Source organism: Streptomyces sp. NPDC001407, from assembly GCF_042895325.1.
Classification (GTDB): Bacteria; Actinomycetota; Actinomycetes; order Streptomycetales; family Streptomycetaceae; genus Streptomyces.
In genome coordinates, this window is record NZ_JBIAWF010000009.1 from 1 (window position 1) to 114,006 (window position 114,006).

Sequence of the window (114,006 nt, forward strand, 5' to 3'; positions counted from 1 at the left end):
CCACCCTCCGACCCCACCCCCTCCCACCGGAGAGCAAGTGCGGGCTGCGGGGTGCGCCCTTCTTTTCGCCCGTCCGGGGCGCTCATTCAGCCCGGGTGCGCCGCGCCACCACGCGAAGCGTGTTGCGGGGCCCCGGCTTCGGGGCACGCAATTCAGCCCGTTGGGGGCACCTCCCAGCGGTAGCTGGGGGAGTTTGAGGACGCGGCCGCAGGCCGCTCCCGCCGCAGGCGGCAACGAGCCCGCACACCGGGGTCGGGGGCAGCACTCCCGTTCCCGGGTGCACCATTCAGCCCGTCCGGCGCTTGAGGACACCGCGCGTCAGCGCGGTCAGGGGGTCTGGGGCGAAGCCCCAGTTTCGGGAAGGGGCGGGATAGGGGAACAACGCGCCGCAGGCGCCCACCCACCCGCACCCGGGGAGGCCGGGGCGGAGCCCCGCGCGGGGGAGCCGCAGATCAGACGCGGCCGGGAAAGGGGCGGGCAAGGGAAAAGCAGGCGCGACCCGCCCCCGGCAACCGCGAGTCCTATAGCGAAAGCCCCCGCAACCTCTCCGTATCCGCCAAGATGTCGATCGTCCGCACCCTGCCGTCCACGATCGTGAAGCCCATGACTGCCATCGGGGTACCGTCCACATCGGTCACGATGCCCATGGAGCCGTTCACCAGCGCCGGACGGGCGAAGTGGGAGAGGCGCTGGAACATGAGGGCCCGGCCGGCGACGGCCGCCGCGCCGACTACTTCCTGCGGGGCGCCCGCGCCCGTGTCCGCGCGGAGGACGACGTCCGGGTGGAGCACCGCGACGAGCGCGTCGAAGTCGCCGCCGCGGGACGCGGCGAGGAAGGCGTCCACGACCTGCCGCTGCCGGGTGAGGTCGCTGTCGGGCGCGGGTGCGGAGCCGCGTACCCGGCGGCGCGCCCGGCTGGCCAGCTGGCGGGCCGCCGCCGGGGTGCGTCCGACCATCGGGGCGATCTCGTCGAACGGCACGGCGAACATGTCGTGCAGCACGAACGCGAGCCGTTCCGCGGGTGCCAGCGTCTCCAGGACGACGAGCAGGGCCAGCCCGACCGAGTCGGCGAGGAGGGCCTGGTGCTCGGGGTCGATGCCGTCCGGGCTGTCGACGATCGGGTCGGGCACCCGGCCCTCCAGCGGCTCCTCGCCGCGCGACGTGCGGGAGCGCAGCATGTCCAGGCACACGCGGCCGACGACGGTGGTCAGCCAGCCGCCCAGGTTCTGGACGCTGTCGGCGTCCGAGCGGCTGAGCCGCAGCCATGCCTCCTGCACGGCGTCGTCGGCCTCGCTCAGCGAGCCGAGCATCCGGTAGGCCACCGCGCGAAGGTGGGTGCGGTGGGCCTCGAAACGCTCGGCCAGCAGCTCTTTCTCCGTCATGTGTCACATTCTCCCGTCGCGATCCGTCAGCGCTTTGACGGATGGAAGGCCGTCGGTGTGACACGAGAAGCGAGAAAACAGGAGACGCGTCATGGAAGCACGGATGCAGAACCCCGCCACGGTCATCCCCGAGGCCCTGCCGGCCGTCCTCAGCGTGATGAAGGCGGCCAAGAAGGGCGGCGTGCCCGAGGTGACGCTCGACCTCGTCCACCTCCGGGTCAGTCAGATCAACGGCTGTGGCTACTGCGTCGACGGGGGAGTGAAGAACGCCAGGAAGGCGGGCGAGAGCGAGGAGCGGCTCGCCGCCGTGGCGGTCTGGCGGGACACCCCCTATTTCACCGACGCCGAGCGCGCCGCGCTGGCCCTCGCCGAGTGCGCCACCCGGCTCAGCGACCGGCCCGACCCGGTGCCGGACCAGGTCTGGGCCGAGGCCGCCCGGCACTACGACGAGAAGCAGCTCGCGGGCCTGACCCTGTGGATCGGCCTGACCAATCTCTTCAACCGCGTCAACGTCACCACGAAGCAGCCGGCCGGCGCGGGCTGGTGACCGCGCCGCCGGGGCGGGGCGAGCGGTCTACGAAGCGGAGGTGAAGACGAGCGACGCGTTGTGGCCGCCGAAGCCGAACGAGTTCGTCAGAGCCGCCCGCACCGCGCCCTGCCTCGGCAGGCCGGTGACCACGTCGAGCTTCACGGCCGGGTCGAGCCTGTCGAGGTTCCGCGTCGCGGGGATCACCCCCTCGCGCACCGCGAGGACCGAGGCGAGCGCGCCCATCGCCCCGGCGGCACCGAAGAGGTGGCCGGTCATCGACTTGGTCGCGGTCACGGTCGGGTGCACGCCGATGGCCTCGGTGACCGACTCGGCCTCGACCAGGTCGCCCTTGGGCGTGGATGTGGCGTGCGCGTGCACGTGGTCGATCTCCAGCGGCGACAGCCCGGCCGTGGTCAGGGCCATCCGCATGGCGCGCACCTGGCCCTCGGGGTGGGCGGCGGTGATGTGGTGGGCGTCCGAGGTCACACCGGCCCCGGCGAGGCGGGCGTGCCGCCGGGCCGCGCGGGCGGCAGCGAAGTCGGCGCGCTCCAGGACGACCACGACCGCGCCCTCGCCGATGACGAAGCCGTCCCGGTCGACGTCGAAGGGCCGTGACGCCCGCTGTGGGTCGTCGTTGCGCGTCGAGTGGGCCTTGGCCTGCGCGAACCCCGCCAGCGGCAGCGGGTGGACACACGCCTCCGTGCCGCCCGCGACGACCACGTCGGCCCGGCCGAGGCGGATCAGGTCGAGACCCATCGCTATCGCCTCGGCCCCGGACGCGCAGGCGCTGACCGGGGTGTGCGCGCCGCCGCGCGCCCCCAGCTCGATGCTGACCCAGGCCGCGGGGCCGTTCGCCATCAGCATCGGGACGGTGTGCGGGGAGACCTTCCGCACCCCGGACGCCTCCAGGACGTCGTCCTGGCCGAGCAGGGTGAGGGCGCCTCCCGTGCCCGTACCGATCACCACGGCCAGGCGCTCCGGATCCACCTCCGGCGTCCCCGCGTCCGCCCACGCCTCGCGCGCCGCGACCAGCGCGATCTGCTCGCAGCGGTCCATGCGGCGGGCCTGTACGCGGTCCAGGACCTCGGTCGGCTCGACCGCGAGCCTGCCCGCGATCCGCACCGGCAGGCCGGCCGCCCACTCCTCCTCGATGGCGCTGATCCCCGACCGCCCGGCCAGCAGCGCCGACCACGTCGAGGCGACGTCCCCGCCCAGCGGTGTCGTGGCCCCGAGACCGGTGACCACCACGTCCTTGCTCTCGGCACTCATGGACTGAACCCCCATTTGTCGTAGAGATACAACTCCTCACGCGCAGAGGCCGCGGAAGGAGATCGGCTCATCAGCCACTCTGTCAGGGGGAACGCGACCGTCCGGATGCGGTGATCCACGGAGTCCGGCGTGCGGGTTTTGTAGGGTCCGGCTATTCACGGGAGCGGAAGACGCGCGAGCTGCGAACCCCTACCCGTCATACCGGGGAGCTACGCCGAAGTGGGCTCCGTGGTGGGACGCCGACCACACGGCCTGATCCATAACTTCCCTACCGGATGCACGACCGGCATCCGGTACGGAAGGGACCTCCCGCCATGACGCCTCGCAGCCGACTGCGTCGCACTCTCCTCGCCGCGCTCGTCGCCGCCTCGGTGGCGGTGCCCGTGTCGGGCATGGCCCGCCCCGCGGCCGTACCGGCACCGGCCCCCGCCGCCCTCGCCCCGTTGCGGACCGCCGCGCCGGACGCGCTCGCCGAGCGGTACGCCGCCGGCCGGAGCGGCGTCGAGGCGGCCGAACGGGCGGCCGAGGCGCACGGCGACCGCAAGCGGGCCGCCGCGCTGCGCGCCATGGCGGACCCGGCGCGTCACTTCCTCTCCTTCGACGGCCGCGACGGCGGCCGCACCGTCGAGATCTTCGGCGACCTGTCCCGGGCCGATCGCATCGCCGTCCTCGTGCCGGGCTCGGACACCAACCTCGACACCTACGAACGCTTCCGGGCCGGTGCCACGGCACTCCGCCACGAGCTGGGCGACCGGGCCGCCGTCGTGGCCTGGCTCGGGTACAGGACGCCGGAAACGATCAGCACGGACGTCCTGACCCCGGGGCGGGCCGAGGACGGCGCGACCGCGCTGCGCGCCTTCGTGAAGCAGCTCCGCGCGCTCAAGCCCGCCGCCCGGACCTCCCTCGTGTGCCACTCCTACGGCTCGGTGGTCTGCGGGCGGGCCGCGCCCGGCCTGGACGTCGGGAACATCGTCCTCTACGGCAGCCCCGGCACCGGTGCCACCGACGTCGCCGCGCTGCGCACCCGGGCGGCGGTCTGGGCGGGCCGGGGCGCCGACGACTGGATCGCCGACGTGCCGCACGGCCGGCTCGACCTGCCCTTCGCCACGGTCGGCTTCGGGACGGACCCGGTCTCCCCGGAGTTCGGCGCCCGGGTCTTCGACGCGGGCGACGGCGGCCACAGCGACTACCTCAAGCCCGGTTCCACCGCCCTGAAGAACATCGCCCGGATCGCCTCCGGGGAACTCCCTTACCGGGAAGGCCGTCATGCGTGACCTCGTCCGGCGGATCGACGCCGCCACCCCGCCCGGCCGCGACCGCGCCGTCGACGCCCTGCGCGCCTTCGCCATCCTCGGCGTCGTGCTCGGCCACTGGCTGGTGACCGCCCTCGTCGCCGACAGCGGCACGGTGCGCACCGCCAGCCCGCTCCCCTTCATGCCCGGGCTGGCGCCGGTGTCCTGGGTGGTCCAGACCCTCGCGGTGTTCTTCCTGGTGGGCGGCCGGGTCGGGGCACGGGGCCATGCCTCGGCCGCGGCCCGGGGAGAGACGTACGGCCAGTGGCTCCGCGCCCGGCTGGCCCGGCTCTTCCGGCCGGTCGCCGCCCTGCTGGTGGTGTGGGCCGCGGCGGCGGGCGGGATGCTCGCCTCCGGGGTCGGCCTGGACACCGTGCAGACGCTGGTCAAGCTGGTGCTGTCCCCGCTGTGGTTCCTGCTGGTCCTCGCCGCGCTGACGGCGGCGACCCCGCTCGTCGCGAGGCTGCACCCGCTGTGGCCGTTCGCCGTCGTGCTGCTCGTCGACGCCGTCCGGTTCGGCCTGGGCGGGCCCGCCTGGCTCGGCTGGATCAATGTGGCGGCCGGCTGGCTGGTCCCGTACTGCCTGGGCGCGGCCTGGGCCCGCGGCCGCGCCGGGGGCCGGGCGACCGGCTGGGCGCTGCTGCTCGGCGGGGCCGCCGCCACGGCCCTGCTCGTGCTGTTCGCGGGCTACCCCGCGGCCATGGTCGGGGTCCCCGGCGCCGCGATATCCAACCTCAGCCCGCCCACCCTCGCGGCCGTCACCTTCGGACTCGCCCAGAGCGGCGCGGCCCTGCTGCTCCTCGGCCCGCTGCGCCGGGCGCTCGCCCGGCCCGCCGCCTGGGCGGCGGTGGCGCTGGTCAACCTCTCCGCGATGACGATCTTCCTCTGGCACCAGACGGCGATGATGGCGGTCTCCGCGACGGGCCTGCTCACGGGCGACGCCCTGCCCGGCCTGCACACCCTCCCGGACGGTCCGGGCTGGATACTCGCCCGCCTGCTGTGGCTGCCGGTGTTCGGGGTGGCGCTGCTGATCTGCTGGGCGGCGTTCCGCACGTACGAACAAGGCCGCCGGACCCCCGCTGCCCGGACCGCGCCGACGGCGGGCTCACCTCCCGCCGCACGCCCGCCTAAAGTTGATCTTGAATTGAGGGGGACACGATGAAGCGCCTGACCGCGGCCCTGAAGGCCGCGCCGCGCACACTCCGCGAGGACCTGTGGCCGATACCCGGTGCCCTGCCACGCACAGCACAGCCGCGCTGGCTCGACTGGCGCCCCGCCATCGCCGTGCCTCTCGTGCTCGTCGCGCTGTGCCTGGGCATCCCGACGGTCAATCAGTTCCTCACCGGCTACCGCACGGGCAGCCGCCCCGTGCTGGTCCTGCTCGCCCTGATCCTGGTGGCGGGGCCCGTCGTCGCGCTCTTCCGGCCGGTCCTGGCCTGGTGGACGTCGACGGCCGTCATGGTCGCCGTCGTCGTGACCACGGACCCCTTCCCCCTGGGCGCGTCGGTGCGCTCCCCCTGGGCCGGTCCCGGACTCGCTCTCTACACCCAGGTGTTGTTCCTCGCGGCGCTGCGGCTCCGCCCCCGGGTCGCCGTCGAGATGCTGGTCATCAGCGTGCTGACGAGCCTGGCCTGTGCCGTACCCCGGGGCGGGGTCGTCGACGACCCGCTCCTGACCACCGCCTCCCTCGTGGCCGCCGTGCTGGTCGGCGCCTCGATGCGCGGCCGCCAAGTGGCCCGTACGGAACTGGTCGTGCAGGAGGAGCTCACCGCCGAGGAGCGGGCCCGGCGCACCCTCCTGGAGGAGCGCAACCGGATCGCCCGCGAGCTGCACGACGTCGTGGCGCACCACATGTCGGTCATCTCCATCCAGGCGCAGGTCGCCCCGCACCTGGTCGAGAACCCCTCCGAGGAGTTCAAGGAGAACCTCGTCGGCATCCGCCAGAACGCGGTCGAGGCGCTCACCGAACTCCGCCGCGTGCTGGGCGTGCTGCGCTCCGAGGACACCCCGGCGGACGGCGTACGGCACACCCCGCAGCCCACCCTCGACCGGCTGGACGAGCTGGTCGGCAACGTCCGCGCCGCCGGCCTGACGGTCGTCACCGAGACCACCGGCGCACCGCGCGCGCTGTCGCCGGGCGTCGAGCTGTCGGCGTTCCGCATCGTGCAGGAGGCGCTCAGCAACGTGATGCGGTACGCGCCCGGCGCCGAGGTCCGGGTGGAGATCGGCTACCGGCGGACCGGTCTGACGGTACGGGTCGCCAACAGCCCGCCGGACCGCACCGCCCCGCCCTCGCCGGGCACAGGCCAGGGCCTGCTCGGCATGCGCGAGCGCGCTGCGATGCTAGGGGGCGAACTGGCCACCGGCACCACCCCCGACGGCGGCTGGGAAGTGACCGCGCTCCTGCCCACGCAGCCCCCCGCCGAGCCCGTTGAGGACACCTCATGACGACGATCCGCGTCCTGATAGCCGACGACCAGATGATGGTCCGTCAGGGATTCACGGTGCTGCTGAACGCCGAACCCGGCATCGAGGTCGTCGGCCAGGCCGTGGACGGCCTCGACGCCGTCGCCAAGGTCGCCGAACTCGCCCCCGACGTCGTCCTGATGGACATCCGGATGCCCGGCCTCGGCGGCATCGAGGCGACCCGCCGCGTCACCGGCCCGGACGCCGCCGTCAAGGTCCTGGTCCTGACCACCTTCGACCTCGACGAGTACGTCTACGAGGCGCTGCGCGCGGGCGCGTCCGGCTTCCTGCTCAAGGACGCCTCCGCGGCCGAACTCGCCCAGGCCGTACGCGTGGTGGCGGCGGGCGACGCACTGCTCGCCCCGAACATCACCAAGCGCCTGATCGCCGAGTTCTCCCGGATGACCGGCACACCCCGGGCCCCGCTCAAGGACCGCGTCGGCGGCCTGACGGAACGCGAGACCGAGGTCCTGTCCCTCGTGGCCCAGGGCCTGTCGAACGGGGAGATAGCCGAGCGCCTGGTGGTGGCGGAACAGACGGTGAAGACCCACGTGAGCCGCATCCTGGTCAAACTGGGCCTGCGCGACCGCACCCAGGCGACGGTCTTCGCGTACGAGACGGGGCTGGTGCGTCCGGCGGGGTACTGAGCGGTCTTGTCGAAGTCCCGTGCGGTACCGCGCCCCGTAAGGGGCGCGGGGAACTGCGCGACCAGCCCCCACCGGCCCGCAGCGACCGGACCGCTCAGCTCTCGCCCGTTCCGGGCAACAACAGCCCGTTGGGGGCACCTCCCAGCGGTAGCTGGGGGAGTTTGAGGACAACGCGCGAAGCGTGTTGCGGGGTCTGGGGCGGCAGCCCCAGTTTCGGGAAGGGGCGGGGCTGGGGAACAAAGCGCCGCAGGCGCAGCCCCCCACGCGGCGGAGCCGCACATCAGACGCAGCCGGGAAGGGGCGGGGCAGGGGAACAAGCCCGCCGCAGGCGGCAGATGGCGCGCGCCAAAAGAAATCCGCCCCGGCCGGCGCGAAGGCCGACCAGGGCGGATTCAAAAGCCCCCTCGGACTAGCCGAGAATCGCGAGTGCCGCGTTGAACGTGGCACTCGGCCGCATGACGGCCGCCGCCTTCTCCGGCGAAGGCTGGTAGTAGCCGCCGATGTCGGCCGGCTGGCCCTGCACCGCGATGAGCTCGTCGACGATCGTCCGCTCCTGCTCGGTCAGCGACTTGGCCAGGGCCGCGAACGCCTCCGCGAGCTGCGTGTCGTCGGTCTGCTTGGCCAGCTCCTGGGCCCAGTACAGCGCCAGGTAGAAGTGGCTGCCGCGGTTGTCGATGCCACCCAGGCGACGGCTCGGCGACTTGTCCTCGTCGAGGAAGGTCGCGGTCGCGCGGTCCAGGGTGTCGGCGAGCACCTGGGCGCGCGCGTTGCCCGTGGTCTGGGCGAGGTGCTCGAAGCTGGCCGCGAGGGCGAAGAACTCGCCCAGGCTGTCCCAGCGCAGGTAGTTCTCCTTGACGAGCTGCTGGACGTGCTTGGGCGCGGAGCCACCGGCACCGGTCTCGAACAGGCCGCCGCCGTTCATCAGCGGGACGACAGAGAGCATCTTCGCGCTCGTGCCCAGCTCGAGGATCGGGAAGAGGTCCGTGAGGTAGTCACGGAGCACGTTGCCGGTGACCGAGATGGTGTCCTCGCCCCGGCGGATGCGCTCCAGGGAGAACTTGGTCGCCTCGACCGGCGACATGATCTCGATCCGCAGGCCCTCGGTGTCGTGGTCGGCGAGGTAGGTGCGGACCTTCTCGATGAGCTTCGCGTCGTGCGCGCGGGTCTCGTCGAGCCAGAACACGGCCGGGGCGCCGGTCGCGCGGGCGCGGGTGACGGCGAGCTTGACCCAGTCCTGGATCGGCGCGTCCTTGGCCTGGCACATGCGGAAGATGTCGCCCTCGGCGACCGGCTGCTCCAGCACGACGTTGCCCGCGGCGTCGACGACCCGCACGGTGCCCGGGGCGGCGATCTCGAAGGTCTTGTCGTGGCTGCCGTACTCCTCGGCCTTCTGCGCCATCAGACCGACGTTGGGCACCGAGCCCATGGTCGACGGGTCGAAGGCGCCGTTGGCGCGGCAGTCGTCGATGACGGCCTGGTAGACACCGGAGTAGCTGCTGTCCGGGAGGACGGCGAGGGTGTCGGCCTCCTGGCCGTCCGGGCCCCACATGTGGCCGGAGGTGCGGATCATCGCCGGCATGGAGGCGTCGACGATGACGTCGCTCGGGACGTGCAGGTTGGTGATGCCCTTGTCGGAGTCGACCATGGCCAGGGCCGGGCCCTCGGCGAGCTCGGCGTCGAAGGACGCCTTGATCGCGTCGCCCTCGGGCAGCGCGTCCAGGCCCTTGAGGATGCCACCGAGGCCGTCGTTCGGGCTCAGGCCGGCCGCGGCCAGCGTCTCGCCGTACGCCGCGAACGTCTTCGGGAAGAAGGCGCGCACCACGTGGCCGAAGACGATCGGGTCGGAGACCTTCATCATCGTGGCCTTCAGGTGCACGGAGAAGAGCACACCCTCGGCCTTGGCGCGGGCGATCTGCGCGGTGAGGAACGAGCGCAGCGCGGCCGCGCGCATCACCGACGCGTCCACGACCTCGCCCGCGAGGACGGGGACGGACTCGCGCAGCACGGTGGTGCTGCCGTCCGCGCCCGCCAGCTCGATGCGCAGCGAGCCGTCCGCCGGGACGACCGCGGACTTCTCGGTGGAGCGGAAGTCGTCGGCGCCCATGGTGGCGACGTTGGTCTTGGAGTCGGCCGTCCACGCGCCCATGCGGTGCGGGTGGGTCTTGGCGTAGTTCTTGACCGAGGCGGGGGCGCGGCGGTCGGAGTTGCCCTCACGCAGCACGGGGTTGACGGCGCTGCCCTTGACCTTGTCGTAGCGGGCGCGGATGTCGCGCTCCTCGTCGGTCTTCGGGTCGTCCGGGTAGTCCGGCAGCGCGTAGCCCTGCTGCTGGAGCTCGGCGACGGCCGCCTTCAGCTGCGGGATCGAGGCCGAGATGTTCGGCAGCTTGATGATGTTCGCACCGGGCGTCTTGGCCAGCTCGCCGAGCTCGGCGAGGGCGTCCTCGATCCGCTGGCCCTCTTCGAGGTACTCGGGGAAACCGGCGATGATCCGCCCGGCCAGGGAGATGTCACGGGTCTCCACAGTGACACCGGCCGTCGAGGCGTAGGCCTGGACCACGGGCAGGAACGAATACGTCGCCAGGGCCGGGGCCTCGTCGGTGTGCGTATAGATGATGGTCGAGTCAGTCACCGGGTGCTCCGCTCCACGTCCGTCTGTAACATTGCTCGACATCAAGATATCTCGTGACCGGCCCCCTCTCGACAGGGGTCCGCCCTCCGGCGGGCCGGACCGTCAGAGGCTGCGGGGCCGGGTGGTGACGAGCTGGACGGACTGGAGCAGTCCGACGGCGAGGCAGACGGCGAACATCGAGGAGCCTCCGTACGAGACCAGCGGCAGGGGGATGCCCGCGACGGGCATGATCCCCAGGGTCATGCCGATGTTCTCGAAGGACTGGAAGGCCAGCCAGCAGACGATGCCCACGCACAGCAGCGTGGCGTACATGTCCTCGGTGCGGCGGGCGATGGCCATGGCGCGCCAGAGCACGACGCCGAGCAGGGCGATCACGGCGCCCGCGCCGAGGAAGCCGAGCTCCTCGCCCGCGACGGTGAAGATGAAGTCGGTCTGCTGCTCGGGGACGAAGCCGCCGTTGGTCTGGTCGCCGTGGAAGAGGCCCTGGCCGAGCAGGCCGCCGGCGCCGATGGCGATCCGGGCCTGCTGGGTGTTGTAGCCGACCCCGGAGGGGTCGAGGTGCGGGTCGGCGAAGGCCGCGAAGCGGTTGAGCTGGTAGGCGCTGAGCAGGTGCAGGGTGATGACGGCGGTGGCCGCCGCCGCGGCCAGGGCACCGAGGACGGCGAGGATGCGGCCCGGCACGCCGGACGCGTAGAGCAGGCCCACGGTGATGGCGACCAGCACCAGGCTGGTGCCCAGCTCGTGGCTGGCCATGATGACCGCCGCCGGGACGGCGACCAGGCCGAGCGAGGCCGCGACCTGCCGGGTGCGGGGGACCTCGCCGCACCGGGCCTCGCGCGCCTCGGTCAGCAGCGCCGCGAGCATCACCACGACGGCCGGTTTGACGAACTCCGACGGCTGGAGCGAGAAGCCACCGCCCAGCACGATCCAGGAGTGCGCGCCGTTGACCGTGCTGGCCAGCGGGGTCAGCACGGTGAAGAGGAACAGCACGGCCGCGCCGTAGAGGACGGGGGCGTAGCCGCGGGACCTGCGGTAGTCGACCGCGGTGACCGCGGCGCACAGCAGCAGGCCGAGAGCCAGGTTGAGCAGGTGCCGTTCGAGGTAGAGGGCGGGGTCGGCGCCGAGGGCCTCCTGGCGGTAGCGGGTGGCCGACCAGGCCAGCAGCGCTCCGGTCGAGCCCAGGGCCACGACGGCGCCGAGCATGATCCAGTCCAGGCGCCACAGCGGTGACAGGTGGCCCCACAGGCGCATGCGGCGGCTGCGGCTCACGGGGCGGGCGGCGAGCGACATGTTCACTGTCACGGCCCTCGGCTCGGAGAAGGGACACGGTGGGAACGGCCCGTGACCGGGCCGTGGAACGGCAGCACCCTACAGTTTCGTGCTTGCGCAAATAGCGAAACGTCCGGGGCTTCACGCGGCCGGGGTGGAGGCCGACAACATCATGACGGTCGCGCGGCCCGTCCGGGTGGATATCCGTGGCGGCGGGAACCGGCGTCGCCGCCCTGCCCGTGCGGCAGGTGCGGGTGGCGGTCGGGGGCGCGCTCGATGGCCAGGAGGGCGGTGTCGTCGGCGAGCTGCCCGCCGGTGTGGGAGAGCAGGTCGTGGTGGATGTGGCGCAGCAGCGACTCCGGTCCGGCGGCGGGGAAGGAGTCGAGCCGCTCGACGAGGGGGTAGAAGTCCCCGGCCGGTGAGCGGGCCTCGATGACCCCGTCGGTGTAGAGCAGGAGCGTGTCGCCGGGGGCGAAGGGGAAGGGGTCGCTGCGGTGACCCGGTCCGGGCAGTCCGCACATGCCCAGCGGGGGTGTGGGGGTGTGGGGGTGCAGCGCCGTCACCTCGGGGCCGTGGACCAGCAGCGGCGGCGGATGGCCGCAGCTGATCATCTCGGCCTGGGTCCCGTCGTCCGGGATGTCCAGCACGAGGGCGGTGACGAAGTGCTCGCCCGGGTCGTGCGCGGTGTCGGCGACCTCCTCCAGGTCCCGGCAGACGCTCTCCTCCAGGGCGGTGACGAGCTCAGGCAGGGTGGCGTAGCGGTGGGCGCCCTCGCGGAACGCGCCCAGCACCACGGACGCCTCGCCGATGGAGGCCAGGCCCTTGCCCCGGACGTCGCCGATGATCACCCGGGTGGCGGGGCGGGCGGCGCGGGCGACCGCGAAGAGGTCGCCCCCGATCCTGGTCTCGTCCTCGGCGGCCAGGTACAGCCAGGCCACCCGCAACGGCCCGATCCGGCGCGGCGGCGGCCGCAGCAGGGCCAGCTGCGCCGTCTCGGCCACCGACCGCACCCGGCTCAGCTCCCGGCCGCGCCGCTCCCGCAGGGCGCAGACGAACACCCCCACCGCGGAGAGCACGGTCAGGGCGATGATCTGCGCCACGTGGTTGGTCGTGGCCAGCCCGCCGTGGAAGACGGCGATGAAGACCTGCGCGGCGACGGCCAGCGCCCCGATCAGGGCGGTCAGCCGCGGCCCGGCGAAGGAGGCGGTGAGGGCGGGCGCGATGACCAGCAGCGGACCGAGGTGGACGTCCGTCCCGGAGCGGAGGTCCACCACTGTGATCACCACGATCAGCACGAGGGGGATCGCCACCAGCCCGCGGCCCGACGGCTGCGCCAGGAGACGGTCCACCGACACACGCCGGACGCCCACGTGCCTATTTTGCGCCTGTTCGGTGCCCGGCGCTCACCTCCGCGCGCTCTCACCGGCCCCCCCGGACCATTGCATAAAACTTCAATACTTCGTATAGTCATGCCATCGACCAGGAGGGGCCCGATGGCAATCCGTGCGGCAGTGGCAGGAGCGAGTGGGTACGCGGGCGGCGAGGTGCTGCGCCTGCTGCTCGCGCACCCCGAGGTGCGCGTCGGCGCCCTCACCGCGCACTCCAGCGCCGGGCAGCGGCTCGGCGCGGTGCAGCCGCACCTGCTGCCCCTCGCCGGGCGCGTGCTGGAGGAGACCTCGGCCGAGGCGCTCGCCGGGCATGACGTCGTCTTCCTCGCGCTGCCCCACGGCCAGTCCGCCGCCGTCGCCGCGGAGCTCGGCGACCAGGTGCTGGTCGTCGACTGCGGCGCGGACTTCCGGCTGAAGGACGCGGGGGAGTGGGAGCGCTTCTACGGCTCGCCGCACGCCGGCACCTGGCCGTACGGCCTGCCCGAGCTGCCCGGCGCGCGGGAGGCACTGCGCGGCAGCAGGCGAATAGCCGTGCCCGGCTGCTATCCGTCGGCCGTCTCCCTCGCCCTCTTCCCCGCCTACGCCGCCGGGCTCGCCGAGCCCGAGGCCGTGATCGTCGCCGCCTCCGGCACCTCCGGCGCGGGCAAGGCCGCGAAGGCGCACCTGCTGGGCAGCGAGGTCATGGGCGCCATGAGCCCGTACGGCGTCGGCGGCGGCCACCGACACACCCCGGAGATGATCCAGAACCTCTCGGCGGCCGCGGGCGAGCCCGTCACCGTCTCCTTCACCCCCACCCTGGCGCCCATGCCCCGCGGCATCCTCGCCACGTGCAGCGCCAAGGCCCGGCCCGGCGTCACGGCGGAGAGCCTGCGGGCCGCGTACGACAAGGCGTTCCGGGACGAGCCGTTCGCGCACCTCCTCCCCGAGGGGCAGTGGCCCTCCACCGCCGCGGTCCTCGGCTCCAACGCCGCGCTCCTCCAGGTCGCGTACGACCCGGCGGCCGGCCGGATCGTGGTTGTCAGTGCCATCGACAACCTCACCAAGGGCACCGCGGGCGGCGCGGTGCAGAGCATGAACATCGCCCTCGGGCTCCCCGAGGAGCTGGGGCTCCCCGCCACGGGAGTGGCGCCATGAGGCCGCGTCAGGGCCGCGCACATCCGCCGCGCCCTGGCCGTCCTGCTCACCAGGGCGGCGCCCTGCGAACGGGCGGCCGGCACCGCCGAGAACGTCACCAGCAGCCGCCCCCACGGCGGCACGGAGAAGGAGAAGACAGCGTGAGCGTGACCGCAGCACAGGGGTTCACGGCGGCGGGCATCGCCGCCGGGATCAAGGAGAGCGGCGGCGCCGACCTCGCCCTCGTCGTCAACACCGGGCCCCGCCTGGCCGCTGCCGGAGTCTTCACCTCCAACCGCGTGAAGGCCGCGCCGGTCCTGTGGTCCGAGCAGGTCCTCAAGGGCGGGCAGGTCCGCGCGGTCGTCCTCAACTCCGGTGGCGCCAACGCCTGCACCGGCCCCGCGGGTTTCCAGGACACCCACGCCACCGCCGAGAAGGCCGCCGAGGTGCTCGGCGTGGACGCCGCCGAGGTCGCGGTGGCCTCCACCGGCCTCATCGGCGTCCGGCTGCCGATGGACAAGCTGCTCCCCGGCATCGGCAAGGCCGCCGCCGAACTCTCCCCGCACGGCGGCGAGAAGGCCGCCATCGCCATCAAGACCACCGACACCGTCCACAAGACCGCCGTGGCCCAGGGCGACGGCTGGACCGTCGGCGGCATGGCCAAGGGAGCGGGCATGCTCGCCCCCGGGCTGGCCACCATGCTGGTCGTCCTCACCACCGACGCCGACGTGGACGCCCCCGCCCTCGACCGGACGCTGCGCGCCGCCACCCGCACCACCTTCGACCGGGTCGACTCCGACGGCTGCATGTCCACCAACGACACCGTGCTGCTGCTCGCCTCGGGTGCCTCCGGCGTCGTCCCCGCCCCCGACGCCTTCGCCGAGGCCGTGCGGACCGTCTGCGACGACCTCGCCCGCCAGCTCATCGGCGACGCCGAGGGCGCCTCGAAGGACATCCGCATCGAGGTAGTCGGCGCCGCCACCGAGGCCGACGCCGTCGAGGTCGGCCGGACCATCGCCCGCAACAACCTCCTCAAGTGCGCCCTCCACGGCGAGGACCCCAACTGGGGCCGGGTGCTCTCCGCGATCGGCACCACGGCGGCCGCCTTCGACCCGGACCGGCTCAACGTCGCGATCAACGACGTCTGGGTCTGCAAGAACGGCTCCGTGGGCGAGGACCGCGACCTCGTCGACATGCGCTACCGCGAGATCCGGATCACCGCCGACCTGTCCGCCGGCCAGGAGAGCGCGGTCATCTGGACCAACGACCTCACCGCCGACTACGTCCACGAGAACAGCGCGTACTCCTCATGACCCTTCCCGATGCCAAAGGTCCCGACGCCGTAGGTCCGGACGCCGCAGGTCCTGTTGCCGCGAGCCCCGCCGCCACGGGCACCCGCAAGCACACCGCCCTGCCCAAGGCCCGCACCCTCATCGAGGCGCTGCCCTGGCTGACGCGGCATCACGGTAAGACCGTGGTCATCAAGTTCGGCGGCAACGCCATGGTCGACGAGGAGCTGAAGTCGGCCTTCGCCCAGGACGTCGCCTTCCTGCGCCACGCCGGCCTGCGCCCCGTCGTCGTGCACGGCGGCGGGCCGCAGATCAGCGCCCAGCTGGACCGGATGGGCCTCACCTCGGAGTTCAAGGCGGGCCTGCGGGTCACCACCCCGGAGGCGATGGACGTCGTACGGATGGTGCTCGCCGGACAGGTGCAGCGCGAACTTGTCGGCCTGCTCAACCGGCACGGCCCGCTCGCCGTCGGCATGACCGGCGAGGACGCCCACACCATGACCGCCACCAAGCACTACGCCCACATCGACGGCGAGCGTGTGGACCTCGGCCGGGTCGGCGAGATCACCGGCGTCGACACCGGGGCCGTCCAGGCGCTGCTGGACGACGGCCGGATCCCGGTCATCTCCTCCATCGCCCGCAGCGCCGACGCCGCGGACGCGGAGGGGCACGTCTTCAACGTCAACGCCGACACCGCCGCCGCGGCCCTCGCCGCCGCGCTCGGCGCCGAGACGCTGATGGTCCTCACCGACGTCGAGGGCCTCTACGAGGACTGGCCGCACAGCGACGAGGTCATCAGCCGGCTCACCGCGAGCGAGCTGGAGCGGCTGCTGCCCGAGCTGACCAGCGGCATGGTCCCCAAGATGGAGGGCTGCCTGCACGCCGTGCGCAACGGCGTCACCACCGCCCGCGTCATAGACGGCCGGGTCCAGCACTCGATCCTGCTGGAGATCTTCACAGACGAAGGCATCGGCACCATGGTCGTACCCGACGAGCCCCAGGAGAGGGAAGCATGAGCAACGCCGAGCTCACCCGGCGCTGGCAGGGCGCTCTGATGGACAACTACGGCACGCCCCGCGTCCCCCTCGTGCGCGGCGCGGGCAGCACCGTCTGGGACGCCGACGGCCGGGCCTACCTCGACCTCGTCGGCGGGATCGCCGTCAACGCCCTCGGCCACGCCCACCCGGCCGTCGTGCGCGCCGTCTCCGAGCAGATCGCCACCCTCGGCCACGTCTCCAACCTCTTCACCGCCGAGCCCACCGTCACCCTCGCCGAGCGCCTCCTGCGCCTCGCGGGCCGCCCCGGCCGCGTCTACTTCGCCAACTCCGGCGCGGAGGCCGTCGAGGCCGCGTTCAAGATCGGACGGCGTACGGGCCGCACGCACACGGTCGCGGCGGTCGGCGGCTTCCACGGCCGCACCACGGGCGCCCTCGCCCTCACCGGCCAGCCCGCCAAGCAGGAGCCGTTCCTGCCGCTGCCGGGCGATGTCACGCATGTGCCCTACGGGGACACCGAGGCACTCCGGGCCGCGGTCACCACCGACACGGCGCTCGTGGTGCTGGAACCGGTCCAGGGCGAGAACGGCGTCGTCGTACCGCCCCGGGACTATCTGACCGCCGCCCGCGAGATCACCCGGGCCACCGGGACGCTGCTCGTCCTGGACGAGATCCAGACAGGTATCGGCCGCACCGGCCACTGGTTCGAGCACCAGGCGCAGGGCGTCGAGCCCGATGTGGTCACCCTCGCCAAGGGGCTCGGCGGCGGGCTGCCGATCGGCGCGACCCTCGCCTTCGGCCCGGCCGCCGACCTGCTGACGCCCGGTCAGCACGGCTCGACCTTCGGCGGCAACCCGGTCGCTTGCGCCGCCGCCCTGGCCGTGCTGGACACCCTGGAGACCGAGGGGATCCTGGACCGGGTGAAGCGGACGGGGGAGCGGCTGCGTGACGGGATCGCCGCCCTCGCCCACCCCCTCGTCGACCACGTCCGTGGCTCGGGCCTGCTGCTGGGTATTGTCCTTTCCGAGCCCCTCGCACCGAAGGTGCAGCAAGCAGCACAGGACACCGGGCTCCTGGTGAACGCGGTCGCACCCGACGTGGTGCGGCTGGCCCCACCGCTGATCATCACCGAAGATGAGGTGGAAACGTTCCTCCGGGCCCTGCCCGGGGTCCTGGACACCGCCGCCGGCGGAGGTGCTTGAGCGGCGGGGCGACACGTGCGACCGGCCGACGGGGGCCAAGGGAACGACGATGCGGAGACTGACGAGACGATGACCGAGGCGCAGGAAGCCGAGCCGTTCCACGGCGGACAGGCCGTACCGCAGACCCGCACCGCCCGCCACCGCCGGATCGTGGACATCCTCGGGCGGCAGCCGGTGCGCTCGCAGAGCCAGCTCGCGAAGCTGCTCGCCGACGACGGACTGTCCGTCACCCAGGCGACCCTCTCCCGGGACCTCGACGAGCTGGGCGCGGTGAAGATCCGCAACACCGGCGGTGAGCTGATCTACGCGGTCCCCTCCGAGGGCGGCGACCGCACCCCCCGCGCCCCGCTGGGGGAGTCCGCCACGGAGGCCCGCATGGGCCGCCTGGCGGGCGAGCTGCTGATCTCGGCGGAGGCGTCCGCCAACCTCGTGGTGCTGCGCACCCCGCCGGGCGCCGCGCAGTTCTTCGCCTCGGCCATCGACCAGGCCGGTGTGCACGAGATCATCGGCACCATCGCGGGCGACGACACGGTCATGCTCATCAGCCGTGACCCCAAGGGCGGCCAGGCCCTGGCGGACCACCTGCTGAGACTGGCGCAGAAGGAACGCTGACGCGAAAGGAGCGCGGGCCGGTTCACCGGCCCGCGCTCCTTCGTGCCCGGCCGGGGAAATCTTGATGACGTCCGGCGTAACGGCGGGCTGCCGCAGGGAAGCTGATGGTGGGTCACCCACCACCCTGACAGGAGGAGCCATGCTCGCCTTACGCGCACGCACGCTGTTCGACGGGGCCGGGCCGGAGCTCGTGGAGCGGCCGCTGGTGCTGGTGGAGGGCGGCCGCGTCGTCGACGTCCGCGCGGGCGGCCGGGCGCCCGCCGGGGCCGAGCTGACCGACCTCGGCCCGGTCACGCTGCTGCCCGGCTTCGTGGACACCCACGTCCACCTGGCCTTGGACGCGAGCGACGACGTGGTGGGCCGGCTGCGGCGCGCCGACGACGAGGAACTGCTGGCACGCATGCGGGCGGCGGGCCGGGCCGCGCTGGCGGCGGGCGTGACGACCGTACGGGACCTCGGCGACCGCGGCTATCTCGCGCTGCGGCTGCGCGACGAGACGGCGAAGGACCCCACCGCCGGGCCGCGGGTGCTGGCCTCGGGCCCGCCGGTCACCACGCCCGGCGGGCACTGCTGGTTCCTCGGCGGCGAGGCAGCCGGGGTGGAGGGGATGCGCGCGGCGGTGCGCGAGCGCGCCGAGCGCGGCGTGGACGTGGTGAAGGTGATGGTGACCGGCGGCGACCTGACCCCCGGCTCCGACCCGTACCGCGCGCAGTACGGGCACGCCGAGCTGCGCGCCGCCGTACGCGAGGCGTACCGGCACGAACTGCCGATCACCGCGCACGCCCACGCGGCCTCCGGCATCGCCGACGCGGTCGCCGTCGGCTTCGACTCGGTCGAGCACTGCTTCTTCGTCACCGAGGACGGCGTGGACCACGACCGCCGGGTGATCGACGAGATGGCCCGCGTGGGCGTCGCCGCCTCCCTCACCCTGGGCTCGCTGCCCGGCGGCCCCCCGCCGCCGGAGCCGGTCGCCCGCCGGCTGCCCGGCCTGGCCGCGGGACTGGAGGAGATGCGGCAGGCAGGCGTGATCATGGCGTGCGGCAGCGACTCCGGGATCTTCCCCGCCAAGGCGCACGGCGGCTACCCCCACAGCGTCACCGCGATGGTGGACCTCGGCTTCACCCCGCTGGAGGCGCTGCGGGCGGCGACCTCGACGGCGGCGCGCGTGTGCGGCGTGGCCTGCCACAAGGGCTGCGTGGCCCCGGGCTACGACGCGGACCTCGTGGCCGTGGCCGGTGACCCCCTCGCCGACATCGCGGCGGTGCACGCGGTGACGGCGGTCTTCCGCGGGGGCGTGCGGGTGGTGTGAGGTGCCCGGAGAACGACGAAGGGCTCCGGAGAACAGGATCACTCCTGGCTCCGAAGCCCTTCGTCACGTGTCGGGACGGCGGGATTTGAACCCACGACCCCTTGACCCCCAGTCAAGTGCGCTACCAAGCTGCGCCACGTCCCGGTGCCGTTTCCCCCCGGGCGTTCCCGGCGGGGCGTGCAAGAAGAAAATAGCCTGTTCGGCGCTGTGATCCAAATCGGGGGTGCGGGACCCCGGCTTCGGGCGGGGCAGGGTGCTATTTCCTGCGGTCGAAAGTGTCCGTCGGGATCTCGACCGCGGTGCTATCGGCCAGGGTGAAGGTGATGGTGTCGCCGTACTTGTACGTGCGGCGTGAGGCGTAGGCGTCGTCCCTGGGCTCGGTGAGCAGGTCGCACTCGCCGCGGAAGGGATCGATGATCAGGTAGACGGGCACGCCGAAGTGGGCGTACTGCCACGTCTTGACTGCGTAGTCGTTCTTGTCGTTCTTCGACGAGACGATCTCGATGGCGGCCAGCAGGGCCTCGTGCGTGAGGGGCTCTACGGCTTCGCCCTCGATGATCGACACGTCCGGGCAGCGGTCGGGTTCGCCGGGGAAGGTGATTTCGACATCGGACAGGACGCGCTTCCTGGCGATGCCGGATGCCAGCAGGGCGTCGCGAACCTCGAAGATGGTCAGGCTCTGGACGCTGCTCTGTGGCGTCATGATGACCCGGTCCCCCACTACTTCGATCTTGAATCCCTCTATCACTGATGCCGCGAGCTTGACGGCAGCCTTCAGGGATGCGTTTCGGGCTTCTTGTGCGCTTCGCACGCTTTGCGCGCCCGGCGAGTCCTGTCGGGGCTTCTCTCGCACGGCCATGTTGGGTCAAACCTCCCTGCTCGGGCGCCTCGATAGTCGCATCGTAGGCCGCTCTGCAATCTCCGTTGCTGGAAAGTCTCACCCACACGAGTTATTGACGAAACATACGGAGCAGTGCATAGTTATACCCATCAGCGCATGGAAAGCGCATCGCACCGTAAGGAGAAACCCGTGACCGAGCGCGTCGTACTCGCCTACTCCGGCGGCCTGGACACCTCCGTCGCCATCGGCTGGATCGCCGAGGAGACGGGCGCCGAGGTCATCGCCGTTGCCGTGGACGTCGGCCAGGGCGGCGAGGACCTGGACGTCATCCGCAAGCGCGCGCTCGCCTGCGGTGCGGTGGAGGCGGAGGTCGCCGACGCCAAGGACGAGTTCGCCGAGGAGTACTGCCTCCCGGCGATCAAGGCCAATGCCCTCTACATGGACCGCTATCCGCTGGTCTCCGCCCTCTCCCGGCCCACGATCGTCAAGCACCTCGTCGCCGCCGCCAAGAAGCACGGCGCGAGCACCGTCGCCCACGGCTGCACCGGCAAGGGCAACGACCAGGTGCGGTTCGAGGCGGGCATCTCCTCCCTCGCGCCGGAGCTCACCTGCATCGCCCCCGTCCGGGACTACGCCATGACCCGGGACAAGGCCATCGCCTTCTGCGAGGCGAAGCAGCTCCCGATCGCGACCACCAAGAAGTCGCCGTACTCCATCGACCAGAACGTCTTCGGGCGGGCCGTGGAGACCGGCTTCCTGGAGGACATCTGGAACGCCCCGATCGAGGACGTCTACGACTACACGGCGAACCCGGCCACCCCCCGGGAGGCCGACGAGGTGATCATCACCTTCGAGCAGGGCGTCCCGGTCGCCATCGACGGTAAGCCCGTCACCGTGCTCCAGGCCATCCAGCAGCTCAACGAGCGCGCCGGGGCCCAGGGCGTCGGCCGGCTCGACATGGTCGAGGACCGGCTGGTCGGCATCAAGTCCCGGGAGATCTACGAGGCGCCCGGCGCGATCGCGCTGATCACCGCCCACCAGGAGCTGGAGGCCGTCACCGTCGAGCGCGAGCTGGCCCGCTACAAGCGGCAGGTCGAGCAGCGGTGGAGCGAGCTGGTCTACGACGGCCTGTGGTTCTCTCCGCTCAAGCGGGCGCTGGACGGCTTCATCGCCGAGGCCAACGAGCACGTCTCCGGCGACATCCGGATGACGCTGCACGGCGGCCGGGCCGTCGTCACCGGCCGGAAGTCCGAGAAGTCGCTCTACGACTTCAACCTCGCCACCTACGACACCGGCGACACCTTCGACCAGTCGCTCTCCAAGGGCTTCATCGAGATCTTCGGCCTCTCGTCGAAGATCGCGGCCAAGCGTGACCTGGTCTGAGTCCAGCGGTTAGAAACCCTGCACGGAGCCGCCTCCCCGCCACGTGGCGGGGAGGCGGCCGCACACCACCAGCCTTGAGGAGCAGCAAGTGAGCAACGGCAACAGCGGCGGCGACGTACGGCTGTGGGGCGGCCGGTTCGCGGACGGACCCGCCGAGGCACTGGCCAAGCTCTCCGCCTCCGTCCACTTCGACTGGCGCCTCGCCCCGTACGACATCGCGGGCTCCCGCGCCCACGCGCGCGTGCTGCACAAGGCCGGTCTGCTGACGGCCGACGAGCTCCAGCGGATGATCGACGGCCTCGGGCTGCTGGAGGCCGATGTCGCGGCGGGCACCTTCACCGGCACCATCGCCGACGAGGACGTGCACACCGCCCTGGAGCGCGGCCTGCTGGAGCGGCTCGGCCCCGACCTCGGCGGCAAGCTGCGCGCCGGCCGGTCCCGCAACGACCAGGTCGCCACGCTCTTCCGGATGTATCTGCGCGACCACGCCCGGATCATCGGCGGACTGCTCGCCGATCTCCAGGAGGCGCTGGTCGGCCTGGCCGAGGCGCACGCGGACGTGGCCATGCCGGGTCGCACGCACCTCCAGCACGCCCAGCCCGTCCTCTTCGCCCACCACGTGCTCGCCCACGTCCAGGCGCTCGGCCGGGACGCGGAGCGGCTGCGGCAGTGGGACACCCGCACGGCCGTCTCGCCGTACGGCTCGGGGGCGCTCGCCGGGTCCTCGCTCGGCCTGGACCCGGAGGCGGTCGCCGCCGACCTCGGCTTCGAGGGCGGCTCGGCCGGCAATTCCATCGACGGGACGGCCGCCCGGGACTTCGTCGCGGAGTTCGCATTCATCACGGCGATGATCGGCGTGGACCTGTCGCGGATCGCCGAGGAGGTCATCATCTGGAACACGAAGGAGTTCTCCTTCGTGACCCTCCACGACGCCTTCTCCACCGGCTCCTCGATCATGCCGCAGAAGAAGAACCCCGACATCGCCGAGCTGGCGCGGGGCAAGTCCGGCCGGCTCATCGGCAATCTGACCGGCCTGCTGGCGACGCTCAAGGCGCTGCCGCTCGCCTACAACCGCGACCTCCAGGAGGACAAGGAGCCGGTCTTCGACTCCTGCGACCAGCTGGAGATCCTGCTCCCGGCCTTCACGGGGATGATGGCGACCCTCACCGTCAACCGCGCCCGGATGGAGGAGCTGGCCCCGGCGGGCTTCTCGCTGGCCACGGACATCGCGGAGTGGCTGGTCAAGCAGGGCGTGCCGTTCCGGGTCGCGCACGAGGTGGCGGGGGAGTGCGTCAAGGAGTGCGAGGCCCACGGCATCGAGCTCGACCAGCTCACGGACGAGCAGTTCGCCGCGATCTCGCCGCACCTCACCCCCGAGGTCCGTACGGTCCTCGACGTGCCCGGCGCGCTCGCCTCGCGCAGCGGGCGCGGCGGCACGGCGCCCTCGGCGGTCGCGGCGCAGCTGGGCGAGGTCAAGGCGGATCTGGCGGTGCAGCGTGAGTGGGCCGAGGCCAAGCGCTGAGCGCTCCGCTGGAATTGCGGTCGGGTCGCTGCGGGCCGGTGGGGCTGGTCGCGCCCACGCGGCGGAGCCGCATATCGAAAGAGCCCCGCGCCCCTTACGGGGCGCGTACCGCACTGGGGCTTCGACAAGACCGCTTGGACACACGTGTCGAACCTGAGACGTCGGACACCCGGATGAGACATCGCTGTCTCATCCGGGTTATGGTCGTCTCATGAGTGTCGAACCGGACCATGTGCTCGAAGCAGCCGCAGGGCTGCTCACCCGCAAGGCGACCGCGTCCATGGACGAGATCGCCCGGGCCGCGGGGATCAGCCGCGCCACCCTCCACCGCCACTTCGCCGGGCGCGACGCGCTCGTGCGCGCGCTGGAGGACCTCAGCATCCGGCAGTTCGAGCACGCCCTGGACGAGGCCCGCACCGAGGAGGGCGACGCGGCCGACGCGCTCCGCCGCCTGGTCGCGAAGACCGAGCCGGCGGCCGGGCTCATGGCCTTCCTCTTCACCGAGAACCAGCTCTACGAAGCCGGGGTCAACGAGGGCTGGAACCGGCTGGACGCCCGCGTCACCGCGCTCTTCCTGCGCGGCCAGGAAGAGGGCACCTTCCGGCTCGAACTCTCACCCGCCTGGCTCACCGAGGCGCTCTACGGCCTGATCGGCGCCGGCGCCTGGGCCGTGCAGGAGGGCAGGGTCGCGGCCAAGGACCGCACCCGCATGGTCGCCGAGCTGCTGCTCGGCGGCGCGGAGCGGAGGATGAAACCGTGACCGGTCACACTGTCACCCCACGGCCGGCCGCCGCGCCGGAAGCGCCGCGTCCGGGCCGCTGGCTCGCGCTCGCCGTCCTCGTCCTGGCCGTCCTGCTGGTCGCCGTCGACGCCACCGTGCTGGGCCTCGCCACCCCCTTCCTCAGCGAGGACCTGCGTCCCTCGGGCACCCAGCTGCTGTGGATCGGTGACATCTACTCCTTCGTCATCGCCGGCCTGCTGGTCTCCATGGGCAGCCTCGGCGACCGCATCGGCCGCAAGAAACTGCTGCTCACGGGCGCGATCGCGTTCGGCGGCGTCTCCGTGCTCAACGCCTACGCGACCAGCCCGGAGATGATGATCGCCGCCCGCGCCCTGCTGGGCGTGGCGGGCGCGACGCTGATGCCCTCGACGCTGGCCCTGATCCGCAATCTCTTCCACGACCCCCGGGAGCGCAGCCTCGCCATCGGCATCTGGGGCGCGATGGCCTCCGCCGGAGCCGCCGTGGGCCCGGTGGTGGGCGGCTTCCTGCTGGAGAACTTCTGGTGGGGCTCGGTCTTCCTGATCAACCTGCCGGTCATGGCCGTGCTCGTCCTCGTCGGCATCAAGCTGCTCCCCGAGTCCAAGGACCCCTCGCCCGGCCCCTGGGACCTGCTCAGCGTGGCCCTGTCGATGGTCGGCATCGTGGCGGTCGTCTACGCCGTCAAGGAGGCGGCGGCGTACGGCTTCCGCTGGTACTACGTCCTGGCCGGCGTCGTGGGGCTGCTGGTGATGGTGTGGTTCGTACGGCGCCAGCTCAAGCTCCCCAAGCCGCTGCTGGACATGCGGCTCTTCCACCACCGCGGCTTCTCCGGGGCGGTCCTCGCCGACCTGCTGACCATCCTGGGCCTGTCCGGGCTGGTGTTCTTCCTGTCGCAGTTCCTCCAACTGGTCCAGGGCCGCAGCCCGCTGGAGGCCGGGCTCGCCGAACTGCCCGCCGCCGTGGGCGCGGTGACCGCGGGCCTGCTCGCGGGGCGGGCCGCCCGGCGCTGGTCCGTGCGGTCGGTGGTGGCGGGCGGCCTCGCGGCCATCGGCGTCGCGCTCGCCGTGCTCACCTGGCTGAACGCGGAGACCGCCTACCCCGTCCTGGGCGCGGTGCTGCTGGTGGTCGGCGTCGGCGCGGGCTTCTCGTTCACCGTCACCGCCGACGTGATCCTCTCCAGCGTCCCCAAGGAGCAGGCGGGCGCGGCCTCGGCGGTCTCCGAGACGGCGTACGAGCTCGGCGCGGCGCTCGGCATCGCCCTGCTCGGGTCGATCGTCACCGGCGTCTACCGCGGCTTCCACACGCCGGCCGGGGTGCCGGACCGGGCCGCGGCCGAGGCCCACGACTCGCTGGGCGGCGCGGCCGAGGCCGCGGCCGGGCTGCCGCACGGGACGGGCGACGCCCTGCTCTCCTCGGCGCAGCACGCTTTCGTCGAGGGCCTGCGGATCGCCTCCGGGATCGGCGCGGCGGTGCTGCTGGCGACGGCGGCCGTCGCGTGGTTCCTGCTGCGCGGCCAGCGCCTGGAGGAGGGCTCGGGAGGTCACTGAGCGAACTTGCCGAAGTCCAGTGCGGAACCGCCCCGTAAGGGGCGGAGGCTGTGACGTTGTGCGGCTCCGCCGCGCGGGCGCGACCAGCCACAGCCGACCCGCAGTGGCAGGACGGGGCACGATCCCGGCAGCGCTGAGCGCAACTTGGCTCAAGTGAGCAGCAAATCGCACACGGGCCGGGGCGGCAAGCCTCGGCCCGTGTGACATATCCCGGAAACAATTGCCCTTGACGTGATCCTTATGCGCACGCAACCATCTCGACCACTGGTCGACATTGTCGAACATGGTTCGGACGAGAGTCCCGTGCTTAAGGACCCCCCATGCGTCTGCGCAGAACTGTCAGGCTCCTCCTCGCCGCCGCGGCCACCGCGACCCTCGGCCTCGCGGGGCTCGCCACCCCCGCCTCGGCCTCCGTCCTCGACATCCCGCCCCGCGGTGCCAACGACTGGTCGTGCAAGCCGGATTCGGCCCACCCCCAGCCGGTGGTGCTGGTCAACGGCACGTTCAAGCTGATGGCCGAGAACTGGGCGGCGCTCTCCCCGAAGCTGAAGGAGGCGGGCTACTGCGTCTTCGCCTTCAACTACGGGCACATGGAGACCGACCCCATCCCCCAGGCGGCCGCCGAGCTGCGGGACTTCGTCGAGGCCGTGCGGGGCGCGACGGGTGCTGCCAAGGTCGACATCGTCGGTCACAGCCAGGGCGGCATGATGCCGCGCTACTACGTGAAGTTCCTGGGCGGCGCGGACAAGGTCGACGACCTCATCGGCATCGTGCCCTCCAACCACGGCACCAAGAACCCGCTCGCCATCCCCGCGGGCTGGACCTTCTGCCCGTCCTGTGTGGACCAGCAGGTCGGCTCCGACCTGATGAAGAAGCTCAACGCGGGCGAGGAGACCCCGGCGGGCCCGGACTACACGGTCATCACCACCCGGCACGACGAGGTCGTCATCCCCTACACCAGCGCCCTGCTGACCGGGCCCGCGGAGCACCTCACCAACGTCGTGCTCCAGGACAAGTGCCCGCTCGACCCCTTCATGCACGACCAGGCGACCAAGGACCCGGTCGTGGCCCAGTGGGTGCTCAATGCCCTGGCACGCAAGGGCCCGGCCGACCCGGGCTTCCAGCCCGCGTGCTTCGGCCGGGCCTAGAGCGGACCGGGTCGGGAGTGACGGTGTGTCAGGCGGCCTTGGTCTCCCGGGCCTTGGTGGCGTACATGTCCACGTACTCCTGGCCCGACAGCTCCATCACCTCGGTCATCACCTCGTCGGTGACGGCCCGCAGGACGTAGCGGTCGCGGTCCATGCCCTCGTAGCGGGAGAAGTCCAGCGGCTTGCCGAAGCGGATCGTCACCGGGGCGATGCGGAGCTTGCCCTTGCCGCCCGGCTGGACCTTGTCCATCCCGAGCATCGCGAACGGCACCACCGGCGCGCCCGTCATCAGCGTCAGCCGGGCGATGCCGGTGCGGCCGCGGTAGAGACGGCCGTCGGGGGAGCGGGTGCCCTCGGGGTAGATCCCGAAGACCTTGCCCTCGTCCAGGATCCGGCGGCCGGTCATCAGCGCGGCGACGCCGCCGTGACCACCGTCGCGGTCCACCGGGATCATCCCGGAGCTGCCGAAGAACCAGGCCATCAGCCGGCCCTTGACGCCCTTGCCCGTGACGTACTCGTCCTTGCCGATGAAGAACACCTGGCGCTTGACCACCAGCGCGAGGAACAGCGAGTCGACGAAGGTCACGTGGCTGCCGGCCAGGATCACCGGGCCGCTCTCGGCGATGTGCTCCGCGCCCTCGACCTTGGGGCGGTACAGGACGCGCATGAGCAATCCGAGAAACGCCTTGAGCAAGATGCGGGACAACGGGCCCTCCGGTCGTGGTGGTCGAGGTGGCGCACTCCTGCGCAGGGGCTGACCATACTCGCCGGTACCCCGGACGCGCACGCCGGGTTCATCGACGCGATACACAGTGTTGACGTGACTTTGCACCCTGTTTGACCTTCGTCTTCCCATCGGAAAGTCGTACGTGCCTACGATCGGCGCGTCTCACAGGTGCCGGACAGGCACCGAAAGCAACACATCGCTAGGAGCTTTCATGGAGCAGGAGCAGCGGCCGGGCAGGCGCACCCTTCTGGGGGCCGCGGCGGCCCTCGGGGCGGGGGCGGTCGCCCTCGGCGGCACGGCGGCCGCCGCGCAGCGCGGGCCGGGCACGCCGTCCGGCGGGACCCCCGCGGCGTACGGGCGCGGGCACGGTGACTCCGGCTCGTACAAGGACCTGCCGGTCCCGGTCGTCGTCGGCCACCGCGGCGCCTGCGGCTACCGCCCCGAGCACACCTTCGGCTCCTACGAGTACGCCCTCGCAGGCGGCGCGGACGTCATCGAGCAGGACGTCGTGCCCACCAAGGACGGGCACCTGGTCTGCCGGCACGAGAACGACATCACCGCCACCACCGACGTCGCCACGCGCAAGGAGTTCGCCTCCCGCAAGACGACCAGGACGGTCGACGGCACGGCGCACACCGGCTGGTTCACCGAGGACTTCACGCTGGCCGAGCTCAAGACGCTGCGGGCGATCGAGCGCATCCCGGGCACCCGGCAGCACAACACCCTCTACGACGGCCGCTGGGACGTGCCCACCTTCGAAGAGGTCCTCAAGTGGGCCGACGAGCAGGGCCGCAAGCGCGGGCGCAAGATCTGGCTGCACGTCGAGACCAAGCACCCCACGTACTTCCGCAAGGCCGGGCTCGGCCTGGAGGAGCGCCTGGCCAAGCTGCTGCGCCGCTACGGACGGGCCGGCCGCAACGGGCACACCTTCCTCCAGTCCTTCGAGCCGAGCAGCCTCCAGCGGCTGGGCAAGCTGGGCGTGGACTGCCCCAAGGTGCTGCTGCTCGACGACCTGCCCACCCGCCCCTGGGACTTCGTCGAGGCCAAGGACCCGCGCACGGTCAAGGACCTCATCACGCCCACGGGCCTGAAGTGGATCGCGGGCTTCGCGCAGGGCATCGGCCCGTGGGTGAACCAGATCATCCCCCGCGACAAGAACGACCGGCTCACCGAGCCGACCACGCTGGTCCGCGACGCACACGCGCAGGGCCTGTTCCTGCACCCCTACACCATGCGCAACGAGAACAGCTTCCTGCCCGCCGACTTCCGGCGCGGCACGGACCCCAACGCCTACGGCGACGCGTTCGGCGCCTTCAAGGCGTACTTCGCCACCGGCATCGACGGGATCTTCTCCGACAACTGCGATACGGCGGCGCTCGCGGCGGCGGACTTCCGCAAGTAGTGGCGCACAGCCGTCAACTGTAAGCACGGCGCGCGTTCTCACCCGCGAGGGTGAGGGCGCGCCCTGGTGGCAACCGGCGGGCGGGCCGGTCACGTCCCGCCCGTCATGACACCGAACGATCTTCTGACCGCACTGCGGCCGCTGCTGGCGGCCGAGTGCGCGGCGGAGGCACCGGCCGCAGGCATCGAGGCCGCCGACCTCGAACAGTCCGTCTGGGTACGGCTGCTGAGCGACCGGCGCGCCGCCCGCGGCCGGTGGTCCGTCTCCGCGCTGCGGCTGCGCGCCGCCGTACGGGCCGAGGCCCGCGTCGCGCGCCGCCGGGCCCGCCGTGAGGTGCCCTACGACCCGACCGCGGAGGAACCGGCGGGCGAGTCCTGCGTGGAGCAGGCGGTGCTCGCCGCCGAGGAGAGCCGCGCGCTGCGTGCCGTCGTGCGCCGGCTGCCCGGCAGATGCCCGGGGCTGCTGGGTGCCCTGCTCTCCCGAAGTGACCCGACCTACCGAGAAATCGCAGGTGAGTTGGGTATCTCACAAGGATCTTTGGGGCCCGTCCGTTCCCGTTGCCTTGGTTGTCTGCGCAGAATGCTCACGGCGGAGGTTGCGGCTCCTGAACGTGGGGGAAAGGAGCGTTAGACAGCCGGCGCCACGGAGGCGGCGTGACCACGCGACGGCTCCTGTCAGGGCGGACCGAACCGACATAGGGGAGGCGTGCGCACATGGGCATGAGCGTGACCATCTCTGCGGCGACCGAAGACGATGCCGAGCAGATCCTCAAGCTCCAGTACCTCTGTTATCAGGGCGAGGCCGAGCTCTACGGCGACTATTCCATCGAACCTCTCACCCAGACCCTCGACGGGCTCCGCACGGAACTGGCCGGTGGCTGTGTGCTGGTGGCCCGGCTCGGCGACGAGGTCGTCGGCTCGGTGCGCGGCACGGTCGACGGGGACGGCACGGCCTCCATCGCGGGCCTGATCGTGCACCCCCGGATGCAGCGGCACGGGCTGGGCGGACGGCTGCTGGGCGCGGTCGAGGACCGGCTCGCGGACGAGTGGTCGGCGCGCCGCTTCCGGCTGGCGACGGGCCACCGCAACGAGGGCAACCTGCGGCTGTACCGCAAGTGGGGCTACGCACAGGTGGGCACGGAACAGGTGACCCGCAAGCTGGTGCTGGTGACCCTGGAGAAACCGGTGCCTGCGGCGGCTTTCGCCTGAGGGATTGGACGCGGCTCGTCGTAAGGCGCGGGTCTGTTGCCTCCCCCAGCTACCTCCCCCAGACTCCGTCCGGGGGTGCCCCCAGCGGCGGGGGCGCCCTTGGGGGTCCCCCCGGACGAAGTCTGGGGGAGCGTCCTCAAACGCCGGACGGGCTGGGTGTGCCGCATGTGATCGTCAACCTGCGGCACACACAAGCCCGTCCGGCGATTGAGGACACCGCCGCGCAGCGGTGGTGCGGACGGGACGGTCCGCAGGTTTGGCGCGAACGGTCAGCCGGACACTGCTAGCCTCGGCCCGGCAGGGCCGCCCGCCTGAGCCAGATCATCGCCGTCACCGGGAGGATGACGGGGATGAAGAGGTAGCCCATGCCGTAGTCCGACCACACCGTCGCGTCGGGGAAGGCCGAGGGCGCGGCCAGGGTCCAGGTGCCGACGACGAGCACGCCGGCCAGCTCCGCGCCGCAGCACACGAGCGCCGCCTTGCGGGCCGTGGGTCCGCCGCGCACCAGCGAGTACGTGATGAAGGCGTAGACCACCGCGGCCACCGCGGACAGGACGTAGGCCAGAGGCGCCTTGCCGAAGTCCAGGATCATCTGGACGATCGAGCGCGAGGCGGCCGCCACGGTGAAGACGCCGTAGAGCCAGACCAGCAGCCGGCCGGGCCCCTGGCCGAGGTCGAAGGCCGCCTTGGCGGGCGGCTCGGTGGAATCGGCCATGGTCAGCCTCCCCAGATGTCGTAGAGCCGGACTTCGAGCACGGCCAGGATCACGCCGCCGGCCGCCACGGTCGCAGACCCCCAGCGCGTGCGCTCCACGAGCGACATGAACCCGGCGGCGGGGACGGCCGCGGCCGACCCGATCAGATAGGCGACGAAGATGGCCATGCCCTGCGCGGGCTTGTCGCCGCCCGCCAGCCGCACCACGCCGATGACGAGCTGGGCCAGGGCCAGCACGGACACCACGGCCATGCCGATGAAGTGCCAGTCCTTGGTGGACTGGTCACGCGAGAAGGCGAAGCCGCACCAGGCGGCGAGCGCGAGGGCGGTCAGGCCGACCGCGAGCGTCAGCGCGTCGATCACCGCGGCCGCCGGGCGGCGCGGGCGGGCGGAGGGGGCTGGACAAGCATGGGACGACTTTAATGGCCCGCCGCGGGCGCACCGGGACCGGCCCCCGGCCCCGCCCCCGGCCCCGTACCGCCGACGGGAAGCCGTGGTCTTGGCCACATACGGCGGGCCGCCCGCCCCTCCGCCGGGCCCGGAGGAGGCGCCCCGCGCCCACATCCGCGCAGGCCACGGGGTGGCCGGGAGATCATCCGGAATCGGCCGGTGACGTCCACGCTTCGGCCAGTCGCGTCCGCTATTCGGACAGGCTTGGCCGACTCGCACACGCTTCTGTTTTACTTTCCCGCATGACCACGACGAGCAGCCGCACCCTTGCGACCGAGGCGATGACGACGCCCGGTGCTCGTTGCATGTGTCGAATGTGTGACCGCTGAGGGCCCCCGTTCTGTGCCTCGCGCCCCGAAGCGAGACCCGTAGAGCCCGATCCGGATCCAGCAGGACCCGGACCGGCCGCTCCGCCCCGCGTCACCAGGACCCCGAAGCCGCGCGCCACGCGCCCGCCGGGGATCACCGATGCCGCGTTCCGCAATGAACTCCCGTGCCGGCACCACCCACGCCGCGCACTCGACAGTGACGGAATCCCCTGTGATCACCACTACGGGCCTGACAAAGGTCTACCGCTCACGCGGCCGCGAGGTCACCGCCCTCGACGGCGTCGACCTGCACGTGCGCGAGGGCGAGGTGTACGGCGTCGTCGGCCAGAGCGGCGCCGGCAAGTCGACCCTCATCCGCTGCGTCAACCTCCTGGAGCGCCCCAGCTCCGGCACGGTCACCGTGGCAGGCCAGGACCTGACCGCGCTCGCCGGGCGCGGCCCCCGCGCCAATGCCGAGCTGCGCAAGGCCCGCAGCCGCATCGGCATGGTCTTCCAGCACTTCAACCTGCTCTCCTCGCGCACCGTCCAGAGCAACATCGAGCTCCCGCTCGAGATCCTGGGCGTCTCCGGCAAGGAACGCAGCCGCAAGGCACTCGAACTCCTCGACCTCGTCGGCCTCGCCGACAAGGCCAAGGCCTACCCCGGCCAGCTCTCCGGCGGCCAGAAGCAGCGCGTCGGCATCGCCCGCGCCCTGGCCGGCGACCCCAAGGTGCTGCTCTCCGACGAGTCGACCTCCGCGCTCGACCCGGAGACCACCCGCTCCATCCTCACGCTGCTGCGCGACCTCAACCGGCAGCTCGGCCTGACCGTCCTCCTCATCACCCACGAGATGGAGGTCGTCAAGACCATCTGCGACTCCGCGGCCCTCATGAAGGGCGGCCGCGTCGTGGAGTCCGGCACCGTCTCCGAACTGCTCGCCACCCCCGGCTCCGAACTGGCCGCCGAGCTCTTCCCCGTCGGCGGCGAGCCCTCCGGCGAGGACCGCACGGTCGTCGACATCACCTTCCACGGCGAGGCCGCGACCCAGCCGGTCATCTCCCAGCTGTCGCGCACCTACAACGTCGACATCTCGATCCTGGGCGCCGCGATGGACACCGTCTGCGGCAAGCAGATCGGCCGGATGCGCATCGAGCTCCCCGGCCGCTTCGAGGAGAACGTCGTCCCGATCGGCTTCCTGCGCGAGCAGGGCCTCCAGGTCGAGGTCGCCCCCGTCAAGTCCCCGGCGCCTGCCGACGAGCTCCTCAAGGAAGGTGCCAAGTGACCTGGTCCGAGATGCAGCCCCTGCTGCGCGACGCGTGTCTCGACACCCTCTTCATGGTGTGGTGGTCCACGGTCTACGCCATCGTCGGCGGCCTGCCGCTAGGCATCCTGCTCGTCCTCACCGACCGCGGGGCACTGCTCCAGAACGTCGTGGTGAACAAGGTCATCGGCGCGGTCGTCAACCTCGGCCGCTCCCTGCCCTTCATCATCCTCCTCGTCTGGCTGATCCCCTTCAGCCGCTTCGTCGTCGGCACCTCCATCGGCCCCAGCGCCGCGGTCGTCGCCCTCGCCGTCGGTGCCGTCCCCTTCTTCGCCCGCCTGGTGGAGACCGCCGTGCGCGAGGTCGACCACGGACTGGTCGAGGCCGTCCAGTCGATGGGCGGCGGCACCTGGACCGTCGTCCTCAAGGTGCTGCTCCCGCAGGCGCTGGCCTCGATCGTCGCGGGCCTGACCACCACCGTGATCGCCCTCATCGGCTACTCCGCCATGGCCGGCGCCGTCGGCGGCGGCGGGCTCGGCAACCTCGCCATCTCCTACGGCTTCCAGCGCCACGAGACCGGCCTGATGAACATCACCATCGTGCTGCTCATCGTCATCGTCACCGCCGTCCAGCTCGCCGGCGACCTCGTCGTACGCCGCATCGCCGGACGCGGCGCCCGCCAGGCGGCCACCGTCGGACTGCGCGGACTGCTGCCCGCCGCCCGCAAGCCGGCCCCCGCCGGGACGCCGGACGAGGCCGCGGCCCCCGCGCTCACCGAGACCCGCTGAGGCCCGCACGCCCCACGGACAACAACCCCACGAGCCCGGACCCTTTGCCGGGCGGCAACACCTCGTGACATCAGGAAAGAGGCACTCTTCGTGCGTACCACCGTCAAGCTCACCACCGCGGCCGCCGCGGCAGCCCTCACCCTCGGTCTGGCCGCCTGCAGCGCCCCGTCCGACACCTCCTCCGGCTCGGCGAAGAAGGGCAAGGACGCCGACCCCGAGGCCACCCTCACCGTCGCCGCCAGCCCCACCCCGCACGCCGACATCCTCAACTTCGTGCGCGACAACCTCGCGAAGAAGGCCGGCCTCAACCTCAAGGTGCGGGAGTTCAGTGACTACGTCCTGCCCAACACCGCCACCCAGAACGGTGAGGTCGACGCCAACTTCTTCCAGCACAAGCCCTACCTCGACGACTTCAACAAGAAGAACAAGACGGACATCGTGCCCGTCGTCGACGTCGAGCTGGAGCCGCTGGGCCTCTACTCCAAGAAGGGCAAGAAGGTCTCCGACCTCGGCGAGGGCGACACCGTCGCCGTGCCCAACGACGCCACCAACGAGGGCCGCGCCCTGAAGCTGCTGGCCGACAACGGCGTCATCAAGCTCAAGGACGGCGTGGGCGCCGGGGCCAAGCTCTCCGACGTCGAGGACAACAAGGGCGTCAAGTTCACCGAGCTCGCCGCCGACCAGATCCCCTCCCGCCTCGACGACGTCGCCGCCGCCGTCATCAACGGCAACTTCGCCATCGGCGCCAAGCTCAACCCGGCCAAGGACTCCATCGCCCTGGAGAAGGCCCAGGGCAACCCCTACGCCAACTTCCTCGCGGTCAAGAAGGGCAACGAGGAGGACCCGCGCATCGTGAAGCTCGCGAAGCTCCTCAACTCCGACGAGGTCAAGAAGTTCATCGAGCAGAAGTTCAGCAACGGCGCGGTCCTGCCCGCCTTCGGGCCCGTGAAGGGCTGAACCACACCCCTCACCGGGGCACCCGTCCCCGCCCGTACGGCCGCAGGCCCGCGCACTCCTCACCCGCGCGGGCCTGCGGCCGTACCGGGTCGCGCTTGGCGCACCCGCGCACCCATGCTGCATGCTGGTGCACTCAAGCCCGGACCGGGACCGTCCCGAGCCCATCCTCCCCGGCGTTGGAGCAGCACATGACATCCACCTTCCCGGACATCTCCATCAGTACGGACCGGCTGGTGCTGCGCCCGTTCGACGCCCAGGACGTGCCCGCGCTCGCCGAGATGATGAGCGACGAACTCGTCACCGCCTGGACCTCCGCGCCCCACCCCTACACCACCGCCGAGGCCCGCGACTGGGCCCTGCGGCGCGCACCCGCCGAGCGCACCCAGGGGCGCGGAATCGTCTTCGCGGTCACCGAGTTCCTCACCCACCGCCTCGTCGGCTGCGTGCACCTGCACCACACCGACTGGCGCACCCTCTCCGCCGAGGCCGGCTACGTCATCGCCCCCTGGGCCCGCGGCGAGGGCTACGCCTGCGAATCCGTGCTCGCGGTCGCCGAATGGCTCTTCCGCGACCAGCGGTTCGAGCGCCTCGAACTGCGCACCGCCGCCGACAACACCGCCTCCCAGCAGGTCGCCCAGAAGATCGGCTGCATCAGCGAGGGAGTCCTGCGCAACGCCTGGATAGGCCGCGGCCGCACGGCCGACGGCGGCTGGACGGAGATCCGCAGCGACCTCATCGTCTGGAGCCTGCTCCCCGAGGACCTCGACGAGGTCCGCGAACAGCACGCCGGCGGCCCCGGCTACGCGGGCGTCTTCCACGACTGGCGCTGAACCGGCGCGCGGCCCGGCCGGGCACACCGGCCCGTACGACCGCACGCGTCCGCCCCGAACCGTCCGCGCGCTCTGCGGCCCGGGCCGAGCGGGGTAATCTCACCCTGCCCACGCCTGTGTGGGCCCCGACCCGCGACAGACGAGCCCCAGGAGACTGACACGATGGCCGACCGGGTCACGGTGATCGGGTGGGACGGCTCACCGCTGACGGACACGGCCCGATCGGCCCTGGCCGCCGCCACCTTGGTGGCGGGCGCGGGACACCACCTGGCGCTGCCCGAGATCCCGCCGACGGCCGAGCGCGTCAGGCTCGGCAGCGTCGACCTCGCCGCCCGCCGCATCGCCGGACACCGCGGCTCCGCCGTGGTCCTCGCCGACGGCGATCCCGGCTTCTTCGGCGTCGTACGCGCCCTGCGCGCCCCCCAGCACGGCCTGGAGGTCGAGGTCGTCCCCGCCGTCTCCGCCGTCGCCACCGCCTTCGCCCGCGTCGGCATGCCCTGGGACGACGCCCAGGTCGTCGTCGCCCACAGCCGCGACCTGCGGCGCGCCGTCAACGTCTGCCGCGCCCACACCAAGGTCGCCGTCCTCACCTCGCCCGGCGCGGGCCCCGCCGAACTCGCCCTCCTCCTCGGGCCCGTCCACCGCACCTTCGTCATCTGCGAGGAACTGGGCACCGCCCGCGAGCAGGTCACCGTCCTCACCTCCGACAAGGTCCCCGACCACACCTGGCGCGACCCCAACGTCGTCATCGTCATCGGCGGCGCGGGCCCCGGCACCGCCCAGCCGGCGGCCCAGGGCTGGGGAGTCACCCGGCAGCGCACCGCGGGCGGCTGGATCGCCGGCCGCGACCCCGGCTACCCCCCGGCCGTACGCGGCTGGGCCCTGCCCTCCGACGCCTACGGCACGGACCTCGGTGAAGGCGAGTCCGCCGAGCTGCGCGCCGCCCAACTGGCCCGGCTCGGGCCCCGCGTGGGCGACCTCGTCTGGGACATCGGCTCCGCGAGCGGCGCCGCCTCGGTCGAGGCCGCCCGGTTCGGCGCCGCCGTCATCGCCGTCGACCGAGACGCGGACGCCTGCGCCCGCACCACCGCCGCCGCCCGCCGCTACGGCGTACAGCTCCAGGTCGTCCACGGCACCGCCCCGCACGTCCTGGAGGACCTCCCCGAGCCCGACGTCGTCCGCGTCGGCGGCGGGGGAGCGCCCGTGGTCGCCGCGTGCGCCGCCCGCAGACCCGAGCGGATCGTCGCCCACGCCGCGACCCGCGACGAGGCCGAGGCCATCGGCCGGGCGCTCGCCGAAGGCGGCTACGCCGTGGAGTGCGCCCTGCTCCAGGCCGTGGAGCTCGACACCGGCGCCTGGACCGAGCGCGAGCGCACCGTGGCCTTCCTTCTGAGTGGTCGCCACACCCACCTGTGAGCCCGGCGCGCCGGGCGGAGGGTAGGGTTGCGGATCGTTGTACCGCCCCTCGGTGTCCGACACCACAGTCGTCAATGTCCCGAACGTTCCCTCCTTTTGGCGGGAGCACGGCAAGGTAGGGGCGGGCGACATGCAACGTGCCGCGAGGCACGGACGCTCGTTCTTGACTATGGGCGTGAGCGGTTGGAAGGAGCACTACCGATGGGCGAGGGGTACGCATGACCGACACCGGCCAGTTCCCGGGCGAGGGACAGCCGGAGAACGCAGGCGAGCTTCCCGGCCCCTCGTTCCCCGCGGATCCCGTCGCCCCCGCCGATCCCGGCGCCCCGGCCGCCTACACCTTCCTCGACCACGGGGGCGAGGCGGACGGCGCCGAGGAGGACGACCTCCTGCTGATGCCGGGCGCCCAGGGCGCCTGGATGGAACAGCCCGCGGTCCAGGGCGGTACGCACGAGACCGGCGGCCGCGACACCGGCTCCGTCGACTACGGCGACGTCCGGCAGCCGCACGCGCCCGCGGCCCCGGCGGCCCCCGCCGCCCCGCGGCGGCCCCTGCACCTCGGCCCGCCCGTGCCGGACCCCACCGGCGGCGTCGTGCGTTCCCTCGCCGACCGCGGCCCGGCGGCCCCGCACCAGGCGTCCGCGCCCGGCCGGGCCGTGCCGCCCGTGACGCCCGGTCAGGGCCCCGAGTACCTCGACGTCCCGCAGGACGGCGCGGACCTCCCGCAGGTCCCGCGCCTCGGCGAGGTGCCCCAGCAGCAGCCGGGCACCTGGGACGCGCAGCCGCAGCAGCCGCAGCAGCCGCAGCACATGACCGCGCAGCCCCCGGCCGCGCCCGCCGCCGAGGCCGCGGCCCAGGCGGCTCCCGCGCCCGTCGCGGAGACCCCCGCGGCGCCCGCCGTCGCCTTCGTGCCGGCGCAGAGCACCGCCACGCACCCGGCCGACACCGGTCACGGGATAGTCGCCGACGGCTCCGGACACACCGCGCCGGGCACGGAGGCCGCCGCCGAGCAGGCCCCCGCCGAACACCCGGCCGTCGCGCAGCAGCAGGCCGCCGCACCGGCGGTGGCGCAGGACGAGCCCGCGGCCGCGGCCGCCGGGACGGCACCCGTGGCACCTGCCGAGGCGTCCGCCGAGATGCCGGCCGCCGCACCTGTCGAGGCGCCCGGTGACGTGACGTCAGCCGCCGTGGCCCCGCAGCTCGCCGCCGAGCCGGAGGCGCCCGCGCCCCAGGCCGCCGCGCCTCAGCCCGTCGTCACCACGGTCGCGGAGGCCACACCCGCGGAGGCGGCACCCGCCCCTGCCGAGATGCCTCAGGCCGCGCCCGCCGAGGCGCACTTCGCGCCCGAGCCGCAGCCCGAGGCACCCGTGGAGCCGGTCCAGGAGGCCGCGCAGCCCGCGCCCGTGCCGCAGGAGCAGGCACCCGCAGAGGCTCACCAGGCGTTCGTGGACAACGGTTCCGGCGAGCAGCCTCCCGCCGCCGTGCCACCGGTCGCCGACAGCGCGCAGCCCGCGCCGGTCGCCGCCGAGGGCCCTGCCGTCACCGAGGCTCCCGCTGTCGCCGGGAACGGTGCGGTCGGACACGACACCACCGAAGCCGCCGACGGGACCGCTGTCGTCGTCGAGGCGGACGCGGAGCAGGTCCCCGCACCGGCGGCTCCCGCCGAGGCGGCACAGCCCGCGCCGGCCGTCGTGGACGCGCCCGCATCTGTAGACGCCGGTTCCGGAGCGCCGGTTCCGCTCGCAGCCCCGCTTTCCGACGAGGCCCCGGCCGCCGCTCCCGAGCAGCAGGTCCAGGCACCCGCCGCCGAGGCCGTGGAGCCCGCACCGGCCGCTCCCGCGGCGGCTGTTGCCACCGAGCCGCAGGCCGTACCGGACGAGCCCGCCGCACCGGCCGCCGAGGCCGTCGCCCAGCAGCCGCAGCCGCGGCCCGCCGTGGCCGAGGCGCCCGCGCCCGTGGACGCCGTCGCGCAGGACAGCGCGCCGCAGGAGCAGGTCTCCGAGGACGTGCACCTCGTCGCCCGCCCGCAGGACACCCTGGTCGCGCAGGCCCCGGCCGTCGCGGAGGACACGGTGGTCACGCACGCCGCCGTCCCCGCGCCCGCCGAGCCGGTTCAGGCCGTGCCCGTTCAGGCCTTGTCCGTTCAGGCCGAGGCACCCGAGCCCGAGGCCGTGGAGTCCGCGGTGGCACAGGAGGAGCAGGCGGCGTCCGCCGCCGTGCACATCCCCGCCCCGCAGCAGGAACCGGCCCCCGCCGCCGAGCCCGTGGCCGTCCCCGCGCCGCGTACCGCCGACGCCGAGGCGGCCCACGCCGAGCCCGCGCAGCCCGCTCCCGAGGAGGCGCCGGAAGAGGCGTACGAGGAGCCCGCCGGCCCCGCCGCCGTCGGCTACGGCGACGCCGAGCGCGCCGCCGTGCACCGCGTGATGCGCGAACGGCGCGACATCCGCAAGGGCTTCCGCACCGACCCCATCCCGCACGAGGTGCTGCTGCGCGTCCTGGAGGCCGCGCACACCGCGCCCAGCGTCGGGCACTCGCAGCCCTGGGACTTCGTCGTCATCCGCTCCGCCGAGACCCGGCAGGCGATGCACGAGCTGGCGGCGCGGCAGCGCGACGCCTACGCGAAGTCCCTCCCCAAGGCGCGGGCCAAGCAGTTCAAGGAACTGAAGATCGAGGCCATCCTCGACACCCCCGTCAACATCGTCGTCACCGCCGACCCCACCCGCGGCGGCCGCCACACCCTCGGCCGGCACACCCAGCCGCAGATGGCGCCGTACTCCTCCGCGCTCGCCGTCGAGAACCTCTGGCTCGCCGCGCGCGCCGAAGGACTCGGCGTCGGCTGGGTCAGCTTCTTCGACGAGCGGGAGATGGTGCGCGAACTCGGGCTGCCCGAGCACCTGGAGGTCGTCGCCTATCTGTGCGTCGGCTACGTCGACGAATTCCCCGACGAGCCCGAGCTGATGCAGGCCGGCTGGTCCAAGCGGCGCCCCCTGTCGTGGGTCGTGCACGAGGAGACGTACGGGCGGCGCGCGCTGCCCGGCGAGGACCCGCACGACCTGCTCTCGGAGACCCTGCGCGGCATCCGGCCGCTGGACGCCAAGGCGCTCGGCGAGGCGTGGGAGCGGCAGAAGCGGATGACCAAGCCGTCCGGCGCGCTCGGCATGCTGGAGATCATCTCCGCGCAGCTGTGCGGGCTGTCCCGGAAGTGCCCGCCGCCCATCCCGGAGCCCGCCGCCGTGGCGATCTTCGCGGGCGACCACGGGGTGCACGCCCAGGGCGTCACCGCGTGGCCGCAGGAGGTCACCTCGCAGATGGTCGCCAACTTCCTGGGCGGCGGCGCCGTGTGCAACGCCTTCGCCAACCAGGTCGGCGCGGAGGTCTGCGTCGTGGACGTCGGCGTCGCCGGCGACCTCCCCAGCACCCCCGGCCTGCTCCCGCGCAAGATCCGGCCCGGCACCGGCGACTTCACCACCGGCGCCGCGATGACCCGCGAAGAGGCGCTACGCGCCGTCGAGGTGGGCATCGAGACCGCCCGCGACCTCGTCGCGGCGGGCAACAAGGCGCTCCTGACCGGCGAGATGGGCATCGCCAACACCACCGTGTCGGCCGCCCTCATCGCCGTCTACACCGAGGCGGACCCCGCCGAGATCACCGGCCGCGGCACCGGCATCAACGACGAGATGCACGCCCGCAAGGTCGACGTCGTCCGGCGCGCCCTCGAACTCCACCAGCCGGACCCGAAGGACCCCATCGGCGTCCTCGCCGCGGTCGGCGGCCTGGAGCACGCCGCGCTCGTCGGCCTGATCCTGGGCGGCGCGTCGCTGCGCACGCCCGTGATCCTGGACGGCGTGAGCGCCGGGGCGGCCGCGCTGGTGGCGCGGGCCATCGCCCCGGAGGCGCTCGCCGCGTGCATCGCGGGACACCGCAGCGCCGAGCCGGGCCATGTCGCCGCCCTGACCAAGCTGGGCCTGCGCCCGCTGGTCGACCTCGACCTCCGCCTCGGGGAGGGTACGGGGGCGCTGCTGGCTCTGCCGGTCGTGCAGAGTGCTGCGCGGGCGATGCATGAGGTGGCTACCTTCGATGCGGCTGGGGTCACCGAGAAGGGCTGAGGTCTTCCTCTGGCCTCGGTCTTGCGGGTGCGGGTCCGTTGCGCCTGCGGCGGGCGGCCTCAAGCGCCGGCCGGGCTGGGTGTGTGGTGGGTGCCGGGGGCGGGGCCTCCGGGCTGGGAACCTGGAACGCGGTGCGGGCACCGTAAGGCGTATTGAGTGCCGTGCCGACGCACCGCGTTCCAGAACCCCACCCTCCGACCCCACCCCCTCCCGCCGGTGGGTGAGTGCGGGTTGTGGGGTGCGCCGTGCTTTTCTTTTCGCCCGTCCGGGGCGTTCATTCCAGCCCGGGCACGCCCTTCTTGCCTTTCTTTTAGCCCGTCCGGCGTTTGAGGACGCGCCCGAAGGGCGCTCTCCGCCGCAGGCGGCAACGGACCCGCGCATCGGGGTCTGGGGCAGCGCCCCAGTTAACCGTGTGGAAACCGGACAGGGACCGAGCCCCATTGAGGGAGCCCATAGAGTGTCACCAGCACTCTGACCAGCCGCTCCGGAGGAGATCATGGCACCGCACGCGCCCAGCGAAACCGCATACCCCGTCGGACTTCGCCTCTCCGGCCGGCGCGTCGTCGTCCTCGGTGCCGGGCAGGTCGCCCAGCGCCGGCTGCCCGCCCTCCTCGCGGCCGGCGCGGACGTGCTGCTGATCTCCCCGTCCGCCACCCCCTCCGTCGAGGCGCTGGCCGGGACCGGCGCGTTCCGCTGGGAGCGCCGTCGCTATCAGGGCGGTGACCTGGACGGGGCCTGGTACGCCCTGATCTCCACCGACGACCCGGCCGCCAACGAAGCGGCCTCCGCCGAAGCCGAGGCCCGCCGCGTCTGGGCCGTCCGCAGCGACGACGCCGAGGCGGCCACCGCCTGGACCCCGGCCACCGGCCGCAGCGAGGGCGTCACCGTCGCCGTGCTGACCGGCCAGGACCCGCGCCGCTCCGCCGCCGTGCGCGACGCCGTCGTGGAGGGCCTGCGCGACGGCTCCCTCGCCGCCCCGCGCTACCGCGCGAGCGGCGGCACCGGCAGCGTCGCCCTCGTCGGCGGCGGCCCCGGCGACCCCGACCTGATCACCGTGCGCGGCCGCAGGCTGCTCGCCGAGGCCGACGTGGTCATCGCCGACCGCCTCGGCCCCCGCGACCTCCTCGACGAACTCCCGCCGCACGTCGAGGTGATCGACGCGGCGAAGATCCCGTACGGCCGGTTCATGGCCCAGGAGGTCATCAACAACGCCCTCGTCGAGCACGCCCGCGCGGGGAAGAACGTGGTCCGGCTCAAGGGCGGCGACCCCTACGTCTTCGGCCGCGGCATGGAAGAGGTCCAGGCGCTGGCCGACGAGGGCATCCCCTGCACCGTCGTACCCGGCATCTCCTCCACCATCAGCGTGCCCGCCGCGGCCGGGATCCCCGTCACCCACCGGGGCGTGGCCCACGAGTTCACCGTCGTCAGCGGCCACGTCGCCCCCGACGACGAGCGCTCCCTCGTCGACTGGGCCGCCGTCGCCAAGCTGCGCGGCACCCTCGTGCTCCTGATGTCGGTGGAGAACATCGGCGCCATCGCCGCCACCCTCATCCGGCACGGCCGCCCCGCCGGGACACCCGTCGCGGTGATCCAGGAAGGCACCACCGCCGCCCAGCGCCGCGTCGACGCGACCCTCGCCACAGCGGGGGAGCGGGTCGCGGCCGAGGGCATACGTCCCCCGGCCGTCATCGTGGTCGGCGACGTCGTGACGGTCGGCCCGGAACCCCGCGGCTGACCCGCAGCACCAACGAGGACCAGGACACAGCATGGCCGAGCTCATCACCATCGACGACCCCGCCGACCCCCGGCTCCACGACTACACCGGCCTCACCGACGTCGAGCTGCGGCGCAGGCGCGAGCCCGCCGAGGGGCTCTTCATCGCCGAGGGCGAGAAGGTCATCAGGCGCGCCGGGCAGGCCGGGTACGCGATGCGGTCCATGCTGCTCACGGCCAAGTGGGTGGACGTCATGCGCGACGTCATCGAGGCCGCCGACGCCCCCGTCTACACCGTCACCCCCGAACTCGCCGAGCGGGTCACCGGCTATCACGTCCACCGCGGCGCCCTCGCCTCCATGGCGCGCAAGCCGCTCCCGGACGCCGGCGAACTGCTGCGGGACGCCCGGCGCGTCGCGGTTCTCGAGAGCCTCGTGGACCATACGAACATCGGCGCGATCTTCCGCAGCGCGGCAGCACTCGGCATGGACGCCGTCCTGCTCTCGCCGGACTGCGCCGACCCGCTCTACCGGCGCTCCGTGAAGGTCTCCATGGGCGCCGTCTTCTCCGTGCCCTACGCCCGCCTGGAGACCTGGCCGCACGACCTGGAGACCGTCCGTACGGCCGGGTTCAAGGTCCTGGCCCTCACCCCGGACGAGAAGGCCGTCTCCATGGACGCCGCCGCCCCGCACCGGCTCGACCGGGTGGCGCTCATGCTCGGCGCGGAAGGTGACGGCCTGTCCGCCCGCGCCCTGCGGGCCGCCGACGAATGGGTGCGCATCCCCATGGCCCACGGCATCGACTCCCTCAACGTCGGCGCGGCCGCGGCCGTGGCCTTCTACGCCGTGACGACCGGCCGCCCGGAGAGCTGACCCCGACGGGACGTCAGGAAGGGCCCGGAGCCGACGGCACGTCACCAGGCGCCGCCGCCGGGCCCTGTGACGTCACGGGCACCCGGGGGAGCTCACCCATGCTGTGCGCGGGGCCCTGACAGCCCTGCGCCACCGCGATGCCCAGCGCGACCAGCAGCGTCACCACGACGAAGACCGTCAGGCGCTGCCGCAGCAACCGCCGGTCCGGCCCCGGACGCCGGGCGCCGGACCCCGTCCGCGCACCGGGCCGGACTCCGCCCCGCCCCGCACCACGCGGCCCGCCGGGCCGGCCCGCCGGGCGCGGCACCGCAGGCCGCGCCGGGCCGGACTGGCGCGGTGGCTGCGGGCGCGGCGTCTGCGCCTGGACCGTACGCCGCTCGGTGCGCTGCTCCGCGTACTCCGCGGCCCGGCGGCCCGACGGGCGTTCGGGCTCCCGGCGCACCGACGGATGCCTGCCGTCCGTCACCCCGTGCGCCTCGCGCGCCGCGATCTCCTTCAGCCGCAGCGACAGCTGGAGCGTGCTCGGCCGCTCCTCGGGATCCTTGGCCAGGCACGCGTGCACCAGTGGCGCCAACGCGTCCGGCACGGCCATGAGCTGCGGTTCCTCGTGCACGACGCGGTAGAGCATGACCTCCGAACTGCCCTGGCCGAAGGGCGAGTCCGCCATCGAGGCGTACGCCAGGGTCGCCCCCAGCGCGAAGACGTCCGTCGCCGGCGTCACGGCAGCGCCGCGCACCTGCTCGGGCGCGAGGAAGCCGGGCGAGCCGACCGCCGTACCGACGTGCGTCAGCGTGCTCGCCCCGGTCGCCCAGGCGATGCCGAAGTCGATGATGCGCGGACCCTTGGGCGACAGCAGGATGTTCGACGGCTTCAGGTCGCGGTGCACCACCCCCGCGTCGTGCACGGCCAGCAGACCTTCGGCCAACGCCGCCCCGATGGAGGCGGTCTGAGCCGCCGACAGCGGCCCCTCCTCGTTCACCTTGTCGTGCAGCGAGGGGCCCGGTACGTACTGCGTGGCGAACCACGGGCGGTCCGCGTCCAGATCGGCGGCCACCAGCCGGGCCGTGCACCCGCCGCGGATCCGCCGGGCCGCCTGCACCTCGCGCGCGAACCGCGACCGGAACTCCTGGTCCTCGGCCAGGTCCGGCCGGATCACCTTGAGTGCCACCCGCTGTCCGCGCCGGTCGGAGCCGAGGTACACCACGCCCATGCCGCCCGCGCCCAGCCGGCGGTGAAGCCGGAACGAGCCGACGACACGCGGGTCCTCGCGCCGGAGCCGCATCATCGCCATCTTCATCCCCGCTGCCCGGTCCGTCTGACGTGCCCAGCTTACGGATTGCCGGGCGCACGCGCTGATAGGCCGCGCATGCGTCGGCGACCGGTTTGCCGGAGCCCCGGGGAATCCCCGACGCCCGGCCCGGGGGAGCGGGTTGCGTACGGCCAAGGCGGGCGCGATCGCCCAAGCGGCGGCCGGAGAAGGGGGATTGGGCGGCCTGCCGACCCGTCGGACACGCTCCCCGCGAGCCCGGCGGACGCGGCCGGGGCGTGTGGAACGGCCACCGGCGGGGGAGCGGAAAAGATGAAGATCACTCAGCGGCGGCGTGCGCCGGAAGTGAGCGAAGTCACGCCCTGGCGGGCGTACGCGCCCCGCGCGCCCCTTCCGGGAAGACCCCGGGATCCGGCCCGCCGGTCTCCAACCAGAGGAGTAGCCGCACCGGGCCGCTCATCCTCCGGGAGGCCCGGCAATCGGTACGAGGGCATGACGACCCCGCGGCCCCCCGCGCCTAGTGTTTGAGGAAGAGCGGCGGGTGAACGCACTCGTCCCCCGAGGTCAGACGCCCGCCGCTCGTCGATCACGGCAGGCGTGACCGGCGGCAGAGGGACGCACGGCGGGAGAGGACCATGGCGGGAACCGCGGGACGTTCGGTCATCCGGGCGCAGGCCCAGCGGGCTGTCGACGCCTTCGGCCCCCGTCCGTCCGGCACCCGCCACCCCCTCGTCGCGGCGGCCATGGTGCTGCCCCTCGCGGGATTCCTCGCCGTGATCTTCGGCGGCTGGGACGCCGTCGTCGTACAAGCGTCGTCCGTGGCCGGAATGCTGGGGCGCTGAGGCGCCCCGGGCCCGGGAGAGCGGCCCGGGCCGGGGACAGGACCGGCTGATCAACCCCGTGGGGACGGGGGAAACGACGGACGGCACGACGGGCCGGGCACCTGGGGAGGTGCCCGGCCCCTCGCGCGTCCCGGCACGAAAACGGCCGGAGGCCGGAGCATGATGCCCCGGCCTCCGGCCGATCGGTGTGCGCGATACTGGGATTGAACCAGTGACCTCTTCCGTGTCAGGGAAGCGCTCTCCCGCTGAGCTAATCGCGCGGGGAGATCCGTGCGGATCTCGGTGGACGATACTGGGATTGAACCAGTGACCTCTTCCGTGTCAGGGAAGCGCTCTCCCGCTGAGCTAATCGTCCGGGATGCTGCTGCGTGCGCGATACTGGGATTGAACCAGTGACCTCTTCCGTGTCAGGGAAGCGCTCTCCCGCTGAGCTAATCGCGCGGGAAGGTCCGTGCGGACCTTGGTGGACGATACTGGGATTGAACCAGTGACCTCTTCCGTGTCAGGGAAGCGCTCTCCCGCTGAGCTAATCGTCCTTGGAGGTGGAGACGGGATTTGAACCCGTGTAGACGGCTTTGCAGGCCGTTGCCTCGCCTCTCGGCCACTCCACCAGGAGTGCGGGGGTTCGGGAAGATCCCCCAGACTGCGAGCGGACGACGAGACTCGAACTCGCGACATCCACCTTGGCAAGGTGGTGCTCTACCAACTGAGCTACGTCCGCAGTGTCTGTCCGTTTCGCTTCCGCGTCCCGGCGACGTGTTGAACTCTAGCGGATTCCAGCGCCAGCTCAAATTCCGTTTCCGCAGCGTGCTGCGCTGATTGTCCGTCCCGGCCACCCGGCGTGGCCCCGCCATAGACTCGTTGACGTGCACAGCTCCCCTCCGATGTCCCTCCCGATGGCCCGCTTCGGCGGCCTCCTCGCCACCGATCTCCGCGACGTCACCCGCGACCCGGCAGCCCTGGACTCCACGGGCTGGTGGGCGGTGGTCGCGGACTTCGAGGGAGGGCTGCTGTGCGCCCGCTTCGGGGACGTACGGCCCGCGCCCGCCCCCACGGCCGTCCCCGGCCGCTGGCGCGGCCCCGCGCGCGAGGACTGGACGTCCTCCCTGGACCGGGCCGCCTACGTCGCGGGCGTGCGCCGCATACGCGAGCACATCGCGGCCGGCGAGGTCTACCAGGCCAACCTCTGCCGCGTCCTCAGCGCGCCCCTGCCGGACACCGCCGACGGCACCCCCGCCGACATCGACGCCCTGACCGCGCTCCTCGCCCAGGGCAACCCCGCCCCCTACGCGGGCACCGTCCGCCTCCCCGCCCACGGCGTGGAGGTCGCGACCGCCTCCCCGGAGCTCTATCTGCGCCGCAGCGGCCGCGCGGTGGAATCCGGGCCGATCAAGGGCACCGGCCGCACCGCGGCGGACCTCCTGGAGAAGGACCACGCCGAGAACGTCATGATCGTGGACCTCGTCCGCAACGACCTCGGGCGAGTCTGCGCCACCGGGTCCGTGACCGTGCCCGCACTCTGCGCGGTCGAACCGCACCCCGGCCTGGTCCACCTCGTCTCCACCGTGCGCGGCACCCTCGCCGACGGCGCCGGATGGGCCGGCCTCTTCGCCGCCACCTTCCCGCCCGGCTCGGTCACCGGCGCCCCCAAGTCCAGCGCCATGGACATCATCCGGTCGCTGGAGACCGCGCCCCGCGGCCCGTACTGCGGCGGTGTCGGCTGGGTCGACGCCGACCGCGGCACCGGGGAACTCGCCGTGGGCATCCGCACCTTCTGGATCGACCGCACCTCCCGCCCCACCCTGCGCTTCGGCACCGGCGCCGGGATCACCTGGGGCTCGGACCCCGAGCGGGAGTGGGCCGAGACGGAACTGAAAGCCTCCCGACTGCTCGCGATAGCGTCGGGCACACACCAGCCGCTCGGAGGGACGAAACGGTGACGATCTGGCTCAACGGCTCCCTGCACGACGAGGACAGCGCCCGGGTCTCGGTCTTCGATCACGGGCTGACGGTCGGCGACGGCGTCTTCGAGACGCTCAAGGCCGTCCACGGCCGCCCCTTCGCCCTGACCCGCCACCTCACCAGGCTGGCCGACTCCGCCCGCGGCCTCGGCCTGCCCGCTCCCGACCTCGACGAGGTCCGCCGGGCCTGCGCGGCGGTGCTCGACGCCAACCCCATGCCGCTCGGCAGGCTCCGGATCACCTACACCGGCGGCCTCGCCCCGCTCGGCTCCGACCGCGAGGCCACCGCCCCCACGCTCGTCGTCGCCCTCGGCCCGACCATCCGGCGGCCCGACACCACCACCGTCGTCACCGTGCCCTGGACCCGCAACGAACGCGGCGCGCTCGCCGGGCTCAAGTCCACCTCGTACGCCGAGAACGTCGTCGCCCTCGCCCGCGCCCGCGAACACGGCGCCACCGAGGCCCTCTTCGCCAACACCGTGGGAGACCTCTGCGAGGGCACCGGCTCCAACGTCTTCGTCGTCCTCGACGGCGAACTCCACACCCCGCCCCTCGCCTCCGGCTGCCTCGGCGGGATCACCCGCGCCCTCGTCCTGGAGTGGACCGGCGCACAGGAGACGACCCTGCCCGCCGACGTCCTGGAGCACGCCGAGGAGGTCTTCCTGACCTCCACCCTGCGCGACGTCCAGGCCGTCACCGCCGTCGACGGCCGCGCCCTGCCCGCCGCGCCCGGCCCGGTGACCGCCAAGGCCGCGCGGATCTTCGAGGAACGCTCGGCGGCGGACATCGATCCGTAAAGCCCGTGACGTACGGGCGCGGGGCAGGTACAAAAACTCCGTGACCACCACTCTGCGCCCCACCGCACCCGAACAGCGCACCGCCGCCGGAGTCCGGTCCCGGTCGTACGAGGTCTGCGTCAACAGCAGACCGGTCGGCCGCGTCGACCTGGCCACCGACGAACGCTTCGGCCCCCGGGCCGGCCGGATACTCCGGCTGGGGATCGACGAACGGGACCGGCACCGCGGGCGCGGCACCGTGGCCGCCCTCGCCGCCGAGGAGGTCCTGCGCGGCTGGGGGTGCGAACGCGTCGAGGTGTCCGTCCCCGCGGACGCCGAGGTGGCCCTCGGGCTCGCGGGCGCCCTGGGCTACGTCGAACGCAACCGCAACATGACCAAGCCGCTCGCCGCCTCCGCGCCCCCGCTGCCCGAGGGCACGGAGGGGCGGCGGATGACCGAGGCCGAATTCACGGCCTGGGCGGCGCGCGGGCTGGAGAAGTACGCGCGGACCTGGATCAACCTCGGCGTGCCCGCCGACCAGGCGCACGCCAAGGCCCTGGCCGACCACCGCCGGTTCCTCCCCGACGGTCTGGACACCACGGACGCGGCGCTGCGGGTCCTCACCCACCACGGCACGCCGGTCGGCACGCTCTGGACCGGCCGCCTGGGCGAGCCGGACGCGTATGTCTTCGACGTCGAGGTCGCCGAGGAACACCGGGGGAGGGGCCACGGCCGCTCCCTGATGCTGCTGGCCGAGACGGAGGCGGGTGCCGCCGGGGCGGCGGCGCTGGGTCTGAACGTCTTCGCGGGCAACGCGGTCGCTTTGCGGCTGTACGAGTCGCTCGGCTACCGGAGCGTGGAACTCCACTTCTCTAAGCGGCTGCTTTAGCGGTTGGGGGTTGCCCGTCTGGGTGCGGGTTGGTTTGCGCCTGCGGCGGGACGCCCTTCGGGCGTGGCCTCAATCGCCGGCCGGGCTTGGGTGTGTGGTGGGTGCCGGGGGTGGGCCCTCCGGGCTGGGGACCTGGAACGCGGTGCGGTTGCTGTGAGGCGTGTTGGGTGCTGTGAAGTCGCACCGCGTTCCAGAACCCCACCCTCCGACCCCACCCCCTCCCGCCGGAGGGCAAGTGCGGGTTGTGGGGTGCGCCTTTCCTTTCGCCGGTCTGCGGCGCTCATTCCAGCCCGGGCGCGCCACCTTTTCTTTCAGCCCGTTGGGGGCACCTCTGGGGGCACCCCCGGACGGAGTCTGGGGGAGGTAGCTGGGGGAGTTTGAGGACGCGCCCGCAGTGCGCTCCCGCCGCTGGGGGCACCTCCCAGCGGTAGCTGGGGGAGGCAACGGACCCGCAGCTCGGGGTCTGGGGCAGAGCCCCCCACGCGGCGGAGCCGCAAATGAGACGCAGCCGGGAAGGGGCGGGGTAGGGGAAGAAAGCGCCGCAGGCGCCCACCGGCCCGCACCCGGGGGTCTGGGGCAGCGCCCCCCCGCGGCGGAGCCGCACATCGGACGCAGCCGGGAAGGGGCGAGGTAGGGGGAAAGGCCCACCGCAGGCGCCAACCGCCGCTAGCCCGAGAGCAAGCCGTCCGCGATCTCCTCCACGCGAGCCCGCAAGCCCTCCTGCGACTTGCTGCCGTCCAGGAGCTCGCCGCCGATGACATACGTCGGCGTGCCCTTCACACCGATCGCCTTGCCCTCCGCCTGGTCCGCGTCGACGATCAGCAGGTGGCGGCCGTCGATCAGCGCCGTGTCCACCTCGTCGGCGTCCAGGCCCAGCTCGCCCGCCACCTCGACGAGCAGCTCGTCGCCCCGGGCGGCCAGCTCCTCCACGCGGGCCAGCACCGCCTCCGCGTACGGCCACGCCTTGCCCTGCTCGGCGGCCTCCTCGGCGGCCTGCGCGGCGGCGTAGGAGTGCTTGTGCTTCTCCAGCGGGAAGTGCCGCAGCCGGATGTCCAGCCGGTCGCCGTAGCGCTCGCGCAGGGCACGCAGGTCGGTGAGGGCCGTACGGCAGTCCGGGCACTGCAACTCGCACCAGACGTCGAGGGTGGCACGCGCGGTGGTGCCGGTGTTGGTGTCGCTCATGGGGCCAGTCTCCCAGCCAGGGCGGCCGGGGGGCGCGTCAGCCCTGGGGAGGAGCGCGCCCCCGAGATGACCCCCAGATCTCCCGGAGTCCCCGGCCGGTCGTGGCCGATGCGGCGCGGCCCGGTGCAGGATGGAAGGAGGCGCCCCGCCCGGGGAGCCCCCGCGCAGCGCGAGAAGCAGGAGGAGCAGGATGCTGGCCTCGACTTTCTGTGCCACGGCGGTGTCCGTGGCCGGCCTGGGCATCGCGGCGCTCACGGCGTACCGCAAGCGCTTCCTCGCCGCGACCCGAATAGCAGCGTTCGCCCTCGTCCCGGTCGGCCTGGCCATGACGGGGATCCTGCGGTGGCTCACCGGCCTGGTCTTCGACCCCGGGGTCTGGCTGGGCTTCGGCGTGCTGGCGCTCTCGGCCGTGCTCTTCATGATCACCAGAGCGGTGGAGCGGCGCGGAGCCGACGGCGGGAAGGCGGGCCGCAAGGAGCGCAAGGCCGCCGAGGCGGCCGCGAGTCGCGAGGCGCTGGCCCCCGGTGCCTCCGCTCCGTCACTGGATCCGTCGCGCACCGTGACCCGACCTCAGGCCAAGGGTAAGCAGACGGGCGGAGCTGACGACTTCTCGGATATCGAGGCGATTCTGAAAAAGCACGGCATTTAGCCAACCCGCCCCGGCGGCCGCCCGCTTGTCGGTTCGTCAGATATGGATGCTCCGGGCGACGGATTCCGGGGCCCTCTGAAGCGGCTTTCCGTGCGCGTTCCCGCATTTCCCCGCCCGCTTTTCCGTGCGTTGTTCCGGCGCTCTTCGCACATCTCTCCGGAACGGACGCCTCCGTCAGCTCGTGGCTTCCTTGCGGCGGGCCCGGTAGGCCGCCACGTGGAGCCGGTTCCCGCAGGTGCGCCCGTCACAGTAGCGGCGCGAACGGTTGCGGGAGAGGTCCACGAAGGCGCGCCCGCAGTCCGGCGCCTCGCAGCGCCGCAGCCGCTCCCGCTCGCCCGCCACCACGAGGAAGGCCAGCGCCATCCCGCCGTCCGCGGCGAGGTGCTCGGCCAGCGAGGCGCCCGGCGCGAAGTAGTGCACATGCCAGTCGTAGCCGTCGTGGTCGGTCAGCCGGGGCGTCGTGCCGGCCTCGGCCACCATGGCGTTCAGCAACTCCGCCAGCGTCGTCGAGTCCTCGGCGGCGAACGCCAGTGCGAACCGCTCCCGCACCGCCCGCACGGCCACCAGATCCCGCTGACCGAGGGTGCCCACACCGCTGATGTCGTGCCGCTCGACGAACTGCCGCAACTCGGCGAGGCCGGCGAGCGCGTCCGGCGGACCGCCCTCGGGCCCCGCGGTCGCGGTGTTCACGAGGTCCACCACGGCGTCGAGCGCGCACCGGGTGTCGTGGTTGATCAGCACGGTTCGTTCGCTCCCTGGCCGACGGGGGTTGGGGCGGCATGTGTTCGATCGGAGGACCGACTCTAGCGGCTCCACAACGCGACGGCGCCGTCGCCCGCGGTGGATCCGCGGTGACGGCGCCGTACGGCCCGCACTGTGCGAGATGTGCGCACCCGACCCCCCGAGTGGGCGGGCGCGCCGGTGTCAGCCCCGGCCCGGGCTCAGCTCTCGGCCAGGATGTGCGAGAGCTCCGTATCCAGGTCGAAGTGACGGTGCTCGGTGCCCGGCGGCACCGCGGCGTCGGTCCGCTTCAGGAACGACTCCAGGGCCCGCGCCGGGGCCTCCAGCAGGGCCTCGCCCTCGGGCGAGCTGAGGGCGATGCAGACGACGCCCTGACCGTGGCTGCGGGACGGCCAGACACGGACGTCGCCGGTGCCGGTGGGCCGGTGCAGACCCTCGGCGAGCAGGTCTCTGGCGAAGACCCACTCGACCGTCTCTTCGGCTCCGGTGTGGAAGGTGGCGTGCACGGCATACGGATCGGCCGTGTCGTACCGCAGGCCTGCGGGAACAGGCAGTGAGGATTCGCTCGACACGACGAGGCGCAGGTGCAGCTCGCAGCTGACCGTGGTGTTCATAAGCGCCAGGGCCTTTCGCTCAGTGTGCGCTCGGGGATTCGCACGTCGGCGAAATCGACATGCCACCTACGGTGCCGTTGTAAACCCCTCTGACCGATTTGAGGCTGTTCGGATACCTCGTACGGCGGAGCCGTTCTCCGGCGAATACCGCCATTCCGGTGAGATGCGGTGAGATCCGGTTCGTCGAGGAGTATGAATGCGGACAGTGACGAGCGGCGGCCCCGCGCGACGGCGGCCGGCGGTCGGGCCGAGGCACCCGCGTTCGGGGAGCGGACCACGGCGCCGCCGCCGGCCCTCGGCTCGCGGTCCGTCCGGCGCTCCCGTGCCGTGCGCCTCGGCGGACGGGTGGGGTCTTCGTGGCCGGCGTCGTCGTGCTGCCTCTGCCCGGCGTCGGCCGGCATGACCATGCCGTGGAACGCCCGCCGCCGAGCCCTGCCCCGGCCGGTACCGAACACCGTCTGACATGCGGTAATGTTTGCGGTGCGCCCGGGCGATTAGCTCAGCGGGAGAGCGCTTCGTTCACACCGAAGAGGTCACTGGTTCGATCCCAGTATCGCCCACACAGGACCGAGGGTCCGCAAGGTTCACCCCTTGCGGACCCTCGGTTTTTAGGTGTGTCCTGAGCCCATGCCCCTGCCGTCGGTGCTGCTCACCCCGAACCGGTACCGCTTCCGTGCCACGTGGACCTTCACCGTCACCCCCGAGGCCCTCTACGACTGCCTGGAGCTCGCGGAGAGCTATCCCTCCTGGTGGCCCCAGGTGCGGGAGGCCAGGCGCACCGGCACCGACACCGGCACCCTCCGGGTCCGCTCCTTCCTCCCGTACGAGCTGGCCTTCGCCGTCCACGGCGCCCGCCGCGACCCCGTCGCCCGCACCCTGGAGATCGCCATGAGCGGCGACCTGGAGGGCTGGGCGCGCTGGACCGTCCTGCCGCACGGGCGCACCGGCAGCCAGGCCCGTTTCGAGCAGGACGTCGAGGTGCGCAGGCCCCTGATGCGGCGCCTCGCGATACCCGCGCGACCGCTCTTCGTCGCCAATCACGCCTGGATGATGCGCGCCGGGCGGCGAGGGCTGCGCACCCGGCTGGAGGCCGGAGCCGACCGAATTTGATGAAGCGCCGCCACGGCCTGTATTGTTCAGTCCGTTCCCGGGGGAGACCCCGAGAAACACTCGGGCGATTAGCTCAGTGGGAGAGCGCTTCGTTCACACCGAAGAGGTCACTGGTTCGAACCCAGTATCGCCCACCCCGAGAAGGCCGGTGCGTCAACTGACGCACCGGCCTTGTGCGTTGGCGGCGGCCTGCCGTCAGCTCCCAACGGCCCCCGCCACCCCTCACGCCGCGGCGGGCAGCTCCGGCCGCAGCGGCCACGCCGGGTCGCACGACTCCTCCGAGCCGTTCCGGGCGAACCACGCCTGGAGCCCCCGCGCCTGTGCCGCGTGCCACACCGCCTGCCGCGCGTGCAGCTCCACCGGCGTCAGCCGCTCCAGCCGCGCCGCGAAACGACGGCCCACCGCCCGCACGACCTCCAGCGAAGCCAGCGCGTCCGCCGCCGCCTCGTGCGCACCCGTCAGCTCCACGCCGTACTGCGCACACAGATCCGTCAGCGTGCGACGGCCCTTGCGATAGCGGTCCAGGTGCTTGTCCAGCACCCACGGATCCAGCACGCACAGCGCGTTCGGACCGAGATACCTCGCCAGCGTCGAGGCCCGGTGCCGCCGCAACTCCCGGTCCAGCAGCGTCAGATCGAACGGCGCGTTCATCACCACCAGGGGTATGCCGCGCGCCGACTGCTCGGCCAGCGCCCGCGCCACCTCCTCCATCACCGGCGCCGGCCAGCGCCCGTTCCGCTGGAGGTGCTCGTCCGTCAGGCCGTGTATCGCCGTCGCCCCCGGCGGCACGGGAACCCCCGGATCCACCAGCCAGCGCGTGACCAGCGGCGTCGCCCCCTCCGACGACTGCACCACCAGCGCAGCCGAGACGATCCGGTCGTGCTCGACATCGACTCCCGTGGTCTCGGTGTCGAAAGCGGCGAGTGGTCCCTCGAACCAGCACATGTGCACAACTCCTCGCGCTTGTCTGCCGAATGGCGTGATTTGGCCCTCCCCGCGAGGTGATACCCGGGTAATCCGCCACGCGAACCGCCCTTGTTTGCAGTGGAGTTGCAAAGGAGACAACACAGATGTACGGATCGAAGGGTCCGACGACGCCCGGAGGGATTCGGACATGGCCTTCCCGCAGCCCGAACGGGGCGGGCTGTCCCCCGCGAACGGGAGGCGGGACCGGCCGGAACCGCCCGCCTCCGCACGCGGCGCACTCGCCACCACCGCCTGCATGGAGACACTCCAGGTCGGCTATCTGCACGCCGTCGCCGCGGCCGCCGGCTGCTCCCTGGCCCAGCCCTTCCCCGACTACGGCATCGACTGGCACGTCAGCCACAGCGCCCCCGGCCACACCGTCGACGACGAAGTCACCATCAAGGTCCAGCTCAAGGCCACCTACCAGCTGGCCCCCCGGCTCCCCGCCCGCCCCGGCCCTCGCCCGGCCAGACCACCGGGCACCCGCACCGACCTGCTCGACGCCCGCCCGGCCGCGGCCTCCGCCCCCACCTTCGCCTTCACCCTCGACAACGACCAGCTGGCCAAGCTCGCCCGCACCCCTGTCTCGGTGCACAAGATCCTCGTGGTGATGATCGTGCCCCGCGTCCGCGACGACTGGCTCCGCGCCGGACACGACGGCCTCGAACTGCGGCACTGCTGCTACTGGACCAACCTCGCGGGACACCCGGTGACCGGCAGGACCAGGACCACCGTGCGCATCCCGACCACACGCATCTTCGACGACCGCGCGCTCTGCGAGATCATGACGCGGGTCGGGGCGGGAGGGAGACCCTGATGCACCGGCCGAGCCACCGCTCCGCACGACCCCCCGCCCCGCCCGACCCCGCCGTCCTCGGCGCCCTGCTCGCCCGCCACGGCTGGCGGCGGCGCGGCGGCACCCCCGGCGCGTACAGCCGCTGGACCCCACCCGACGGCACCGGCACCAGCCTGCTGCTCCCGGAGAGCCGCGGCTACCCCGACAGCGCCGACCTGCTCACCGAGGCACTCACCGCCCTCGAACGCAGCCCCGACCCCTCCGCGCGCGACATCCTCCTCTCCCTGCGCGTGCCGGGCGACGAGATCCGCTGGCGGCGCGAGGTGCCCGATCCCGGCATACCGGCCGCCGTCTGGGCGGCCCAGGAGCGGTTACGGGCAGGGGCGCGCGCGATGCTGCTCGCCGCCGCCCTCGCCGCCCACGAGCCGGCCGGCTACCACGGGGCCCGCCACCGCCGCCGCGCCGAGGCCGCCCTGGACCGGCTGCTCGTCGGCCCCGCGCCGGGCGGCCGCGAGCTGACGGTCTTCGTCCCGATCGGCCCCGACGAACACGACCGCACCGGCCGGCCCGTCACCACCGCCCTGCTCCGCGCCCTCTACGCGACCCGCGACGCCACCGACTACCAGCGCGCCACCGGCGGCCGGGAGGCGTTCGAGTCCGCCGTCGAGGCGGGGGTGTGCCAGGAACTGACCGAGGCGATCATCACGCTCGTACGCGGCTCCGAGGGCATCCGGATGGACCTGCACTGGTCCCCGACGGCCGGCCCGCCCGAGGGCTTCGCCGCGCACCCCGAGCCGGTGGAGTTCTCGCCCGGCGACCTGCCCGTCCTTCGCGAGGCGGGCGCCCGCTACATCCGCAACGAGCCCTCGGTGCCCGTGCACCTCACCGGGACCGTGGTGCGGATGCGCCGCGACCGCCCCGGCGGGACGGGCGTGGTGCGGCTCCGGGTGCTCACGGGAGCGGAGGTGACCCAGGTGCGGATCGCGCTCGGCGAGGACGACTACCGCATCGCCGGCCACGCGCACCTGCTGGGGCTGCCGGTCCGGGTGAGCGGACGGCTGGAGAGCCGGGGCGGATTCCGGCGGCTGGCCGACGCGGCGGGCGTCATGCCGCTGACCGTGGACGACGCCGAGCGGGACCGCCTGCTCAAGACGTTGCAGGAGAATCCCGACTTCTTCGACGAGGGCTGCGGGGGCGGCTGACCGGACCGAGTCCGGTGCCTCCCGCACGGGGCGGTAAACCGTTTCGCGAGCAGGGGGCCGGGCTCGGTACGATTCAGGCGCGCAGTGTCCACTGTCGCGCCCCTTGAGTCAGGAGAGACCGGTGTCAGACGTCCGTGTGATCATCCATCGCGATTCCGAGCGGGAAGAGCGCGTGGTGACGACGGGCACTACGGCCGCCGACCTGTTCGCCGGTGAGCGCACCGTCGTCGCCGCGCGCGTCGCGGGCGAGCTGAAGGACCTCGCGTACGTCGTCGCCGACGGCGAGGAGGTCGAGCCCGTCGAGATCTCCTCCAAGGACGGCCTGGACATCCTGCGCCACTCCACCGCGCACGTCATGGCGCAGGCCGTGCAGGAGCTCTTCCCCGAGGCCAAGCTGGGCATCGGCCCGCCGGTCAAGGACGGCTTCTACTACGACTTCGACGTCGAGAAGCCCTTCCACCCCGATGACCTCAAGGCCATCGAGAAGAAGATGCAGGAGATCCAGAAGCGGGGCCAGAAGTTCTCCCGCCGCGTGGTCACCGACGAGGCCGCCCGCGAGGAGCTCGCGGACGAGCCGTACAAGCTGGAGCTGATCGGCCTCAAGGGCTCCGCCTCGCACGACGACGGCGCGGACGTCGAGGTGGGCGCGGGCGAGCTCACCATCTACGACAACCTCGACGCGAAGACCGGCGAGCTGTGCTGGCGCGACCTCTGCCGTGGCCCGCACCTGCCGACCACGCGGTTCATCCCGGCGTTCAAGCTCATGAGGAACGCGTCGGCCTACTGGCGCGGCAGCGAGAAGAACAAGCAGCTCCAGCGCATCTACGGCACCGCGTGGCCGTCGAAGGACGAGCTGAAGGCGCACCTGGAGTTCCTGGCCGAGGCCGAGCGCCGCGACCACCGTAAGCTCGGTGCCGAGCTGGACCTGTTCTCCTTCCCCGACGAGCTGGGCCCGGGCCTCGCGGTCTTCCACCCCAGGGGTGGCGTGATCCGCAAGGAGATGGAGACCTACTCGCGCAAGCAGCACGAGGACGCGGGCTACGAGTTCGTGAACACCCCGCACATCACGAAGGAACACCTCTTCGAGACGTCCGGGCACCTGCCGCACTACGCGGAGGGCATGTTCCCGCCCATCGAGTTCGACGGGCAGAACTACCGCCTCAAGGCCATGAACTGCCCGATGCACAACTTGATCTTCAAGTCGCGCGGCCGGTCGTACCGTGAGCTGCCCCTGCGGTTGTTCGAGTTCGGCACCGTGTACCGCTACGAGAAGTCGGGCGTCGTCCACGGCCTGACCCGGTCCCGCGGCTTCACCCAGGACGACTCGCACATCTACTGCACCAAGGAGCAGATGCCGGAGGAGCTCGACACGCTCCTCACCTTCGTGCTCGACCTGCTCCGTGACTACGGTCTGACCGACTTCGAGCTGGAGCTCTCGACCCGCGACCCCGAGTCGGACAAGTTCATCGGCTCGGACGAGGCGTGGGAGGAGGCCACCGAGGCGCTCCGCCAGGCCGCCGAGAAGCAGGGCCTCCCGCTGGTCCCGGACCCGGGCGGTGCCGCGTTCTACGGCCCGAAGATCTCGGTGCAGGCGCGCGACGCGATCGGCCGGTCCTGGCAGATGTCGACCCTCCAGGTCGACTTCAACCAGCCCGCGCGCTTCGGCCTGGAGTACACGGCGGCGGACGGCTCGCGCCAGCAGCCGGTCATGATCCACCGTGCGCTGTTCGGCAGCATCGAGCGGTTCTTCGGCGTGCTGCTGGAGCACTACGCGGGCGCGTTCCCGGCGTGGCTGGCCCCGGTCCAGGCGGTCGGCATCCCGATCGGCGACGCGCACGTGGAGTATCTCCAGGAGTTCGCGGCCGAGGCGAAGCGGAAGGGCCTGCGGGTCGAGGTGGACGCATCTTCGGACCGCATGCAGAAGAAGATCCGCAACCAGCAGCGCATGAAGGTCCCGTTCATGATCATCGTCGGTGACGACGACATGCAGGCCGGGACGGTGTCCTTCCGCTACCGCGACGGTTCGCAGAAGAATGGCATTCCGCGCGACATGGCATTGGCCGAGCTCGTCGACGTCGTGGAGCGTCGCGTCCAGGTGTGACGAAGCTGTGCGCCCCGCCACCGCGGGGCTGAGCGAGGGGCGGCCCGCCAGGGCCGCCCCTCTCCGCACACTCGCCGAGGAATATGCTGGCCCGCATGACGACTGAGCCAGAACAGCAGATCGGAGTAGGGTCCCCGGACGCGTTCCAGCGTCTGTGGACGCCCCACCGGATGGCGTACATCCAAGGGGAGAACAAGCCGAGCGGCCCGGGTGCCGGTGACGGCTGTCCGTTCTGTTCGATTCCGGCCAAGTCCGACGAAGACGGCTTGATCGTCGCGCGGGGCGAGCGCGTCTACGCGGTGCTGAATCTCTACCCGTACAACGGCGGGCACCTCATGGTCGTCCCGTTCCGCCATGTCGCCGACTACACCGAGCTCGACGAGGCCGAGACGCTGGAGCTCGCCGACTTCACCAAGCGGGCGATGGCCGCGCTGCGCGCCGCCTCCGGGGCGCACGGTTTCAACATCGGCATGAACCAGGGCGACGCGGCGGGCGCGGGCATCGCCGCTCACCTGCACCAGCACGTGGTTCCGCGCTGGGGCGGCGACACCAATTTCATGCCGGTCGTCGGCCACACCAAGGTGCTGCCCCAACTGCTCGCGGACACCCGCAAGATGCTCGCGGACGCCTGGCCCGCCGCGGCCTGAGATTGGCCGGGTTCACCCGTATACCCGGGCGGACGGTGACACGCGTCCGTGAAAAGCGGGCAAATCTCCCAAAGTCTTAATAACAAGAAGTTCTAATGGAGCGGTGACTTTCCTTCACCGCCGTACCGTGTTGCGCGCGGCCGCCGGGGGCGCCCTCGCCGGGGCCGCCGTGGGCTGCGGCCGGGACGACGGGTCTCCCGGCCCCCGGGCCGCCGACCCGTCCGTACGGTCGACGGCGCCGCCCCGGCCGTCCGGGTCGCCGCCGGCCCCGGCGGCGCTTCCGCCGGGGCTGCCCGTACAGATCGAGCACGGGCCCCGTACGGGCACCGCCGTCGCGCTCACCTTCCACGGCCAGGGCGATCCGCGGTCCGCGACCGCGCTGCTTGGCGAGGCCGAGCGGGCCGGGGCCCGGGTGACCGTGCTCGCGGTCGGCGAGTGGCTCGACGCCCAGCCCAAGATGGCGCACCGGATCCTCGACGGCGGTCACGAGCTGGGCAACCACACCATGCGCCACCTCGACATCTCGGCGATGGGCGAGGCCGATGCCTATGCGGAGATCACCCGGTGCGCGGACCGGCTGCGCCGGCTGACGGGCGGGATCGGGCGCTGGTTCCGGCCGTCGCGCGCGCAGTTCGCCACGGATCGGGTGACCGGGCTGGCGCGCAAGGCGGGCTACGAGCACGTCCTCTCCTACGACGTGGACTCCCTCGACTACACCGACCCCGGCGCGGAGGCGGTCCGGCGTACGGTGCTGGGCGCGGTGCGGCCGGGGTCGGTCGTGAGCCTGCACTTCGGGCACGACGGCACGGTGGCCGCGCTGCCCGCGATCCTCGACGGCCTGCACCGCCGCGGTCTGCGTGCGGTGACGACTACGGAGCTGCTGACCCGATGATCCAGTCCTCGTACGACCGACACTGCCGTCGCTCTCCTCGCTCCCTTCGCCGTTCTCGTCTCCGGCTGACGTTGCTGTGTGCGGCCGCCGGTGCTCTTCTGGTCTCCGGCTGCGGCGGGGATTCCGGTGACGAGGCGGCCGGCACGCATCCGCGTGAAGGCACGCACCGCAAGGCGCAGGCGGTCCCGCAGGGGCTGCCGGGGATGCCGCCGCTGCTGGATCCGCACGACCTGTACGCGGCGGACCGGCCGAATCTGCTGTCGCCGGTGGTGAAGGACTTCCCGTCGCGGGTGTACGTGCCCAACACGGAGTCGGATTCGGTGAGTGTCATCGACCCCAAGACGTACAAGGTGATCGAGACGATCCCGGTGGGTGCCCAGCCGCAGCACGTGGTGCCGTCGTGGGATCTGAAGACGCTGTGGGTCAACAACGACCGGGGGCACACCCTGACGCCCATCGACCCGGCGACCGGCAAGGCGGGGAAGCCGGTCGACGTGCACGATCCGTACAACCTCTACTTCACGCCCGACGGGAAATACGCCGTGGTGATGGCGTCGATGGACCGGGAGCTGGTCTTCCGTGACGCGCACACCATGCGGCGGAAGAAGACGGAGCCGGTGAAGTGCAAGGGGGTCAACCACGCGGACTTCTCGCCGGACGGGAAGTATTTCATCGTCTCCTGCGAGTTCTCGGGGGAACTGCTCAAGGTCGACACGGCGAAGATGAAGGTCATCGGCCAGCAGAAGCTGCCGTTCGACGGGGCCATGCCGCAGGACGTGAAGATCTCCTCGGACGGCAGGACGTGGTACATCGCGGACATGATGGCGGACGGCATCTGGGTGCTGGACGGTGACAAGTTCACGGAGCCGTGGCTGATGCCCACGGGCAAGGGCGCGCACGGGCTGTACGTCAGCCGGGACTCGAAGTCGATGTACATCTCGAACCGGGGTGAGGGTTCGATCTCGGTGCTGGATCTGCCGAGTCGCAAGCTGGTGGAGAAGTGGGAGCTGCCGGGCGGTGGCAGTCCGGACATGGGCGGGGTGTCGGCGGACGGCAAGGTGCTGTGGCTGTCGGGGCGTTATGACTCGGAGGTGTACGCGATCGACACGAGTGACGGGCATCTGATCGCCAAGATCCCGGTGGGCGCGGGGCCGCACGGGCTGGCGGTCTATCCGCAGCCGGGGCGGTATTCGCTGGGGCACACCGGGATCTTCCGGTGATGTGCGGCGATTGACGGTGAGTCAACGGCGGGGCGGCCCCTCGGGGCCGCCTTACCGATTTCAAGCGGGCTTGATGACGCACCGGTTTCCAGCGGAGCGCTCAGGCGTTGTAGACGTCGGCGGCGCGCGGCTGGGGGTCCTGGATCGCGCCGCTGAGGTTCATGGCGCGGCCTGCGAAGCGCTCGGTGTTCACGCCGTTCTCCGCGAGGACGCGGAGGGCGGCCTCGTGGACGACGCGGAGGACCGGGGTGGTGGCGCGCAGGGCGTCGTCGGCCATGAAGCGGTGGCGCCAGGGCTTGTCGGCCCAGGCGTGGCGCAGGCCGAAGGGCTCGGGCAGGACGAGCTTGCCGCCCCAGAACTCCAGGAGGGGCGGATACCACGTGAGGGGGGCGCGGGCGGTGAGCCGGACGACCTCCTTGGCGGGCACGATCGACAGGTTCCTGGTGCGGGTCTCCCAGAACTTGACGGTCTTGGTGACGGTCTTCGTGCGGGGTGAGGGCTTGCCCATGAAGAGGCCGTGGACGGGGCCGAGGGCGTGGCCGGTGACCTCGATGCGCAGGGTCTTGTGCAGGACGGTGACGGTGATCAGGAGGGTGATGACGAGCTGGCCGTCCCAGAGGACGAACTGCACGCCCAGATAGTGCCTGCTGCCGGCGCCGAACTGCTGCTCGTTGCAGATCTTCTGGAGCTCCGCGCCCCGTATCTGGAAGCCGTCGGTGCCTTCGGGGCGGGAGACGGCGCCGGCGCCCTCGCCGACGGGGGAGACCACCCAGTGCTCGACGGCGGGGGTGGGGAAGCCGCCGGTGTGCAGGGGGCTGCGCTCGAGGAGGCGGAGCTGGTCGTGGATGGCGCGGATGACGTCCCAGCTGCGGAAGGGGTTGATCTCCTTCTCGGGGTCGGCGGGGACGAGCTCCTCGGCGAGCTGCCAGCTGCCCCAGCGGGTGCCCATGCCGAGTATGCCCTTGGGGCCGGCGTAGAAGACGACGTTGCTGTGCTGTTCGGCGGCGAGCCGCTCCAGGGACTGGCGCAGGCGCTCGGCGGCGGTCTCGCCGGGGTTCTTGGGGACGGCTTCGGGGATCTTGGCGCCGATGCCGCCGCCGGAGAGGAGTCCGCTCCAGCGGTCGCGGAGGTCCTTGGCGGTGTTCTCGCAGACGCGGTGGGCGAGGAAGCCGCCGATGAGGGGGGCGATGAGCATGGCGCGGAGATAGATGCCCAGGAAGCCGTGGAAGGGCAGCTTGATCAGGAAGATGACGGCGCCGATGGCGAGGGCGGCGAGGAGGGCCATGCCGAGGGCGCCGGCCTTCTTGTTCTGCGCGCCCGCGAGGGAGCGGCGCAGTTGGAAGGCGCCCAGCCAGAGGAGGACGCCGGGGAGGAAGAGCAGTCCGGCGACGAGCATGATGACGGTGAGGCGGATGTCGCGCTGTTTGCGGATGCGGCTGGCGGCGAGGCAGTGTTCGACGACGGGCTGGGGGTCGAGGCCGAAGGACTGGATGAGGGGTTTGCGGCCGCCGCCGAGGACGCGGAGCTGCACGGCGCGGGAGAAGGCCTCGCCGAGGTTGGGCTCGAAGAGGGAGATGCGGGGCGGTTTGACCTCGGAGGTGGCCCAGTCGGAGTTGGCCTTGAGGAGTTCGTCGACGGGGCCGTCGCGGTAGGCGGCCGAGGCGAGTGCCTGGGTCGCGGCGGTCTGCCCCGAGGAGCCCGAGAGCGGGATCTGTGCGCCCGGGCTGAAGTCGAACGGATCCCCTGCTGCCACTGCTGCCCCCAATGCCGCGCATGCCCGATTACGCTGCCGCTTCCGACGGCCGCCCGTGTCATACGTGTTGGTCCGCGTATCCAGCGTATCCGGGCGGGGTGCCGGCTGTCGCCGGAGATCGCAAAGCCGCCCGCCCCTGTGGAGTTGGGGCGGGCGGCTTGCGAACTATGCTCCGTTCTCGGTGAGTTCGCCGATGCGTTCCGCGAGCTGAGGGGGCATCGGTTCGTGGCGGGCGTAGGTGCGGGTGAAGCGGCCGGTGCCGTGGGAGAGGGAGCGCAGGTCGACGGCGTAGCGGCCGATCTCGATCTCGGGGACCTCGGCCCGTACGAGGGTGCGGCCGCTGCCGGACTGCTCGGTGCCGACGACGCGGCCGCGGCGGCCGGAGAGGTCGCTCATGACGGGGCCGACGTAGTCGTCGGAGACGAGGATCTCCAGCTCGGCGACGGGTTCGAGGAGGTGGATGCGGGTGTCGGCGGCGGCTTCGCGCAGGGCGAGGGCGCCGGCGGTCTGGAAGGCGGCGTCGGAGGAGTCGACGGAGTGGGCCTTGCCGTCGAGAAGGGTGACGCGGACGTCGACGAGGGGATATCCGGCGGCGACGCCGCGGGCGGCCTGGGCCCGTACGCCCTTCTCGACGGAGGGGATGAACTGGCGGGGGACGGCGCCGCCCACCACTTTGTCGACGAATTCGATGCCGGAGCCGCCGGGGAGCGGTTCGACCTCGATCTCGCAGATGGCGTACTGGCCGTGGCCGCCGGACTGTTTGACGTGGCGGCCGCGGCCGGTGGCCTTGGAGCCGAAGGTCTCGCGGAGGGAGACCTTGTGCGGGACGGTGTCGACGCGTACGCCGAAGCGGGTGCGCAGGCGCTCCAGGGCGACGTCGCGGTGGGCCTCGCCCAGGCACCACAGGACGACCTGGTGGGTGTGCTGGTTCTGTTCGAGGCGCATGGTGGGGTCTTCGGCGACGAGGCGGGCCAGGCCCTGGGAGAGCTTGTCCTCGTCGGCCTTGCTGTGGGCCTGGATGGCCACGGGCAGCAGGGGGTCGGGCATCTGCCAGGGCTCCATCAGGAGCGGGGTGTTCCTGGCGGAGAGGGTGTCGCCGGTCTCGGCGTGGCCGAGCTTGGCGACGCAGGCGATGTCGCCGGCGATGGCCTGGTTCAGCTGGCGCTGGTGCTTGCCGAAGGGGGAGGAGAGGGCACCGACGCGTTCGTCGACGTCGTGGTCCTCGTGGCCGCGGTCCGCGAGGCCGTGGCCGGAGACGTGCACGGTCTCGTCGGGGCGCAGGGTGCCGGAGAAGACGCGGACGAGGGAGATCCGGCCGACGTAGGGGTCGGAGGAGGTCTTGACGACCTCAGCGGCGAGCGGGCCGGCGGGGTCGCAGGTGAGGGGGGCGTGGGGGCGGCCGTCGGGGGTGGTGACGGCGGGGGCCGCGCGCTCCAGGGGGGTGGGGAAGCCGCCGGTGATCAGTTCCAGCAGTTCGACGGTGCCCAGGCCCTGGCGGGCGCCCTCGGGGGCGGGGGCGGCGGCGAGGACGGGGTGGAAGGTGCCGCGCGCGACGGCGCGTTCGAGGTCCTCGACGAGGGTCTTGACGTCGATCTCCTCGCCGCTGAGATAGCGGTCCATGAGGGTCTCGTCCTCGCTCTCGGCGATGATGCCCTCGATGAGCCGGTTGCGGGCCGCCGCGATGAGGGGGAGCTGGTCGGGGCCGGGGGCGGCCTCGGCGCGTTCGCCCGAGGAGTAGTCGAGGACGCTCTGGGAGAGGAGGCCGATCAGGCCCGCGACGGTGCGGTGGCCGTCGGGGCCCTCGGGGCCGTGCAGGGGGAGGTAGAGCGGGAGCACCCGGTCCGGGGAGTCGTCGCCGAAGGCGGTGCGGCAGGTCTCGGTCATCGCCTCGAAGTCGGCGCGCGCGGCCTCCAGGTGGGTGATCACGATGGCGCGGGGCATGCCGACGGCGGCGCATTCCTCCCAGACCATGCGGGTGGCGCCGGTGATGCCCTCGGTGCCCTCGGCGGCGGAGACGACGAAGAGGGCCGCGTCCGCGGCGCGCAGACCGGCCCTCAGCTCGCCGACGAAGTCGGCGTAACCGGGTGCGTCCAGGAGATTGATCTTGATCCCGGCCCATTCGACGGGGACCAGGGACAGCTGTACGGAGCGCTGCTGGCGGTGCTCGATCTCGTCGTAGTCGGAGAGGGCGCCGCCGTCCTCGACCCGGCCCGCCCGGTTGACGGCTCCGGTGGCCAGGGCCAGTGCTTCCACGAGTGTGGTCTTTCCGGAGCCGCTGTGGCCGACCAGCACCACGTTGCGCACCTGGCTCGGCCGGTCGGCCGATACCGCCCTGCCCGCGGCCCCTGGGTACGTGCCCGTCTTCTCGCCCATGTGTGTCCCGCCTCCCGGTCGACACCTGCGGTACTTCGAGCTTTCCACTGCGGTAACGCTGCGTCCATACATCGCACACGCAGGCGTATACCGGAAGCGGTTCCTCGGCTGTGGGCGGGAGTGGCCGGAAACGGCCCCGGAACGGGCGGGGAACGGCCCGTGGCGGTGTCGTGGCGCGGCGGTGGCGAGGGGGTGCGGGGCCGGGTGGAGTGACGCGTGCGCGGCGGCCCCCGGCCGCCTGGCTACGATGGGCCAGCCGGTGGCCTCCTGACCACGCGGCCCGCCACGACCCTCCGGGAAGGCCATGCTGAACAAGTACGCGCGTGCGTTCTTCACGCGTGTTCTCACGCCGTTCGCCGCCCTGCTCATCCGCCTGGGCGTCAGCCCCGACGCGGTCACCCTCATCGGGACCGGCGGTGTGATGGCGGGCGCGCTGGTCTTCTACCCCCAGGGCGAGTTCTTCTGGGGCACGGTCGTCATCACGCTGTTCGTCTTCTCCGACCTGGTCGACGGGAACATGGCCCGCCAGCTCGGCCGGTCCAGCCGCTGGGGTGCCTTCCTGGACTCCACGCTCGACCGGGTCGCGGACGCGGCGATCTTCGGCGGCCTGGCCCTGTGGTACGCCGGGCGGGGCGACAGCCTCACCCTGTGCGCGGTCACGATCTTCTGCCTGGCCAGTGGGCAGGTGGTCTCGTACACCAAGGCGCGCGGGGAGAGCATCGGCCTGCCGGTGAACGTCAACGGCCTGGTCGAGCGGGCCGAGCGGCTCGTGATCTCGCTGGTGGCCTGCGGCTTCGCCGGCCTGCACAAGTTCGGTGTGCCGGGGATCCAGTACCTGCTGCCCGTCGCGCTGTGGATCGTCGCGGTCGGCAGCCTGGTCACGCTGATCCAGCGCGTGGTGACCGTGCGCCGGGAGGCCGCCGAGGCGGACGCCCTCGCGGCCGCCACGGAGAACCGGGGGGACGGGGCCGCGTGAGGGAGAAGCTGACCGACGCGCTGTACGGGCTCGGCTGGGCCACGGTCAGGAAACTGCCCGAGCCCGTGGCCGTCGCCCTGGGGCGGCGGATAGCGGACACGGTCTGGAAGCGGCGCGGCAAGGGCGTGCTGCGCCTGGAGGCCAACCTCGCCCGCGTGCTGCCCGACGCCGGCCCGAGGCGCCTGGCGCAGCTCTCGCGCGCGGGCATGCGCTCGTACACGCGCTACTGGATGGAGTCCTTCCGGCTGCCTGCCTGGAGCGCGGAGCGCATCCGCGAGGGCTTCTCGCCGGAGGACCTGCACCGGCTGGAGGAGGGGCTGGCGAGCGGCCGCGGTGTGGTGCTCGCCCTGCCCCACATGGGCAACTACGACCTCGCCGGCGCCTGGGTCACCACCCGGCTCGGGGTCCCCTTCACCACCGTCGCCGAGCGGCTCAAGCCCGAGTCGCTCTACGACCGCTTCGTGGCCTACCGCGCGGGGCTCGGCATGGAGGTGCTCCCGCACGCGGGCGGCAGCGCTTTCGGGACGCTCGCGCGGCGGCTGCGCTCCGGGGGGCTGGTCTGCCTGGTGGCCGACCGCGATCTGTCCTCCTCCGGCATAGAGGTCAAGTTCTTCGGCGAGGCCGCGAAGATGCCCGCGGGGCCCGCGATGCTGGCGGTGCAGACGGGCGCGCTGCTGCTCCCGGTGACCCTCTGGTACGACAGCTCGCCCGTGATGCGCGGGAAGATCCACGCCCCGGTGGAGGTGCCCGAGACGGGCACCCGCGCGGAGAAGGCCGCCGTGATGACCCAGCAGCTCGCGGACGCCTTCGCCTCCGGCATCGCCGAGCACCCCCAGGACTGGCATATGCTCCAGCGACTGTGGCTCGCCGACCTCGGGCGGCGCGATGATGAGCCCACCGACAAGAGCTCCGGAACGGAGAAGCCTTGAGGATCGGGATCGTCTGTCCGTATTCGTGGGATGTCCCCGGCGGCGTCCAGTTCCACATCAGGGACCTGGCCGAGCACCTCATCCGGCTGGGCCACGAGGTCTCCGTGCTGGCCCCGGCGGACGACGAGACGCCGCTGCCGCCCTTCGTCGTCTCGGCGGGCCGCGCCGTGCCCGTGCCCTACAACGGCTCGGTGGCCCGGCTGAACTTCGGTTTCCTGTCGGCCGCGCGGGTGCGGCGCTGGCTGCACGACGGCGACTTCGACGTCATCCACATCCACGAACCCACCTCCCCCTCCCTGGGACTGCTGACCTGCTGGGCCGCGCAGGGCCCGATCGTGGCGACCTTCCACACCTCCAACCCGCGCTCGCGCGCCATGATCGCGGCCTATCCGATCCTCCAGCCGGCGCTGGAGAAGATCAGCGCGCGCATCGCGGTGAGCGAATACGCCCGCCGCACGCTCGTCGAGCACCTGGGCGGCGACGCCGTCGTCATCCCCAACGGCGTCGACGTGGACTTCTTCGCCCGCGCCACGCCCAAGGAGGAGTGGCAGGGCACTCCCGAGGCCCCGACCATCGGCTTCGTGGGCCGCATCGACGAGCCCCGCAAGGGCCTGCCCGTCCTGATGCGGGCCCTGCCGAAGATCCTCGCGGAGTGCCCCGGCACCCGGCTGCTGGTCGCCGGGCGGGGCGACGAGGAGGAAGCGGTCGCGAGCCTGCCGCGGGAGATGCGGGACCGCGTCGAATTCCTCGGCATGGTCAGCGATGAGGACAAGGCACGGCTGCTGCGCAGCGTCGATGTCTACGTGGCGCCGAACACCGGCGGCGAGTCCTTCGGCATCATCCTCGTGGAGGCGATGTCCGCGGGCGCGGTCGTCCTCGCCAGCGACCTGGACGCCTTCGCGCAGGTCCTCGACCAGGGGTCGGCGGGTGAGCTGTTCGCCAACGAGGACGCGGACGCGCTGGCCGCCGCCACCGTACGGCTGCTGGGCGACCCGGCGCACCGGGCCGGGCTCAGCGAGCGGGGCAGCAAGCACGTACGCCGCTTCGACTGGTCGAGGGTCGGCGCGGACATCCTGGCCGTCTACGAGACGGTGACGGCCGGCGCGGCCTCGGTCGCCGCCGACGAACGCACCGGCCTCTTCGCCCGCTTCGGGCTGGCGAGGGACTGAGCGGACGACCTGAGCGACGGCGGGCCCTGCGCACCAGGGCCCGCCCGCGCTCAGACCTTGCTCGGAGCCTCTTCCAGGTGCTCCCGGGCGCCGGTCCCGGCCGTGCCGAACAGGGACTGCCCGTGCACGGCCCGGAAGCGCTTGCTGTGCCGCACCGTGGCCACGATCACCAGGCCCAGCAGGGTGAAGGACTCTATTCGCCCGGTGAGCGGCACCACGTCGACCGGCAGCGTCAACGCCAGCACCGTGCTCAGGGCCGCGTCGAGAAGCTGGACACAGCCCCACAGGGTGGTCAGCCCGCGCAGTGCCGTGCGGTACTCCGGCATCTCGTGCCAGGCGCGCTCGGCGGCCTCCACCGCCGCTCCGGCGCGCAGCCGTTCACCGAGCCGGAAGGCGAAGGGCCGTGCCATGAAGAGCGTGGCCAGGATCCATATACCCAGCAGCGCCGGCAGGGCCGCGTCCTTCAGCAACAGCACCCGTGGATTCCCGCTGATCAGTGAGGTCGCGGCCGAGAGGGCGAGCAGCCCGACGACGAAGACGTCGAAGAACTCCAGGCGTCGGCGGACGACGGCCGTGCCGAGCGCGTGTGCCGCCGGGACCACGCCGCTGATCAGAAGGGCCTGCCACTGGGCCGCTCCCTGTGCCCGCATCGCGTAATACAGCGCGAGCGGGAGCGCGATGTCGACGGCCAGGGGGACGAGCAGGGCTCGCTTGGAGCGCGGTTCCATGGGTGCCTCCGTGGGTGCGGCGTCCTGATCCCGAAGGTAGGTGCGGCCCGGGTGGAGGCGGATCGGAGCCAGGGTAGAGATCCGGGTGGACGTCCGCGCGTGGCCGTGTCCACCCGTGGGTGGAGGCCGGGCGCGGAGCCGGCCCCGCGGTGAGCGGTAACGTGGGCCGGCGTGACCACTGTGATCTGGATCGTCGCCGCGCTCGTCGTCATCGGCGTCTATCTGAGCTGGACCGCCGGCCGGCTGGACCGCCTGCACAGCCGTATCGACGCCGCGCGGGCCGCGCTGGACGCCCAGTTGCTGCGGCGCGCCTCGGTCGCCCAGGAACTGGCCACGGCCGGGGTCCTCGATCCGGCCGCCTCGATCGTGCTCTACCAGGCCGCGCACGCGGCCCGGCAGGCCGAGGAGGAGCACCGCGAGGTCGCCGAGAGCGAGTTGAGCCAGGCGCTGCGCGCGGTGTTCGCCGAGGTGCCGCAGGTCGAGGCGGTGCGGGCGGCGCCGGGTGGCGAGGAGTCGCTAGGCGAGCTGACGGCGGCCGTCCGCAGAGTGCCTATGGCCCGGCGCTTCCACAACGACGCGGTCCGCGCGGCCCGGGCGGTCCGTACGCACCGGGTGGTGCGGTGGTTCCGGCTGGCGGGCCACGCGCCCTTCCCCCTCGCCTTCGAGATGGACGACGAGCCGCCCGTCGCCCTGGGCGACGGAGCCCGCGACTGATCGGGGTGGTCCCGATCAGTCGGTTGGCCAGGACGGCACCGGCGGCTGTCCGCGACCGACCGGGAGATCCGGGAGATTCCGTGGCCGTTCTGGCCGTTCATAGCTGTTCGTGACCGATCGGCCCGCTTGGCCTCCGCTCGCGGCCGCCTCGGGCTGCGGCTGTTCGCGGCTGACCGCCCGTCCGGCGTCCGGCTGGCCGGGTTCGCCTGTGGGGTGTCGTCCCGCCAGCTTCGGTCCTTCCGGCGTCCGGCTGGCCGGGTTCGCCTGTGGGGTGTCGTCCCGCCAGCTTCCGTCCTTCCGGTGCCCGGCTGGCCGGGTTCGCCTGTGGGGTGTCGTCCCGCCAGCTTCCGTCCTTCCGGTGCCCGGCTGCCCGGGTCCGCCTGTGGGCCGTCGTCCCGCCAGCCTCCGCCCTTCGGCGCCCGGCCGCCGGGGCCCGCCTGTGGGGTGTCGCCCCGCCAGCTTCCGTCCTTCCGGTGCCCGGTCGCCTGGGTCCGCCCGTGGGCCGTCGCCCCGCCAGCCTCCGCCCGTCCCGCGCCCGGCTGCCCGGGCCCGCCCGTCGTCGGCTCGCGAGCCCCCGCGCCACCGACTCGGGCCACGCTCGGCCCCTGGCCACTGTTCAGGGGCGGCCCGCCCGCCCCGACCCACGCCCCACCCCCCGACCTGGGCGAAACCACCGGTCACCGGCGGCCGACAAGCCACCGTCCTCGAATTGGCCCTTTTTCCCGGGCCGGGGTGGCCGCTTGTATGAGGGAGCAGCATCACCGCCCTTGATAGCGAGGTCACAACGTGTCCAGCACGTCCCCCAGCCCCACCACCCCCGAGACCGGCACCGCGCGCGTCAAGCGCGGCATGGCCGAGCAGCTCAAGGGCGGTGTGATCATGGACGTCGTCACGCCCGAGGAAGCCAAGATCGCCGAGGACGCGGGCGCTGTCGCGGTCATGGCCCTGGAGCGGGTCCCCGCGGACATCCGCAAGGACGGCGGCGTGGCCCGGATGTCCGACCCGGACATGATCGACGGCATCATCAACGCCGTCTCGATCCCGGTGATGGCCAAGTCCCGCATCGGGCACTTCGTCGAGGCCCAGGTGCTCCAGTCCCTCGGTGTCGACTACATCGACGAGTCCGAGGTCCTCACCCCGGCCGACGAGGTCAACCACAGCGACAAGTGGGCCTTCACCACCCCCTTCGTCTGCGGTGCCACCAACCTGGGCGAGGCGCTGCGCCGCATCGCCGAGGGCGCGGCCATGATCCGCTCGAAGGGCGAGGCCGGCACCGGCAACGTCGTCGAGGCCGTGCGTCACCTGCGTCAGATCAAGGGCGAGATCGCCCGCCTGCGCGGTTACGACAACAACGAGCTGTACGCCGCCGCCAAGGAGCTGCGCGCCCCGTACGAGCTCGTCAAGGAGGTCGCCGAGCTCGGCAAGCTGCCGGTCGTGCTGTTCTCCGCCGGTGGTGTCGCCACCCCCGCCGACGCCGCGCTGATGCGCCAGCTCGGTGCGGAGGGCGTGTTCGTCGGCTCCGGCATCTTCAAGTCCGGTGACCCGGCCAAGCGCGCCGCGGCCATCGTGAAGGCCACCACGTTCTACGACGACCCGAGCGTCATCGCGGACGTCTCGCGCAACCTGGGTGAGGCCATGGTCGGCATCAACTGCGACACCCTCCCCGAGGCCGAGCGCTACGCCAACCGCGGCTGGTAATCCCGTCGTCCCGAACCGGTGGGCGGCCCGCGGCTGCGGGCCGCCCACCGGCCGTCCCGTGCTGAGAGGTATCCACCGTGTCCACCGCCGACCTCCCCGTCATCGGCGTACTCGCCCTCCAGGGTGACGTCCGCGAGCACCTGATCGCCCTCGCCGCGGCCGACGCCGTCGCGCGCCCGGTCCGCCGCCCCGAGGAACTCGACGGCCTCGACGGCCTGGTGATCCCCGGCGGGGAGTCCACCACCATGTCCAAGCTGGCCGTCGCCTTCGGCATGCTGGAGCCGCTGCGCGAGCGCGTACGGGCCGGGCTGCCCGTCTACGGCACCTGCGCCGGCATGATCATGGTCGCGGACAAGCTCCTGGACGGCCGCGAGGACCAGGAGACCCTGGGCGGCATCGACATGATCGTGCGCCGCAACGCCTTCGGCCGCCAGAACGAGTCCTTCGAGGCGTCCGTCGAGGTGGCCGGCATCGAGGGCGGCCCCGTCGAGGGCGTCTTCATCCGCGCCCCCTGGGTCGAGTCCGTCGGCGCGTCCGTCGAGGTGCTCGCCACCTACGGCGGCCACACCGTCGCCGTGCGGCAGGGCAATGTGCTGGCGACGTCCTTCCACCCGGAGCTCACCGGCGACCACCGCGTGCACGCGCTGTTCGTGGAGATCGCCCGGAACCACGCCCGCGCGGAGCTCGTCCCGGGCGACAAGGGCGTGTGCGCCACCGCCGCGTGAGGGTGGGCGTTGGGAGACCGGTCGGCCGATCCCGGTAGGATCACAGTCGTTCGTTCAGAATTTGGTTACGCGAAGGAGACAGGCGGATGTCCGGCCACTCTAAATGGGCTACGACTAAGCACAAGAAGGCCGTGATCGACGCCAAGCGCGGCAAGCTCTTCGCGAAGATGATCAAGAACATCGAGGTCGCCGCCCGCACCGGCGGCGCCGACCCGGCCGGCAACCCGACGCTGTTCGACGCCATCCAGAAGGCGAAGAAGAGCTCGGTCCCGAACAAGAACATCGACAGCGCCGTCAAGCGCGGCGCCGGTCTCGAGGCGGGCGGCGCCGACTACGAGACGATCATGTACGAGGGCTACGGCCCGAACGGTGTCGCCGTGCTCATCGAGTGCCTCACCGACAACCGCAACCGCGCCGCCTCCGACGTGCGCGTCGCCATGACCCGCAACGGCGGCTCCATGGCCGACCCCGGCTCGGTGTCCTACCTCTTCAACCGCAAGGGCGTCGTCATCGTCCCCAAGGGCGAGCTCACCGAGGACGACGTCCTCGGCGCGGTCCTGGACGCGGGCGCCGAGGAGGTCAACGACCTCGGCGAGACCTTCGAGGTCCTCAGCGAGGCCACGGACCTGGTCGCGGTCCGCAGCGCGCTCCAGGAGCAGGGCATCGACTACGACTCCGCCGAGGCCAACTTCGTCCCCACCATGCAGGTGGAGCTCGACGAGGAAGGCGCGCGCAAGATCTTCAAGCTGATCGACGCGCTCGAGGACAGCGACGACGTGCAGAACGTCTTCGCCAACTTCGACGTCTCCGACGAGGTCATGGCCAAGGTCGACGCCTGACGCACAGGCGCGCGACGGGCTCACCGACGGGCCGACGGGACACCACCCGTCGGCCCGTCGGCGTGATCCGCCGTTGTCAGTGGCAGCCGATAGCCTGCGACGGCAGCGGGAACACACGGCCGTACGGCGAAGGGGAGGGCACGCGATGCGGGTGCTGGGGGTCGACCCGGGGCTGACCCGGTGCGGCATCGGCGTGGTCGACGGCGTCGCCGGACGGCCACTGCGCATGCTCGGCGTGGGCGTCGTCCGGACGCCCGCCGAAGCGCCCATCGCCGAGCGCCTCGTCCTCGTCGAGCGCGGCATCGAGCAGTGGCTGGACGAGCACCGCCCCGAATGCGTGGCCGTGGAGCGGGTCTTCAGCCAGCACAACGTGAGCACGGTGATGGGCACCGCGCAGGCCAGCGCCGTGGCCATGCTCTGCGCGGCCCGCCGCGGCCTGCCCGTCGCCCTGCACACCCCCAGCGAGGTCAAGGCCGCCGTCACCGGCTCGGGCCGGGCCGACAAGGCGCAGGTCGGTGCCATGGTCACCCGCCTGCTCCGGCTCGACGCGCCGCCCAAGCCGGCCGACGCCGCGGATGCCCTCGCCCTCGCCATCTGTCACATCTGGCGGGCTCCCGCGACCAACCGCCTCCAGGAGGCCGTCGCCGCCCACCGCCGCACCACGCGCCCGCGGGACGCGGACGTACGAAACCTGAAGGGCACCGCATGATCGCCTTCGTCACCGGGCCGGTCGCGGCCCTGGCCCCCGACACCGCCGTCGTCCAGGTCGGCGGCATCGGCATGGCCGTCCTGTGCACCCCGAACACCCTCTCCGGCCTGCGCATCGGCCAGGAGGCCAAGCTTGCGACCTCCCTCGTGGTGCGCGAGGACTCCCTGACCCTCTACGGCTTCGCCGACGACGACGAGCGGCAGGTCTTCGAGCTGCTCCAGACCGCCAGCGGCGTCGGCCCGCGCCTGGCCCAGGCCATGCTCGCCGTGCACTCCCCGGACGCCCTGCGCCGCGCGGTCTCCACCGGCGACGAGAAGGCGCTCACCGCCGTGCCCGGCATCGGCAAGAAGGGCGCGCAGAAGCTGCTGCTGGAGCTCAAGGACCGCCTCGGCGAGCCGGTCGGCTCCGCCGCGGTCGCGGGATCGGCGGCGGCCGCCCCGGGGGCCGCGGGCTGGCGCGAGCAGCTGCACGCGGCGCTCGTCGGCCTGGGCTATGCCGCGCGCGAGGCGGACGAGGCCGTGTCGGCCGTGGCACCCCAGGCCGAGGCGACGGTGGCCGCGGGCGGCGTGCCCCAGGTCGGGCAGCTGCTGCGCGCGGCCCTCCAGACCCTGAACCGGGCCCGGTGACCGGCCGCCGGGGCACGCTCGCCGCCCCGGCCCGGAAGCACCCCGGACCCCGACCGCCACGAATCGTGAGGCACCACCCGTGAACTGGGAAGACGACCCCGCACCCGCCGCAGCCGACCGGCTGGTCGGCACCACCGCCGACGGCGAGGACCAGGCCGTCGAGGCCGCCCTGCGCCCGAAGGACCTCGGTGAGTTCGTCGGCCAGGAGCGCGTGCGGGAGCAGCTCGACCTCGTCCTGAAGGCCGCGCGCGCCCGGCAGGCCACGGCCGACCACGTCCTGCTGTCCGGCGCCCCCGGGCTCGGCAAGACCACCCTCTCGATGATCATCGCGGCCGAGATGGGCGCCCCCATCCGCATCACCTCCGGCCCCGCCATCCAGCACGCCGGCGACCTCGCCGCCATCCTGTCCTCCCTCACCGAGGGCGAGGTGCTCTTCCTCGACGAGATCCACCGCATGTCCCGGCCCGCCGAGGAGATGCTCTACATGGCGATGGAGGACTTCCGGGTCGACGTCATCGTCGGCAAGGGCCCCGGCGCCACCGCCATCCCCCTGGAGCTGCCGCCCTTCACCCTCGTCGGCGCGACCACCCGGGCCGGGCTGCTGCCGCCCCCGCTGCGCGACCGCTTCGGCTTCACCGGCCACATGGAGTTCTACGCCCCCGCCGAGCTGGAGCGCGTCATCCACCGCTCGGCGCGCCTGCTCGACGTCGAGACCGACGCCGAGGGCGCCGCCGAGATCGCCGGTCGCTCCCGGGGCACCCCCCGCATCGCCAACCGCCTCCTGCGCCGCGTCCGTGACTACGCCCAGGTCAAGGCCGACGGTGTCATCACCCGGGAGGTCGCCGCACAGGCACTCGATGTCTACGAGGTCGACGCCCGCGGCCTCGACCGGCTGGACCGCGCCGTGCTGACCGCGCTGCTCAAGCTCTTCGGCGGCGGCCCGGTCGGCCTCTCCACCCTGGCCGTCGCCGTGGGCGAGGAGCGTGAGACCGTCGAGGAGGTCGCCGAGCCCTTCCTCGTCCGGGAAGGGCTGCTGGCCCGCACGCCCAGGGGCCGTATCGCCACGCCCGCGGCCTGGGCACACCTCGGGCTGGAGGCGCCGCGGCGGCCGGCGGGCGGTGCCGCGGGACCGGGGCTGTTCGACGCGTGACGGCGCGTGGGCTGGTCCGGTCAGGAACCCCGGTGCCATGCTGAGCGTTGTTCCCTAGGCGCGGACTCGCTTAGACTCCGCCGATGCCGTCCGTATCGGTGCGGCATACCACCCCCGTAGACCAGGCCGCGCCTCCGTGGTCGTGTGAAGGAAACCCCGTCCCGTGAATATCATGACTCTCCTGCCGTTCATCGTGCTTATCGGGGCCATGTTCCTGATGACCCGGTCGGCCAAGAACAAGCAGCGCCAGGCGGCCCAGATGCGCGACCAGATGCAGCCGGGCACCGGCGTGCGGACGATCGGCGGGATGTACGCCACCGTCAAGGAGGTCAACGACGACTCGGTCCTCCTCGAGATCGCCCCTGGTGTGCACGCCATCTACGCGAAGAACTCCATCGGCGCCGTCCTCCAGGACGAGGAGTACAACCGCATCGTCCACGGCATCGAGCCCGACGAGTCCGAGACCCCTGTCGTCCCGGACGACGCCTCGTCGCTGACCGACACCCCGGCCGAGAAGAAGATCGACCTCGGCAAGGAGACCCCCGCCGAGGGCAAGGCCGACAAGGGCGAGAAGGCCGACGAGGCGGGCACGGCCGAGGCCGGGGACGCCGAGCGGGACGGCAAGCCGGGCGACACCGACGCCAAGTAGCACCACCCGGGAACCGCGGAGCACTCACCGATCAGTGCGCCGCGGTTCCCTTTCGGTCTAGGCTCCGGCGGGGGCAGGTCCCCACAACACTTCGTGGCCGTCCGGGAAACCTCCGACGCCGGGCGGTTGGACAGGGAGAAACGACAAGGTGGCAGCACCGAAGAAGGGCCGCAGGTCCCCGGGCGGCCAGGGCAGGCCGGGCCGCGTCCTGGCCCTGATCCTGATCGCCATGGTGGCGCTCACCGGGGGAATGTTCGCCTCCGGGCGCACCACCCCGCGGCTGGGCATCGACCTCGCTGGTGGCACCAGCTTCACGCTGAAGGCCAAGAACGAACCCGGCAAGCCCAATGCGATCAATGACACCAACATGAACACGGCCGTCGGCATCATCGAGCGGCGTGTCAACGGCCTCGGTGTCACCGAGGCCGAGGTTCAGACGCAGGGCCGCGACCACATCGTCGTGAACATCCCCAAGGGGACGAACGCCGAGCAGGCCCGGCAGCAGGTCGGCACGACCGCCAAGCTGGGCTTCCGGCCCGTGCTGAGCGTGGCCCCCGGTGCCAAGACGCCCGAGCCCGCCGCCAGCCCCTCCGCCGGGGGCAAGGACAAGGGCGGTGACAAGAGCAAGGACGACAAGAACAAGCCGTCCGGCTCCCCCTCCCCGTCCGCGAGCACGCAGGGCCGCGCCGTCACCGACGCCCTGAAGGCCGACGCCGCCACCACCCCGAGCGCCTCCGCCTCGGCGGGCACGGACGACAAGGGTGCCAAGAAGGACGACAAGTCCAAGAAGGACAGCACCCCCTCGCCGGCCCCCGCCGACGTCGCCGCGCTCCAGAAGAAGCTCGACGCGCTCGACTGCTCCACCAAGGAGGGCCGCTCCAACGCGAGCGAGGCCGCCGCGCGCTCCGCGGCGACCGACATGATCGCCGCGTGCAAGAAGGACGGCTCCGCCAAGGAGATCCTCGGCCCGGTGTCCGTGGAGGGCACCGGCGTCAGCAGCGCCTCGGCCGTCTTCGACAGCCAGCAGGGCCGCGGCTGGCTCGTCCAGCTGAAGTTCACCTCCGGCGGCTCCAAGAAGTTCGCCGACGTGACCGGCCAGCTGGCCAGCAAGCAGTCCCCGCAGAACCAGTTCGCGATCGTCCTGGACGGCGAGGTCGTCTCCGACCCCTCCGTCTCCAGCTCGATCAACGGCGGCCAGGCGGAGATCTCCGGCGGCTTCACCCAGCAGAGCGCCCAGGACCTGGCCAACGTGCTGTCCTACGGTGCCCTGCCGCTGTCCTTCAGCGTCGAGACCGAGACGACCGTCACCGCGGCGCTCGGCGGCGAGCAGCTGCGCGCCGGTCTCATCGCCGGTGCCATCGGCCTCGCCCTGGTCATCATCTACCTGGTGGCGTACTACCGCGGGCTCGCGCTCGTCGCCCTCGCCAGCCTCCTGTGCTCCGCCGTCCTCACCTACGTGATCATGGTGTTGCTGGGACAGGCCATCGGCTTCGCGCTGAACCTGCCGGCGGTCTGCGGTGCGATCGTCGCGATCGGTATCACCGCCGACTCCTTCATCGTCTACTTCGAACGCATCCGTGACGAGATCCGGGAGGGCCGCTCGCTGCGCCCGGCCGTCGAGCGGGGCTGGCCGCGTGCCCGCCGCACCATCCTGGTCTCCGACTTCGTGTCCTTCCTCGCCGCCGCGGTGCTCTTCATCGTCACCGTCGGCAAGGTCCAGGGCTTCGCGTTCACCCTCGGTCTGACCACGCTCCTCGACGTCGTCGTGGTCTTCCTCTTCACCAAGCCGCTCATGACGCTCCTCGCGCGCCGCAAGTTCTTCGCCAGCGGCCATCCTTGGTCCGGGCTCGACCCCAAGCGGCTCGGCGCCAAGCCGCCGCTGCGGGCCTCCCGCCGCCGCCCCTCCGCCCCCGTCGACCCCAAGGAGGCGTGAGATGTCGAAACTCGGCAACCTCGGCGCCCGGCTCTACCGCGGTGAGGTCGGCTACGACTTCGTCGGCAAGCGGAAGATCTGGTACGGCATCTCGATCCTCATCACGATCACGGCGATCGTCGGCCTGGCCGTGCGCGGCCTGAACATGGGCATCGAGTTCTCCGGCGGCGCGGTCTTCACCACGCCCACCACCTCCGTCTCGGCCGAGCAGGCCCAGCGGACGGCACAGGACGCCTCCGGCCACCCCGCCATCGTCCAGAAGCTCGGCAACAAGACGCTGCGCGTCCAGGTCAGCGAGCTGTCCACCGAGCAGTCGCGGACGACCCAGGCGGCGCTGGCCAAGAAGCTCGACGTCCCGCTGAACAAGATCAACGCCGATATCGTCGGCCCCAGCTGGGGTGACCAGATCGCCAACAAGGCCTGGACGGGCCTGGCGGTCTTCATGATCCTCGTGGTGATCTACCTCGCGATCGCCTTCGAGTGGCGGATGGCCGTCGCCGCCCTCATCGCCCTGATCCACGACCTCACCATCACCGTCGGCGTGTACGCCCTGGTGGGCTTCGAGGTCACCCCGGGCACCGTGATCGGTCTGCTGACCATCCTCGGTTACTCCCTCTACGACACCGTCGTCGTCTTCGACGGTCTGAAGGAGAGCTCGAAGGACATCACCAAGCAGACCCGCTGGACCTACAGCGAGATCGCCAACCGCAGCCTCAACGGCACCCTGGTGCGTTCCATCAACACCACCGTCGTGGCGCTGCTGCCGGTCGCCGGCCTGCTCTTCATCGGCGGCGGCTTCCTGGGCGCGGGCATGCTCAACGACATCTCCCTCGCCCTCTTCGTCGGCCTCGCGGCCGGCGCGTACTCCTCGATCTTCATCGCCACCCCGCTGGTCGCCGACCTCAAGGAGCGCGACCCGCAGATGCGGGCCCTGGCCAAGCGGGTGGCCGCCAAGCGCGCCGCAGCGACCGCCAAGGCGGAGTCCGGCGAGGGCGAGCCGCAGGACGCCGGGACCGTCGGTGAGGAGCCCGAGGACGCCGCCCCGGCCGGAATCGTCCGCCAGGCCACGCCCCGCAACCGCGGCGGCCGCGGCCGTCCCTCGGGGAAGCGCCGATGAGCACCGTGGAGGTCGGCATGACCGACGAGAAGCTGCGTGAGGCGCTGTTGGCGCGCATCCACGATGTGCCGGACTACCCGAAGCCGGGCGTGATGTTCAAGGACATCACCCCGCTGCTCGCGGACGCCGAGGCGTTCGGCCTGCTCACCGACACCTTCGCCGGGCTCTGCGAGCGCCTCGGCGCGACCAAGGTCGTCGGCCTGGAGGCCCGCGGGTTCATCCTGGGCGCCCCGGCCGCCGTCCGCGCCGGGGTCGGCTTCATCCCCGTACGCAAGGCCGGCAAGCTCCCCGGCGCCTGCCTCGCGCAGACGTACGAGCTGGAGTACGGCACCGCCGAGATCGAGATGCACGCCGACGCGGTGGGCCCGGACGACCGGGTGCTCGTCATCGACGACGTGCTGGCCACCGGTGGCACGGCGGAGGCGGCGCTCCAGCTGATCCGCCGGGCCGGTGCCGAGGTCGCGGGCGTCGCCGTGCTGATGGAGCTCGGCTTCCTCGACGGCCGGCAGCGGCTGGCCGAGGGCCTCGGCGGCGCACCGCTGGAGGCATTGATCACGCTCTGACCCGCAGGGGAGAGGGCGTCGCGCACGACGACGCGGGGCGGGCACCGGGAAGATCCGGTGCCCGCCCCGCGTTTTCCCCTGTCACCACCCGGGCGCGCGGCAGTCACGCCGCCCGGCTCGATACCATGGCAGTCCGGACCTGAACGGGGGGCCGGACCCGCATGAGGAGTGCTCTTGCCAGACGAGGCCCAGCCGCTCACCGCCGCACAGCAGGACAAGCCGTCTCCCGAGGCCGCGGCGGGCACGGGCACGCCCCAGGGCCGCCCCGACAGCGCGCCTGAGCCCGCGGACCGCACGGCCCCCACCGGACCCAAGGCCCCCAAGCCTTCCGAGGTCATGCCCGGCGCGCAGCCCGCCGACGGCACCGGCAAGGCGGCCGTCGCGCCCGCCGGCGCGTCACCCGTCCGGCCCACCGCCCCGCAGGGACCCGCCCCGCGCTCCGGCTCCTCCAGCCGCGTACGTGCCCGCCTCGCCCGCCTGGGCGTCCAGCGCTCCAGCCCGTACAACCCGGTGCTGGAACCGCTGCTGCGCGTCGTGCGCGGCAACGACCCCAAGGCCGACACCGCGACCCTGCGGCAGATCGAGCGGGCCTATCAGGTCGCCGAGCGCTGGCACCGGGGGCAGAAGCGCAAGAGCGGGGACCCGTACATCACGCACCCCCTCGCGGTGACCACGATCCTCGCCGAGCTGGGCATGGACCCCGCCACGCTGATGGCGGGCCTGCTGCACGACACCGTCGAGGACACCGAGTACGGCCTGGACACCCTGCGCCGTGACTTCGGCGACCAGGTCGCCCTGCTGGTGGACGGCGTCACCAAGCTCGACCGGGTCAAGTTCGGCGAGGCCGCGCAGGCCGAGACCGTGCGCAAGATGGTCGTCGCCATGGCCAAGGACCCGCGCGTCCTGGTCATCAAGCTCGCCGACCGCCTGCACAACATGCGCACCATGCGCTACCTCAAGCGGGAGAAGCAGGAGAAGAAGGCCCGCGAGACGCTGGAGATCTACGCCCCGCTGGCGCACCGGCTGGGCATGAACACCATCAAGTGGGAGCTGGAGGACCTCGCCTTCGCGATCCTCTACCCCAAGATGTACGACGAGATCGTCCGCCTCGTCGCCGAGCGCGCCCCCAAGCGTGACGAATACCTGGCGATCGTCACCGACGAGGTCCAGGCCGACCTGCGCGCCGCCCGGATCAAGGCCACCGTCACCGGCCGCCCGAAGCACTACTACAGCGTCTACCAGAAGATGATCGTGCGGGGCCGCGACTTCGCCGAGATCTACGACCTGGTGGGCATCCGCGTCCTCGTCGACACCGTCCGCGACTGCTACGCGGCGCTCGGCACCGTCCACGCCCGGTGGAACCCGGTCCCGGGGCGGTTCAAGGACTACATCGCGATGCCGAAGTTCAACATGTACCAGTCGCTGCACACGACGGTCATAGGTCCCAGCGGCAAGCCCGTCGAGCTGCAGATCCGCACCTTCGACATGCACCGGCGCGCGGAGTACGGCATCGCCGCGCACTGGAAGTACAAGCAGGAAGCCGTCGCCGGGGCCTCCAAGGTCCGCACCGACGTGCCGAAGAACGCCGGGAAGAACCAGGACACCGTCAATGACATGGCCTGGCTGCGGCAGTTGCTGGACTGGCAGAAGGAGACCGAGGACCCGGGGGAGTTCCTGGAGTCCCTGCGCTTCGACCTCTCGCGCAACGAGGTCTTCGTCTTCACGCCCAAGGGCGATGTCATAGCGCTCCCGGCCGGGGCCACCCCGGTCGACTTCGCCTACGCCGTCCACACCGAGGTCGGCCACCGCACCATAGGCGCCCGGGTCAACGGCCGGCTCGTGCCCCTCGAATCGACCCTGGACAACGGCGATCTGGTCGAGGTCTTCACCTCCAAGGCCGCCGGCGCCGCCCCGTCCCGCGACTGGCTCGGCTTCGTCAAGTCACCGCGTGCCCGCAACAAGATCCGTGCCTGGTTCTCCAAGGAGCGCCGCGACGAGGCCATCGAGCAGGGCAAGGACGCCATCGCGCGTGCCATGCGCAAGCAGAACCTGCCGATCCAGCGGATCCTCACCGGCGACTCGCTCGTCACCCTCGCGCACGAGATGCGCTACCCCGACATCTCCTCCCTCTACGCCGCCATCGGCGAGGGCCACGTCGCCGCGCAGGGCGTCGTGCAGAAGCTCGTCCAGGCCCTCGGCGGGGAGGACGCGGCCACCGAGGACATCGAGGAGTCCGCGCCCATCCGCAGCCGCTCGAAGCGGCGTTCCAGCGCGGACCCGGGTGTCGTCGTCAAGGGCGTCGACGACGTGTGGGTGAAGCTGGCCCGCTGTTGTACGCCGGTGCCGGGCGACCCGATCATCGGCTTCGTCACCCGGGGCAACGGCATCTCGGTGCACCGCGCCGACTGCGTCAACGTCGACTCGCTCTCGCAGCAGCCCGAGCGGATCCTCGAGGTCGAGTGGGCGCCCACCCAGTCGTCGGTCTTCCTCGTCGCCATCCAGGTCGAGGCGCTGGACCGGTCCCGGCTGCTGTCGGACGTCACCCGCGTCCTGTCCGACCAGCACGTCAACATCCTCTCGGCCGCCGTGCAGACCTCCCGCGACCGGGTGGCCACCTCGCGCTTCACCTTCGAGATGGGCGACCCCAAGCACCTCGGGCACGTCCTCAAGGCGGTGCGGGGCGTGGAGGGCGTCTACGACGTCTACCGCGTGACCTCGGCGCGCAGGCCGTAGCCGCACAGAGTCACCACGCCACGAGTAAGGGGCTCCGGCCATAGCCGGAGCCCCTTACTTCACGCGTCAGGCGGTCAGCCGCCGAACTCCTCCAGGCCCTTCAGCGCCTGGTCCAGCAGGGCCTTGCGGCCCTCCAGCTCCTTGGTGAGCTTGTCGGCCTTGGCGTCGTTGCCCGCGGCACGCGCCTTGTCCGCCTGCTCCTGGAGCTTGTCGACCGCGGCCTGCAACTGCCCGGTCAGACCGGCCGCACGCGCCCGGGCCTCCGGGTTGGTGCGCCGCCACTCGCTCTCCTCGGCCTCCTGGAGCGCGCGCTCGACGGTGTGCATCCGGCCCTCGATCTTCGGCCGGGCGTCCCGCGGCACATGACCCACGGCCTCCCAGCGCTCGTTGATCGAACGGAACGCCGCCCGCGCCGCCTTGAGGTCCGTCACCGGGAGCAGCTTCTCGGCCTCGGCGACCAGCTCCTCCTTGCGGGTGAGGTTGACCTGCTGCTCGGCGTCGCGCTCGGCGAACACCTCGCTGCGCGCCTGGAAGAAGACGTCCTGCGCGCCGCGGAAGCGGGCCCACAGCTCGTCCTCCGCCTCGCGCTGCGCACGGCCCGCGGCCTTCCAGTCGGCCATCAGGTCGCGGTAACGCGCGGCCGTCGGGCCCCAGTCGGTGGAGCCGGAGAGCGACTCGGCCTCGGCGACCAGCTTCTCCTTGGCCTTGCGGGCCTCCTCGCGCTGGGCGTCCAGCGACGCGAAGTGCGCCTTGCGCCGCTTGGAGAACGCCGAGCGGGCGTGCGAGAAGCGGTGCCACAGCTCGTCGTCCGCCTTGCGGTCCAGCCGCGGCAGGCCCTTCCAGGTGTCGACCAGGGCGCGCAGCCGCTCGCCGGCCGACCGCCACTGCTCGCTCGCGGCCAGCTCCTCGGCCTCGGCGACCAGCGCCTCCTTCGCCGTACGGGCCTCGTCGGACTGCTTCGCCTTCGCGGCCTTGCGCTCCTCGCGGCGCGTCTCGACCGTGGCCACGAGCTTGTCGAGCCGGACGCGCAGCGCGTCCAGATCGCCGACCGCGTGGTGCTCGTCGACCTGCGTGCGCAGGTGGTCGATCGCGGTCATCGCGTCCTTGGCCGACAGGTCGGTGGTCCTGACCCGGCGCTCGAGGAGGCCGATCTCGACGACCAGGCCCTCGTACTTGCGCTCGAAGTAGGCGAGTGCCTCCTCGGGGGAACCCGCCTGCCACGAGCCGACGACCTGCTCGCCGTCGGCGGTACGCACGTACACAGTCCCCGTCTCATCGACGCGGCCCCATGGGTCGCTGCTCACAGCGCCTCCTCCACATGATGCCGGGGCCGGTGCGCGGCCCCTCGGGCATCGTCCACAGTTGTTCCGGCAGGGCCGCGCCCTGACCGGTCCGACGGCTTGATCGTTCGGGTGCGGGCAGCCGTCGGATCAGGCACCCTACACAACGCCAACATAGGCGACCGGTGGCCCGGCTGTCCGTATCCCGCGCGACCGAAATTTCGCCGTACGGAGCGGGGATCGGGCCCCGTGGCACGGCGGGAGGCGCGGCGGACGGCGGAAGACCCGGGCGGGCCTCAGGACTTGGTCACCGTCGCCTTGTCGATGACGACGCTCGCGTTGGGAGCGCCGTCGGGGGCACCGCCCTGCACACCGGCGCCGGCGATCTTCTTGAGCACCTTCATGCCCTCGGTGCCGATGGTGCCGACGGGGGTGTACTTCGGGTCCAGCTTGCTGTCCTGGTAGACCAGGAAGAACTGGCTGCCACCGGAGTCCGGCTGACCGGTGTTGGCCATCGCGACCGTGCCCGCCGGATAGATGCCGTCCTTGATCCGGGGATCCTTGAGGTTCTCGTCCGGGATCGTGTAGCCCGAACCGCCCGTGCCGTTGCCCTTGGGGTCGCCGCACTGGAGGACGTAGATGCCGGCGGTGGTGAGCCGGTGGCACGGGCTGTGGTCGTAGAACCCCTCGCCGGCCAGGAAGTTGAACGAGTTCACCGTGTGCGGCGCCTTCTCGGCGTCGAGCTTGATGTCGATGCCGCCGCACGTCGTCTTCAGATCCATCGCGTACGAGGCCGACTTGTCGACGGCCATCGCGGGCTCCGACTTCCACGACTTGGCGGAGGGGGAGCCGGGGGCCGCCTTGGCGCACGGGTCCGGGCCCTTGCTCGGCGGCGTGGAGCTGTCCGGTGCCGCCGCGTCCGTGGTGTCCTTCTTGCCGTCGCCGGACAGCGCGCCCGTGGCGTAGGCCGTCGCGCCCGCCGCGAGCACCACGGCGAGGCCCGCGGCGATCACCGCGTTCCGGCGGCGCGCCTTGCGCCGGGCCGCCTCGCGGCGCTCCTGCTGCCGCTGGAACTTCTCCCGGGCGAGCTGCCGCCGCCGCTGCTCGTTACTGACCACCGGGTCGTCTCCTCGTGCCGTCTGGTCCATGGCGGACCGGGGTTGCGGGGTGTGCCCGTACCGTATACGGGTTCGCTGTGACCGGAGTGCCGCCGGTAGGCTCTGTACCGGCCGGGTTTCCCGCCAGGGAGTCCCCGCCGGTCCACTGCTGGAATTCTGCTGGTCGATCATTAAGGACGAATGTGCTTATTGCCGGGTTCCCCGCCGGGGCCTGGGGGACCAATTGCTATCTGGTCGCCCCGGCCGCAGGCGAGGAGTGCGTGATCGTCGACCCGGGCCACCAGGCGGCCCCCGGCGTCGAGGAAACGCTCAGGAAGCATCGGCTCAAGCCCGTCGCCGTCGTCCTCACCCACGGGCACGTCGACCATGTCGCCTCGGTCGTCCCGGTGTGCGGTGCCCACGACGTCCCCGCCTGGATCCACCCCGCGGACCGCCACATGATGAGCGACCCGGAGAAGGGCCTCGGCCGCTCCATCGGGCAGCGCCTCATGGGCGAGCTGACCGTGGGCGAGCCGGACGACGTCAAGGAGCTCGCCGACGGCGCCCGGCTGGACCTCGCCGGGCTGGAGTTCTCCGTCGCGCACGCGCCCGGCCATACCAAGGGGTCGGTGACCTTCCGGCTGCCCGAGACCGCCGACGTGCCGTCGGTGTTCTTCGTGGGCGACCTGTTGTTCGCCGGCTCCATCGGACGCACCGACCTGCCCGGCGGCGACCACGCCGAGATACTCCGGTCGCTGGCACGCGTGTGCCTGCCCCTGGACGACTCGACCGTGGTGCTGTCCGGCCACGGCCCCCAGACCAGCATCGGCCGCGAGCGCGCCACCAACCCGTACCTGCGGGATCTGGCAGAAGCGCGCCACGGCCTCGGAGACGGCGCCACCGCCCCTCCGCGACGAGGAATGTGACGATTTTTCCCGTGAGTACGTTCAAGGCCCCCAAGGGCACCTACGACCTGACCCCGCCCGACTCCGCGGTCTACCTCGCGGTGCGCGAGGCCATCGCGGCGCCGCTCAAGCGCTCCGGCTACGGCTACATCGAGACCCCCGGTTTCGAGCAGGTCGAGCTGTTCTCCCGCGGTGTGGGCGAGTCCACCGACATCGTGACCAAGGAGATGTACACCCTCACCACGCGCGGCGGCGACGAGCTCGCGCTGCGCCCCGAGGGCACCGCCTCCGTGCTGCGCGCGGCCCTGGAGGCCAACCTGCACAAGGCCGGCAACCTCCCGGTCAAGCTCTGGTACTCCGGCTCGTACTACCGCTACGAGCGCCCGCAGGCCGGCCGCTACCGCCACTTCTCGCAGGTCGGCGCCGAGGCCATCGGCGCCGAGGACCCGGCGCTCGACGCCGAGCTGATCATCCTGGCCGTCGACGCCTACAAGTCGCTGGGCCTTGAGAACTTCCGCCTGCTGCTCAACTCCCTCGGCGACAAGGAGTGCCGCCCGGCCTACCGCGACGCGCTCCAGTCCTTCCTGCGCGGCCTCGACCTCGACGACGACACCCGCCGCCGCATCGAGATCAACCCGCTGCGCGTCCTCGACGACAAGCGCGAGGCCGTGCAGAAGCAGCTCGTCGGCGCCCCGATGCTCCGTGACCACCTCTGCGAGGCGTGCAAGGAGTACCACGAGCAGGTGCGCGAGCTGCTGACCGCGGCGGGCGTCGCCTTCGAGGACGACGAGAAGCTGGTCCGCGGCCTGGACTACTACACCCGCACCACCTTCGAGTTCGTCCACGACGGCCTCGGCTCGCAGTCCGCGGTGGGCGGCGGCGGCCGCTACGACGGCCTGTCCGAGATGATCGGCGGACCCGCGCTGCCGTCGGTCGGCTGGGCGCTCGGCGTCGACCGCACCGTGCTGGCGCTCAAGGCGGAGGGCATCGAGCTCGATCTGCCCGCCGCGACACAGGTCTTCGCCGTGCCGCTGGGCGACGAGGCCCGCCGGGTGCTCTTCGGCCTCGTGACCGAGCTGCGCCGGGCCGGCGTCGCCACCGACTTCGCCTTCGGCGGCAAGGGCCTGAAGAACGCCATGAAATCGGCCAACCGCTCAGGCGCCCGCTTCGCGCTCGTCGCGGGTGAACGGGACCTCGCCGAGGGCGTCGTGCAGCTCAAGGACCTCGAGTCCGGCGAGCAGACACCTGTCGCATTCGACACCGTGGTGGGCGAACTCCTCTCCAGGCAAGGCTGATTGCCCGGCGGCTCGTGCAGAATGGGCCGCACGGACCGACTGATGGGATCTAGGGCGCTATGACCACTTCGGCACTCGACCGCTCCGACACCGACGGCGACGAGCGGGACGGCCCGGCCACGGGCTCCGTGGGCGGCGGTCGCGCGTTCGCTCTGCTGCTGGTCGTCACCGGTGCCATGGGGCTGCTGGCGTCCTGGGTCATCACCCTCGACAAGTTCAAGCTCCTCAAGGACCCGAACTACGTCCCGGGGTGCAGCCTCAACCCCATCGTCTCCTGCGGCAACATCATGCAGAGCAAGCAGGCCGAGGCCTTCGGGTTCCCCAACCCGATGCTCGGCCTGGCCTGCTACGCCGTGATCATCGCGATCGGCCTGGCGCTGCTCTCCGGCGCCCGCTTCCCGCGGTGGTACTGGCTCGGCATGCAGGCCGGCTGCCTCTTCGGCGTGGGCTTCGTGAGCTGGCTGCAGTACGAGTCGCTGTACGTCATCGGCTCGCTGTGCCTGTGGTGCTGCCTGGCCTGGGTCGGCACGATCGTCATGTTCTGGTACGTGACCGTGCAGAACCTCCGCCACGGCTTCATCCCCGCCCCGCGGGCGCTGCGCAACGCGCTGCTGGAGTTCCACTGGGTGGTCCCGGTGCTGCACATCGGCATCATCGGCATGCTGATCCTCACCAAGTGGTGGGACTTCTGGACCGGCGGCACCGCCTGACGGCCGCCTTTCCAGCCTGGACAGCCGCCGTCGGACCCCTCGGGTCCGGCGGCGTTGTCAGAGGTGTGGCATAGGGTTTTCGACGTGGAACCCGACCTCTTCACCGCAGCCGCCGAGGACCGCCAGGAGAAAGACCCGGCGAGCAGTCCGCTGGCCGTCCGGATGCGCCCGCGGACGCTCGACGAAGTCGTCGGCCAGGGCCACCTCCTCAAGCCCGGGTCGCCGCTGCGCAGGCTGGTGGGGGAGGGGAGCGGCGGTCCGGCCGGGCCGTCCTCGGTGATCCTCTGGGGGCCGCCCGGCATCGGCAAGACGACCTTGGCCTATGTCGTCAGCCAGGCCACCAACAGGCGCTTCGTGGAGCTGTCCGCGATCACCGCCGGGGTGAAGGAGGTGCGGGCCGTCATCGACGGCGCCCGCCGCGCCTCGGGCGGTTACGGCAAGGAGACCGTCCTCTTCCTGGACGAGATCCACCGCTTCAGCAAGGCCCAGCAGGACTCCCTGCTGCCCGCCGTGGAGAACCGCTGGGTCACCCTGATCGCGGCCACCACGGAGAACCCGTACTTCTCGATCATCTCCCCCCTGCTGTCCCGGTCCCTGCTGCTGACCCTCCAGGCCCTCACCGACGACGACCTGCGCGGCCTGCTGCACCGCGCGCTCACCGACGAGCGCGGCCTCGGCGGGGCGGTGACGCTGCCCAAGGACGCGGAGGGGCATCTGCTGAGGATCGCCGGGGGCGACGCGCGGCGGGCGCTGACCGCCCTGGAGGCGGGCGCGGGTTCGGCCATCGCCAAGGGCGAGACCGAGATCACCCTGGAGACGCTGGAGGAGGCCGTCGACCGCGCGGCCGTGCGCTACGACCGCGCCGGTGACCAGCACTACGACGTGGCCAGCGCCCTCATCAAGTCCATCCGCGGCTCCGACGTGGACGCCACCTTGCACTATCTGGCCCGGATGATCGAGGCCGGGGAGGACCCGCGGTTCATCGCCCGGCGGCTGATGATCTCCGCTAGCGAGGACGTCGGCATGGCTGACCCCACCGCGCTCCAGACGGCGGTCGCCGGTGCGCAGGCCGTCGCGCTGATCGGCTTCCCGGAGGCCCGGATCGTCCTCGGCCAGGTGGCAGTGGCGCTCGCCCTGGCCCCGAAGTCCAACGCCGCGTATCTGGCGATCGACGCGGCCCTCGCGGACGTCCGGGCGGGCCTCGCCGGGCCTGTGCCCCCGCACCTGCGCGACGGGCACTACAAGGGCGCCGAGAAGCTCGGCCACGCGCAGGGCTATCTCTACCCCCACGACCTGCCCGGCGGCATCGCCGCCCAGCAGTACGCGCCGGACGCGGTCCACGGCAAGCGCTATTACGAACCCACGCGGTACGGGGCGGAGGCGCGCTACGCGGACGTGGTGGAGCGGGTGCGCAAGCGGCTGCGGGGCGAGTCGGAGAGCTGAGCACCGACTCGCTCTCCCCAGGTTCAGTCCGCCGCGGTGTCGAAGAGCGCGTGCATCGCCTGCCGCAGGCCGGCGATGTCCCGCACCGGCCGGGGGAATTCGAAGCGCACGTCGAAGGACCGGTCGGCCGCCGTGCCCTCGCCGTGCGCCGGGGTGAACCGCACGCGCAGCCCGAAGCGGTCCAGCGCCACGGGCACGGCCCGGTCGCGGGCGCAGCGCGGCCGCCGTTCGCCGAGCAGCGAGCTCAGGGCGCGCACCTGGTCGCCGTGCGAGGCGTGCAGGTGCTGGAGCAGCTCCGCCTCGTGCTCGATCAGCGGGTCGGGCTCGGCGCGGGCGAAGTCGTCCGCCTCGACGCTCTCCGCGCCCCACAGGTCGTCGACGCTGCTCCCGCCGACCTCCAGCCGCAGCATCATCCGGCCCGGCTCGGTCACCCCGGGCACGGAGGTGAGCCAGCCGGAGAGCCAGGCGCGGCCGCGGATGCGGTTCGGCACGGAGACGGGTGCTACGTCGGTGAGCTCCAGCACGGCGGCCAGCTCGTCGTCCTGGGCGTGCGTGGCGGCGCGTACGGCCGGGGAATCCGCGGGGAAGACCAGGAAGACCTCGCCGTCGGGGCCCACGCTGCGGGCCTCGGGGGCGAGCAGTTCGGCGGGCACCGCGGCGCCCGTGCCGGTCCCGCCGGTCAGCCCGGGAATGAGCAGTACCGCGGAGCATGTACTCTGTACGAGAGTTCGTGTGCGCTCGGCTGCTGACGGCATCCGCGCGATTTCAAGTCCGCTGGGACGCGGCTGACCACGATCTGATCGGACCTCCGTCGCGTCGGCGCCATCAGTTGCGTCGGCCTCTTTCGTGCTGTCCGTGATGTGACTGGTGTTCCCCGGACGAGACATGCGATCTCCTTGAGTAAGGTGAGCCTAACCTAACCTACAACGGAGGTCTGGAGAACGTGCCTAACCAGTCGCGTCCCAAGGTCAAGAAGTCTCGTGCGCTCGGCATCGCGCTGACGCCGAAGGCCGTCAAGTACTTCGAGGCCCGCCCCTACCCGCCGGGCGAGCACGGCCGTGGCCGCAAGCAGAACTCGGACTACAAGGTCCGTCTGCTCGAGAAGCAGCGTCTGCGCGCCCAGTACGACATCAGCGAGCGCCAGATGGCCCGCGCCTACGACCGCGCCAAGAAGGCCGAGGGCAAGACGGGCGAGGCGCTGGTCGTCGAGCTCGAGCGCCGTCTCGACGCGCTGGTCCTGCGTTCGGGCATCGCCCGCACCATCTACCAGGCCCGCCAGATGGTCGTCCACGGCCACATCCAGGTCAACGGTGGCAAGGTCGACAAGCCGTCGTTCCGCGTCCGTCCCGACGACGTCGTGACGGTCCGCGAGCGCAGCCGCGCCAAGCACCCGTTCCAGGTCGCCATGGCCGGCGGCTACGCCGGTGAGGGCGAGACCCCGCGCTACCTCCAGGTCAACCTGGGCGCGCTGGCCTTCCGCCTGGACCGCGAGCCGAACCGCAAGGAGATCCCCGTGATCTGCGACGAGCAGCTCGTCGTCGAGTACTACGCCCGCTGATCCAGCGGAAGTAGCGGCTCTCCGAGCTCTCGCTCAGCCCGTCGTCTCCCCGGCCCCCGTGGCCGGCGAGGCGGCGGGCTCGCGCGTTTCCGGCGGACGTACGGGCCCCCGGGCCCCCGGCACCGCCGCGGGCCGCTCCGGCACGTGGCCCAGCCGGGCCACCACCGCGGCCAGATCCAGCCGGGCCCCCTCGCGCGCGCACTCCTCGTACCGGCGCGCGCCCAGCAGCTCCCGGAGCCGGCGCTCGCACAGGGCGCGCGGCGCGTCGAAGTGCCGCGATCCGGACAGCGGCAGCCCCACCGAGCGCCGCAGCCGCCCGGCCGCTCCCTGGAGCACCGCGGCCTCCTCGACGCCGCCGCCGGGCGTGACGTCCGCGGCCTCCTCCACCGTCACCAGCGCCAGCAGCTCCACCGCGAGCAACGCGCCCGCCAGATCGTGGAAGGCGTGGCCGACGGCCAGGCACTCCTGGAGCAGCGCCCGGGCCCGCACGGTGTCCCCGTCGCTCCACGCCGCGAGGCCCAGGACGTACAGCGCGCCCGCCAGCGAGCGGCGCTCGCCATGCTCCGCACAGACCTCCCGGACCTCCTCGCACAGCGCCACCGCGCCCGCCGGGTCACCCTGGAAGGCGACGGCGGCCGCGAGTTCCGCCTGGGCCGTCAGGACATCGCTGTTGAGCTCGCCGACCTGCTGGTAGCGGCCCAGCGCCGACCGCAGCAGTTCCTCGGCGCGCGGCAGGTCGTCGGAGACCAGCGCCAGCAGGCCCGCCCGGTGCTCGGCGTAGGCCAGCGCCCGGGTGTGGCCGCCGCGCACGGCCGTCTCGCGGCACTCCGCCAGCGCCCCCACCGCGCGGGCCGGGTCGCCCTGGAGCACCGCCACGTGACCCAGCACCCACAGGGCCTTCAGCCGGGTCTCCTCGTTGTCCGCCTCGGCCTCCAGCGCGCGCTCCAGCCAGTAGCGCCCCTCCGCGAGACGGCCGCAGCCGGTCCAGTGGAACCACAGCGTCCCCGCGAGGTACTGGCCGATGTGGGCCTCGCCCTTCTCCTCCAGGCTGTAGTCCAGCGCGAGCCGCAGATTCGGCAGTTCCGCCTCGATCCGCGCCGCCACCTCGGCCTGCCGGGGGCTGAACCAGTCCAGCTCGCACCAGGTGACCAGGCCCATGTACCAGTCGCGGTGCCTGCGGCGCATCCGCTCGCCGTCCGCCAGCGCGTCCAGCCAGCCCGTCCCGTACATCCGCGCCGGGTCCAGCAGCCGGTAGCGCGGCCCCAGCGCGGTGTCCTCCCGCACCACCACGGAGCGCGCCACCAGCTCGGCCAGCACGTCGAGCAGGCTCTCGGCCGGCAGCTCGGGGCCCGAGCAGACGTACTCCGCCGCCTCCAGGTCGAACAGGCCCGCGAAGACCGTCAGCCGGGCCCACAGCAGCCGCTCGGCGGGCGTGCACAGCTCGTGGGTCCAGCCGATGGCCGTACGCAGCGTCTGGTGCCGGGGCAGCGGGCCCGGCGCGCCCCCGGCCAGCAGCCGGAAGCGGTCGTCCAGCCGTTCCAGCACCTGTGCCACCGACAGCGCGCCCAGCCGCGCCGCCGCGAGTTCCAGCGCCAGCGGGATGCCGTCGAGTCTGCGGCACAGCTCGTCCGCGGTGGCGCGTTCCGTCTCCCCGGCGCCGGCCCACGCGCTCCCCGCGCGGTCCTCGAAGAGCTCGGCGGACTCCGGGCCGGACAGCGGCGACAGCGGGAAGACCTGCTCGCCCGCGACCCCCAGCGGCCGCCGGGACACCGCCAGCACCCGCAGCCCCGGCGCCCTCCGCAGCAGCGCCTGGACCAGCGCCGCGCAACCCTCCGTCACCTGCTCGCACCCGTCGAGGACGAGCAGCATCCGGCGCTCGGCGAGCTGCTCAAGCAGCCACGCGCGCGGCGGCCGGTCCGTGTGGTCGGTCAGCCCCAGGGCCTCGGCGACGGTGTGGTCCAGCAGGGCCGGGTCGGCGAGCGAGGAGAGCTCGGCCAGCCACGCTCCGTCGCAGAAGCGATCCTGCAAAGCGGTCGCGAGCCGGAGCGCCACGCGGGTCTTGCCCACGCCGCCGACCCCGGTCACCGTCACCAGCCGGGCCCGCTCCACCTGCGCGGCGAGCGCGTCCAGTTCGCGACCGCGGCCGATGAAGCGCGTGGGCCCGTCGGGCAGATTGCCCGGCGGCCCCGGCCGGTGACTGCCCTGCGCGGCGACGCCGTGGGCGCTGGAGGAGGGGGTGCCGGGAAGCGGTGAGCCGGAGAGTGGGGGCATGGCACACAGAGCGTACTGGTGAGTGTGCGCACCGTAAACTCCGGCAGGTGGGCGGGGCGGGCGCGGTGACAATCCGGTACGGGCGCGGAGGCCCGGCGCGATAAGGTCGTACAGGACGTCAAGCGGCGTCCGCAGACGTCCGAAGACAGCAGGCGGCAGGTCGGCGACGACGACCAGCAGGGAGCGGTGCAGCGTGTCCGGTGGAGAGGTGGCCGGGATCCTCGTGGCCGTCTTCTGGGCGATCCTCGTGTCGTTCATGGCCCTGGTCCTGGTGCGGCTCGCGCAGACGCTCAAGGCCGCCACCAAGCTGGTGGCCGACGTCAGCGAGCAGGCCGTCCCGCTGCTCGCCGACGCCTCCGCGACCGTGCGCTCCGCCAACACCCAGCTCGCCCGCGTCGACTCGATCGCCGCCGACGTCCAGGAGGTCACGGCGAACGCCTCCGCGCTCTCCTCGACCGTCTCCTCCGCCTTCGGCGGGCCCCTGGTCAAGGTCGCGGCGTTCGGCTACGGCGTGCGGCGCGCGATCGGCCGCAAGGCCGCGCCCGCGGAGCCCGCGCCGCGGTACTCCGTCCTCGCCGGCCGGACCGTCGGCCGGAAACTGCCGTCCGCCCGGCGCGGCAGCCGCCGTACCCGTGGGAAGGGTTGACCCCAGGAATGTTCCGCCGCACCTTCTGGTTCACGACCGGTGTAGCCGCCGGTGTCTGGGCCACCACCAAGGTCAACCGCAAGCTGGCCCAGCTCACCCCGGAGAGCCTGGCTCTCCAGGCGGCGGACCGCGCGGTCGTCGCGGGCCGCCGGGTCAAGCTCTTCGCCCTCGACGTCCGCGACGGCATGGCGCACCGCGAGGCGGCGCTCAAGGACGCGCTCGGCCTCACCGCCGTACCCGACCCCGAGCGCCGGGAGCTTCCCGAGCAGCGCCGGCTGGTCGCACTCGAACAGCAGCACACCTACCACTCGTTCACCCGGAAAGAGGACCACTGATGGAGTCGGCTGAAATCCGCCGCCGCTGGCTGCGCTTCTTCGAGGAGCGCGGACACACCGTCGTTCCCTCGGCGTCAGTCATCGCGGACGACCCGACCCTGCTGCTGGTCAACGCGGGCATGGTCCCCTTCAAGCCGTACTTCCTCGGCGAGGTCAAGCCGTCCTTCACGCGCGCCACCAGCGTGCAGAAGTGCATCCGCACGCCGGACATCGAAGAGGTCGGCAAGACCACCCGCCACGGCACGTTCTTCCAGATGTGCGGCAACTTCTCCTTCGGCGACTACTTCAAGGAAGGCGCCATCAAGCTCGCCTGGGAGCTGCTCACCAGCTCCGTGGCGGACGGCGGCTTCGGCCTGGAGCCGGAGAAGCTCTGGATCACCGTCTACCTCGACGACGACGAGGCCGAGCGGATCTGGCGCGACGTCGTCGGCGTCCCCGCCGAGCGCATCCAGCGCCTGGGCAAGAAGGACAACTTCTGGTCCATGGGCGTCCCCGGCCCCTGCGGCCCCTGCTCCGAGATCAACTACGACCGCGGCCCGGAGTTCGGCGTCGAGGGCGGCCCCGCCGTCAACGACGAGCGCTACGTGGAGATCTGGAACCTGGTCTTCATGCAGTACGAGCGCGGTGCGGGCGACGGCAAGGAGGACTTCCCGATCCTCGGGGACCTGCCGTCCAAGAACATCGACACCGGCCTCGGTCTCGAGCGTCTCGCCATGATCCTGCAGGGCGTGCAGAACATGTACGAGACCGACACCCTGCGCGTCGTCATGGACAAGGCCACCGAGCTGACCGGCGTCCGCTACGGCGACAAGCACGAGTCGGACGTGTCGATGCGTGTGGTCGCCGACCACATCCGCACCTCCGTCATGCTCATCGGCGACGGCGTCACCCCCGGCAACGAGGGCCGCGGTTACGTGCTGCGCCGCATCATGCGCCGCGCCATCCGCAACATGCGCCTGATGGGTGCCACCGGTCCGGTCGTCAAGGACCTGACCGACGTCGTGATCGACACGATGGGACAGCAGTACCCGGAGCTCGTCACCGACCGCAAGCGCATCGAGACCGTCGCCCTCGCCGAGGAGGCCGCCTTCCTCAAGGCCCTCAAGGGCGGCACCAACATCCTCGACACCGCCGTGACCGAGACCAAGGCCGCCGGCGGCACGGTCCTCTCCGGCGACAAGGCGTTCCTGCTCCACGACACCTGGGGCTTCCCGATCGACCTCACCCTCGAGATGGCCGCCGAGCAGGGCCTGTCCGTGGACCAGGACGGCTTCCGCCGCCTGATGAAGGAGCAGCGGGAGCGGGCCAAGGCCGACGCCAAGGCCAAGAAGACCGGTCACGCCGACCTGTCCGCCTACCGCGAGGTCGCCGACACCACCGGCGAGAGCGACTTCACGGGCTACACCCTCACCGAGAACGAGTCGACCGTCGTCGGCCTGCTCGTCGACGGCGTGCCCTCGCCCGCCGCGACCGAGGGCGACGAGGTCGAGGTCGTCCTCGACCGCACCCCCTTCTACGCCGAGGGCGGCGGCCAGCTCGCCGACACCGGCCGCATCCGGCTCGACAACGGCGCGGTCATCGAGGTCCGCGACGTGCAGAAGCCCGTCCCGGGCGTCCACGTCCACAAGGGCGTCGTCCAGGTCGGCGAGGTCACCGTGGGTGCCGCCGCCCACGCCGCCATCGACGTGACGCGCCGCCGGGCCATCGCCCGTGCCCACAGCGCCACCCACCTCACCCACCAGGCGCTGCGCGACGCCCTGGGCCCGACGGCCGCCCAGGCCGGCTCGGAGAACTCGCCCGGCCGCTTCCGCTTCGACTTCGGCTCCCCGGCCGCCGTGCCGGGCAGCGTCCTCACGGACGTCGAGCAGCGGATCAACGAGGTCCTCTCCCGGGAACTCGACGTCCAGGCCGAGGTCATGAGCATCGACGAGGCCAAGAAGCAGGGCGCCATCGCGGAGTTCGGCGAGAAGTACGGCGAGCGCGTGCGCGTCGTGACCATCGGCGACTTCTCCAAGGAGCTGTGCGGCGGCACGCACGTGGCCAACACCGCCCAGCTGGGCCTGGTGAAGCTGCTCGGTGAGTCCTCGATCGGCTCCGGTGTGCGCCGCGTCGAGGCCCTGGTCGGCACGGACGCCTACAACTTCCTCGCCAAGGAGCACACGGTCGTCGCCCAGCTCCAGGAGCTGGTCAAGGGCCGTCCGGAGGAGCTGCCGGAGAAGATCTCCGGGATGCTCGCCAAGCTCAAGGACGCCGAGAAGGAGATCGAGCGCTTCCGCGCCGAGAAGGTGCTCCAGGCCGCCGCCGGTCTCGCCGAGGGCGCCAAGGACGTCCACGGCGTGGCGCTGGCCATCGGCCGGGTGCCGGACGGCACCGGCGCCGACGACCTGCGCAAGCTCGTCCTCGACGTCCGCGGCCGGATCCAGGGCGGCCGGGCCGCCGTGGTGGCGCTGTTCACCGTCGTGAACGGCCGCCCGCTGACCGTCATCGCCACCAACGAGGCAGCCCGTGAGCGCGGTCTCAAGGCCGGTGACCTGGTGCGCACGGCCGCCAAGACCCTCGGTGGCGGTGGCGGCGGCAAGCCGGACGTCGCCCAGGGCGGCGGTCAGAACCCGGACGCCGTCGACGAGGCCGTCGCCGCCGTCGAGCGCCTCGTCGCCGAAGCGGCCTGACCGCCGTGCGACGTGGCAGGCGCATCGCCGTAGATGTCGGGGACGCCCGGATCGGGGTCGCCTCGTGCGACCCCGACGGGATCCTCGCGACCCCGGTCGAGACCGTGCCGGGGCGTGACATCCCGCAGGCCCACAAGCGGCTGGTGGCGATCGTCGCGGAGTACGAGCCGATCGAGGTCGTCGTCGGTCTGCCCCGCTCCCTCAAGGGGGGAGAGGGGCCGGCCGCGGCCAAGGTCAGGACCTTCGCCAAGGAGATGGCCCGGCGGGTGGCGCCCGTACCGGTGCGGCTGGTCGACGAGCGCATGACGACCGTCACAGCCGCGCAGGGACTGCGCGCCTCCGGCGTCAACACCAGAAAGGGGCGCTCGGTCGTCGACCAGGCGGCCGCCGTGGTCATCCTGCAGAACGCGCTGGAGATCGAGAAGGTCTCCGGCCGGCCTCCCGGCGAGGCCGTCGACGTGGTCATCTGATCGCAGTACGGTAACGTTCCGCGCTGACATGGCAGCCGTTCGAACGTCTCCCGTACAGGACCGGACGATTCGGAACCCGCGCTCCACGGAGTGCCGACCGGCTGCCGCTGTGCGGCTCTAGGGGATTGATGACTGAGTATGGCCGGGGCTCCGGCTCCCAACCGTGGCATCCCGAGGACCCTCTGTACGGGGACCCGGGATACGACGGGCAACAGCATCCGCAGCATCAGCATCCCCAGCAGCCGTCACAGCCTCAGTACGGTCAACAGCAGTACGGCTGGGACCCCTCGCAGAGCGCGGGGGGTCCCTACGGCACCGGGGAGCAGTACGGGCAGCAGCCCGTCGACCCCTACACCGGCGCGCGCCCGGACTACTACGGCACGCAGGACGCCTATCCGCCGCCGCAGCCCCAGCACCAGCGCGGGCCGCAGGAGCAGCAGCACGCGCCTCAGCAGCAGGCCTCTCAGCAGCACGTCCCCCAGCAGTACGAACAGCAGGTGCCGCGGCAGGCTCAGCACGAGACGCAGCAGCACCACACGCAGGAGTTCGAGCAGCCCGCGGAGTGGCGTTCGGAGCCCGACGAGGACAAGCTGTCCCTCTTCGACGACCTCTCCGGGCCCGTCCGGACGGAGCCGGAGGAGGACGAGCCGGCCGAGGAGCGCTCCGGCGGCCGTGACCGGCGGGGCGGCAAGAAGCCCAAGAAGCGCCGCAGCGGCACCGCTTGTCTCCTGGTCGCCGTGGTGCTCGTCGGTGTCGTGGGCGGCGGTGGCTATCTCGCCTACGACTACTGGCAGACCCATTTCGGGGCCGCGCCCGACTACGACGGCGAGGGCACCGGCCAGGTCCAGGTCGAGATCCCCAAGGGCTACGGCATCAGCCAGATGGGCGAGGTGCTCCAGAAGGCCGGTGTGGTCAAGAGCGTCGGCGCCTTCACCGAGGCGGCGGGCAAGGACCCCAAGGGCAAGGCCATCCAGCCCGGCACCTACACCCTCCACAAGGAGATGTCCGGTGCCGCGGCCGTGTCGATGATGACCAACACCTCGAACTTCCTCACCATCGGCGAGGGCCGCCGGGCGGTGTCGGTCTACGCCGCGATCGACGAGAAGCTCGGCCTGGCGAAGGGCACGACCAAGGACGTCGCCAAGAACCAGGCGAAGAACCTCGGGCTGCCCGACTGGGCCGACAGCGACCCCAAGGTCAAGGACCCGCTGGAGGGCTTCCTCTTCCCCTCGCAGTACAACGCGAGCAAGGGCACCAAGCCCGAGGAGATCCTCAAGCAGATGGTCGCGCGGGCCAAGGAGACCTACGCCAAGCAGGACCTGGAGGGCAAGGCGCGCGAACTCGGCCTGAAGTCCCCGCTCCAGCTGATCACCGTGGCGAGCCTGGTGAACGCCGAGGGCATGACGCACGACGACTTCCGCAAGATGTCCCGCGTCATCTACAACCGGCTCAAGCCGACCAACACCCAGACGAACGGCAAGCTCGAGTTCGACTCGACGTACAACTACATCAAGAACCAGAGCAAGCTCGACCTCGACCCCAGGCAGCTCCGGTCGTACGACGATCCGTACAACACGTACCACGTCAAGGGCCTGCCGCCCGGTCCCATCGGCAACCCCGGGGAAGAGGCGCTGAAGGCCGCGATGGACCCCGAACCGGGCGATTGGTACTACTTCGTCTCCGTCGACGGCAAGACGACGAAGTTCGCCACGACACTGGCCGAGCACGACAAGCTCGTCCAGGAGTTCAACGAGAACCAGAGGAAGAAGCAGGGATGACCGTCCAGCCCAGGCGCCGCCGCGCGGCCGTGCTCGGATCGCCGATCGGCCACTCCCTCTCGCCGGTCCTGCACCGCGCCGCCTACGCGGCGCTGGGGCTGGGGGAGTGGACGTACGACCGCTTCGAGATCGACGAGGCCGCGCTGCCCGGCTTCCTCGCGGAGCTGGACGGCACCTGGGCGGGCTTCTCGCTCACGATGCCGCTCAAGCGCGCGGTGCTGCCGCTGCTGGACGAGGTGAGCGACACCGCGGCCTCGGTCGAGGCCGTCAACACCGTCGTCCTCACCGAGGACGGCCGCCGCCTCGGCGACAACACCGACATCCCCGGCATCGAGGCCGCCCTGCGCGAGCGCGGCGTCGAGAAGGTCGACTCCGCCGCCGTCCTCGGCGCCGGTGCCACCGCCTCCTCCGCCCTCGCCGCCCTCGCCCGGATCTGCACCGGCGAGGTCACCGCCTATGTGCGCAGCGAGGCGCGGGCCGCCGAGATGCGCCAGTGGGGCGAGCGGCTCGGCGTGCCCGTCACGGTGACCGACTGGTCGCGTGCCGCCGAGGCCCTCACCGCGCCCCTGGTCGTCGCCACCACGCCGGCCGGTGCCACGGACGCCCTCGCCGCCGCGGTCCCCGAGCACCCCGGCACCCTCTTCGACGTCCTCTACGAGCCCTGGCCGACCCCGCTGGCCGCCGCCTGGACGGCCAACGGCGGTGCCGTCCTCAGCGGCCTGGACCTCCTGGTGCACCAAGCGGTGCTCCAGGTCGAGCAGATGACCGGATGCAGACCGGGGCCCCTCGCGGCGATGCGCGCGGCGGGCGAGGAAGCACTCGCGGCACGCGCTCGCTGACCACGACCTGACCGAGTCCGTCCACAACCCGGACCTGAGGCCGGGAAAGGGCCCGGGACGTGGGAGGATCGACAACGGCGGGCCAGGGCCGCGCGCCCCCAGCCAGCGCTGGGAGGTACCCCCGGGTCGCGCCGCAGCAAGATCAGGCGCGAGCAGAGGAGTCCCGTTGAGCAGGTTGCGCTGGCTGACGGCCGGAGAGTCCCATGGTCCGGCACTGGTGGCGACGCTGGAGGGCCTGCCCGCCGGTGTGCCGATCACCACGGAGATGGTGGCGGACCACCTGGCCCGGCGGCGCCTGGGCTACGGCCGGGGCGCGCGCATGAAGTTCGAGCGCGACGAGGTCACCTTCCTCGGCGGCGTGCGGCACGGCCTGACCATGGGTTCGCCGGTCGCCGTCATGGTCGGCAACACCGAGTGGCCCAAGTGGGAAAAGGTCATGTCCGCCGACCCCGTCGACGCCGACGAGCTCGCCGCGCTGGCCCGTAACGCCCCGCTGACCCGCCCCCGCCCCGGCCACGCCGACCTCGCGGGCATGCAGAAGTACGGCTTCGACGAGGCCCGTCCGGTCCTGGAGCGCGCCTCCGCGCGGGAGACCGCGGCCCGCGTGGCGCTGGGCGCCGTCGCCCGCTCCTACCTCAAGGAGACGGCCGGCATCGAGATCGTCTCCCACGTCGTGGAGCTGGCCGCCGCCAAGGCGCCGTACGGCGTCTACCCCGAGCCCGCCGACGTCGAGCGCCTCGACGCCGACCCGGTGCGCTGCCTGGACCAGGACGCGAGCAAGGCGATGGTCGCCGAGATCGACCAGGCCCACAAGGACGGCGACACGCTCGGCGGCGTCGTCGAGGTGCTCGCGTACGGCGTCCCGGTCGGCCTGGGCTCGCACGTGCACTGGGACCGCCGGCTCGACGCGCGCCTCGCGGCCGCGCTGATGGGCATTCAGGCGATCAAGGGCGTGGAGGTCGGCGACGGCTTCGACCTGGCCCGGGTGCCCGGCTCGCAGGCGCACGACGAGATCGTCGCCACCGACGACGGCATCCGCCGCACCTCCGGCCGCTCCGGCGGCACCGAGGGCGGTCTGACCACCGGTGAGCTGCTGCGGGTGCGGGCGGCGATGAAGCCCATCGCGACCGTGCCCCGCGCCCTCGCCACCGTCGACGTGACCACCGGCGAGGCCGCGCAGGCGCACCACCAGCGCTCCGACGTCTGCGCCGTCCCGGCCGCGGGCATCGTGGCGGAGGCCATGGTGGCGTTGGTGCTGGCGGACGCGGTGGCGGAGAAGTTCGGCGGCGACAGCGTGGCCGAGACCCGGCGCAACGTCCAGAGCTACCTCGACAACCTGGCCATCAAGTGACCCCTCCCGCCGTCGTGCTGGTGGGCCCGCCCGGAGCGGGCAAGTCCACCATCGGTGCCCTGCTCGCCCAGCGGCTGGGCACCGGCTACCGCGACACCGACGCCGACATCGAGCGGAGCGCGGGCAAGCCCATCCCGGAGATCTTCATCGACGAGGGCGAGCCGCACTTCCGCGAGCTGGAGCGGCAGGCCGTCCGCACCGCCGTGGCCGAGCACCCCGGGGTGCTCGCCCTCGGCGGCGGGGCGGTCATGGACGACGGCACCCGCGCCCTGCTCAAGGGCCTCCCGGTGATCTTCCTCGACGTCGAACTCGCCGACGCCGTCCACCGGGTGGGCCTGGACGCCCCGCGCCCGCTGCTCGCGGTCAACCCGCGGCAGCGCTGGCGGGAGCTGATGGCCGCGCGCCGCCCGCTCTACACCGAGGTCGCCCGCGCCGTCGTCACCACCGGCGGCCGCACCCCGGACGAGGTCGCCGACGCCGTGCTCGACGCGCTGGCGCTGCCCCGGGACCGTACCCCCGACACCACGCAATGAGGAACGCATGACCGACGCCCCCACCCGCATCCGGGTCGCCAGCGCGGGCTCCGAGCCGTACGAGGTCCTGGTCGGCCACCAGCTGCTGGGCGAGCTGCCCGGGCTGATCGGCACCGAGGCCAAGCGGGTCGCCGTGCTCCACCCGGAGGCGCTCGCCGAGACCGGCGAGGTGCTCCGCCAGGACCTGGCCGCGCAGGGCTACGAAGCCATCGCGATCCAGCTCCCCAACGCCGAGGAGTCCAAGACCGTCGAGGTCGCGGCCTATTGCTGGAAGGCGCTCGGTCAGACCGGGTTCACCCGCACCGACGTCATCGTCGGCGTCGGCGGCGGCGCCACCACCGACGTGGCCGGCTTCGTCGCCGCGACCTGGCTGCGCGGGGTGCGCTGGATCGCCGTACCCACCACCGTGCTGGGCATGGTCGACGCCGCGGTCGGCGGCAAGACGGGCATCAACACCGCCGAGGGCAAGAACCTCGTCGGTGCCTTCCACCCGCCGGCCGGGGTCCTGTGCGACCTCGCCGCACTGGAGTCGCTGCCGGTCCACGACTACGTCAGCGGGCTCGCCGAGGTCATCAAGGCGGGCTTCATCGCCGACCCGGTCATCCTCGACCTCGTCGAGGCCGACCCGGCGGCCGCCCGCACCCCGCGGGGGCCGCACACGGCGGAGCTGATCGAGCGCGCGATCCGGGTCAAGGCGGAGGTCGTCTCCGCCGACCTCAAGGAGTCGGGCCTGCGCGAGATCCTCAACTACGGGCACACCCTGGCCCACGCGATCGAGAAGAACGAGCGCTACAACTGGCGGCACGGCGCCGCCGTCTCCGTCGGCATGGTCTTCGCCGCCGAACTCGGCCGGATCGCCGGCCGCCTGGACGACGCGACCGCCGACCGGCACCGCGCCATCCTTCAGTCCGTGGGCCTGCCCGTGACCTACCGCGGCGACCAGTGGCCCAAGCTGGTGGAGACCATGAAGGTCGACAAGAAGTCCCGCGGCGACCGGCTGCGCTTCATCGTCCTCGACGGCCTCGCCAAGCCCACCGTCCTGGAATCCCCGGACCCGGCGATGCTGCTGGCCGCCCACGCGGAGATCGCCGCGTGAGCGCCGGCGAGCGCGGCCGGGTGCTCGTGCTCAACGGGCCCAACCTCGGCCGGCTGGGCTCGCGCGAGCCCGACGTCTACGGCTCGACCTCCTACAAGGGGCTGGTCGAAGCCTGCACGGAGCTCGGTGCCGAGCTCGGCTTCGACGTCGAGGTCCGCGAGACCAACGACGAGGGCGAGCTGGTCCGCTGGCTGCACGAGGCGGCCGACGGGCGGATCCCCGTCGTCATCAACCCCGGTGCCTTCACCCACTACTCGTACGCCATGCGGGACGCGGCGGCCCAGCGCACGGCGCCGCTGGTCGAGGTGCACATCTCCAACCCGTACGCGCGCGAGGAGTTCCGCCACACGTCCGTGATCGCCGCGGTGGCCAGCGGCACGGTCGCCGGCTTCGGCATCGGCTCCTACCGGCTCGCGCTGCGTGCCCTGGCGGAGGAACTGCGGGGCTGACCCACGCGTCTTCACCGGGGACCGGGGCTCCGCCCGGTCCCCGCGGGGCCCGGGGAGCGCGACCGGCCGCCACCGGCCCGGCGGGCCGCGCCCGGACCAGGGGTCCGGGGCACGGCCCCGGCCGGGCGGGGGATAGCCTCTGCCGCGCAAGTCGCCGCACGAGACGGAGTGCCAACCGCATGCAGCACCCAGGGGGACCGCCGGTGCCACCACCCCACCCCCCGATGCCACCCGTACCACCCCCGCCCGGACCGGACGCCACCGCAGGCTTCCCCATGCCCCACGCCGAAGCCGCGCACGCGGCGCACGCCGCCGTGGCCCTGCTGATCATCGGCCCGGCCGGTGCGGGCAAGACCACCGTGGCACGGCACTGGGCGGACACCCGTGCCGTGCCCACGGCACACATCAGCCTCGACGACGTGCGCGAGTGGGTGCGCTCCGGTTTCGCGAACCCGCAGTCCGGGTGGAACGACCACTCCGAGGCGCAGTACCGCCTCGCCCGCCGCACCTGCGGCTTCGCCGCCCGCAACTTCCTCGCCAACGGCATCTCCTGCGTCCTGGACGACGCGGTTTTCCCCGACCGGCCCGTCGTCGGCCTCGGCGGCTGGAAGCGGCACGTGGGCCCCGGGCTGCTGCCCGTGGTCCTGCTGCCCGGCCTGGAGATCGTCCTGGAGCGCAACGCCGCGCGCACCGGCAACCGCCGCCTCGGCGACGAGGAGGTCGCCAGGATCCACGGCCGGATGGCCGGCTGGTACGGCTCCGGCCTGCCGATCATCGACAACTCCCAGCAGGACGTCGCCACCACGGCCCGCCTGCTGGACGACGTGGTCGCCCGCGCCCTGGCCGCGCCCCCCGGCTATCCGTAGGCGCCCAGTCGGACGCGCTGGAACGGCCCGCGACGGCACTCCGCCGTACGCTCGGAAGCATGTCCGAGGTGTACGCGGCGCGCCGCGCGCGGCTGCGTGAGCGCTGCGAGGCGGCCGGGAGCGAGGCCGCCCTGGTGTCCGGCGGCGCCAACGTCCGGTATCTGGCGGGCGGGGCGCCGACGGGTGCCGCGCTGCTCGTCGGGCCCGCCGAGGACGCCCTGCTGTGTCCGGGCGACCTCGCCCCGCGGAGCCCGGCCGACCGCCCCGCCGAGGGGCTGCGGATCGAGGTGCTGTCCGCGCCGGACGGCGACCCCGCCGTCGCCGGGGCCGAGCGCGCCGCCGCGGCCGGAGCCCGCTCGCTGGCCGTCGAGGAGCACCACCTGACCGTGGCCCGGCACCGCGCCCTGCGCTCGGTCGCGCCCCGGCTGCGCCTGGACGACCTCGGCACGGCCGTGGAGCAGCAGCGCGTGGTCAAGGACAACGAGGAGATCTCCGCGCTGCGGATCGCCGCGGAGATCGCCGACCAGGCGCTGGGCGAGCTCCTGGAGTCGATCCTCGTCGGCCGCACCGAGCGGCACCTGGCGCTGGAGCTGGAGCGCCGCCTGGTCGACCACGGCGCGTCGGGCCCGGCCTTCACCACCTCGGTCGGCGCCGGCCCGAATTCGGGGCTGGCCGGGCACGTGCCCACCGACCGGCGGGTGGAGGAGGGCGATTTCCTCTGCGTCTGCCTGGGCGCCGACTACCGCGGCTACCGCAGCGAGGTGGCCCGGACCTTCGTCATCGGCACCAGCCCCGCGGACTGGCAGATCGAGCTGTACGAGCAGGTGTTCGCCGCTCAGCGGGCGGGCCGGGAGAAGCTCGCGCCGGGCACTCCGTACCGCGATGTGGACCGCGCGGCACGGGTCGTCCTGGAGGCCGCGGGCCACGGTGAGAGGCTCGGACCGCGCATCGGACACGGCGTGGGACTCGAAAACGACGAGGACCCTCGGCTGACGCCCTCGGCAATGGGTAAACTGGACGCTTGCGTGCCGGTCACCGTAGATCCGGGGGTTCACCTCCCGGGGCGGGGCGGCGTCCGGATCGATGACACGCTCGTCGTCCGCCCCGAGGCGGATGGCGGACCCGAGCTACTCACCATTACGACCAAGGAGCTGCTCGCGCTGTAGCGCGTGCCTTCGGGGTCCCAGCTTCAGTCCAGGAGATTCCGCAACCGTGGCTTCCACGAACGACCTCAAGAACGGCATGGTGCTCAAGCTCGACGGAGGCCAGCTCTGGTCCGTCGTCGAGTTCCAGCACGTCAAGCCCGGCAAGGGCCCCGCCTTCGTCCGCACGAAGCTGAAGAACGTGCTCTCCGGCAAGGTGGTCGACAAGACCTTCAACGCCGGTGTCAAGGTCGAGACGGCCACCGTCGACAAGCGCGGTATGCAGTTCTCGTACATGGACGGCGAGTACTTCGTGTTCATGGACATGGACACGTACGACCAGCTGCACGTCGACCGCAAGGCCGTCGGCGACGCCGCCAACTTCCTGATCGAGGGCTTCGAGGCCGTCGTCGCGAAGCACGGCGAAGAGGTGCTCTACGTCGAGCTCCCGGCCGCCGTCGAGCTGACCATCGAGCACACCGACCCGGGTGTCCAGGGCGACCGCTCCACCGGCGGTTCCAAGCCCGCCAAGCTGGAGACCGGCTACGAGATCCAGGTCCCGCTCTTCATCACCACGGGTGAGAAGATCAAGGTCGACACGCGCACCGGTGATTACCTCGGTCGGGTGAACAGCTAACCGTGGCCGCCCGCAGCAAGGCCCGTAAGCGCGCCTTCCAGATCCTTTTCGAGGCCGATCAGCGCGGCACCACCGTGCAGAACGTGCTCGCCGACTGGGTCCGGCATTCGCGCTCCGACGACCGGCAGCCGCCGGTCAACGAATACACGATGCAGCTGGTCGAGGGGTATGCGGAGCACGTGTCCCGCATCGACGAGCTCATCGCCACCTACGCGGTCGACTGGGACCTGGACCGGATGCCGGTCGCGGACCGGAACATCGTGCGGCTCGGTGCCTACGAGCTGATCTGGGAGGACGAGACCCCGGACGCGGTGGCGATCGACGAGGCGGTGCAGCTCGCCAAGGAGTTCTCCACCGACGACTCGCCGTCCTTCGTGAACGGTCTGCTCGGCCGGTTCAAGGACCTCAAGCCGAGCCTTCGTCGCGACGAGAGCTGACAGACGTAAAAAAGGCCGTGGGGCGGGGAGAAACCTTTTCAAAGGTTTCTCCCCGCCCCACGGCTTTTGGCCCGTCAGGGCGGGGACATGACCGGAGCCGAGGCTCAGGCGTCCTCGTGCTGGACGGCGCGGCGCGCGTCGGCGTCGAGCACGCCCCAGCTGATCAGCTGCTCGGTGAGCACCGAGGGCGACTGGTCGTAGATCACGGCGAGGGTGCGCAGGTCGTCCTGGCGGATCGACAGGACCTTGCCGTTGTAATCGCCGCGCTGGCTCTGGATGGTCGCGGCATAGCGCTGGAGCGGACCCGCCTTCTCGGCCGGCACGTGGGCCAGGCGCTCAAGGTCCAGGACCAGCTTCGGCGGCGGCTCGGCGGCCCCGCCCGGCGTGGTGCCCGGCAGCAGTTCCTGCACCGGAACGCCGTAGAAGTCGGCCAGCTCGGCCAGGCGCTGCACGGTCACGGCACGGTCGCCGCGCTCGTACGAGCCCACTACCACGGCCTTCCAGCGGCCCTGGGACTTCTCCTCGACGCCATGGAGGGAGAGGCCCTGCTGGGTGCGGATGGCGCGGAGTTTGGCCCCGAGCTGTTTGGCGTATTCGCTGGACATAAAGCTCCCCGGACGCGGTATCAATCTGCGGCTCTGCCGCGTGGCTGGTAACTCACTGTGAGGTTACGCAGCGTAATCTGACTTCGTCAAGCCGAATGGTCCACAGCATCCCCCGTGCGGGGCGGTGGCCGGTCCTGGTCCGGGACCCTGGTACGGTGAGAACGATAAATCCGACGTCCTTTAATGTCCGTCCCGTGAGGCGGAGAAGGGGGTCCGTTTCGTATGGACGCAAACCGTGACGCGAACCAGACCGGTTCCGCCGCCCGTCCCGTGCTGGAAGCACCGGACATCGCCCGGGTCCTGACCCGTATCGCCCACGAGATCGTCGAGCGCGCCAAGGGCGCCGACGACGTGGTGCTCCTCGGCATCCCGACGCGCGGGGTCTTCCTCGCCCGCAGGCTGGCCGCCAAGCTGGAGGAGATCACCGGAGGCAAGACCTCGGTGGGTTCCCTCGACATCACGATGTACCGCGACGACCTGCGGCTGCGCCCTGCCCGCGCGCTCGCCCGCACCGACATCCCCGGCCCCGGCATCGACGGCCGCCTGGTGATCCTCGTCGACGACGTGCTCTTCTCCGGCCGGACGATCCGCGCCGCGCTCGACGCGCTGAACGACATCGGCCGCCCCCGCGCCGTCCAGCTCGCTGTCCTCGTCGACCGCGGCCACCGCGAACTGCCCATCCGCGCCGACTACGTCGGCAAGAACCTCCCCACGTCGCTGCGGGAGACGGTCAAGGTGCAGCTCACCGAGGAGGACGGCCGCGACAGCGTGCTCCTCGGCGTGCGCGAGACCGCCCCGGCCCAGCAGTAGCGGTCGCCTCCGGCCCCGGCGACCGCCGGTTCCGTGCCCCGGCATGCCCGGCCGCGGCCCGCTGCTCGCCACCCCCACACCCCCTCCTCGACCACGGAGCATCCGGATGAAGCGCCACCTCATCTCGGCCACCGACCTCACCCGCGACGACGCCGTCCTGATCCTCGACACCGCCGAGGAGATGGCCCGGGTCGCCGACCGGCCGATCAAGAAGCTGCCGACCCTGCGCGGCCGCACCGTCGTCAACCTCTTCTTCGAGGACTCGACGCGGACCCGCATCTCCTTCGAGGCCGCCGCCAAGCGGCTCTCCGCCGACGTCATCAACTTCTCCGCCAAGGGCTCCTCGGTCTCCAAGGGCGAGTCCCTCAAGGACACGGCCCTGACCCTGGAGGCCATGGGCGCCGACGCGGTCGTCATCCGCCACCACGCCTCCGGCGCCCCCTACCGGCTGGCGAACTCCGGCTGGATCGACGGCGCCGTCGTCAACGCCGGTGACGGCACCCACGAGCACCCCACGCAGGCGCTCCTGGACGCCTTCACCATGCGCCGCCGCCTGGTCGGGCACGACGCCGGCCTCGGCCGGGACCTCGGCGGCCGCCGGATCACGATCGTCGGCGACATCCTGCACAGCCGGGTGGCCCGCTCCAACGTCCACCTGCTGCACACCCTCGGCGCCCACGTCACCCTCGTCGCACCGCCCACCCTGGTGCCGATCGGCGTCGAGCAGTGGCCCTGCGAGGTCTCCTACGACCTGGACGCGGTGCTGCCGAAGTCCGATGCCGTCATGATGCTGCGCGTCCAGCGCGAGCGCATGAACGCCGCCTTCTTCCCCACCGAGCGTGAATACTCCCGCCGCTACGGCCTGACCGGCGACCGGATGGCCCGGATGCCGGAACACGCCGTCGTGATGCACCCGGGCCCGATGAACCGGGGTATGGAGATCACCGCGGAGGTCGCCGACTCCGACCGCTGCACCGCCGTCGAGCAGGTCGCCAACGGCGTCAGCATCCGCATGGCCGTCCTCTACCTCCTGCTCGGCGGCTCCGAGCCGGCCGTCGCCACCACTCGCACCGAGGAGAACAACTAACCATGAGCAAGACCCTGATCCGCGGTGCGAAGATCCTCGGCGGCGAGCCCCAGGACGTCCTCATCGACGGCGAGACCATCGCCGCCGTGGGCACCGGCATCGACGCGGGCGACGCCACCGTCATCGAGGCCGACGGCAAGATCCTGCTGCCCGGCCTGGTCGACCTCCACACCCACCTGCGCGAGCCGGGCCGGGAGGACTCCGAGACCGTCCTCACCGGCACCCGGGCCGCCGCGAGCGGCGGCTACACCGCCGTCTTCGCCATGGCGAACACCTTCCCCGTCGCCGACACCGCCGGCGTCGTCGAGCAGGTGTGGCGCCTGGGCAAGGAGTCCGGCTACTGCGACGTGCAGCCCATCGGCGCCGTCACCGTCGGCCTGGAGGGCAAGCAGCTCGCCGAGCTGGGCGCGATGCACGACTCCGCCGCCGGCGTCCGCGTCTTCTCCGACGACGGCAAGTGCGTCGACGACGCCGTGATCATGCGCCGCGCCCTGGAGTACGTGAAGGCGTTCGGCGGCGTCGTCGCCCAGCACGCCCAGGAGCCGCGGCTGACCGAGGGCGCCCAGATGAACGAGGGCGTCGTCTCCGCCGAGCTCGGCCTCGGCGGCTGGCCCGCCGTCGCCGAGGAGTCGATCATCGCCCGCGACGTCCTCCTCGCCGAGCACGTCGGCTCCCGGGTGCACATCTGCCACCTCTCCACGGCCGGCTCGGTGGAGATCGTCCGCTGGGCCAAGTCCCGCGGCATCGACGTCACCGCCGAGGTCACCCCGCACCACCTGCTCCTCACCGACGAGCTCGTGCGGACCTACAACCCCGTCTACAAGGTGAACCCGCCGCTGCGCACCGAGCGCGACGTGCTGGCGTTGCGCGAGGCGCTGGCCGACGGCACGATCGACATCGTCGCCACCGACCACGCCCCGCACCCGCACGAGGACAAGGACTGCGAGTGGGGCGCCGCGGCCATGGGCATGGTGGGCCTGGAGACCGCCCTGTCGGTCGTCCAGCACACCATGGTCGACACCGGCCTGCTGGACTGGGCGGGCGTCGCCGAGCGGATGTCCGCCCGCCCGGCGGAGATCGGCCGCCTCGCCGGCCACGGCCGCCCGGTCGCCGCGGGGGAGCCTGCCAACCTCACCCTGGTCGATTCCGCTTACCGTGGACCCGTGGACCCCGCGGGCTTCGCCTCCCGCAGCCGCAACACCCCCTACGAGGGCCGTGAGCTGCCGGGACGCGTGACCCACACCTTCCTGCGGGGACGGGCGACGGTCGTGGACGGGAAACTCGCGTGACATCTGCACTGATCAATCTGGCGGTCGAGGAGAAGTCCCAGGCCGTCACCGACTGGGCCGCACGGATCGGCTGGGTCGTCGGGCTGCTGCTCTTCATCGCGCTGCTCTACTGGCTGATGCGCGAGGGCTGGAAGTGGCGCGGCACGCTCCAGGGCGACCTGCCCGAGCTGCCCGCCGCCCCGGCCACAACCGCCGAGCCCCGGCTGACCATGGCGGGCCGCTACCACGGCTCCACCACCGCCGGGCAGTGGCTCGACCGGATCGTCGCGCGCGGCCTCGGCACCCGCAGCCGCGCCGAGCTCACCCTGACGGACCAGGGCGTCGGCGTCGCACGGCCCGGGGCCCAGGACTTCTTCATCCCCGCGGACCGGGTGCGCGGCGCCCGGCTCGACAAGGGCATCGCCGGCAAGGTCCTCACCGAGGGCGGCCTGCTGGTGATCACCTGGGAGCACGGCGACCGGGAGATCGACTCCGGCTTCCGCTCCGACCGGGCCGCCGAGCACCCCGCCTGGGTCGAGGCACTCACCCAGCTGCACCACCGGAACCACGACATGGAAGGCGCACGATGACGACCTCCACCAGGGGGACCTCCAAGGTCCCCGCCGTACTCGTCCTGGAGGACGGCCGGACCTTCCGCGGCCGCGCCTACGGGGCCGTGGGGGTGACCTTCGGCGAGGCGGTGTTCTCCACCGGCATGACCGGTTACCAGGAGACCCTGACCGACCCGTCGTACCACCGCCAGGTGGTCGTCATGACCGCCCCGCACGTCGGCAACACCGGCGTCAACGACGAGGACCCCGAGTCGCAGCGGATCTGGGTCGCCGGCTATGTCGTCCGCGACCCCGCCCGGATCCCCTCCAACTGGCGCTCCCGCCGCTCCCTCGACGAGGAGCTGGCCCACCAGGGTGTCGTCGGCATCAGCGGCATCGACACCCGCGCCCTCACCCGCCACCTGCGCGAGCGCGGCGCGATGCGGGTCGGCATCTTCTCCGGCAACAGCCTGCCCGACGCGGGCACGATGCTCGCCGAGGTGCGCCAGGCCCCCGAGATGCAGGGCGCCGACCTCTCCGCCGAGGTCGCCACCAAGGAGGCGTACGTCGTCCCCGCGATCGGCGAGAAGAAGTTCACCGTCGCCGCCGTCGACCTCGGTATCAAGGGCATGACCCCGCACCGGATGGCCGAGCGCGGCATCGAGGTGCACGTGCTGCCCGCGACCGCCACGGTCGAGGACGTGTACGCGGTCGACCCGGACGGCGTGTTCTTCTCCAACGGCCCGGGCGACCCGGCCACCGCCGACGGCCCCGTCGCCGTGATGCAGGCCGTGCTGGAGCGCAAGACCCCGCTCTTCGGCATCTGCTTCGGCAACCAGATCCTCGGCCGCGCGCTCGGCTTCGGCACCTACAAGCTGAAGTACGGCCACCGGGGCATCAACCAGCCCGTGCAGGACCGCACGACCGGCAAGGTCGAGGTCACCGCGCACAACCACGGCTTCGCCGTCGACGCCCCGCTCGACGCGGCGACCGACACGCCGTACGGCCGGGTCGAGGTCTCCCACGTCTGTCTGAACGACAACGTGGTGGAGGGCCTCCAGCTGCTCGACCAGCCGGCGTTCAGCGTCCAGTACCACCCCGAGGCAGCAGCAGGCCCGCACGACGCCGCGTACCTGTTCGACCGCTTCGTCCAGCTCATGGAGGGCCAGCGTGCCTAAGCGCACCGATATCCAGTCCGTCCTGGTCATCGGCTCCGGCCCGATCGTCATCGGCCAGGCCGCCGAGTTCGACTACTCCGGCACCCAGGCGTGCCGGGTCCTGAAGGCCGAGGGCCTGCGGGTCATCCTGGTCAACTCCAACCCGGCCACGATCATGACCGACCCGGAGATCGCCGACGCCACCTACGTCGAGCCGATCACCCCGGAGTTCGTCGAGAAGATCATCGCCAAGGAGCGCCCCGACGCCCTCCTGCCCACCCTCGGCGGCCAGACCGCGCTCAACACCGCGATCTCCATGCACGAGAACGGCGTGCTGGCGAAGTACGACGTCGAGCTCATCGGCGCCAACGTCGAGGCGATCCACAAGGGCGAGGACCGCGACCTCTTCAAGGGCGTCGTCGAGGCCGTCCGCGCGAAGATCGGCCACGGCGAGTCCGCCCGCTCGGTCATCTGCCACACCATGGACGAGGTCATCGCGGGCGTCGAGACGCTCGGCGGCTACCCCGTCGTCGTCCGCCCCTCCTTCACCATGGGCGGCGCCGGCTCCGGCTTCGCCCACGACGAGGACGAGCTGCGCCGCATCGCCGGCCAGGGCCTCACGCTCTCCCCGACCACCGAGGTGCTCCTGGAGGAGTCCATCCTCGGCTGGAAGGAGTACGAGCTGGAGCTGATGCGCGACAAGAACGACAACGTCGTGGTCGTCTGCTCCATCGAGAACTTCGACCCCATGGGCGTGCACACCGGTGACTCGATCACCGTCGCCCCGGCGATGACGCTCACCGACCGCGAGTACCAGCGGCTGCGCGACATCGGCATCGCGATCATCCGCGAGGTCGGCGTCGACACCGGCGGCTGCAACATCCAGTTCGCGGTCAACCCCGACGACGGCCGGATCATCGTCATCGAGATGAACCCCCGCGTCTCCCGCTCCTCGGCGCTCGCCTCCAAGGCCACCGGCTTCCCGATCGCGAAGATCGCCGCCCGGCTCGCCGTGGGCTACACCCTGGACGAGATCCCGAACGACATCACGGAGAAGACCCCGGCGTCCTTCGAGCCCACGCTCGACTACGTCGTGGTCAAGGCCCCGCGCTTCGCCTTCGAGAAGTTCCCGGCCGCCGACGCCACCCTCACCACCACCATGAAGTCGGTGGGCGAGGCCATGGCGATCGGCCGCAACTTCACCGAGGCGCTCCAGAAGGCCCTGCGCTCCCTGGAGAAGAAGGGCTCGCAGTTCGACTTCGTCTCCGCGCCCGGTGACAAGGCGGAGCTGCTGGCGAAGGCGGTCGTCCCCACCGACGGCCGGATCAACACCGTCATGGCCGCGATCCGCGCCGGCGCCACCCCGGAGGAGGTCTTCGATGCCACGAAGATCGACCCGTGGTTCGTCGACCAGCTCTTCCTGATCAAGGAGATCGCCGACGAGCTCGCCGCCGTCGGCGAGCTGGAGCCCGAGCTGCTCTCCGAGGCCAAGCGGCACGGCTTCTCCGACGCCCAGATCGCCGCGATCCGGGGCCTGCGCGAGGACGTCGTCCGCGAGGTCCGGCACGCGCTGGGCGTCCGCCCGGTCTACAAGACGGTCGACACCTGCGCCGCCGAGTTCGCCGCGAAGACGCCGTACTTCTACTCCTCCTACGACGAGGAGAGCGAGGTCGCGCCGCGCGAGAAGCCCGCCGTGATCATCCTCGGCTCGGGCCCCAACCGCATCGGCCAGGGCATCGAGTTCGACTACTCCTGCGTCCACGCCTCCTTCGCGCTCAGCGAGGCGGGCTACGAGACCGTGATGGTCAACTGCAACCCCGAGACCGTCTCCACCGACTACGACACCTCCGACCGGCTCTACTTCGAGCCGCTCACCCTGGAGGACGTCCTGGAGATCGTCCACGCCGAGACCCTCGCCGGTCCCGTCGCGGGCGTCGTCGTCCAGCTCGGCGGCCAGACCCCGCTCGGCCTGGCCCAGGCGCTCAAGGACAACGGCGTGCCGATCGTCGGCACCTCGCCCGAGGCCATCGACCTCGCCGAGGAGCGCGGCGCCTTCGGCCGCGTGCTGACCGAGGCCGGGCTGCCCGCGCCGAAGTACGGCACCGCCTTCTCCTTCGAGGAGGCCAAGGGCATCGCCG

The 114,006-nt window shown here is 72.2% G+C and carries 101 protein-coding genes and 9 tRNA genes (1 of these 110 only partly in view); 81 read left to right on the forward strand and 29 right to left on the reverse strand.

All coding sequences use genetic code 11. The features are described 5' to 3' along the window. Positions 1-521 precede the first annotated feature (521 nt). Positions 522-1,382: a sigma-70 family RNA polymerase sigma factor gene (locus ACFY1P_RS14695; RefSeq protein ID WP_361526918.1), complete on the reverse strand. Its 861-nt coding sequence runs from the start codon at positions 1,380-1,382 to the stop codon at positions 522-524. 91 nt (positions 1,383-1,473) lie between these two features. Between ACFY1P_RS14695 and ACFY1P_RS14700 the strand changes: the two genes are divergently transcribed. Then, positions 1,474-1,929: a carboxymuconolactone decarboxylase family protein gene (locus ACFY1P_RS14700; RefSeq protein ID WP_390750795.1), complete on the forward strand. Its 456-nt coding sequence runs from the start codon at positions 1,474-1,476 to the stop codon at positions 1,927-1,929. Between the two features lie 27 nt (positions 1,930-1,956). Here the strand turns inward: ACFY1P_RS14700 and ACFY1P_RS14705 are convergent, their stop codons facing one another. Then, positions 1,957-3,180 (reverse strand): beta-ketoacyl-[acyl-carrier-protein] synthase family protein, encoded by a 1,224-nt coding sequence (locus tag ACFY1P_RS14705; RefSeq protein WP_390750796.1) that lies wholly within the window; start codon positions 3,178-3,180, stop codon positions 1,957-1,959. A gap of 314 nt (positions 3,181-3,494) precedes the next feature. On the opposite strand from ACFY1P_RS14705, the gene ACFY1P_RS14710 reads away from it, so the two are divergent. Genes ACFY1P_RS14710 through ACFY1P_RS14725 form a run of 4 tightly spaced genes read left to right on the forward strand, consistent with a single transcriptional unit; the run spans position 3,495 to position 7,585 of the window. Further along, positions 3,495-4,454, forward strand: a complete 960-nt coding sequence (locus ACFY1P_RS14710) for an alpha/beta hydrolase (protein ID WP_390750797.1) — start codon at positions 3,495-3,497, stop codon at positions 4,452-4,454. Continuing rightward, positions 4,447-5,634 carry an acyltransferase gene (locus tag ACFY1P_RS14715; RefSeq protein WP_390750798.1) on the forward strand — a complete coding sequence of 396 codons (1,188 nt, stop codon included), beginning with the start codon at positions 4,447-4,449 and terminating at the stop codon, positions 5,632-5,634. Before ACFY1P_RS14710 ends, ACFY1P_RS14715 begins: the two co-directional genes overlap by 8 nt. Beyond that, positions 5,631-6,920 (forward strand): sensor histidine kinase, encoded by a 1,290-nt coding sequence (locus ACFY1P_RS14720; protein WP_390750799.1) that lies wholly within the window; start codon positions 5,631-5,633, stop codon positions 6,918-6,920. Before ACFY1P_RS14715 ends, ACFY1P_RS14720 begins: the two co-directional genes overlap by 4 nt. After that, entirely contained in the window at positions 6,917-7,585 is a 669-nt protein-coding gene (locus ACFY1P_RS14725; RefSeq protein WP_390750800.1) for a response regulator, read from the forward strand. The genes ACFY1P_RS14720 and ACFY1P_RS14725 overlap by 4 nt, the downstream gene beginning before the upstream one ends. 409 nt (positions 7,586-7,994) lie before the next feature. Here the strand turns inward: ACFY1P_RS14725 and ACFY1P_RS14730 are convergent, their stop codons facing one another. The 3 genes from ACFY1P_RS14730 to ACFY1P_RS14740 all read right to left on the reverse strand — a co-directional run bounded on the left by ACFY1P_RS14730 (position 7,995) and on the right by ACFY1P_RS14740 (position 12,853). Then, positions 7,995-10,214: an NADP-dependent isocitrate dehydrogenase gene (locus ACFY1P_RS14730; RefSeq protein ID WP_361526930.1), complete on the reverse strand. Its 2,220-nt coding sequence runs from the start codon at positions 10,212-10,214 to the stop codon at positions 7,995-7,997. 102 nt (positions 10,215-10,316) lie between these two features. Next, positions 10,317-11,504 (reverse strand): rod shape-determining protein RodA, encoded by a 1,188-nt coding sequence (gene rodA / locus ACFY1P_RS14735; protein ID WP_361526932.1) that lies wholly within the window; start codon positions 11,502-11,504, stop codon positions 10,317-10,319. A gap of 149 nt (positions 11,505-11,653) precedes the next feature. Beyond that, entirely contained in the window at positions 11,654-12,853 is a 1,200-nt protein-coding gene (locus tag ACFY1P_RS14740; RefSeq protein WP_361526934.1) for a PP2C family protein-serine/threonine phosphatase, read from the reverse strand. A 123-nt stretch (positions 12,854-12,976) separates the two neighbouring features. Here ACFY1P_RS14740 and argC point away from each other — a divergent pair, with 123 nt between their 5' ends. The 6 genes from argC to ACFY1P_RS14770 all read left to right on the forward strand — a co-directional run bounded on the left by argC (position 12,977) and on the right by ACFY1P_RS14770 (position 19,391). After that, positions 12,977-14,005, forward strand: coding sequence for an N-acetyl-gamma-glutamyl-phosphate reductase (gene argC, locus ACFY1P_RS14745; RefSeq protein WP_390750801.1), 1,029 nt, complete (start codon positions 12,977-12,979; stop codon positions 14,003-14,005). Positions 14,006-14,145: 140 nt separating this feature from the next. Continuing rightward, complete coding sequence (gene argJ / locus ACFY1P_RS14750; RefSeq protein ID WP_361526940.1) at positions 14,146-15,297, forward strand: bifunctional glutamate N-acetyltransferase/amino-acid acetyltransferase ArgJ; 1,152 nt, start codon at positions 14,146-14,148, stop codon at positions 15,295-15,297. Then, a complete protein-coding gene (gene argB, locus ACFY1P_RS14755) occupies positions 15,294-16,289 on the forward strand; it encodes an acetylglutamate kinase (protein WP_390750802.1) in 996 nt (331 codons plus the stop codon). The genes argJ and argB overlap by 4 nt, the downstream gene beginning before the upstream one ends. Then, entirely contained in the window at positions 16,286-17,470 is a 1,185-nt protein-coding gene (locus ACFY1P_RS14760) for an acetylornithine transaminase (protein WP_390750803.1), read from the forward strand. Before argB ends, ACFY1P_RS14760 begins: the two co-directional genes overlap by 4 nt. A 69-nt stretch (positions 17,471-17,539) precedes the next feature. Further along, positions 17,540-18,082, forward strand: a complete 543-nt coding sequence (locus ACFY1P_RS14765) for an arginine repressor (RefSeq protein WP_361526946.1) — start codon at positions 17,540-17,542, stop codon at positions 18,080-18,082. Positions 18,083-18,221: 139 nt separating this feature from the next. Continuing rightward, positions 18,222-19,391 (forward strand): amidohydrolase family protein, encoded by a 1,170-nt coding sequence (locus ACFY1P_RS14770; protein WP_390750804.1) that lies wholly within the window; start codon positions 18,222-18,224, stop codon positions 19,389-19,391. Between the two features lie 70 nt (positions 19,392-19,461). On the opposite strand, the gene ACFY1P_RS14775 is transcribed toward ACFY1P_RS14770, so the two are convergent. Beyond that, positions 19,462-19,535: transfer RNA gene (locus ACFY1P_RS14775), tRNA-Pro, on the reverse strand. A gap of 112 nt (positions 19,536-19,647) precedes the next feature. Continuing rightward, positions 19,648-20,202 carry a Uma2 family endonuclease gene (locus ACFY1P_RS14780; RefSeq protein WP_361526968.1) on the reverse strand — a complete coding sequence of 185 codons (555 nt, stop codon included), beginning with the start codon at positions 20,200-20,202 and terminating at the stop codon, positions 19,648-19,650. Between the two features lie 219 nt (positions 20,203-20,421). Here ACFY1P_RS14780 and ACFY1P_RS14785 point away from each other — a divergent pair, with 219 nt between their 5' ends. The 5 genes from ACFY1P_RS14785 (at position 20,422) to ACFY1P_RS14805 (ending at position 26,592) form a co-directional block, all read left to right on the forward strand. Then, positions 20,422-21,615 (forward strand): argininosuccinate synthase, encoded by a 1,194-nt coding sequence (locus ACFY1P_RS14785; RefSeq protein WP_361526950.1) that lies wholly within the window; start codon positions 20,422-20,424, stop codon positions 21,613-21,615. An 88-nt stretch (positions 21,616-21,703) separates the two neighbouring features. Continuing rightward, positions 21,704-23,137 (forward strand): argininosuccinate lyase, encoded by a 1,434-nt coding sequence (gene argH / locus ACFY1P_RS14790; RefSeq protein WP_390750805.1) that lies wholly within the window; start codon positions 21,704-21,706, stop codon positions 23,135-23,137. Positions 23,138-23,348: 211 nt separating this feature from the next. Further along, positions 23,349-23,897 (forward strand): TetR/AcrR family transcriptional regulator, encoded by a 549-nt coding sequence (locus tag ACFY1P_RS14795; RefSeq protein WP_390750806.1) that lies wholly within the window; start codon positions 23,349-23,351, stop codon positions 23,895-23,897. Next, on the forward strand, positions 23,894-25,444 hold the full coding sequence (locus ACFY1P_RS14800; RefSeq protein ID WP_390750807.1) for an MFS transporter: 1,551 nt from the start codon (positions 23,894-23,896) through the stop codon (positions 25,442-25,444). The genes ACFY1P_RS14795 and ACFY1P_RS14800 overlap by 4 nt, the downstream gene beginning before the upstream one ends. A gap of 320 nt (positions 25,445-25,764) precedes the next feature. Then, positions 25,765-26,592 carry an alpha/beta fold hydrolase gene (locus ACFY1P_RS14805; protein ID WP_390750808.1) on the forward strand — a complete coding sequence of 276 codons (828 nt, stop codon included), beginning with the start codon at positions 25,765-25,767 and terminating at the stop codon, positions 26,590-26,592. A gap of 28 nt (positions 26,593-26,620) precedes the next feature. Here the strand turns inward: ACFY1P_RS14805 and ACFY1P_RS14810 are convergent, their stop codons facing one another. Then, complete coding sequence (locus tag ACFY1P_RS14810; protein ID WP_361526960.1) at positions 26,621-27,298, reverse strand: lysophospholipid acyltransferase family protein; 678 nt, start codon at positions 27,296-27,298, stop codon at positions 26,621-26,623. A gap of 232 nt (positions 27,299-27,530) precedes the next feature. Between ACFY1P_RS14810 and ACFY1P_RS14815 the strand changes: the two genes are divergently transcribed. The 3 genes from ACFY1P_RS14815 (at position 27,531) to ACFY1P_RS14825 (ending at position 29,929) form a co-directional block, all read left to right on the forward strand. Beyond that, positions 27,531-28,721 carry a glycerophosphodiester phosphodiesterase gene (locus ACFY1P_RS14815; protein ID WP_390750809.1) on the forward strand — a complete coding sequence of 397 codons (1,191 nt, stop codon included), beginning with the start codon at positions 27,531-27,533 and terminating at the stop codon, positions 28,719-28,721. A 105-nt stretch (positions 28,722-28,826) separates the two neighbouring features. After that, positions 28,827-29,351, forward strand: a complete 525-nt coding sequence (locus tag ACFY1P_RS14820) for a sigma-70 family RNA polymerase sigma factor (RefSeq protein ID WP_361526964.1) — start codon at positions 28,827-28,829, stop codon at positions 29,349-29,351. Between the two features lie 83 nt (positions 29,352-29,434). After that, positions 29,435-29,929 (forward strand): GNAT family N-acetyltransferase, encoded by a 495-nt coding sequence (locus ACFY1P_RS14825; protein WP_361526966.1) that lies wholly within the window; start codon positions 29,435-29,437, stop codon positions 29,927-29,929. A 283-nt stretch (positions 29,930-30,212) separates the two neighbouring features. On the opposite strand, the gene ACFY1P_RS14830 is transcribed toward ACFY1P_RS14825, so the two are convergent. Beyond that, a complete protein-coding gene (locus tag ACFY1P_RS14830) occupies positions 30,213-30,644 on the reverse strand; it encodes a hypothetical protein (RefSeq protein ID WP_361534336.1) in 432 nt (143 codons plus the stop codon). Between the two features lie 2 nt (positions 30,645-30,646). Further along, on the reverse strand, positions 30,647-31,006 hold the full coding sequence (locus ACFY1P_RS14835; protein ID WP_361534333.1) for a hypothetical protein: 360 nt from the start codon (positions 31,004-31,006) through the stop codon (positions 30,647-30,649). A 627-nt stretch (positions 31,007-31,633) separates the two neighbouring features. On the opposite strand from ACFY1P_RS14835, the gene ACFY1P_RS14840 reads away from it, so the two are divergent. The 8 genes from ACFY1P_RS14840 (at position 31,634) to ACFY1P_RS14875 (ending at position 43,344) form a co-directional block, all read left to right on the forward strand. After that, positions 31,634-32,683, forward strand: coding sequence for an ATP-binding cassette domain-containing protein (locus ACFY1P_RS14840; RefSeq protein ID WP_361534330.1), 1,050 nt, complete (start codon positions 31,634-31,636; stop codon positions 32,681-32,683). After that, positions 32,680-33,450, forward strand: a complete 771-nt coding sequence (locus ACFY1P_RS14845) for a methionine ABC transporter permease (RefSeq protein ID WP_390750810.1) — start codon at positions 32,680-32,682, stop codon at positions 33,448-33,450. The genes ACFY1P_RS14840 and ACFY1P_RS14845 overlap by 4 nt, the downstream gene beginning before the upstream one ends. A 90-nt stretch (positions 33,451-33,540) precedes the next feature. Next, positions 33,541-34,407: a MetQ/NlpA family ABC transporter substrate-binding protein gene (locus tag ACFY1P_RS14850; RefSeq protein WP_361534324.1), complete on the forward strand. Its 867-nt coding sequence runs from the start codon at positions 33,541-33,543 to the stop codon at positions 34,405-34,407. 188 nt (positions 34,408-34,595) lie between these two features. Continuing rightward, the gene (locus ACFY1P_RS14855; protein ID WP_390750811.1) at positions 34,596-35,237 is read left to right on the forward strand and encodes a GNAT family N-acetyltransferase; all 642 of its coding nucleotides are present in this window, start codon (positions 34,596-34,598) and stop codon (positions 35,235-35,237) included. 162 nt (positions 35,238-35,399) lie between these two features. Then, the gene (gene cbiE, locus ACFY1P_RS14860; protein WP_361534318.1) at positions 35,400-36,653 is read left to right on the forward strand and encodes a precorrin-6y C5,15-methyltransferase (decarboxylating) subunit CbiE; all 1,254 of its coding nucleotides are present in this window, start codon (positions 35,400-35,402) and stop codon (positions 36,651-36,653) included. A gap of 218 nt (positions 36,654-36,871) precedes the next feature. Continuing rightward, positions 36,872-40,759 carry a nicotinate-nucleotide--dimethylbenzimidazole phosphoribosyltransferase gene (gene cobT / locus ACFY1P_RS14865; protein WP_390750812.1) on the forward strand — a complete coding sequence of 1,296 codons (3,888 nt, stop codon included), beginning with the start codon at positions 36,872-36,874 and terminating at the stop codon, positions 40,757-40,759. 496 nt (positions 40,760-41,255) lie between these two features. Beyond that, positions 41,256-42,494 (forward strand): uroporphyrinogen-III C-methyltransferase, encoded by a 1,239-nt coding sequence (gene cobA, locus ACFY1P_RS14870; protein WP_390750813.1) that lies wholly within the window; start codon positions 41,256-41,258, stop codon positions 42,492-42,494. 31 nt (positions 42,495-42,525) lie between these two features. Next, the gene (locus tag ACFY1P_RS14875; RefSeq protein ID WP_361535613.1) at positions 42,526-43,344 is read left to right on the forward strand and encodes an RNA methyltransferase; all 819 of its coding nucleotides are present in this window, start codon (positions 42,526-42,528) and stop codon (positions 43,342-43,344) included. Between the two features lie 13 nt (positions 43,345-43,357). On the opposite strand, the gene ACFY1P_RS14880 is transcribed toward ACFY1P_RS14875, so the two are convergent. Continuing rightward, positions 43,358-44,635 (reverse strand): serine/threonine-protein kinase, encoded by a 1,278-nt coding sequence (locus ACFY1P_RS14880; RefSeq protein ID WP_390750859.1) that lies wholly within the window; start codon positions 44,633-44,635, stop codon positions 43,358-43,360. A 611-nt stretch (positions 44,636-45,246) separates the two neighbouring features. Here ACFY1P_RS14880 and ACFY1P_RS14885 point away from each other — a divergent pair. Then, a complete protein-coding gene (locus ACFY1P_RS14885) occupies positions 45,247-45,453 on the forward strand; it encodes a hypothetical protein (protein WP_361534801.1) in 207 nt (68 codons plus the stop codon). A 188-nt stretch (positions 45,454-45,641) separates the two neighbouring features. Here the strand turns inward: ACFY1P_RS14885 and ACFY1P_RS14890 are convergent. The 6 genes from ACFY1P_RS14890 to ACFY1P_RS14915 all read right to left on the reverse strand — a co-directional run bounded on the left by ACFY1P_RS14890 (position 45,642) and on the right by ACFY1P_RS14915 (position 46,174). Next, positions 45,642-45,713: transfer RNA gene (locus tag ACFY1P_RS14890), tRNA-Val, on the reverse strand. A 23-nt stretch (positions 45,714-45,736) separates the two neighbouring features. Next, positions 45,737-45,808: transfer RNA gene (locus ACFY1P_RS14895), tRNA-Val, on the reverse strand. Between the two features lie 14 nt (positions 45,809-45,822). Then, positions 45,823-45,894: transfer RNA gene (locus ACFY1P_RS14900), tRNA-Val, on the reverse strand. A gap of 20 nt (positions 45,895-45,914) precedes the next feature. Next, positions 45,915-45,989, reverse strand: a tRNA-Val gene (locus ACFY1P_RS14905). 1 nt (position 45,990) lies between these two features. Further along, positions 45,991-46,064: transfer RNA gene (locus tag ACFY1P_RS14910), tRNA-Cys, on the reverse strand. A gap of 37 nt (positions 46,065-46,101) precedes the next feature. After that, a tRNA-Gly gene (locus tag ACFY1P_RS14915) sits at positions 46,102-46,174 on the reverse strand. Between the two features lie 163 nt (positions 46,175-46,337). On the opposite strand from ACFY1P_RS14915, the gene ACFY1P_RS14920 reads away from it, so the two are divergent. From ACFY1P_RS14920 to ACFY1P_RS14930, 3 genes are read left to right on the forward strand one after another with little or no spacing between them, the layout of a single operon-like run. Beyond that, positions 46,338-47,393, forward strand: a complete 1,056-nt coding sequence (locus ACFY1P_RS14920) for a chorismate-binding protein (RefSeq protein WP_390750860.1) — start codon at positions 46,338-46,340, stop codon at positions 47,391-47,393. Next, a complete protein-coding gene (locus ACFY1P_RS14925) occupies positions 47,390-48,211 on the forward strand; it encodes an aminotransferase class IV (RefSeq protein ID WP_390750814.1) in 822 nt (273 codons plus the stop codon). Before ACFY1P_RS14920 ends, ACFY1P_RS14925 begins: the two co-directional genes overlap by 4 nt. A 40-nt stretch (positions 48,212-48,251) precedes the next feature. After that, positions 48,252-49,079, forward strand: a complete 828-nt coding sequence (locus ACFY1P_RS14930; protein ID WP_361534795.1) for a GNAT family N-acetyltransferase — start codon at positions 48,252-48,254, stop codon at positions 49,077-49,079. A gap of 666 nt (positions 49,080-49,745) precedes the next feature. Here ACFY1P_RS14930 and ACFY1P_RS14935 read toward each other — a convergent pair. After that, complete coding sequence (locus ACFY1P_RS14935) at positions 49,746-50,261, reverse strand: DsbA family protein (RefSeq protein ID WP_361522480.1); 516 nt, start codon at positions 50,259-50,261, stop codon at positions 49,746-49,748. A 190-nt stretch (positions 50,262-50,451) separates the two neighbouring features. On the opposite strand from ACFY1P_RS14935, the gene ACFY1P_RS14940 reads away from it, so the two are divergent. Further along, the gene (locus ACFY1P_RS14940) at positions 50,452-50,910 is read left to right on the forward strand and encodes a hypothetical protein (protein WP_361522477.1); all 459 of its coding nucleotides are present in this window, start codon (positions 50,452-50,454) and stop codon (positions 50,908-50,910) included. 174 nt (positions 50,911-51,084) lie between these two features. Here the strand turns inward: ACFY1P_RS14940 and ACFY1P_RS14945 are convergent, their stop codons facing one another. Further along, positions 51,085-51,651: a CGNR zinc finger domain-containing protein gene (locus ACFY1P_RS14945; RefSeq protein WP_361522474.1), complete on the reverse strand. Its 567-nt coding sequence runs from the start codon at positions 51,649-51,651 to the stop codon at positions 51,085-51,087. Positions 51,652-51,851: 200 nt separating this feature from the next. Beyond that, positions 51,852-52,265, reverse strand: a complete 414-nt coding sequence (locus tag ACFY1P_RS14950) for an SsgA family sporulation/cell division regulator (RefSeq protein WP_003959770.1) — start codon at positions 52,263-52,265, stop codon at positions 51,852-51,854. Positions 52,266-52,753: 488 nt separating this feature from the next. Between ACFY1P_RS14950 and ACFY1P_RS14955 the strand changes: the two genes are divergently transcribed. From ACFY1P_RS14955 to ACFY1P_RS14965, 3 genes are all read left to right on the forward strand, one after another. Further along, positions 52,754-52,825, forward strand: a tRNA-Val gene (locus ACFY1P_RS14955). Between the two features lie 67 nt (positions 52,826-52,892). Next, positions 52,893-53,375, forward strand: a complete 483-nt coding sequence (locus tag ACFY1P_RS14960) for an SRPBCC family protein (RefSeq protein ID WP_390750815.1) — start codon at positions 52,893-52,895, stop codon at positions 53,373-53,375. 62 nt (positions 53,376-53,437) lie between these two features. Next, a tRNA-Val gene (locus ACFY1P_RS14965) sits at positions 53,438-53,509 on the forward strand. 88 nt (positions 53,510-53,597) lie between these two features. Here ACFY1P_RS14965 and ACFY1P_RS14970 read toward each other — a convergent pair. Beyond that, positions 53,598-54,320, reverse strand: a complete 723-nt coding sequence (locus ACFY1P_RS14970) for a 3'-5' exonuclease (protein WP_361522468.1) — start codon at positions 54,318-54,320, stop codon at positions 53,598-53,600. 169 nt (positions 54,321-54,489) lie between these two features. On the opposite strand from ACFY1P_RS14970, the gene ACFY1P_RS14975 reads away from it, so the two are divergent. From ACFY1P_RS14975 to ACFY1P_RS15000, 6 genes are all read left to right on the forward strand, one after another. Continuing rightward, positions 54,490-55,158: a DUF4365 domain-containing protein gene (locus tag ACFY1P_RS14975; RefSeq protein ID WP_390750816.1), complete on the forward strand. Its 669-nt coding sequence runs from the start codon at positions 54,490-54,492 to the stop codon at positions 55,156-55,158. After that, entirely contained in the window at positions 55,158-56,339 is a 1,182-nt protein-coding gene (locus ACFY1P_RS14980; protein WP_390750817.1) for a hypothetical protein, read from the forward strand. Before ACFY1P_RS14975 ends, ACFY1P_RS14980 begins: the two co-directional genes overlap by 1 nt. Before the next feature lie 121 nt (positions 56,340-56,460). Further along, positions 56,461-58,440, forward strand: a complete 1,980-nt coding sequence (thrS, locus tag ACFY1P_RS14985; RefSeq protein WP_361522460.1) for a threonine--tRNA ligase — start codon at positions 56,461-56,463, stop codon at positions 58,438-58,440. An 83-nt stretch (positions 58,441-58,523) separates the two neighbouring features. Beyond that, positions 58,524-59,087: an HIT domain-containing protein gene (locus ACFY1P_RS14990; RefSeq protein WP_361522457.1), complete on the forward strand. Its 564-nt coding sequence runs from the start codon at positions 58,524-58,526 to the stop codon at positions 59,085-59,087. Positions 59,088-59,190: 103 nt separating this feature from the next. Continuing rightward, positions 59,191-59,979: a polysaccharide deacetylase family protein gene (locus ACFY1P_RS14995; protein WP_361522454.1), complete on the forward strand. Its 789-nt coding sequence runs from the start codon at positions 59,191-59,193 to the stop codon at positions 59,977-59,979. Continuing rightward, positions 59,976-61,199: a hypothetical protein gene (locus ACFY1P_RS15000; protein ID WP_390750818.1), complete on the forward strand. Its 1,224-nt coding sequence runs from the start codon at positions 59,976-59,978 to the stop codon at positions 61,197-61,199. Before ACFY1P_RS14995 ends, ACFY1P_RS15000 begins: the two co-directional genes overlap by 4 nt. 100 nt (positions 61,200-61,299) lie before the next feature. On the opposite strand, the gene ACFY1P_RS15005 is transcribed toward ACFY1P_RS15000, so the two are convergent. Both ACFY1P_RS15005 and ACFY1P_RS15010 read right to left on the reverse strand, forming a co-directional pair. Next, a complete protein-coding gene (locus ACFY1P_RS15005; RefSeq protein ID WP_361522448.1) occupies positions 61,300-62,952 on the reverse strand; it encodes a hypothetical protein in 1,653 nt (550 codons plus the stop codon). Positions 62,953-63,117: 165 nt separating this feature from the next. Next, positions 63,118-65,325, reverse strand: a complete 2,208-nt coding sequence (locus ACFY1P_RS15010) for an elongation factor G-like protein EF-G2 (RefSeq protein WP_390750819.1) — start codon at positions 65,323-65,325, stop codon at positions 63,118-63,120. A gap of 304 nt (positions 65,326-65,629) precedes the next feature. Between ACFY1P_RS15010 and pgsA the strand changes: the two genes are divergently transcribed. From pgsA to ACFY1P_RS15025, 3 genes are read left to right on the forward strand one after another with little or no spacing between them, the layout of a single operon-like run. Next, on the forward strand, positions 65,630-66,301 hold the full coding sequence (gene pgsA / locus ACFY1P_RS15015; protein WP_361522442.1) for a phosphatidylinositol phosphate synthase: 672 nt from the start codon (positions 65,630-65,632) through the stop codon (positions 66,299-66,301). Next, positions 66,298-67,230 (forward strand): phosphatidylinositol mannoside acyltransferase, encoded by a 933-nt coding sequence (locus ACFY1P_RS15020; protein ID WP_390750820.1) that lies wholly within the window; start codon positions 66,298-66,300, stop codon positions 67,228-67,230. The genes pgsA and ACFY1P_RS15020 overlap by 4 nt, the downstream gene beginning before the upstream one ends. Beyond that, on the forward strand, positions 67,227-68,399 hold the full coding sequence (locus ACFY1P_RS15025; RefSeq protein ID WP_361522436.1) for a glycosyltransferase family 4 protein: 1,173 nt from the start codon (positions 67,227-67,229) through the stop codon (positions 68,397-68,399). The genes ACFY1P_RS15020 and ACFY1P_RS15025 overlap by 4 nt, the downstream gene beginning before the upstream one ends. Positions 68,400-68,449: 50 nt before the next feature. Here the strand turns inward: ACFY1P_RS15025 and ACFY1P_RS15030 are convergent, their stop codons facing one another. Then, the gene (locus ACFY1P_RS15030) at positions 68,450-69,127 is read right to left on the reverse strand and encodes a VC0807 family protein (RefSeq protein ID WP_390750821.1); all 678 of its coding nucleotides are present in this window, start codon (positions 69,125-69,127) and stop codon (positions 68,450-68,452) included. A gap of 171 nt (positions 69,128-69,298) precedes the next feature. Between ACFY1P_RS15030 and ACFY1P_RS15035 the strand changes: the two genes are divergently transcribed. The 12 genes from ACFY1P_RS15035 (at position 69,299) to ACFY1P_RS15090 (ending at position 82,583) form a co-directional block, all read left to right on the forward strand. Next, positions 69,299-69,841: a hypothetical protein gene (locus tag ACFY1P_RS15035; RefSeq protein WP_361522431.1), complete on the forward strand. Its 543-nt coding sequence runs from the start codon at positions 69,299-69,301 to the stop codon at positions 69,839-69,841. Positions 69,842-70,627: 786 nt separating this feature from the next. Next, positions 70,628-71,539, forward strand: a complete 912-nt coding sequence (pdxS, locus tag ACFY1P_RS15040; RefSeq protein ID WP_361522429.1) for a pyridoxal 5'-phosphate synthase lyase subunit PdxS — start codon at positions 70,628-70,630, stop codon at positions 71,537-71,539. Between the two features lie 77 nt (positions 71,540-71,616). After that, complete coding sequence (pdxT, locus tag ACFY1P_RS15045) at positions 71,617-72,264, forward strand: pyridoxal 5'-phosphate synthase glutaminase subunit PdxT (RefSeq protein WP_361522426.1); 648 nt, start codon at positions 71,617-71,619, stop codon at positions 72,262-72,264. Positions 72,265-72,350: 86 nt separating this feature from the next. Next, entirely contained in the window at positions 72,351-73,103 is a 753-nt protein-coding gene (locus tag ACFY1P_RS15050) for a YebC/PmpR family DNA-binding transcriptional regulator (protein WP_361522423.1), read from the forward strand. 145 nt (positions 73,104-73,248) lie between these two features. Continuing rightward, positions 73,249-73,812 (forward strand): crossover junction endodeoxyribonuclease RuvC, encoded by a 564-nt coding sequence (gene ruvC / locus ACFY1P_RS15055; protein ID WP_390750822.1) that lies wholly within the window; start codon positions 73,249-73,251, stop codon positions 73,810-73,812. Beyond that, entirely contained in the window at positions 73,809-74,438 is a 630-nt protein-coding gene (ruvA, locus tag ACFY1P_RS15060; protein WP_361522418.1) for a Holliday junction branch migration protein RuvA, read from the forward strand. Before ruvC ends, ruvA begins: the two co-directional genes overlap by 4 nt. 79 nt (positions 74,439-74,517) lie before the next feature. Further along, a complete protein-coding gene (gene ruvB / locus ACFY1P_RS15065) occupies positions 74,518-75,588 on the forward strand; it encodes a Holliday junction branch migration DNA helicase RuvB (protein WP_361522416.1) in 1,071 nt (356 codons plus the stop codon). Between the two features lie 163 nt (positions 75,589-75,751). Next, a complete protein-coding gene (gene yajC / locus ACFY1P_RS15070) occupies positions 75,752-76,237 on the forward strand; it encodes a preprotein translocase subunit YajC (RefSeq protein WP_361522413.1) in 486 nt (161 codons plus the stop codon). Between the two features lie 148 nt (positions 76,238-76,385). Next, positions 76,386-78,170: a protein translocase subunit SecD gene (secD, locus tag ACFY1P_RS15075; protein ID WP_361522410.1), complete on the forward strand. Its 1,785-nt coding sequence runs from the start codon at positions 76,386-76,388 to the stop codon at positions 78,168-78,170. 1 nt (position 78,171) lies between these two features. Continuing rightward, entirely contained in the window at positions 78,172-79,287 is a 1,116-nt protein-coding gene (secF, locus tag ACFY1P_RS15080; RefSeq protein WP_361522408.1) for a protein translocase subunit SecF, read from the forward strand. Beyond that, positions 79,284-79,850, forward strand: coding sequence for an adenine phosphoribosyltransferase (locus ACFY1P_RS15085; protein WP_390750823.1), 567 nt, complete (start codon positions 79,284-79,286; stop codon positions 79,848-79,850). The genes secF and ACFY1P_RS15085 overlap by 4 nt, the downstream gene beginning before the upstream one ends. A gap of 174 nt (positions 79,851-80,024) precedes the next feature. Beyond that, complete coding sequence (locus tag ACFY1P_RS15090) at positions 80,025-82,583, forward strand: RelA/SpoT family protein (RefSeq protein WP_361522406.1); 2,559 nt, start codon at positions 80,025-80,027, stop codon at positions 82,581-82,583. 74 nt (positions 82,584-82,657) lie between these two features. Here the strand turns inward: ACFY1P_RS15090 and ACFY1P_RS15095 are convergent, their stop codons facing one another. Together ACFY1P_RS15095 and ACFY1P_RS15100 are read right to left on the reverse strand one after the other, a co-directional pair. Next, on the reverse strand, positions 82,658-83,887 hold the full coding sequence (locus ACFY1P_RS15095; protein ID WP_361522403.1) for a DUF349 domain-containing protein: 1,230 nt from the start codon (positions 83,885-83,887) through the stop codon (positions 82,658-82,660). 272 nt (positions 83,888-84,159) lie between these two features. Continuing rightward, positions 84,160-84,981, reverse strand: coding sequence for a peptidylprolyl isomerase (locus tag ACFY1P_RS15100; RefSeq protein WP_390750824.1), 822 nt, complete (start codon positions 84,979-84,981; stop codon positions 84,160-84,162). A 182-nt stretch (positions 84,982-85,163) separates the two neighbouring features. Here ACFY1P_RS15100 and ACFY1P_RS15105 point away from each other — a divergent pair, with 182 nt between their 5' ends. The 4 genes from ACFY1P_RS15105 to ACFY1P_RS15120 all read left to right on the forward strand — a co-directional run bounded on the left by ACFY1P_RS15105 (position 85,164) and on the right by ACFY1P_RS15120 (position 89,313). After that, positions 85,164-85,886 (forward strand): MBL fold metallo-hydrolase, encoded by a 723-nt coding sequence (locus ACFY1P_RS15105; RefSeq protein WP_361522397.1) that lies wholly within the window; start codon positions 85,164-85,166, stop codon positions 85,884-85,886. Positions 85,887-85,897: 11 nt separating this feature from the next. Beyond that, on the forward strand, positions 85,898-87,160 hold the full coding sequence (hisS, locus tag ACFY1P_RS15110) for a histidine--tRNA ligase (protein ID WP_361522394.1): 1,263 nt from the start codon (positions 85,898-85,900) through the stop codon (positions 87,158-87,160). A gap of 59 nt (positions 87,161-87,219) precedes the next feature. Then, positions 87,220-87,870, forward strand: a complete 651-nt coding sequence (locus tag ACFY1P_RS15115) for a vitamin K epoxide reductase family protein (RefSeq protein WP_361522392.1) — start codon at positions 87,220-87,222, stop codon at positions 87,868-87,870. 84 nt (positions 87,871-87,954) lie between these two features. Then, positions 87,955-89,313, forward strand: coding sequence for a replication-associated recombination protein A (locus ACFY1P_RS15120; RefSeq protein WP_390750825.1), 1,359 nt, complete (start codon positions 87,955-87,957; stop codon positions 89,311-89,313). 23 nt (positions 89,314-89,336) lie between these two features. Here ACFY1P_RS15120 and ACFY1P_RS15125 read toward each other — a convergent pair whose 3' ends face one another. Continuing rightward, positions 89,337-90,068: a DUF2470 domain-containing protein gene (locus tag ACFY1P_RS15125; protein WP_361522387.1), complete on the reverse strand. Its 732-nt coding sequence runs from the start codon at positions 90,066-90,068 to the stop codon at positions 89,337-89,339. 188 nt (positions 90,069-90,256) lie between these two features. On the opposite strand from ACFY1P_RS15125, the gene rpsD reads away from it, so the two are divergent. Beyond that, positions 90,257-90,871, forward strand: coding sequence for a 30S ribosomal protein S4 (gene rpsD / locus ACFY1P_RS15130; RefSeq protein WP_361522385.1), 615 nt, complete (start codon positions 90,257-90,259; stop codon positions 90,869-90,871). A gap of 33 nt (positions 90,872-90,904) precedes the next feature. Here rpsD and ACFY1P_RS15135 read toward each other — a convergent pair whose 3' ends face one another. Continuing rightward, complete coding sequence (locus ACFY1P_RS15135; protein ID WP_390750826.1) at positions 90,905-93,142, reverse strand: ATP-binding protein; 2,238 nt, start codon at positions 93,140-93,142, stop codon at positions 90,905-90,907. A gap of 193 nt (positions 93,143-93,335) precedes the next feature. Between ACFY1P_RS15135 and ACFY1P_RS15140 the strand changes: the two genes are divergently transcribed. The 14 genes from ACFY1P_RS15140 (at position 93,336) to nusB (ending at position 106,390) form a co-directional block, all read left to right on the forward strand. Beyond that, positions 93,336-93,788: a DUF948 domain-containing protein gene (locus ACFY1P_RS15140; protein ID WP_361522380.1), complete on the forward strand. Its 453-nt coding sequence runs from the start codon at positions 93,336-93,338 to the stop codon at positions 93,786-93,788. Positions 93,789-93,796: 8 nt separating this feature from the next. Then, entirely contained in the window at positions 93,797-94,123 is a 327-nt protein-coding gene (locus ACFY1P_RS15145) for a DUF6167 family protein (protein ID WP_361522377.1), read from the forward strand. Next, positions 94,123-96,792 carry an alanine--tRNA ligase gene (gene alaS, locus ACFY1P_RS15150; RefSeq protein ID WP_361522375.1) on the forward strand — a complete coding sequence of 890 codons (2,670 nt, stop codon included), beginning with the start codon at positions 94,123-94,125 and terminating at the stop codon, positions 96,790-96,792. The genes ACFY1P_RS15145 and alaS overlap by 1 nt, the downstream gene beginning before the upstream one ends. Before the next feature lie 5 nt (positions 96,793-96,797). Continuing rightward, on the forward strand, positions 96,798-97,262 hold the full coding sequence (ruvX, locus tag ACFY1P_RS15155) for a Holliday junction resolvase RuvX (RefSeq protein ID WP_301888993.1): 465 nt from the start codon (positions 96,798-96,800) through the stop codon (positions 97,260-97,262). Between the two features lie 128 nt (positions 97,263-97,390). Next, positions 97,391-99,040, forward strand: a complete 1,650-nt coding sequence (gene mltG / locus ACFY1P_RS15160; RefSeq protein WP_361522372.1) for an endolytic transglycosylase MltG — start codon at positions 97,391-97,393, stop codon at positions 99,038-99,040. Then, positions 99,037-99,879: a shikimate dehydrogenase gene (locus ACFY1P_RS15165; RefSeq protein ID WP_361522369.1), complete on the forward strand. Its 843-nt coding sequence runs from the start codon at positions 99,037-99,039 to the stop codon at positions 99,877-99,879. Before mltG ends, ACFY1P_RS15165 begins: the two co-directional genes overlap by 4 nt. 166 nt (positions 99,880-100,045) lie before the next feature. Next, complete coding sequence (gene aroC, locus ACFY1P_RS15170; protein ID WP_361522367.1) at positions 100,046-101,230, forward strand: chorismate synthase; 1,185 nt, start codon at positions 100,046-100,048, stop codon at positions 101,228-101,230. Next, positions 101,227-101,763: a shikimate kinase gene (locus ACFY1P_RS15175; RefSeq protein WP_361522364.1), complete on the forward strand. Its 537-nt coding sequence runs from the start codon at positions 101,227-101,229 to the stop codon at positions 101,761-101,763. The genes aroC and ACFY1P_RS15175 overlap by 4 nt, the downstream gene beginning before the upstream one ends. 7 nt (positions 101,764-101,770) lie before the next feature. Continuing rightward, positions 101,771-102,859, forward strand: coding sequence for a 3-dehydroquinate synthase (aroB, locus tag ACFY1P_RS15180; RefSeq protein WP_361522361.1), 1,089 nt, complete (start codon positions 101,771-101,773; stop codon positions 102,857-102,859). Then, positions 102,856-103,308: a type II 3-dehydroquinate dehydratase gene (gene aroQ, locus ACFY1P_RS15185; protein WP_361522358.1), complete on the forward strand. Its 453-nt coding sequence runs from the start codon at positions 102,856-102,858 to the stop codon at positions 103,306-103,308. The genes aroB and aroQ overlap by 4 nt, the downstream gene beginning before the upstream one ends. Continuing rightward, on the forward strand, positions 103,305-104,174 hold the full coding sequence (locus ACFY1P_RS15190) for an AAA family ATPase (protein ID WP_390750861.1): 870 nt from the start codon (positions 103,305-103,307) through the stop codon (positions 104,172-104,174). Before aroQ ends, ACFY1P_RS15190 begins: the two co-directional genes overlap by 4 nt. 59 nt (positions 104,175-104,233) lie before the next feature. Further along, complete coding sequence (locus ACFY1P_RS15195; protein WP_390750827.1) at positions 104,234-105,340, forward strand: M24 family metallopeptidase; 1,107 nt, start codon at positions 104,234-104,236, stop codon at positions 105,338-105,340. Positions 105,341-105,386: 46 nt separating this feature from the next. Then, positions 105,387-105,953 carry an elongation factor P gene (gene efp / locus ACFY1P_RS15200; RefSeq protein ID WP_361535568.1) on the forward strand — a complete coding sequence of 189 codons (567 nt, stop codon included), beginning with the start codon at positions 105,387-105,389 and terminating at the stop codon, positions 105,951-105,953. A gap of 2 nt (positions 105,954-105,955) precedes the next feature. Then, a complete protein-coding gene (nusB, locus tag ACFY1P_RS15205; RefSeq protein WP_116210727.1) occupies positions 105,956-106,390 on the forward strand; it encodes a transcription antitermination factor NusB in 435 nt (144 codons plus the stop codon). 104 nt (positions 106,391-106,494) lie between these two features. Here the strand turns inward: nusB and bldD are convergent, their stop codons facing one another. Further along, positions 106,495-106,995 (reverse strand): transcriptional regulator BldD, encoded by a 501-nt coding sequence (gene bldD, locus ACFY1P_RS15210; protein WP_004948690.1) that lies wholly within the window; start codon positions 106,993-106,995, stop codon positions 106,495-106,497. Positions 106,996-107,217: 222 nt separating this feature from the next. Between bldD and pyrR the strand changes: the two genes are divergently transcribed. From pyrR to carB, 6 genes are all read left to right on the forward strand, one after another. Further along, on the forward strand, positions 107,218-107,805 hold the full coding sequence (gene pyrR / locus ACFY1P_RS15215) for a bifunctional pyr operon transcriptional regulator/uracil phosphoribosyltransferase PyrR (RefSeq protein WP_361530510.1): 588 nt from the start codon (positions 107,218-107,220) through the stop codon (positions 107,803-107,805). A 106-nt stretch (positions 107,806-107,911) separates the two neighbouring features. Then, the gene (locus ACFY1P_RS15220) at positions 107,912-108,892 is read left to right on the forward strand and encodes an aspartate carbamoyltransferase catalytic subunit (RefSeq protein ID WP_361530507.1); all 981 of its coding nucleotides are present in this window, start codon (positions 107,912-107,914) and stop codon (positions 108,890-108,892) included. Between the two features lie 2 nt (positions 108,893-108,894). Continuing rightward, complete coding sequence (locus ACFY1P_RS15225) at positions 108,895-110,181, forward strand: dihydroorotase (RefSeq protein WP_361530505.1); 1,287 nt, start codon at positions 108,895-108,897, stop codon at positions 110,179-110,181. Next, entirely contained in the window at positions 110,178-110,750 is a 573-nt protein-coding gene (locus ACFY1P_RS15230) for a hypothetical protein (RefSeq protein ID WP_361530503.1), read from the forward strand. The genes ACFY1P_RS15225 and ACFY1P_RS15230 overlap by 4 nt, the downstream gene beginning before the upstream one ends. Continuing rightward, positions 110,747-111,889, forward strand: coding sequence for a glutamine-hydrolyzing carbamoyl-phosphate synthase small subunit (gene carA, locus ACFY1P_RS15235; protein WP_361530501.1), 1,143 nt, complete (start codon positions 110,747-110,749; stop codon positions 111,887-111,889). Before ACFY1P_RS15230 ends, carA begins: the two co-directional genes overlap by 4 nt. Next, positions 111,882-114,006 carry the 5' portion of a carbamoyl-phosphate synthase large subunit gene (gene carB / locus ACFY1P_RS15240; protein ID WP_390750828.1) on the forward strand. It continues 1,187 nt past the right edge of the window, so 2,125 of the gene's 3,312 nt are visible here — the first part of the coding sequence; its start codon is at positions 111,882-111,884; the stop codon falls past the right edge of the window. The genes carA and carB overlap by 8 nt, the downstream gene beginning before the upstream one ends.

What these genes read in the sequence shown, in the direction of transcription:
- ACFY1P_RS14720 (WP_390750799.1), top strand. Translation starts at nt 5,631, where the DNA reads ATGAAGCGCCTGACCGCGGCCCTGAAGGCCGCGCCGCGCACACTCCGC.
- ACFY1P_RS14950 (WP_003959770.1), bottom strand. Translation starts at nt 52,265, where the DNA reads ATGAACACCACGGTCAGCTGCGAGCTGCACCTGCGCCTCGTCGTGTCG.
- ACFY1P_RS14710 (WP_390750797.1), top strand. Translation starts at nt 3,495, where the DNA reads ATGACGCCTCGCAGCCGACTGCGTCGCACTCTCCTCGCCGCGCTCGTC.
- ACFY1P_RS14960 (WP_390750815.1), top strand. Translation starts at nt 52,893, where the DNA reads ATGCCCCTGCCGTCGGTGCTGCTCACCCCGAACCGGTACCGCTTCCGT.
- secF (WP_361522408.1), top strand. Translation starts at nt 78,172, where the DNA reads ATGTCGAAACTCGGCAACCTCGGCGCCCGGCTCTACCGCGGTGAGGTC.
- ACFY1P_RS14880 (WP_390750859.1), bottom strand. Translation starts at nt 44,635, where the DNA reads ATGGCGATGATGCGGCTCCGGCGCGAGGACCCGCGTGTCGTCGGCTCG.
- ACFY1P_RS14695 (WP_361526918.1), bottom strand. Translation starts at nt 1,382, where the DNA reads ATGACGGAGAAAGAGCTGCTGGCCGAGCGTTTCGAGGCCCACCGCACC.
- ACFY1P_RS14940 (WP_361522477.1), top strand. Translation starts at nt 50,452, where the DNA reads ATGCTGGCCTCGACTTTCTGTGCCACGGCGGTGTCCGTGGCCGGCCTG.
- cobA (WP_390750813.1), top strand. Translation starts at nt 41,256, where the DNA reads ATGGCACCGCACGCGCCCAGCGAAACCGCATACCCCGTCGGACTTCGC.
- ACFY1P_RS14700 (WP_390750795.1), top strand. Translation starts at nt 1,474, where the DNA reads ATGGAAGCACGGATGCAGAACCCCGCCACGGTCATCCCCGAGGCCCTG.
- ACFY1P_RS14980 (WP_390750817.1), top strand. Translation starts at nt 55,158, where the DNA reads ATGCACCGGCCGAGCCACCGCTCCGCACGACCCCCCGCCCCGCCCGAC.
- ACFY1P_RS15030 (WP_390750821.1), bottom strand. Translation starts at nt 69,127, where the DNA reads ATGGAACCGCGCTCCAAGCGAGCCCTGCTCGTCCCCCTGGCCGTCGAC.
- ACFY1P_RS15125 (WP_361522387.1), bottom strand. Translation starts at nt 90,068, where the DNA reads ATGCCGTCAGCAGCCGAGCGCACACGAACTCTCGTACAGAGTACATGC.
- ACFY1P_RS14935 (WP_361522480.1), bottom strand. Translation starts at nt 50,261, where the DNA reads ATGAGCGACACCAACACCGGCACCACCGCGCGTGCCACCCTCGACGTC.
- ACFY1P_RS15000 (WP_390750818.1), top strand. Translation starts at nt 59,976, where the DNA reads ATGATCCAGTCCTCGTACGACCGACACTGCCGTCGCTCTCCTCGCTCC.
- ACFY1P_RS14765 (WP_361526946.1), top strand. Translation starts at nt 17,540, where the DNA reads ATGACCGAGGCGCAGGAAGCCGAGCCGTTCCACGGCGGACAGGCCGTA.
- ACFY1P_RS14805 (WP_390750808.1), top strand. Translation starts at nt 25,765, where the DNA reads ATGCGTCTGCGCAGAACTGTCAGGCTCCTCCTCGCCGCCGCGGCCACC.
- aroB (WP_361522361.1), top strand. Translation starts at nt 101,771, where the DNA reads ATGACCGACGCCCCCACCCGCATCCGGGTCGCCAGCGCGGGCTCCGAG.
- ACFY1P_RS14920 (WP_390750860.1), top strand. Translation starts at nt 46,338, where the DNA reads ATGTCCCTCCCGATGGCCCGCTTCGGCGGCCTCCTCGCCACCGATCTC.
- ACFY1P_RS14825 (WP_361526966.1), top strand. Translation starts at nt 29,435, where the DNA reads ATGGGCATGAGCGTGACCATCTCTGCGGCGACCGAAGACGATGCCGAG.
- cobT (WP_390750812.1), top strand. Translation starts at nt 36,872, where the DNA reads ATGACCGACACCGGCCAGTTCCCGGGCGAGGGACAGCCGGAGAACGCA.
- ACFY1P_RS14725 (WP_390750800.1), top strand. Translation starts at nt 6,917, where the DNA reads ATGACGACGATCCGCGTCCTGATAGCCGACGACCAGATGATGGTCCGT.
- ACFY1P_RS14855 (WP_390750811.1), top strand. Translation starts at nt 34,596, where the DNA reads ATGACATCCACCTTCCCGGACATCTCCATCAGTACGGACCGGCTGGTG.
- ACFY1P_RS14820 (WP_361526964.1), top strand. Translation starts at nt 28,827, where the DNA reads ATGACACCGAACGATCTTCTGACCGCACTGCGGCCGCTGCTGGCGGCC.
- ACFY1P_RS14990 (WP_361522457.1), top strand. Translation starts at nt 58,524, where the DNA reads ATGCTGGCCCGCATGACGACTGAGCCAGAACAGCAGATCGGAGTAGGG.
- ACFY1P_RS14970 (WP_361522468.1), bottom strand. Translation starts at nt 54,320, where the DNA reads ATGTGCTGGTTCGAGGGACCACTCGCCGCTTTCGACACCGAGACCACG.
- ACFY1P_RS14705 (WP_390750796.1), bottom strand. Translation starts at nt 3,180, where the DNA reads ATGAGTGCCGAGAGCAAGGACGTGGTGGTCACCGGTCTCGGGGCCACG.
- ACFY1P_RS15050 (WP_361522423.1), top strand. Translation starts at nt 72,351, where the DNA reads ATGTCCGGCCACTCTAAATGGGCTACGACTAAGCACAAGAAGGCCGTG.
- argB (WP_390750802.1), top strand. Translation starts at nt 15,294, where the DNA reads ATGACCCTTCCCGATGCCAAAGGTCCCGACGCCGTAGGTCCGGACGCC.
- ruvC (WP_390750822.1), top strand. Translation starts at nt 73,249, where the DNA reads ATGCGGGTGCTGGGGGTCGACCCGGGGCTGACCCGGTGCGGCATCGGC.
- rodA (WP_361526932.1), bottom strand. Translation starts at nt 11,504, where the DNA reads ATGTCGCTCGCCGCCCGCCCCGTGAGCCGCAGCCGCCGCATGCGCCTG.
- ACFY1P_RS14715 (WP_390750798.1), top strand. Translation starts at nt 4,447, where the DNA reads ATGCGTGACCTCGTCCGGCGGATCGACGCCGCCACCCCGCCCGGCCGC.
- ACFY1P_RS14795 (WP_390750806.1), top strand. Translation starts at nt 23,349, where the DNA reads ATGAGTGTCGAACCGGACCATGTGCTCGAAGCAGCCGCAGGGCTGCTC.
- ACFY1P_RS15195 (WP_390750827.1), top strand. Translation starts at nt 104,234, where the DNA reads ATGTCCGAGGTGTACGCGGCGCGCCGCGCGCGGCTGCGTGAGCGCTGC.
- ACFY1P_RS14815 (WP_390750809.1), top strand. Translation starts at nt 27,531, where the DNA reads ATGGAGCAGGAGCAGCGGCCGGGCAGGCGCACCCTTCTGGGGGCCGCG.
- ACFY1P_RS15135 (WP_390750826.1), bottom strand. Translation starts at nt 93,142, where the DNA reads ATGCCCCCACTCTCCGGCTCACCGCTTCCCGGCACCCCCTCCTCCAGC.
- pyrR (WP_361530510.1), top strand. Translation starts at nt 107,218, where the DNA reads ATGGACGCAAACCGTGACGCGAACCAGACCGGTTCCGCCGCCCGTCCC.
- carA (WP_361530501.1), top strand. Translation starts at nt 110,747, where the DNA reads ATGACGACCTCCACCAGGGGGACCTCCAAGGTCCCCGCCGTACTCGTC.
- ACFY1P_RS15225 (WP_361530505.1), top strand. Translation starts at nt 108,895, where the DNA reads ATGAGCAAGACCCTGATCCGCGGTGCGAAGATCCTCGGCGGCGAGCCC.
- ACFY1P_RS14770 (WP_390750804.1), top strand. Translation starts at nt 18,222, where the DNA reads ATGCTCGCCTTACGCGCACGCACGCTGTTCGACGGGGCCGGGCCGGAG.
- mltG (WP_361522372.1), top strand. Translation starts at nt 97,391, where the DNA reads ATGACTGAGTATGGCCGGGGCTCCGGCTCCCAACCGTGGCATCCCGAG.
- ACFY1P_RS15115 (WP_361522392.1), top strand. Translation starts at nt 87,220, where the DNA reads ATGACCACTTCGGCACTCGACCGCTCCGACACCGACGGCGACGAGCGG.
- pgsA (WP_361522442.1), top strand. Translation starts at nt 65,630, where the DNA reads ATGCTGAACAAGTACGCGCGTGCGTTCTTCACGCGTGTTCTCACGCCG.
- ACFY1P_RS15010 (WP_390750819.1), bottom strand. Translation starts at nt 65,325, where the DNA reads ATGGGCGAGAAGACGGGCACGTACCCAGGGGCCGCGGGCAGGGCGGTA.
- argC (WP_390750801.1), top strand. Translation starts at nt 12,977, where the DNA reads ATGGCAATCCGTGCGGCAGTGGCAGGAGCGAGTGGGTACGCGGGCGGC.
- cbiE (WP_361534318.1), top strand. Translation starts at nt 35,400, where the DNA reads ATGGCCGACCGGGTCACGGTGATCGGGTGGGACGGCTCACCGCTGACG.
- ACFY1P_RS14875 (WP_361535613.1), top strand. Translation starts at nt 42,526, where the DNA reads ATGGCCGAGCTCATCACCATCGACGACCCCGCCGACCCCCGGCTCCAC.
- ACFY1P_RS14830 (WP_361534336.1), bottom strand. Translation starts at nt 30,644, where the DNA reads ATGGCCGATTCCACCGAGCCGCCCGCCAAGGCGGCCTTCGACCTCGGC.
- ACFY1P_RS15165 (WP_361522369.1), top strand. Translation starts at nt 99,037, where the DNA reads ATGACCGTCCAGCCCAGGCGCCGCCGCGCGGCCGTGCTCGGATCGCCG.
- bldD (WP_004948690.1), bottom strand. Translation starts at nt 106,995, where the DNA reads ATGTCCAGCGAATACGCCAAACAGCTCGGGGCCAAACTCCGCGCCATC.
- ACFY1P_RS15220 (WP_361530507.1), top strand. Translation starts at nt 107,912, where the DNA reads ATGAAGCGCCACCTCATCTCGGCCACCGACCTCACCCGCGACGACGCC.
- ruvA (WP_361522418.1), top strand. Translation starts at nt 73,809, where the DNA reads ATGATCGCCTTCGTCACCGGGCCGGTCGCGGCCCTGGCCCCCGACACC.
- ACFY1P_RS14975 (WP_390750816.1), top strand. Translation starts at nt 54,490, where the DNA reads ATGGCCTTCCCGCAGCCCGAACGGGGCGGGCTGTCCCCCGCGAACGGG.
- ACFY1P_RS15145 (WP_361522377.1), top strand. Translation starts at nt 93,797, where the DNA reads ATGTTCCGCCGCACCTTCTGGTTCACGACCGGTGTAGCCGCCGGTGTC.
- ACFY1P_RS14885 (WP_361534801.1), top strand. Translation starts at nt 45,247, where the DNA reads ATGGCGGGAACCGCGGGACGTTCGGTCATCCGGGCGCAGGCCCAGCGG.
- alaS (WP_361522375.1), top strand. Translation starts at nt 94,123, where the DNA reads ATGGAGTCGGCTGAAATCCGCCGCCGCTGGCTGCGCTTCTTCGAGGAG.
- ACFY1P_RS15085 (WP_390750823.1), top strand. Translation starts at nt 79,284, where the DNA reads ATGAGCACCGTGGAGGTCGGCATGACCGACGAGAAGCTGCGTGAGGCG.
- ACFY1P_RS14760 (WP_390750803.1), top strand. Translation starts at nt 16,286, where the DNA reads ATGAGCAACGCCGAGCTCACCCGGCGCTGGCAGGGCGCTCTGATGGAC.